The organism is Rhodococcus sp. 05-2254-2, assembly GCF_002259095.1.
In the GTDB taxonomy this organism is placed as follows: Bacteria; Actinomycetota; Actinomycetes; order Mycobacteriales; family Mycobacteriaceae; genus Rhodococcoides.
The window spans coordinates 848,756-936,581 of the sequence record NZ_NOZJ01000008.1 but is presented as its reverse complement, the minus strand read 5'-3'; the positions used below and the strand labels follow the sequence as shown (position 1 = coordinate 936,581).

Below are 87,826 nucleotides of genomic sequence, written 5' to 3'. Positions count from 1 at the left end.
CTCCGGGTCGTAGTCCTGGCCGCCGAGTGCGGCGAAGTTGCGACCTTCGTCCCACGGGACGTAGTCGTGAGGGTGCCACTCCCGCGCCATCGAGATGTGGCGGTTCACATTGTCCTCGGCAGTGGGCACCAGCTCTTGCAGAAGCTCGAGTTGTGTCAGATCCCTGGCCATCGAGATGCCTCCTCGCGTTGACGTCAGCTCGCAAGCCTAGAGCGATCGATGCGCGACATGCGGAGGCTTGCCCGGATTCTGTTAGAGGTAGCAATCGATGTCTGCGCGCAATGGTGCAACGTCACAGCTCAGCGAGCAGCGAGACCGGATCCCGAGGACGCGAGCGTCGCCGGACGGAACACCCAGCCACGGAGAGCGAGGAACCGGGCGGCTCCGAAGATGCCACCCACAGCGATGACGACCAGAACTTGGACGTACGTCGGCGGTGCCGGGAACAGGATGTGCACTGCGGCCAGTGAGGCGGTACTCAGGCCGAGCCCGATCAGGGCCAGTCCCCCGGCTTCCCACTGCGTCTGGAACCAGCCGACACGACCGGCCGCATGAAAGGTGTGACGGCGGTGCAGCTCGTTGGCGAGCACGGTACTCGCGGCCACACCTGCGAGGTTGGCAGTGAACGATCCGAGAGAAGCGAGGGCGACGAACAACAGGGCGTACACACCGTTGCTCGATACCCCGACGATCACGAAGCGCGTGAACTGAGCGAGCACCGACTCGCCGAGCATCCGCGACCTGATGCGGGGCGCACAGCCCGACGATCCGGACGCGGCCGGAGCTTTCAGGGAAGTGCTCACGAGGACTCCAGTTGTAGAACCGGAAGCGTCGGTCGGCGCTTCGACTCGATACAACTCCGCCCGAGAACGAATCGGTCTCGGGCGTGACGGAAGTCTCAGGCCTTCGTGGAACTTTCTTCCCGGGCGCGCTTCTTGCGGTCCAGGTCGATGTTGAGACTGTTGGGCTTGATCGATGCGACGAACAACACCGCAACGAGCACGACCACCACGACGATGGTGATGACGACCACCGCGATGCCGAAAATTGCCAAGATACCGTTCATGTCCTGCCTCCCGTGTCAGGCAATACGGTACTTGTCGTAGACAGGCCGGTCGACCACGACCCCTGGGTCGTTGCTGCAGGCTCCACTCCCGCCCCCTGAGACCGTTACTGCAGGCTCCACTCCCGCCCCCAGCTCAGCATCAGCTCACCGATCAGCTCACCAGGCGCGCCACGGCGCGCAGCGGCAACGACAGCCAGGTGGGCCGGTTGCGTGCCTCGTACAGAACTTCGTACACGGCCTTGTCCAGCTCGTATGCGCGCAACAGGTCGGCCTCCTCGCGGGGATCGTGCCCGGCCACCGAGGCGTAGCCGTCGAAGAATGCAGCGATGCTGCGGGCCGCCCACTTCTCGGCTCGCTCTCGCGCCGACTGGTCCTCGGGCAGATCGACCAGCAGGTGGTTGGCGGCGTAGTCGAACGAGCGCAACATTCCCGCCACGTCACGCAGAGCGCTGTCCATCTGCCGACGCTCGGCCAAGGTCTTCGCCGGCTCACCCTCGAAATCGATGAGCAGCCACCGTTCGGGGGTGCCCAACACCTGACCCAGATGCAGGTCACCGTGGATCCGCTGCACCGTGGTGCTGTTCGACGCCTCCGCCCGAGAGATCAGCGCGGTCGCCGCCGGGATGTACTGCTCGATCTCCGGCACCACCCTGGCGACTCCCGAGATGCGGGCGAGGATCTCCTCGACGGCGGTCGACTCGACCGACCGTTCGGCGGTGCCCAGCACCGATGCGAGGTCGTGGTGCACCTGCGCCACGGCTGCTCCGATTCGGTGGGCGTCCGGGGCGAAATCTGCGGGCAGGTCTTCGATGGGCGTCTCCGGTGAGTCGAACACCTCCTGCACGCTGGCCAGCGCCGCAGTCCACCCCTCGGCGGAGTTCGCGGCGAAATCCTGAGCCATGCCGAGCGTCGTGGGTTCACCACCGACTTCGGTTTCCAGCCAGCCCCGAAGCGGTGCCACGTTGACGCTCCCCGCCTGTGCCAGCGCGCGATGCAGCTCCACATCCGGACTGATTCCCGGCGGCACCTGACGAAACAGCTTGAGCAACAGCAGATCACCGAGAATCACCGAGGTGTTGGACTGCTCGGCCCCGAGAACCCGACCGCGCAGACCGCTCGGCACACTCGAACCGTCGACGACCTTGAATTCGATGCTGCCAGTGGCTTTTCCGGCAGCAAGGGCATCTCCGTACAGGCCGATGATCTCGGGGTCGCGTAGACCGTCGTAGACGGCCACCTCGCCCGCCACGGGCAGCAACCACGGTCGGAGGTCGTCGGTCGGTTCGGTTCGGAAGCCCAGGGGCACCTGGTAGGTCTGCACGACGGCCGCGCCGTCCTGCGTCAACTGCACCTCCACCAGCAGATGCTCGGCCGCGAAGTGCGGTTCGTCTCGGAGCACGTCGCGCGCGACGATCCGCACCGAACTCACCGTCGAACCCTTTGCGCCGAACCACCGTTGACCTGGCAACCACGCCGCCAAGGCGTCCTCGAGCTGGGGTTCGACCGTGCGTGCCACACTCGAGCTGGAACCGACCATGAGAATTTCTCGCCGCCTTCTTCGGAGTTTGCGAAGCATGTGAGCGTACGTAGCGAAACCTACCCACTCCCGGTGCCGCCCACACACCGACAGCAAAGACACCCGAACGTTATGCAGGTCGTACGCCCGTGCACAGACATGCTCGTAGAGTGGTCTCATGTCCGCTCCACTGACCGCCCACATCGACGTACATCGTGCCGGTGATCGATCGAAAACCCGTGTGTCCTGGCTGGACTCGAAACATTCGTTCTCCTTCGGCCAGCACTACGACCCCGACAACACCCATCACGGACTGTTGCTGGTCAACAACGACGACATCGTCACTGCCGGTCAGGGATTCGAGACGCATCCGCATCGCGACATGGAGATCGTCACGTGGGTGATGCAGGGTTCACTGGTGCATCAGGACTCCATCGGTCATTCCGGAATCATCTATCCCGGCCTCGCGCAACGGATGACCGCGGGCAAGGGCATCATGCACTCCGAAAAGAACGACTCCTGGAGCATCGACGGCAACAAGCACACCGAACCCGTTCGCTTCGTGCAGATGTGGGTACTTCCGGACAGCCCCGGTGTCACTCCCGGGTACGAACAGCTCGAAATCGGCGACGAATTACTGCGAGGCGGCTTGGTCACCGTCGCGTCGGGGATGGACAAGCACCGCGGGCAGGCGGCGATCGGCATCTCACAGAAGTCGGCTGCGCTGCACGCCGCCAGGCTGTTGCCCGGAAATTCGGCGACGGTGCCCGACGCCCCGTTCGTGCACCTGTTCGTCGCGCGCGGCACCGTCACGCTCGAGGGGGTGGGCGAGCTCTGGGAGGGCGACGCCGTCCGCATGAGTTCGACTGGTGGACAAACCATCACCGCTACCGAGCCGGCCGAGGTGCTGATCTGGGAGATGCATTCGCGACTCGGCGGTTGACAACCACGTTCGATGACAAGTTGATCACGGGAGCGCGTGGGGGCCTGTGCGCACAACAGACACCTGCATACACTCCGAGCGTTCACGATCGCCGATCTCGGAGGTACTCGACGTGTCGAATCAGAATCCGCCGCCTGGAAACTATCCCCCGCCCGGAAACTACCCTTCACCTGGTGAGTACCCCCAGCAGGGCGGGTACCCACAACAGCCGGTAGCCCCGAAGAACACGGTCGGCACCGTGGCTCTGGTCCTGGCGATTCTGGGTTTGTTGTTCTCCTGGACCATCGTCGGCGGAATTCTTCTCGGCCTGATCGCCATCGTTCTCGGTTTCATCGGACGGTCCAGGTACAAGAAGCGCACCGCCACCAACGGCACCGTGTCACTCGTCGCGATCATTCTCGGCTTCGTGGCCGCAGCTCTGTCGATCGTTCTCGTCGTCGTCGGCGTCGGCCTGTTCAACGCAGTGGGTGGCCAGGACTTCACCGACTGCCTGAGCAACGCAGGCAGCGATACTGCGGCGCAACAGCAGTGTGCCGACGAATTCCAACAGAACGTCGAGAACCAGTACGACGACTCGACTCCGAACTGAGTCGTAGCGTCGCTGCACTCACGTCTCGGTGCCTGACGGAGTCCGATCGTTTCGGGGCGTCGAGCCCGCCACGACCACCTGATTGCCGCCCTGCTGTTTGGCCTCGTACATCGCCGCATCGGCACGTCGCAGCAACAGTGTGGTGAGTTCGACGACGTCGAAACCGATGCCTTCGGCAACGGGATATGTGCAGTGCGCGACGCCGATGCTCACTGTCAGTGGTGCGGGGTCCTCCGCGAAATACGCGGCACCCCGATACTTCTCGGCCAGTGCGAGGGCCTCGTTCTCGGCCGATTTGGTCACCACCGCGAATTCTTCACCGCCCACCCGCGCGACCAGCACACCGTCCGTGGTCAACCGGCGTGCGACGAGCTGCAGGGCGGCGTCCCCCTGGTGGTGACCGAATCTGTCGTTGATCGACTTGAATCGGTCCACGTCGACGACCATCACCGAGACATCGGTCGCACCGAGGAAATACACCGGGAGCGCCTCGTCGAGCCCTCGCCGATTGCGCACCTGAGTGAGCGGGTCGAAGTTGGCCGCCTGCGCTTGGACCTGCAGTTTGAGGAGCAGGTACTGGAAGAAGGTGGGGCCCATGAACGTGATGGGCACGAGCACCACGAGTTGCGCGATGGCCAGACCGTGATCGGCCTCGGGCGAGAGCAGGATCAGCACGAAGAACAGCGTCATGGCCGCTCCGGCCCACAGCAGATGCAGCGCCATGACCCTCGGACTGTGGAAGAGCTGGACGTACACGCTGTTGGCTGCGAGCATCGCCAGAGCCAAGAAGGCGGTCTGCGGCGATCCGTAGGACAACAGAACCAGCGTTACTCCGATGTCCGAGTACGCGGCGAACATCACCGATACCCGCTTCGACGGCCACGGAGCCTTCAGCCAGGCGATACCGACCAACAGCGTCGACACGATCGCAACGACGAAGACCGACCTGGCGATCGCCGAGGTCGGCGGGGCGTCGGTGAGCCAGAGCAGCGCAGCAGCACCGAGTCCGTACGTGAACGTGCTCAGAGATGCAGCGAGGCGATACGGTGCGAGCGCACCGTGCAGGTCGAGGTAGCTGACCACCGACTCGTAGCTGTGTGGCTGGTTCCACCAGGTGCGCAGGAATGTCGATTGCACGTAGCCTCCATGCGCGTTCGGCTCAGAGATCACGGAACCGACAGGACGCCACCATGTCGGGCCGGGCCGGGCAAATCGGCCACGTCGATGCTATCGGACCCCCGTCAGCCTCGGATGTCTCTTCGTCGGAATGCTGTGAAACCTCCTATACCGACGACGATGGCCACCGCGACGAGCCAGCCGATCGGCACCGGGGTGAGCGTTGCTCCCGGCAGTCTCGGAACATGGGTGAAGGGCGACAGATCGAGCCACGGCTGCGGCAGGCCCACCACGGACCCGACCTGGCCGAGGGCGACGAAACCGGCCAGCACGGCCCACAGGACGGTCGCGAATCGAGGAAGAGCTCCGAACAGTGCCACGCCGATGGCCGTCACCACCCATACGGCCGGCAGCTGAACGAGTGCACCGACCAGAACGGACGGCAGTTCGCCTGTGACGTCGCCGGTGGCCGACCCGTACGTCAGCCCGATGGCGAGGCCGACGACCAGCAGCAGCCACGCTGCGCCGAGGACCGCGCACAGCAGGTGACCTGCCAACCACCGCGCTCGCGAAACCCCGGTGGCCAGCACGATCTCGGCCAGGCCCGCCTCTTCCTCGCTGTGCAACCGCAGCAGAGCCGAGACAGCGAACGCGGCGACTACCACGCCCACGATGCTCAGCACAGCGGCGATGAACGACTGCTCGACGGTGCTGCCACCGAACTTCTCCAGTGCCTCGCCGATGGCAGCGCTGCTGCCGAGTTGGTCACCGATCCCGCCGGTGGACGATCCGATGGCGATGCCGAACAGAGCAAGCCCGACGGTCCAGACGGCTACGGTCCCGCGCGAGAGACGCCACGCGAGAGCGATCGGCCCGGACAGCGAGGGTGCGGCCGCTGCACGGCCGCGGTGTTCGGCCCGCAAGCCGGCACCGAGATCGCGTCGATTCGCAGCGGCGAACGCGCCGACGCAGAATGCTGCGGCGGTCGTCAGTGACAGCATCATCGGCCACCACCGCTCGTCGGCGAACGGCCGTACCTGCGCCGACCAGCCGATCGGCGAGAACCACGAGAGGGTGCCCGAGCCTGCGTCGCCGATCGCACGCGCTGCGAACACCACGGCCAGCACGCCGAGGGCGTAACCGCGAGCCGCTCGCGCCCCCGACGCCACCTGTGCCGCCACGGCCGCACAACCGACGAAGACGAGTCCGACCACGGCGACCGACGCCCCGTATGCGACGCTCCCGGCTAGCGGGAGCCCGAATCCCCACAGCGAGATCGACGACAACGCGCCCGTCGCCGCCACCCCGCCGCCCGCCGCCAGCATCGCTGCCGCCAGACCCGCGTGCCGTCCCACGGCCGTCGACCCGATCAGCTCGGTCCGACCCGCATCCTCCTCACCGCGGGTGTGCCGAACCACGGTGAGGATCGCCGCCAGCGGAACCAGTGCCAACACCAGCCCCGAGCGCCACGCCACCAGGGCACCGAGATCGCTGCCGAAGATCGGGCCGACGAGTGCCGCCTGTGCCGGTGCCGACAGCGTGCCGAGATAGAAGGCCTGACGGTCCGCCGCCGTCGGATACAGACCCTCGAAGCTGACCGCGTAGAGCAAGGGCAGCGCGCCGAGCAGAACGATCCACACCGGTGCCACCACACGATCGCGGCGCAGATACAACCGCAGCAACGCCCCCGTCCCGGTCAGGGCATTCATGCGTAGTACCTCAGGAACAGTTCCTCGAGCGTCGGAGCGGAACTGGCCAAGCTCCGCACTCCCGCGTCGGCCAGCACGTGCATCGTCGCCGCGAGGGCGTCGTTCTCGACGGTGCAGGTGACGGAGGAACGGTCCACGCTCACCGCGCTCACTCCGGGCAGTGCCGCCAGACCGTCGGGCACTCGGTCGAGCACCGCGGTGATCGTGGTGCGGGTCAGGTGCCGCATCGAGGCCAGAGTCCCGGTATCGACCGTCCGCCCCTCTCTGACGATGGTCACCGAACTGCACAGCGCATCCACCTCGGACAGGATGTGCGAAGACAACAGCACCGTGACTCCGCGTCGGGCAGCATCTTTCACGCATTCGCCGAAGTGCTGTTCCATCAGCGGATCGAGTCCCGATGTGGGTTCGTCGAGGATCAGCAACTCGACGTCGGAAGCCAGGGCCGAAATCAGCGCGACCTTCTGCCGATTGCCCTTGGAGTAGGTGCGGGTGCGCTTGCCCGGGTCGAGGGAGAACCGTTCGAGCAATTCGGCGCGGCGGGCGGGGTCGAGACCGCCGCGCATTCGGCCGAGCAGATCGATCACCTCACCGCCGGTGAGCGACGGCCACAGGGTCACGTCGCCGGGAACGTAGGCCAGACGTCGATGCAGCGCCACCGTGTCGGCCCACGGATCGCCGCCGAGCAAGCGCACCTGTCCCGACGTCGGGCGGACGAGACCGAGCAGAACCCGAATGGTCGTGGATTTGCCTGCCCCGTTGGGGCCCAGGAATCCGTGCACCTCACCAGTCGGTACGTGCAGGTCCAGTCCGTCGAGCGCCCGGACCGAACCGAACGTCTTCACCAGGCCGTCCACGGAAATTGCTTCGGTCATGACGTGGCCTCCAGATAGGTGTCCAAAGCCTGGGAGTCGGTGAACAATCCGTCGGTGTAGAGCTCGAGTGCAGGAAGCATGATCTCGTCACCGAGCGCGCTCAGGGCCTCGCGGAAATCGACGTCGGGGCCGGCCATCTGCACGTACAACAGCAGTCCGCCGACGTTCTGCCGCGTCAGGAATCGGGCGCGTGCCGCAGAGTCTCGACTGGGTGTGAAACGGCCGTCGCGAACACCGTCGTCGATGTAGCGGACGGCGTCGTCGACCATGTGCTCGAACAACTCTCGCGCCAATGTGCCGCCTGCGGAGAAGCTCCGCACGATGTAGGCGACAAGCGGGGCGTACTCGTCGATTCGGGCGAGCTGTTCCATCATTCCGGCGGGGGCGGACGACGCGGCCTTCGACTCCCGGATCACCCGCAGGACGTGCTCGTCGCACGCAGTACGCAGGCCGTCCTTGGACCCGAAGTGGTGATTGAGCAGCCCCGGAGAGACACCTGCCGCGGTGGCGATGGACCGCACGCCCGCGGTGAAACCCTGCGAGCCGAAAACGCCGATCGCGGTGTCGCGGATTCGAGCCTTGGTGGTGAGATCCTCCGATGCTGTACGCATGTACAGCACACTAAACATCCGTTCAATCAGACGCAAGAGTGTAAAGATGGACGGATGACTTCAGTAGTGAACTCGGGCATCGATCTCAGCTACCAGGACGAGAACACACGCGCGCAGGACGACCTGTTCGTGCACGTCAACGGCAAATGGCTCGAGGAGTACGCCATCCCGGCCGACCGCGCCGTCGACGGCGCATTCCGCACCTTGTACGACCGTGCCGAGGTCGACGTCCAGACCATCATCGAAGAGTCCGCCGACGCGAACCCGCCAGCGGGCAGCGATGCGCAGAAGATCGGCGACCTGTTCTCGAGCTTCATGGATGCCGACCGCGCGGAGCAGCTCGGCGTGACTCCCATCGCCGACGAGCTCACCGCCATCTCCGACGCCACCGACCTCGTCACCCTCGCAGGCGTTCTCGGCTCCCTGCAGCGCACGGGCGTGGGCGGCGCCATCGGCCATTACGTCGACACCGACGCCAAGCAGTCCGATCGCTACCTCGTGCACTTCAGCCAGTCCGGAATCGGTCTGCCCGACGAGTCGTACTACCGCCAGGACGAGTACGCCGAGATCCGCTCGAGCTACATCGCGCACATCTCGAAGATGTTCGCGCTCAGCGGCATCGAGTACGACGCGCAGACGGTGTTCGACCTCGAGCAGAAGATCGCCGCCGGTCACTGGGATGTGGTCGCCAGGCGTGATGCCGAGAAGAGCTACAACCTCGTCGATTTCGACACGCTGGTCAAGAGCGGTGCCGGGTTCAATTGGGCTGCATGGATTTCCGGGCTCGGCGCAACCACCGAGCAGTTCGCCGAGATCGTGGTTCGGCAGCCTCCGTTCCTCAGCACTTTCGTCTCGCTGTGGAATTCCGAGGACATCGAAGCGTGGAAGGCGTGGCTGGCGTGGCGCGTCGTGCATTCACGGGCACCGTTTCTGACGAGCGCGATCGTCGACGAGAACTTCGCGTTCTACGGAACGACGCTGACCGGAACGGAGGAGAACCGCGAGCGCTGGAAGCGCGGCGTCTCCCTGGTGCAGGACGTGCTCGGTGAGGCCGTCGGAAAGCTGTACGTCGAACGCCACTTCCCGGCCGACTCCAAGGCTCGAATGAAGGTGCTGGTCGACAATCTCACCGAGGCGTACCGCCGCAACATCTCCGAGCTCGAATGGATGAGCCCGGAGACTCGACAGAAGGCGTTGGACAAGCTGGGCAAGTTCACCCCCAAGATCGGCTACCCCGATCGGTGGCGTGACTACTCGGGCGTCGAGATCAGCGCCGACGACCTGCTCGGTAACTACCGCCGCGGCTACACCGCGGACTACCAGCGCGACCTCGACAAGCTCGGCGGACCCGTCGACCGCGACGAGTGGTTCATGACGCCACAGACCGTCAACGCGTACTACAACCCCGGTATGAACGAGATCGTCTTTCCCGCAGCCATTCTGCAGCCACCGTTCTTCGACCCCGAGGCCGACGACGCGGCCAACTACGGCGGTATCGGAGCGGTGATCGGCCACGAGATCGGTCACGGATTCGACGATCAGGGTGCCAAGTACGACGGTGACGGCAACATGGTCGACTGGTGGACCGACAGCGACCGCACCGAATTCGGCAAGCGCACCACGGCCCTGATCGAGCAGTACAACGAGTTCGAGCCCAAGGCCCTGCCCGGCCACAAGGTGAACGGCGAGTTCACCATCGGCGAGAACATCGGCGACCTCGGTGGTCTGTCGATCGCCGTCGCCGCGTACGAGATCTCGCTCGAAGGCAAACAAGCACCGGTGCTCGACGGTTTGACCGGCCTGCAGCGAGTGTTCTTCGGCTGGTCGCAGGTGTGGCGGACCAAGGCTCGCGACGCCGAGGCGATCCGCCGACTCGCCGTCGATCCGCACTCGCCGCCGGAGTTCCGCTGCAACGGCGTCGTGCGAAATCTCGACAGTTTTCACGAAGCATTCGACGTACAGCCCGGAGATGCGCTGTACTTGGACCCGGGGAAGCGCGTCAAGATCTGGTAGTTCCAGGTAGGGCAATCGGGGAGGGAATTTCTGATGAGGGAATACGCACGCTGGCTGGCTGCTCACGGGGTGATTCGGTTTGCGGCCAAACGCGCAGCGGCCGCGGGCGATCCGCAGGCGATGCTGGTGGCCGACCCGGTGACGCGGGCAAATCCGACGCCTGTCTACGAGAAGCTGCGCGCCACCGCACCGCTGGTGAAGACTCGGATCTCCAACATCACCGTGCATCACCGGGTGGCGTTCGACCTGCTGCGCTCGGACGACTTCCGCGTCACGCAGCTGGGTGCGACCCTTCCCGGGCCGTTGCGGTGGATCGAGGAGCACACCAGATCCGGGGCACTGCACCCGATTCTGCCGCCCTCACTGCTCTCGGTTGAGCCGCCGGACCACACCAGGTACCGGAAGCTGGTGTCCTCGGTCTTCACCGTCCGCGCAGTGCAGAAGATGCGCGATCAGGTGCAGGAAACGGCCGATGCTCTCCTCGACGAGCTGTCCGACGGCTCCCCGGTGGTCGACATCGTCGATCGCTACTGCGCGCGCCTGCCGGTTGCTGTGATCGGGCGGATCCTCGGTGTACCGGTCGAGGACAATCAGCGGGTTCTCGAATTCGGTGAGATGGCTGCACCCAGTCTCGACATCGGCCTGTCGTGGGATCAGTTCAAGCAGGTCGAGCGTGGCCTGATCGGATTCGACGCCTGGCTCTCGCAACACATCGCAGAACTGCGCCGCAATCCCGGTGACGATCTGATGAGTCAGCTGATCGCCGCGAAGGACGAGGGCGTCGGCCTCAACGACGAGGAGCTCAGGGCCACGGCGGGATTGGTGTTGGCCGCAGGTTTCGAAACCACCGTCAACCTCCTCGGCAGCGGCATCCAACTGCTGCTCGACAACCCCGACCAGCTCGCCGTACTGCAGCAGGACCCGTCGCACTGGCCGACGGCCATCGACGAAATGTTGCGGATGGAATCACCGGTACAGCTGACCGCACGGATGGCCAAGCGCGACGTCGAGGTCGAGGGAGTGACGGTGCACGAGGGCAAGCTCGTCGTGCTGGTGCTCGCCGGTGCCAATCGGGATCCGCTGGTGTTCGAGGACCCGGACAGGTTCGACGTCACCCGCGCCAATGCCGGCAAACACCTGTCGTTCTCGGGTGGACGCCACTACTGCCTCGGGGCAGCGCTCGCGAAGGCAGAATCCGAAGTGGGCCTGAAGGCGTTGTTCGACAGATTCCCCCACCTGCGCTCGGCAGGCGAAGGAACCCGTCGCAACACCCGAGTCCTGCACGGATGGGCCACGCTGCCCATCGACCTCGGTGAACCGGCTACGACAACCGCAGGCCGGTAACGGAGTCGAAGAAGAACAACTCGTCGAGCTTGGGCACCAGTCGAATGGTTTCGGCCAGTGCGATCGACAACTTCCGGTCGACACGAACCGCGATGCGGCCGGAGGTTGTCGACCAACCGCCGTCGGTGCTGGGCGCGGAGGCGTAGACGAACGACTCCGCACCCAGCTCCTCGATCAGCTCGACGGTGAGCTGCAACCCACCACCGTCACCCACCAGATCCCACGACTCCGGCCGAATACCTACAACGACGCGCTCGCCCGCCGAGGACGGGACGGGTATGCGCAACTCGCCGAGTACGGCCGCGCCGTCGCGCACCGGAGCGTCGACCAGATTCATTCCGGGTGACCCGATGAATCCCGCGACGAACGTGTTGACGGGGTTGTCGTAGAGCTCCCGCGGAGCGGCGATCTGCTGCAGCTTCCCGTCGAGCAGAACCGCGACGCGATCACCCATCGTCATGGCCTCGACCTGATCGTGGGTGACGTACACCGTAGTGGTGCCCAGTCGTCTTTGCAGACCGGCGATCTGGGCTCTGGTCGACACCCGCAGCTTGGCGTCGAGGTTGGACAGCGGTTCGTCCATACAGAACACCTTGGGTTGACGCACGATCGCGCGCCCCATGGCCACTCGCTGACGCTGCCCGCCGGAGAGCTTGCCGGGCTTGCGACCCAGCAACGGCTCGAGCTCGAGCATCCTCGCCGCGTCGAGTACTCGTGCTGCGGTGTCGGACTTGCTCATTCCGGCATTGCGCAGCGCGAATCCCATGTTGTCGCCGACGGTCATGTTGGGGTACAGCGCGTAGTTCTGGAACACCATCGCGACGTCCCTGGCCCGCGGAGCCAGCGAGGTGACGTCCACTCCGCCGATGTCGATGCGACCGCTTTCGACGGACTCGAGACCGGCGAGCATCCGCAGACTCGTCGACTTCCCGCAGCCCGAAGGTCCGACGAGAACGATGAATTCACCGTCCGCGATGTCGAGTTCGAGGTTGTCGACAGCGAGCGAATCGGCACCCGGGTACCGGTGCGACACACCGGCGTAGTGAACGGCGGCCATTACTTCGGCAGCTTCGGGGTGATCTGGCGGTCGATGATCTGCTGCAGCTGATCCGAGATGGACGCGAACGTCGTTGCGACATCGGCGTTCTGCAGCGCGATCTGCTCGAGTCCGCTGCCGATGATCTTGTCACCACCGGGGACGAACACGCGGGCGTAGTCCTGCGAGCGAGTCAGCGCCAATTGGTCCACGGCAGTCTTCGCGTTGGGGTTCGCCTCGAGGAAGGCGATCTCCGACGGGTCCTGCTGCGCAGACTTGCGGACCGGCATGTAGCCGGTGTTCTGCGAGAAGTAGGCGGTGTTGGCACCGTTGGTGACGAAGTCGATGAACTTCAGCGCGTTCACCTTTCGCTCCTCCGAGATCTTCGCCGGAATGGCCAGGCCTGCTCCACCGGTGGGGCAGCCGGGAGTGCCGTCGGTGGCCGGCAGGAAGGCGGTACCGAACTCGAACGCGGCACCGGCCTTGATGGTGGAGAGGTCGCCCGTCGAGGCGATGGTGGACGCCAGGATGCCCGCGGCGAAGTCGTTGGCGATGTCGTTGGACACCGCGGCGTACTTCTTCGTGTGGATCATGTCCTGCAGGAACTTGCCTGCCGCAATGGTATTGGGGTCGTCGAACTTCAGCTCGAACTGATCGGAGTACGATCCGCCGAACGTCCAGATCGGTCCCTCGAACGTCCATCCGAGGTAGTCGACAGCGTTGCCCCAACCGTGAGCGAGCTTGCCGTCTCCGACGACGGCCTGGATCCGCGGGCCCCACTCGTCGAACTCCTGCCAGGTGGCCGGCCCGCGATCGGGCAGTCCGGCCTGCTGCCACACGGCCTTGTTGTAGTAGAACAGCGGCGTCGAGCGCGCGTACGGCAAGGCCCAGTGGTTGCCGTTCCAGTTGTAGTCGGCCAGCAGCGAATCCACGTAATCGGACTGGTCGACGCCTGCTGCGGAGAAGTGCTTGTCGAGCGGCTCGATCGCACCGGTGAGCGCGTAGTTGAACCACCAGACGTCCGAGAGCACGACCACGTCGGGCACATCGTTGCCCGAGAGCGCCGCGTTGAACTTCTGCGACACCTCCTCGTAGTTCTTGCCACCGTCGATGAGATTGACCGTCAGGCCGGGGTTCTCCGCCTGGAAGCGCGAGATCAGTTCCCTCTCGAACTCCTGGGACTTGCCCGGGTGGTTCGACCAGAAGTTGATGGTGTTCGCATCGCCTTCGACAGCCTCGCCGCCCGACCCGCCCGATCCGGGGCCGCTGCACGCCGCGAGAGCTGCGGCGGCCGCAGCTGCGCCGGTGAGCGTGAGGAAGCCACGCCGATTGATGATGTGTGCCATGGTGTTCGACTCCTGATAGTGAGGTGAATCAGCCCTTGACCGCACCGGAGGTGAGGCCCTTGATCATGTGGCGTTGCAGGACGAGAAAGACGAGAAGGATCGGCAGAATGGTCAGCACCGTCGCGGCCATCACCGCGCCCCAGTTGGTGTAGCCCTCACTGTTCTGGAGCAGCGTCAATCCCACCGGAAGCGGTGCGACCGAGGAGTCGTCGGACATCAGGAACGGCCAGAGGTATTCGTTCCATTCGGTGACGATCGTGATGATGGCGAAGGCCACCATGGTCGGGCCCGACAGCGGCAGGATCACCCGGAACATCAGCCGTACCGGCCCGGCACCGTCCATCCGCGCGGCTTCGATGATCTCGGGCGGCAACGACAGGAAGTGATTGCGCATCAGGAAGGTACCGAAGGCGACGCCGGCCAGCGGAATGATGATGCCCTGGAACGAGTTTCGCCAACCCAACTCGGAGATGAGCGAGTAGTTGGAGATGACGGTGATCTGATTGGGCACCATGAGCGCGGCGATGATGACGAGAAAGACGATGTTCTTGCCCGGGAAGCGCAGGAACACCAGACCGTACGCGCTGAGTACCCCGAGGACGAACTTGATGGACGACACGGCCGTGGTGATGATGATGGAGTTGCGCAGGTACGTGAAGAACGGCACCTCCGTCGTCGCCTCGTCGTAGTTCTGCGGATGAAAGACGCTGGGCCACCACGTGACCGGCTGCACGTAGATGTCCGGTCGATCCTTGAAGGAGGTGATCAGGATCCAGAACAGTGGCAGCCCGATCATCAGCAGAACGGCGACCATGGCCGCGTATCCGAGGATGTTCGCGTTGCGACGCGCACGCTGCGGGTCGCGCGGTCCTGGCGCTTTCTCCGGCGTCGCCGTATCGGGCTTGTCGGTCACAGTCATCGCTGATCGTCTCGATCCATGATTCGTACCTGCACGAGCGTGACGATCAACAGCACGAGGAACAGGATCGTCGCGACGGTGGCACCGTAGCCGGCTCGGAAGTTGCGGAACGTCTCCTCGTAGACCTGGTAGACCATCGTGGTGGTGCCGGTGCCCAGCGGGCCGCCGCGCGTCATGACGTTGATGATGTCGAAGACCTGCAGCGAATTGAGCAGCACCGTGATCGACAGGAAGAACGTCGTCGGACGCAGTTGCGGCAGAAGCACTTTGCGGAACGTGGTCCAGCGGCTCGCCTGATCGATCTCGGCCGCTTCCATCAATTCCTTGCGCACGCCCTGCAGGGCCGCCAGGTAGATGACGAAGGTGTAGCCCAGGTTCTTCCACAGGTACGTCACCGTGATCATGACCATCGCCCACTTCGGGTCCTGATAGAAATCCGGAACCGCGCCGAGGCCGAGGCGTCGCATCAGATCCTGGACCAGCCCGAAGTTGGGGTCGAAGACGAATTGGAACGCGATGCCGATCGCGGCACCCGAGATGACGTACGGGGCGAAGACTGCGGAGCGAACGAAGTTGCGGCCCCGGAGCTTTCGATCGAGCAGCAGCGCCAGCACCAGGCCGAGAACCAGTGAGCCCACCACCGCGGCGACCGTGAACACGACGGTGTTGCCGACGATCTGCCAGGTGTCCTCGCGGGAGGCCCACTCGCGGTAGTTGTCGAAGCCGACGAACGTGGAGGTGGGCGAGGACAGGTTCCAGTCGAAGAACGAGAACTGGAAGTTCTCGACCAGCGGCCGATACGTGAACACGCCCAACAGAACCAGGTTGGGGCCCACGAGAATCAGGAACAGTGCGTAATCGGTCCACGGCCGGGAGAAGAAACGCTTCTCGCGTGCCCTGGGCAGCACTCGTTCGGTTGTTGCACTCACTGCGAGGACTGTGCTCAGCCCCGGCCAACGAATGGTGAACTGAGCCCCAACGTCCCCTGTCGCTCAGGCCAATTGCTGCGCAGTGGTGCGGTTATGTGCCCGCTGTGGCACTCAACCGCACCACCCCCGCAGGCACTAGCGGTTCCAGTCTCCGAGACCGTCGGATCCGCTCAGGGTTCCGCCGTCGGTGTTGACGACGATGACGGGGTCGCCCTTCTGGACGTTCTCGAAGAACCACTTGCCGTCTTCGGTGCTGACGTTGAGGCAGCCGTGCGATTCGTTGGAGTAGCCCTGCTGCGATTCCGACCACGGGGCGGCGTGCACGAAGATGCCGCTGTAGGAGATGCGCGTCGCGTACTCGACGTACGTGCGGTAGCCCTCCTCGGAGTCGATCGGGACGCCGTACGTGGACGAGTCCATGTACATGTCGCGGAACCGCTCGCCGACGATGTAGGTGCCGTTGGGGGTTTCGTGTCCGACCTTGCCCATCGAGGTGGGCATGGTGCGGACGACCTCGCCGTTGCGGGTGACGGTGATCTGCTTGGTGTTGTCGTCGGCCGTGGTGATGATGGAGTCGCCGGTGGAGAATTCGGCTTTCGCTCCGCCGGCCTCGACGGTCACCTGGGTGTGCGCCGGGTAGAACTCGTTGGGCAGCCAGCGGACCTGGGTGTCGTTGATCCAGTAGAAGTGGCCGTCGACGGACGGGTTCGTCGTGACGCGAATCGCTCGCAGGGCGGCGTCACGATCACCGATTGCCTCGTCGAAGCGGATGGCGATGGGCTGCGCGACTCCGACGACCTCGCCGCCGGAGGGGCTGATGCTCGGATCGGCGAAGTTCGCGGGCGCGAGCTGCGGGACGATCTGCTGCTGGGGAGCGGGCGCAGCCGGATCCGAGGACCCCGGCACGCCGGGGATGGAAACGTCCGGGCCGCCCGGCCACAACGGCGCGGCCTGTGCCGAACCGAATGCGGCGGACGCAGCAAGGGCTGTACCTGCAACGATCGCGCCGATACGGGCGAATCTGCGTGTGCGAACCGGTGATGCCATGTAACCCGACCATCCTTCGTGCTGCGTCGCGATGCCCACCGACAGAGCTGTGCGTGAGCAAAGCCCATTAACACATACCGCCCCGACATTTGCTAATCGGATATTTCTGAAACGGGCGAAAGAAACCACGAGTACGAGTATCTTCCCGCAACCGGTCCCGAGCGCTGTCTTTGCAGGCCAGGACGCATGTGTCGGCAGCCGGGGAACGGGTATGTGCGAGGGAAGCACATCCCGTCCAGACACCGGCGGTTTCCGAAACGGACTCTTCTTCGTCCGGTGTCCGAAAAGGGTGGACCGTGGTCGTCGATGCTTTCCCCCGTACCCCAGTCAGTCACATCGTCGTCGTCGTACCCGCGCACAACGAGCAGGATCTGCTCGACGCCTGTCTGACGGCACTGTCACGGGCGGAGCGTCGCGCCGTCGAGGTGGCGGCGGTGACCGTCTCGACGGTCGTCGTACTCGATGCGTGCACCGACGACTCGGCGCACATCGCCGCACGTCACCCGTCCGTGTCGGCGATCGAGGTGGTGCATCGCAACGTCGGAGCGGCCCGGGCCGCCGGATTCGCGAGCGGCTCGCGAGACGGCAGTCGGCTCGACGCCACCTGGTTCGTCACCACCGATGCGGACACCAGGGTGGGTGAGGACTGGCTGCTCGGCCATCTTCGGCATGCCGGCGAGGGCGCCCGGGCAGTAGCCGGGACGGTGGCGGTCGATTTCGAGGGCCACGTAGAGGAGAACCTCGGGTTGCGATCGTCGTACGACGCGCACTACCGGCACGAGTTCGGCCACCCACACGTGCACGGCGCCAACCTCGGCGTCCGAGCGACGGAGTACTTCGCCGTCGGCGGGTTCGCACCACTGGTCACCGGCGAGGACCACGATCTGGTCCGACGCCTCGAGCTCGGCGGTATCGAGTGCCGTCGGGTGTGCGACATTCCGGTCACGACGTCCGGCCGACTGCGCGGCCGAGCGCCCGACGGCATGGCCGGATTCCTACGTTCCCTGGAGGCCACCGCATGAGCGAGACCGATCTCGTCGAATCCACAGACCGCGCGAATATCGACACCGGTCTGCGCAACGCGTTCTTGGCGTTCGAGGCGGACGGTCGCCTCGACCTCGCGCTGCCCGGCTCGGGATACACCGATCTGCGCTGGCAGTCGCTCGCCGCCCTGAGCCGTCACAACACGGTGCTGGGCCGGTGGTCCGAAGCGCACACCGACGCGATCGCGATCCTGCACGAACTCGACGGCCCGACGCCACAGCGCGGGCAGATCTGGGGAGTGTGGGCTGCGGAACCGCCTGCGCCGATTCTCGAAGCGGTGCTGGAGGACTCCGGCTGGGTTCTCACCGGGACGAAACCGTGGTGCTCGGGTGCGTCACTGTGCACGAACGCTCTGGTCACTGCGCGCGTCGAGGGAAGTCCTCGGCTGTTCGCCGTCGATCTGACGCATCCGGGCGCAACCCCGGTACCCGACACGTGGCATGCCGTGGGGATGAGCGAAAGCGATTCCGGCTCGGTTGCATTCGACAGCGTCCCGGCCGTTGCGGTCGGCGGACCGACCGATTACCTCACCCGTCCTGGCTTCTGGCACGGTGCCATCGGGGTGTCGGCAGCCTGGTTCGGTAGCGCGTGCGCGGTGGCGGACACGCTGCACGCCGCCGTTCGCACCAGGCCGGACCCGCACCGTGCCGCACATCTCGGTGCCATCGCAGCGGCACTCGGTGCGGCGTCGAGTGCACTGACCACCGCGGCCGCCGAAGTGGACGCCGATCCGTTCGACCGTTCCGGTCGAGCCCGAACCCGAGCCCGCATCGTGCGGGCAGTGGTCGAGGACGCGGCCACCCAGTGCATCGACCGCGTCGGCCGCGCTCTCGGTGCCGGCCCGCTGTGCAGCGATGCCGAGCACGCGCGGCGCGTCGCAGATCTCACCGTCTATCTGAGGCAGAGCCATGCCGAACGCGATCTCGAAGCCCTCGGGCAGGACATCGCCGAGGAGGACAACCCATGGTAGAGAACGCATTCGACGCCGAAGTCGATGTCGGTACCGCCGAATCGGATTGGATGTCGGCCGACTGGTCCATCCCCGGTCTGCAGTGGAAGGACGTCGTCACGATGGTCGTCGTCGCCCCGCACCCGGACGACGAGGTACTCGGCGTCGGTGGCCTGCTGTCGTTGGCGGCCGCGGCAGGGGTCGACGTGAGGGTGGTCGCGGTGACCGACGGTGACGGCTCGCACCCCGGTTCCCCGACGGTGACGGCGGAGGATCTGCGGGCACGACGCCCCGTCGAGTCCGAACGCGCGTTGGCGGAGTTGGGAATCGACCACTCTCCGACGCGGTTGCAGATCGCCGACGGTGCCGTCGAGCAGCACGAGGGTGCGGTGGCCGATGCATTGATGCCGTTGCTCGACGCCACCCCGGGCACCTGGTGCCTGACGCCATGGCGCGGAGACGGTCATCCCGACCACGAAGCGACCGCGCGGGCCTGTCTCACTGCGGCGAATGCCGTCGGGATACCGGTGGTCGAGTACCCGATCTGGATGTGGCACTGGGCAACTCCGAACCATCCTGCAGTTCCGTGGACACGATGCCGCCGTGTCGATCTCCCGGCGCATACCCTCGACGCCAAGCGCGCGTCGATCGAGCAGTTCGATTCTCAGATCCGGCCCCTGTCCGATCACCCCGCGGATCGAGCGGTGTTGCCCCCGCACATATTGGCCCGCTACCGGCGACCGTTCGAGGTGGTGTTCGCATGAGCATGGATTCTCGGACGAGCCCCGGTTCTCCGACCAGCCTGAGTGCCGACTACTTCCGCAATGTCTATGCGGCCAGGGACGATCCGTTCATGCTCGACAGCAAATGGTACGAGCGACGCAAGTACGCATTGACCATGGCCTCATTGCCGAAGCCTCACTATCGGCGAGCACTCGAACCCGGTTGCTCCATCGGCGTGCTCACCGAACAGTTGGCGACCCGGTGCGATCACGTGGTGTCGACCGATGTGGTGGACAGTGCCCTCGATTCGGCCCGCACGCGTGTAGGTGAGACTGCCGCAGTCGAATTCGCGTTGTGGTCGTTGTCCGACCATTGGTCGGCATTGCCGACACCCGAGGAGACGTTCGATCTGATCGTCGTCAGCGAGGTCGGCTACTACCTCGACGCCGCGGATCTCGCATCGGCGATGACGCGCGCCGTCGACCACCTGGAAGCAGGGGGCACTCTGGTGGCAGCGCATTGGCGTCACGACGTGGACGACTATCCGATCTCGGGTGATCGCGTGCACGAGATCATCGCCGCAACAACCGGTTTGGCGCTACTGAGTCGCTATCTGGACGAGGACGTTCGGATCGAGGTCTTCGTCGCCTCGGACGGTCCGGCGGTGTCGGTCGCGAGCACCGACGGCCTCGATGTGCGCTGACTGCGCTCGACCTCCAGGAGACGGGGCTCAGTCGGTCGATTTCGCGGCGTCGATGACCAGCTGTTCGGCGAGATCGGCGAGTTTGACGTTGGTGTCCTGAGACAGCTTGGCCAGCAAGGCGAATGCCGCCTGCGAGTTCAGGTTGTAGCGCTCCATCAACATGCCCTTGGCCTGACCGATCAGGTCTCGACTGGTCAGCGCGGCCCGAATCTGCTGCTCCTCGCGTGCGGTGGAGAACGCGATGGCCGCGTGCGCTGCGAACAGCGAACCGATCGACTCGGCCTCGGCACTGAAGGCGTCGGTACGAGTGGAATGCAGGTTCAGTGCGCCGAAGTTGACTCCCTCGACGTAGAGCTGGAAGCAGATCATGCTCTTGACCCCGAGCGCAGACGCCGCGTCGGCGAACAGCGGCCAGCGGGTGTCGCTGTCCATGTCGTCGATCCTGATGGTGGTCTGTTCGATCGCCGATTCGAGGCACGGTCCCTCGCCCAGCTGCTCCTGAATCTTGTCGCAGTGGCCGGCGGGCTCCCCACACAGCGCGGCGCTGTGTACGAACTTGCCCTGCAGCACGGTGGTGATGGACGCGAATTCTGCGGACGGCACGTTGGCCACCGCGGACTCGGTGATGACGGCCAGAACTCGATCGGGATCCGAATGCTGACGCCGCAGCTTCTCGGCCACCTCGGCCATCCGTCGACTCAGCTCGAAATCGTTGACCCGCGAGCGCGTGCCCGTCGAATCCATTGTCTGCTCGCTGATGGTCGTCACCTCGTCCTGCTGTTGCACGAGCCCTGCTACTGCGCAGGGGCGCATCCCGGCATCGGCGGTGTGCCGACAACACAGGATACGCCCCTGATGGCAAAGCTCAACGACCGTTAGCGGGGCATCAGAGTGTGCTGGGTGCGATCAGCGAGTGCACGAACCCGATTTTCTTCACGACGGTCGGCGGCAGCACGAACGGGTAGAGGTCCTGGTGTCCCATCGATCGGTTGATCTGGTTCAGCGCCCACGACAGCGGCAACCACCAGTCGACGATCTGATCGAAGCCGACGTCACCTGGCAACGGGCTCTCCAGCGTCGAACCGGCCGGGGCCATACCGAACGCTGCGGCCGTGTCCAGGGTGTCGCGGATGTGCAGGTAGTGCGCGAACGTCTCGGCCCAGTCCTCGGCAGGGTGCATGGTGGCGTAGGACGAGACGTAGTTGTCCTCCCAGCCCTCGGGCGCACCTTCGCTGTAGTGGCGGTCGAGGGCGTCCTGGTAGCTCGAATCCGGATCCCCGAACAGCTCCTCGAAGGCCGCGCGATGCTCACCGTCTCCGACCAGCACCATCTGGTAGTAGTGGCCGATCTCGTGCCGGAAGTGCCCGACGAGCGTGCGATACGGCTCGGACATCGCGACGCGCAACTGTTCGCGGTGCACGTCGTCTCCCTCGGCGAGGTCGAGGGTGATCAAGCCGTTGTCGTGGCCGGTCATGACCTGTTGTTCTGCGCTGGAGAGCAGATCGAACACCAGGCCGGTCGCGGTGTCCTCGTCCCGGCCCACGATGGGCAGCCCCAGTTCGGTCAGTTCGAGCACGACGCGACGCTTGTTGGTCTCGGCGTCGGCGTACGCGGCCATCGCGTCGACGTCGTCGTCGGCGGGGCGAGTGCGGGTGAGCCGGCAGGACACGCAGAGATCGTCGGTGTCGGCCGTGTCGACGAGCCAGTTGCAGCGCGCAGTGTTGAGGTTGGCGCACATCTTCCACGTGGCCCCGTCCACCTCTGCCTCGGCGACACCGTCGTCGGCCTTGTCCGGGAGCACCAGCAGGGCTCTGCTCGGCAGATGGAAGCCGAGTGCGCTCGAGCAGCTCAGGCACAGTGAGTTCTCGAACGACAGCTTCTGTCCGCATTTGCGGCAGATGAAATCACGCATGGATGTTCCTTCGTGGCAGGGGTGAGTCGGGCTCGTATTCCCGTTTCTGGACGGACTAATGCCGTTCATCGAATATGTTGTGCACATCTCCCTCGCCGTGCGGCGAGTTCGACAGCGCAATAACGTTACTCTGCGGGCTGTCACCTGCAAGGAAGCAAACCGTCGACCCACACGTTGGTACAGACTGCTTCACAACACTCTTCGAGAGGATGCGGGCCGCAGATGGCAGATCAGATCACGCCGACGAATCGGCCCATGGCACGTTTCGCCGAACGGATCTCGCGGGCCCGCGGCGAGAAGAACAGCGAAACCCTGGCGGCGGGCTTCTTGCTCGCAGCGACACTGATCGCGCTGATCTGGGCCAACTCACCCTTCGGCGAGACCTACCAGTCGTTCTGGCACACCGAACTCTCGGTCACCGTCGGCGAGCACGGCATCTCCCTCGACCTCGCCCACTGGGTCAACGACGGGCTCATGGCGTTGTTCTTCTTCGTCGTCGGGCTCGAGGTCAAGCGTGAGTTCGCGATGGGTGAGCTCACCGACCGATCCCGTGCCGCGATACCGATCGTCGCGGCGATTGCCGGTCTGGCCGCGCCCGCGTTGCTGTTTCTCGCCTTCAATCCGTCCGGGCCTGCCGCCCAGGCATGGGGCGTCGTGATCTCCACCGACACCGCGTTCCTCCTCGGGGCACTCGCCGTCCTGGGACCGAAGAAGGCCGCTCGGTTACGCATCTTCCTGCTCACGCTCGCTGTCGCGGACGATGTGGGTGCGCTGGCGATCATCGCCTTCTTCTACACCGACAACCTCGATGTGGTGCCGTTGGTGCTGGCGTTCGTCGGTCTGGGGCTGATCTTCCTGCTGCGTCGGCTCGAGGTGTGGCGCGGCGTCGGGTACTTCGTCGTCGCACTGTTCACCTGGGTTGCGATGTACGAGTCCGGAGTTCACCCCACCCTCGCGGGAGTGATGATCGCCTTGATTCTTCCGGTGTATCCGCCGCGCCGTACCGAGGTGGAACGCGCGGCGGATCTGACACGCGCGTTCCGACAGTCGCCCAATCCCGAATACGCCCGCGCGGCCCGTCTCGGGCTCGATCGCGCGGTGTCGGTCAACGAACGTCTCATGCGGCTCTACCAGCCGTACACGGCGTTCATCATCGTGCCGATCTTCGCGCTCGCCAACGCCGGAGTCGTCCTGAGCTCGGACACTCTGAAAGCCGCGTCGACCTCGACACTCACCTGGGGCATCATCGCCGGTCTCGTCCTCGGCAAGCTCGTCGGAATCACGGCTGCCTCCGCTGTTTTCGCGAAGTTGAGACCGTCGTCCCTGGCTCCGGGCCTGACGCTGTCACACATCGCAGGCGGTGCCGCGATGTCCGGAATCGGATTCACGATCTCGTTGTTCATCATCGATCTCGCACTCGACGACCCGTTGCTGGCCGACGAAGCACGGGTCGGCGTGTTGGTGGCCTCGGTGATCGCCGCGGTACTCGGCTGGGTTCTCTTCCGCATCGACGAGAAGATTCATCCTCCGAAAGCCGAAGCCTCTCTCCGCATTCTGCGTCCGGTCGACGCCAAGCGCGATCACATCCGCGGTCCGGTGGACGCACCACTGACGATCGTGGAGTACGCGGACTTCGAATGCCCGTTCTGCAGCAAGGCAACCGGCAGCGTCGCCGAGGTACGCAAACACTTCGGCGACAACCTGCGCTACGTCTACCGGCACCTGCCGCTCGACGACTATCACCCGCACGCCCGCTACGCCGCGTACGCCAGCGAGGCCGCCGCAGCGCAGGGGAAGTTCTGGGAGATGGCCGATATGTTGTTCCGCAACAGTGATGCTCTCGAACCCGACGACATCGACGGCTACGCACGCGAACTCGGCCTCGACATGGACAAATTCGAGGACGACATCCGCACCGGCGACCACGTCGTTCGCGTCGAGGACGACGAACTCGACGCCTCGTCCTCGGACGTGGACGGCACCCCGACCTTCTACCTGGGACGCGGCGACAAGAACCTGACCCGACACATCGGACCGTACGATGCGGCGACGTTGATCCGGGAACTCGAATCCATGTGAGCGCGGGCAAGGTTGCACAGAACACGTCCGCGTCGACCGAATCCCGTCGATACGGCGTCGTAGTGTGCAACGTTGCCCGGCTGCGTCAGCTCTCCGTGCGATTCCCCTCCGCATCCCAGTGCTCGGCGACCTTTTTCGACGGCTGCACTCGGGGCGGCTCACCAGGCATCTTGGGGTAATCCGGCGGGAAGTTCAGCTCCCCGCCCGGCAGTGTTTCCCACAGCTGCAGAAGGGGTTCGAGGGAGTAGGCCTGCTCGTCCATACCGGCCCAGGGGTCACCGTCCCGAACCAGCTCCGGCACCGTGACGAGGTTGTACTCACGTGGATCGGTGACATCTGCCAACTGCGACCACGTCATCGGAGTGCTCACCGTCGCACCCGGCCGGGCCCGCAGACTCCATGCACTGGCGATGGTTCGGTCTCGATTGTTCTGGTTGTAGTCGATGAAGATGCGTTCTCCGCGTTCCTCTTTCCACCAGTTGGTGGTCACTCCATCGTCGCGCCGTTCCAGTTCGCGGCCCAGGCCGATGGCCGCGTGGCGCACCTGCTCGAAGGTGTACCGCGGCTCGATGCGAACGTATATGTGAATGCCCCGATTACCACTCGTCTTCGGGTAGCCGCGTAAACCCAGCTCCTCCAACAGCTCTCGGGTCACATCGGCCACTCGCAGGGCGTCCGCGAACGTGGTTCCCGGCTGCGGATCGAGGTCCAGCCGGAGCTCGTCGGGATGATCCACGTCCGGTCGCCGCACCGGCCACGGATGGAAGGTCAGCGTGCCCATCTGCGCCGCCCACACCAGCGACGCGGATTCGGACGGGCACAGCTCTTCGGCGGTGCGCTTGCTGGGGAACGCGATCTTCACCGTCTCGATCCACTCGGGCGCGCCCTTGGGCAACCGCTTCTGATAGAAACCGTCGCCCTCCTTGTCCTGGGGGCCGAGTGCCAATCTCATGCCCTCGCGATAGCCGTCGGGCCAACGCTCCATCGCGGTGGGGCGGTCACCGATCGCCCGCATCAGCGGCTCCCCGACGGCCGCGAAGTACTCGCACACCTGCAGTTTGGTGATCTCCGGGGTGCGTTCGGTGGCCTGAAAGATCACGCGATCGGGGCTCGACACCCGCACTTCGCGCTCGCCGGCCTGCACGAACGCCGGTGGTGTTTTCGCGGCCATGGCTACCGTCCCCCGGCAATGACGTCGGCGACGTCGTAGCGCACCGGAACCTCGAGCTGGTCGTACGCGCACGAGCGCGGCTCACGATCGGGTCGCCACCGCAGGAACCGCGCCACGTGCCGCAGCCGAGCCCCTTCCATCTGGTCGTAGGCCACCTCGATGACCCGCTCGATACGCACCGGGATCCAGTTGCGGTCGTTGGACGAATTCCAGCGGGTCGCTTCGCCGTCGTACGTGACGTCATCGCCGAGCCGGAGCGGTTCGAGTTCTTCGAGCAGTTCCAGCCGGCGCTTGTCGGTGAAGGCCGACGCGCCGCCGATCATGCGCAGGTCGTCGCCGTCGTACAGACCGAGCAGCAGAGATCCGATACCGTTGCCGGACTTGTGGATTCGATAACCGATCAACACACAGTCGGCGGTACGCGCATGCTTGATCTTGACCATCTCGCGCTTGTTCGGCAGATAGAGACCGTCGAGCTTCTTGGCCACCACACCGTCGAGCCCGGCACCCTCGAAACGCTCGAACCAATCCTCGGCCACCGCCGCATCGTCGGTGGCGGAGGTGACGTGACAGCTCGTCCCGCCGGTACCCACCGCGTCGAGCAGTCTCGCTCGCCGCGTCGAGAACGGCTCACCCGTCAGGTCCTCGTCGCCGACGGCCAACAGGTCGAAGCCGATGAACTGCGCGGGCGTCTTCTCCGCGAGCATGGTCACCCGACTCGCTGCGGGATGAATTCGTTCGGAGAGCGACTCCCAGTCCAGACGAGTGGATCCGTCCTTCTCGCGGGGTACGACGATCTCGCCGTCGACGACGATCTTCTCGGGCAGCTCGGCCTTGATCGCCTCCACCAACTCCGGGAAATAGCGCGCCAGGTCCTTACCGCCACGAGACCCCAGCACCACCTCGTCTCCGTCGCGGAAGACGATGGCGCGAAACCCGTCCCATTTCGGCTCGTACGACCACACCGCGGGCCCGTCCGCGGGCTGTGCGGGCACCACTTTCGCGGCTTTGGCGAGCATCGGTGCGACCGGCACGGCAAGAGGAAGATCCACGCAGTTCATCCTGCCTCATGCAGCCGACGAGCGAGTCCGATATTTTCTACACGAGCACGGTCGAACCTACGAGGGCAGGACTCACCATGGCGTCATCCAGTCGTTCGGTCCGCGCTCTCGTGCTCGCGCTGTCGTCGTGCGCGGCGCTGATACTCGGCGGGTGCGCCTCGGAAGTGTCCGGTACCGCCGTCGCCATCTCCGGTGCCACCATTCCCGCCACCACGACCACCGCCCCGCCCACCACCACACCGCAAACCGACATCGACGACGGCGGCAGTGTCGACATCGACGTGGAGATCGGCGAGTGCGTGGCCCTGGGCGGAACCGTCGACGAGGCGGCCATAGACAACGCGACCTGCGGATCTCCGCAGTCCAACTACGTCGTCTTCGCCAAGACGCCCACCTCGGCCGAGTGCCCCGCGGATGCCGATCAGTACTACTACGAGACCTACTTCGACATCGAACAGGGAGCCCTGTGCCTCGACATCGACTGGCAGGTCGGTGGATGCATGGACCTCGTCGGTGAATTCGCTCAGCGGATCGACTGCGCGACCCCCGGTGCCGACACCCGCCGCGTCGTGACCATCCTGCAGGGCACCTCGTCCGTCGACGACTGCCCCGACCCCGCGCTGTACGGATTCGAGAAGGACTCACGCAACTTCGTCGTCTGCGTCGAACGGTTGTGACCGCCACCGACATCTCGGTCTCGAGCGCTCGGGGGCGCTGGATCGTCGCAGCCACGGTGCTCGGTTCGGCTCTGGCGATGCTCGACGCCACCGTGGTCAATATCGCGTTACCCGCGATCGGTCGCGATCTCGGTTCGGGCGTCACCGGTCTGCAGTGGACGCTGAGCGGTTACACCTTGACGCTGGCCTCGCTGATTCTGCTGGGCGGGTCGCTAGGCGACCGGCTGGGGCGCAGGCGGGTGTTCGTCTGGGGCACCGTCTGGTTCGCGGCCGCGTCGGTGCTCTGCGGGCTCGCTCCCAGCATCGAGGTGCTGGTCGCGGCGCGCCTACTGCAGGGCGTCGGCGCGGCCTTGTTGACGCCGGGTTCTCTCGCGCTGATCTCGGCCTCCATCAGGGCCGAGGACCGAGGAGCTGCGATCGGTCTGTGGTCGGGTCTCGGCGGCGTCGCGTCCGCGGTCGGTCCGTTGCTCGGCGGCTGGTTGGTCGACGCCGTCGGGTGGCGTTCGGTGTTCCTGATCAACATCCCGCTCGCCGTCGTGGTCGTGTGGGTGGCAGCGAAACACGTTCCCGAGAGCCGAGATCCGCACGCATCCGGCCGACTCGACGTACCGGGAGCGGTGACCGTCGCGGCAGCGCTGGGTCTGCTCACGTACGGTCTGATCGAGTCACATGCCCTGGCGCTCGCTCTGGGTGTCGTCGCGGCCGGAGTGTTCGTGGTGATCGAGCGTCGCTCGCACGATCCACTGGTTCCGCCGTCGCTGTTCGCATCCCGAGTGTTTCTGGCGGCCAACCTCGTCACCTTCGCCGTGTACGCGGCTCTGGGCGGCGTGTTCTTTCTTCTGGTGTTGCAGTTGCAGTTCGCCGTGGGCTACTCACCCATCGCGGCCGGAGTGGCCACGCTGCCGATCACCGCTCTGATGCTCGTCCTGTCCGCCCGCGCGGGCAGAATCGCCGGACGCATCGGACCTCGTGTTCCGATGACCGTCGGGCCGCTGCTCTCGGCACTGGGGCTGTTGCTGATGTTGCGCATCGGACCCGGATCCACCTACGCCACAGACGTTCTGCCTGCGGTTGTCGTCTTCGGGCTCGGATTGTCCGCTCTGGTGGCCCCGCTGACCGGAGCGGTTCTGGGCGCGGTGTCGACCGATCGTGCCGGAATCGCGTCTGGAGTCAACAATGCCGTGGCCCGCACCAGTCAACTGCTCGCCGTGGCCGCGCTCCCTGCGCTCGCCGGTATCGCGGGATCCGATTACGCTGCGCCGGAGGTGTTCTCGGACGGCTTCCACACCGCGATGCTGATGTGCACCGGATTGCTGGTGATCGGTGCGGTCATCGCGGCGGTACTGATCCGCGGCACCGGCGACGACGCGTCGAACTGTCCCCCGCACTGCGACATCGGCTCACCACCACCCGCCTCGCGTCGGAGCGCGTGACTCACCGCACTGGGTCATCGCACTGGGTCATCGCACGATCAGCACCGAGCAGTCGGCGTGGTGAACGAGATTCTGACTGACCGACCCCAGAATCGTCCCACGCAGAGCACCTCGACCGCGAGAACCCACCACGAGCATCGACGCCGACGCCGACATCGCGCGCAGGCCTCGCGTCGGGCTCGACTGCGCGCTCACAGTGCTCAGCGCAACCTCCGGATACTTCTCGTGCATCTTCTCCACATGCGTTTCGAGCCAATGCTTTTCGTGAGCGCGAATGCTCACCCAGTCGACGCCCTCGAATCCCGTTCCCAGGCCCGGCTGGGCCGCGAATCCCCAGTAGTTCGCCGCGACCACGGGTGCACCGACGGTGTGCGCGAACTCGAGCGCGGCACTCAACGCTCGATCCGACTGCTCGCTTCCGTCGACGCCCACCACGATGGGCCTGGCCGGATCGACGCTCTCCCCACCACCACGCACGAGCAGTACGGGGCAACGGGCGTGCGTGACGACCCGAAGGGTGTTGCTGCCCAGGGTCAGGTCTCGTAGTGCACTCGACTTCCTCGATCCCAGCACGATCAATTCGGCGTCGGCATTCGACAGGTACGACGCGATGGTGCCGTCGACGCTGACGATGTCGACGGATACGTCGGGTGCAACGTCGTGCATCGCTCCGGCCGCACGGGTGAGATGCTTTCGCCCGATCATGCGGAGGTCCCGCTCGAGCGCACCGCCGTCCACGAACGCTGCCGATCCGTACCAATCCCCCTCGGGGACAGCGTGAATCAACCGAACGGACGCGTGTGTCTTCGCGGCGTAGGCGGCCGCCCACAGTGCTGCGGCATCGGCCTCGGTGGAGCCGTCGATGCCCACCAGGATGGGAAGCACGCGGTCGGTGGAATTGCTCATGATGTGTTCCTGTCTCGATGGGGAAGCCGTCGGGTCGGTCAGGGATGGAACAGGGCAGATACTTCGTCGGTATCGATATCGGTGCGGCATCCGCTAGATTCGAGCTCGACGTAGAAGGTCTCGTAGCCGCGCGGGTCGGCCCCGCTGACACCGGTGCTGCGTCGCTCGAACACGCGCACCCCCGGCCACCGGCCGAGCACCGCAGTTCTCAGATCGTGTCCGTCCGGGGAGGTTCCGGCGAGCGGTCCGTATTCGGCGATCATCACCGCGTACACGGTGCCGCCGGTCGACGCGGTGGTCACCGGAAACACCGTCGACCCTGTCGATGCCGGACTGTCGACGGTGATGGAATCGGTCTCCATCCGCCGGGTACCTGCCGCTGCTGGTGCGTCGTTCGTCATCGTCGAGTCCCCGCTGTCGTCGTGTCCCTGCAGATCATCACCGGGCAGCGCGCATGCCGCGTGAGGTTGCTACTGGTCGATCCGAACAGTGCTCTCGCCACCACTCCTCGTCCGTGGCTACCGACCACCACGAGGCCGGCACGCTTGGACAAATCTATCAACAGATGCGCCGGATTACCCTGTTGCACAATATGTTCGACGGATACGTCCGGATACTTCTCACTCCATCCGGCAAGACATTCCGACAGCAGCATTCGCTGCTCGCGCTCGATCTCGGCACTGTCGGGCGATCCCGGCAAGGAGAGCGCCGCCCCCTGGGACAACGAGCTCCAGGCAAGCGCGGCGATCATCGGCACACCCAACAGAGACGCCAGATCGAAGGCCTGCTCGACGGCCACCTCACTCGTCGCACTGCCGTCGATACCGACGAGGATCGGTGCGTCGACGGTGCCGATTCCCTCCCGCCAGACGATCACCGGACACAGGGCCGCGTTCGAGGTTTCCTGCGCCGTACTCCCGAACAATGCCGACACGATCGGGCCGGAACCGGAGTTACCGACGACGAGCATGCGGGCGGTGCGGGAGTGTCCGACCATCATCGTGCATGCGGTCGCTTCCTCCACCGAGGTGGTCACGGCCAGGTTCGGATGACGGGACAGCACCGCGGTGGCAACGTCGGTGACGACGCGTTCGGCCGCGCGCCGCTGCTCGTCCCACACCTCCGTCGGCACCACCGTTGCGGGCTCGCCCATGTAGAACACGGGCTGCTGTACTGCCCCGGCGATCAGCAGCGGAGAATCCAACTTCTCGGCCAGGGTGGCCGCCCAGCGGGCAGCGTCGATGCTGGCTGGCGAGCCGTCCACGCCGACAACGATTTTCTGGTGTCCTGCGAGAATCACGATCGTCTCCTGTTCGTTGCGCGGGCGGGTGCCGAGAGCACCGACGCGACCGCGTGTCGTGGGGTTCGGGGTGGCGGTGAGCCGATCATCGGTTTACCGACTCGAATCAGCACCTGCGCCACCCCTGTGCGTGCAGCGAGAGATTCGACCAAGCGCCTGCTACCCGACTGTTCCGTCATGTGCGTCAACGGGCACGTCGCCAGTCCGTCCGCTGTCGCTGCCAGGAGGAAGGCAGACATGGCTCGACCGCTCTGCAGCCAATCCAGGCGTTCGTCCGATGACGTCTCGAGCAGCACCACGGTGGATTCGTCCTCGACCGGCTCCTGTGTCACGGTCGCGGCGACCCGGTGCGGTTCGGGGAACACTCGTCCGACCTGCACCCTCGATGCATCCGCGCGGTTCGTCAGAGCCTCGGGCGGAATTCCTCCCGATCGGAACGCGTGCCCGGCCCACCATCTGATCTCCGCCTGATACGTCGCGTCGTACTTACGTACGCTCGCGCTCAGAGTCGATGCCTTCGCCAACGTCTCTTTGGACTCGGCCGACAGGACGGTCATCTCGGTGCCGTAGTGCTCCTGACCCAGGTATCGCGTCAGATCGCGATTGCTCGGCACCGGCCCGAACGCTCGCCGATCCGAGTACCGCCGATTGATCGCAGTGAGCAGGTCGAACTCGTGCGACCGGGGATGCGCGTCGTGCACGAAACGAACACGCGCGAGGTGATCCGGTGCACCCGGGGTCGGCAACAGGTCGATCTCTGCCGTCCACCTGTTGGCTGCCGCGGCCTTCTGCAGGTGGTCCAAGGCAGCCCCGCAGCTCATCACCATCTGCCGCTCGGTCGGGTCTATCGCCCCGAGCACGCGCGAGCTGTCGGTGTACAGATCGAGTACGTGCTCGGAGTAGATCCACCTCCACGGCTGACTGTTGTGCACCGACGGAGCGCGACACGCGAGCTCCACCAGCATCTCCACCACGGCCGTATCCGGCTGATCGTTCATCGTCTCTCCTCGGACTCCCACCGCGATGCGGCGACACACCCACTCTCTCCCCGAGCTGGTGGTGCTCGACAGGGCCATTCGTCACTCGATGAAGGGCACTCGAGACGTACGAGTTGGGTGCATGCCGATCGAGAGCCGCAACCACAGGTTTAGTGTTGACGGTGAATGCGACTCAGGAGCGGAACCTGAGGACGCGACCGTCCGCCGACCGCTCAGGAGAGTCATGACGACCCCGCAGAATCCCCACGAAGACATCGACGTCAAGCCGCGCAGCCGCGACGTCACCGACGGACTGGAGAAAACGGCAGCGCGCGGCATGCTCCGCGCCGTCGGGATGGGCGACGAAGACTGGGGCAAATCCCAGATCGGCGTCGCGTCGTCGTGGAACGAGATCACCCCGTGCAACCTCTCGCTCGAACGTCTGGCGAAGGCCGTCAAGAAGGGCGTCCACGCCGCCGGCGGCTACCCGCTGGAATTCGGCACCATTTCGGTGTCCGACGGTATCTCGATGGGTCACGAGGGCATGCACTTCTCGTTGGTCTCCCGTGAGGTGATCGCCGACAGCGTCGAAACCGTCATCAGCGCAGAGCGTCTCGACGGTTCCGTCCTGCTCGCCGGATGCGACAAGTCGCTGCCCGGAATGCTCATGGCCGCAGCGCGTCTGGACCTGGCGAGTGTTTTCCTCTACGCCGGCTCCACGTTGCCCGGGTTCGCAACCCTGTCCGACGGCAGCGAGCACCAGGTGACGATCATCGACGCCTTCGAGGCCGTCGGTGCCTGTTCACGAGGACTCATGTCACGCGCCGACGTCGACACCATCGAACGCGCCATCTGCCCCGGCGAAGGTGCCTGCGGCGGAATGTACACCGCCAACACGATGGCCAGCGCAGCCGAAGCGATGGGAATGTCGTTGCCCGGCAGCGCATCTCCTCCCGCTCCCGATCGCCGACGCGACGGATTCGCCCACGCCAGCGGCGAGGCCGTCGTCGATCTTCTGCGACGCGGCATCCGCACCAGCGACATCCTCACCAAGGAAGCGTTCGAGAACGCCATCGCCGTTGTCATGGCATTCGGCGGCTCGACCAACGCGGTGCTGCACCTCCTGGCCATCGCCCACGAGGCGCAGGTGGACCTGACCCTCGCCGACTTCACCCGCGTCGGCGCGAAGGTTCCCCACCTGGCGGACGTCAAGCCGTTCGGCAAGCACGTCATGACCGACGTCGACGCCATCGGCGGAGTCCCCGTCGTGATGAAGGCTCTGCTCGACGCAGGCCTGATGCACGGCGACTGCATGACGGTCACCGGTAAGACCGTGGCGCAGAACCTCGCTCACATCGCGCCCCCTGACCCCGACGGAAAGGTACTGCGCGCACTCGACAAGCCGATCCACCCGACGGGCGGCATCACCATCCTCGAAGGATCGCTCGCCCCCGGCGGAGCCGTCGTCAAGTCCGCAGGCTTCGACTCCGACGTCTTCGTCGGCACCGCACGAGTTTTCGAGCGTGAACGCGCGGCCATGGACGCCCTCGAAGACGGCACCATCGCAGCAGGCGACGTCGTGGTCATCCGCTACGAAGGACCCAAGGGCGGGCCGGGAATGCGCGAGATGCTCGCAATCACCGGAGCCATCAAGGGTGCGGGACTCGGCAAGGACGTCCTGCTGCTCACCGACGGCCGATTCTCCGGCGGCACCACCGGCCTCTGCGTCGGACACGTGGCACCCGAGGCAGTCGACGGCGGACCCATCGCCTTCGTCCGCGACGGTGACCAGATCCGACTCGACGTCGGCAAGGGCACCCTCGACCTGCTCGTCGACGCAGCCGAAATGGACTCCCGCGCACAGGGCTGGGCACCACTGCCGCCGCGCTACACCCGAGGAGTGTTGGCCAAATACTCCAAGCTGGTCGGATCGGCCTCGAACGGTGCGGTGCTGATCTAGCCGTCCCCTTTCCGCCCTCCCCCCCTGCCGCGTCAAAGGACCATTGCATACGTCTCGGCGCTGCAATGGTCCATTCACGCAAGGACACCGTGCGCGTCGATGGCACTTTGCATACGTCTCGGCGGTGCAATGGTCCATTGACGCGGACGGGGTGAGGGGGCGGCGGGAAGGCGGGCAAGAGGCGGGCGGGGTGCGACTACAGCGGCATTGCCCACATGGAGCTCGAGCGTTCCTTGAATGCCGTGCAGTTGGCGTGTTGTTTACTGGCCCGCTGGTAGAAGGTCTGCAGCGGCTCGGTGGGTTCGGGCGGCTGCGGTGTGGGCGCAACCGGCAGATCGCTGAGTTCGAGGGCTGCGTCGAGGGCTTCCTCGGCCTCGACGCGTCGGGTGCGCGCCAGGTTGGACAGGGCGAGCTGGTGGATCGTCACGCGGTCGCCGGACTTGCTGTCCACCGTGGCCTGTCGGGCGACGGAGGCGTCGAACTCGTACACCTTCGAGGCCAGCTGATAGATGCTGGGACGCTCGAGCTCGGCGTCCACCAGAGCCGGCTCGGCCACGGTGCGCGCAGGTGTCGGTGCGGTCTCCTCCGCGGTTCGCAACGCGTGCCGTGCGCCGGAATTCTGGGGCTTCGCCGACGGCCGCTCCAGTAGTTGCTCGAGCTCGGCAACCTCACGATCGGCTACCGGGTCCTTTGCCGGCGGCGCGACGAACGGCACGATCGGCTCGAACTCGATCTTCTCCGACGACGTCGCCGCAGTCGCATTCTTGGACGGAATGAGCAGCGCGACGATCACCGTGCCGACGCCGAACACGACGGCGGCAACAACACTCGTGTGCACTACTGCGTCACCGAACGCCGCGACAGCATTGGCCTCCAGATTGTCGGCGAACCCACTGAGAAATGCGTTCTGGTCACGGATGACGTCGGAGACGATCACCGCACCGGCCAACGAATCCTGCGATGCCGCAAGCCCTTCCGCAGCCTGCCCGGTGTACTGGCCGTTCGGTTGCTTGCCGGGGAAGGTCTGCAGGAATCCTTCGATGCCCTGGCGGTAGGACGCGGCGAGCACCGATCCGAGCACAGCGATACCGAGCGATCCGCCGAGTTCGAGGGCGGTGTCGTTGAGGCCGCCGCCCACTCCGAGCTTGCTGTCCGGGAACTCGCCCATGATGGAGTCGGTGCAGGGCGAGACGGACAGTCCGATTGCCAGACCGAGCAGCGTCAGCACCGGAAGGAAGTCGGAATACGTTGCGGTCGAGTCGATCCCGATGAGCGAGACAACCGACAGCGTTCCCACGATCATGCCTGCGGTGACGGTGACGCGCGGTCCCAGCTTCGGCGTGAGCCACATCGTGATTCCGGATCCGACGAAGACCGCGCCGGCCAACGGCAGGAGGTGAACGCCGGTGGACACCGGACCGTAGCCGAGAGCGAATTGGAGATACTGGGCGACGAAGTAGATGGCGCCGAAGGTGACGAGGAAGAAGATCAGCACCGCGAGGGTGGCCCCGCTGAGGATGCGGGAAGAGAACATCCGGACGTCGAGCAACGGATTGGGATGCCGCAGTTCCCATCCCACGAAGCCGAGGACCGACAGCAACCCGACGAGCGCGAAGTACAGCGGCCCGACGGTCCAGCCGAAGTGCATCCCCTCGATGATGGCGTACACGATGGTCGACACGGCCAGCACCGACAGCAGTCCACCGATCCAGTCGATCGCACCCGGGTCGACGGCCCGTGACGGCGGGACCAGCACGACGGCACCGACGATGGCGGCCAGCGCGATCGGAACATTGATCAGGAACGTCGAGTGCCAGGTGAAGCTCTCGAGAAGCCAGCCCGCCAACAGCGGCCCGGCCGCGATCGCGAGTCCCGAGGTTGCCGCCCACACGGTGACAGCGGTGGCGCGCTCCCGCTTGGGGAAGGTGGCGACCAACAGCGACAGTGTGGCGGGCATGACGATGGCTGCGGCGACACCCATGACGATGCGGGCCAGGATCACCCCGAGGGTGGCATCGGTGAGTGCCCCGGCCACAGATCCGGCGACGAAGATGATCAGGCCGAGAATCAGAGCGCCGCGGCGGCTGTAGCGATCTCCGATCACCCCGCACAGCAACATCAACGACGCGTAGGGGACGGTGTAGCCGTCGATCACCCATTGCAGGTCGCTGCTCGTCAGACTCAGATCGAGAGTCATCGACGGTGCGGCGACCAACAGGGACGTATTGGCCATGACCACGATCAGCAGGCTCAGGCACAACACCACCAGCGCCGACCAGCGTCGTGGGTACGGTTTGTGCATATCTTGGACAGGCGTCATCGCAAGCAGTGTCATCGTGTGTTCCCCCCCGTTGGCAAAGCGCGAGACACACCTTGCACAGTGCTGTGCAGCTTAGGAAGCGTCGACTAGGATCGGCAATCTTTTGTGGCGGCAACCACACTCCCCGCCCGCGATCGTGCTAGATGTTGTCCTGTGCGTAAGACGACGGAGTCGAGTTCGATTGCACGGGACGCAGCTGCGCCGCCCGTGCAACGACGTGACGCCCGATCCAATCGAGCGCGAATTCTGCACGTTGCACAGGGGGTACTGGCGAACAATCCCGATGCGACGATCAACGACGTCGCCGCCGCTGCGGGAGTGGTCCGGCGAACCGTGTACGCCCACTTCGCCTCTCGCGAAGCGTTGATCGACGGTATCGCCGTGGAAGCAGCGGAACGAATTTCGGCTGCGCTCAACCGCGTTCCTGCCGCAGACGAATCGGCGGTGACGGTGTTCGTTCGGCAGACACTGGCCCTGGCACGCGTCGGAGATCAGTACCGGCTGTTACTCGCGGTCGCACGGTCCGATCTGGGACACAACAGCATTCACGATCTACTGACTCCGATGCGCGAGTCGGCCGCCGCGGTCATCCGACGGGGACAGCGCGAGGGTGTGTTCTCCTCGTACCTCGCCGCCGAAGTGCTGATTCTCAATATCGAGGCCATTGCGCTGTCGATCCTCGACGCCACCAACGCCGGATTGATCGGCGATCCGGCCGGAGCGGCGACGACGTCGAGCCTGGTGCTGCTGGGAATCGCGCCGGACGACGCGGAACGCATAGTCGCAGATGTTCGGTCGTCCGCCCGCGCCCGCTGAGAGCAGTACCGACCCCACGCACGACGAAGGCCCCGTCGCAGTGTGTTGTGCGAACGGGGCCTTCGGCCGAAAACGGGTGGATCTAGGGAGCCGGGACGAATCCTGCGCCGAGTCCGTTGCCCTGATCGACGTTGCGGAGGATCGCGTCGAAGTTGGTGCCTACCTCGGGTCCGAAGCACGCCACGCCGAGGTAGGCATTGACCATGCCGACGAGGGTGTTGCCGACGACGACCGGGCTGCCCGAGTCACCTTCGACGACACACAGCTGCGCCCAGGTCTCCTGCGACTGCAGGACGTCGCCGTACGCGAGTCCGCAGGTGTTGCCGGTGGTACGGCCTTCCTTGCAGACGATGTTCGGGAACGCCGTCGGCGGACCGACCTGCGAGATGGTCACGTTGCCGACGCGGTTGATCGGTGCGACCTTGTCACGCTGGAATTCGATGAGGGCGTAGTCGTATTCCGGGTTGGAGAACGCGATGCGGCCGACCTCACCGAGGGAGGTGTCGTACTCGGGGACGATGGAGGCGCCCGCTTGGCCACAGTGACCGGCGGTGAAGCCGACCAGGTTTCCGTTGCGGTCGTTACCGATCGTCGTCAGCGTGCACTCGGCCGCGCCTCCGACGATGATTCCCGAGCCGCCGCCGAGAGCAGCTGGAGTGGCCGCGGATGCGGACCCCACGCCGACGCTGGCTACGATTGCAGCCGCCCCCACGACGACGAGCATGAATTTCTTGAACATGTACTCCCTCTCAGCGGTGTCGGCAGAACCCTAGCAACAACAGGTGTACGAACACGAGCGAGTCGTTCATACGTCCTGCTCGAGGGCGGCAAGCGTCGTGCGCGCCTCCTCGAGTTGACGGCTCAGTTCTGCAACGCGTCGGGCGGCTTCCTCGCGCGCGTGGGAGATGACTGCCTCGACTGCGTCGCGTGCAGTGGGGTCGCCCAACTCCCGAACAGCGCGGCTCACCGACTCGGGGCTCACCGGTTGCGATTTGGTGGGCCGCTTCGCCCCCTGGGTGACCGTGACGGACCAATCGTTGTCGGCCCCCGCATGAATGGTGACGCTGACGCCGCCCGGTGCCTTCTTGGCTCGACGGGGAGCCGGACTCGGCGGTTGCACGGCCTTTGGGCGTTCCGCCACCGTCTTGGGCTGTGCCGGCTCCGCGTCGGGCCGAACCGCTACGGGTTTGGGCTGCAACGGCTCGGCGCTCCTTGCCGGCGTCGCCTGAGGCGGTGCCACCTTCTTCGCGGGCACGCGCTTGGCCGGCGCAGGCGGAGTTGCCGCGTTGCGAGTGATGCGCAGTTCCTCTGCCTCGTAGGGCAATTCGTCGTTGACACCCTTCGGGCTGATGGTGACCGTGGTGCCGTCGATCGACACGACCTTCGCCGACGTCCCCTCGGGCAGGCCCAGACTCGGGTTGGGTTCACGAAGATAGACGGTGGCCCGACGCCCCTCGGCGAGCGCCGCGGCCAGAGCCGTCAGATTCTCGGGAGTCAACGAATCGTTCACGGCGCGCCCACGGGGTGGCATCGACTACCGGCCTTTCTCGAAAGTGTTTGCGAATACTGTCGCACACTTGCAGGTGAGATGCGGCCGGGGCAGCACAGGGCGCGTCGGATCGGCGTATCGAGAGGAGGTTATCCGTTAATCCAAGTAACTGTAACCACAAGTAACTGTAACTTGGATTAACACTTAGAATTGGTTGGCCGAGAAGGCCGATGTCTCTCACTGTATACGACAGCCGCCCGGCGCACCGCGCGCGCACTCAGAGGTGCCATCGGCCCCACCAGGGTACCGGCGAGTAGCCGCGCGACTCCCGGGCGAGATCGGTGTCCCGGAACCACCTCACCGAACCGCCCTCGCACACGGTTTCTGCCGCGTAGCCTGGCGGCGTGCCTCCTTGCGAAGGTACGGAACAGGAGTCTCGATGTACCACCTCGACGCGGACGAACAGTCGCTCAGCGACGGTCCGCACGTGTATTTGCTCGACGCCAAATCCACCCTCGAGGTTCAGGCTCTGAATCAGTGGATCGACGCCACCACGCCGGACGGCGAACCGCGACCACCCTCGGTGGTGCTCTCCGGTGAGGCGAAAACGTCACTCTCGGACAGTGTTCGCGGCTACGCCGACGATCCGCTGCTGATCCCGCTGCGGGTGACTCTGTCCGATCGCAAGAGCGGCATTCTGCACCGAATCTTCGCGCCCCGTGGTCGGTCCAAGCCAACGCAGGTGTGGCAGCGATGGGTGGCAGGCGACGACCCGGACCACTCCGCGGTGTTGGTCGGCGAGCCCGCGACTCTCAGTGATCTGCAGGATCGGTTCGAGCGCGGCGGCGGCACGTCCCTGTCATCGTTCATTCTTCGTCAGGCCAGTCTGGCGCTGGACAAGGCCGAGCGCGGCGTCATCGGCTCCGAGTACAAGATCCCGCGATTCGTCGTCGAGGACATGACGGAACAGAAGAAGTTCCGGGACGGAATCACCGAACTCGCCGAGGAGGTCGGCCAGGATCGCGACGCCGTCGACACCCGCGTCCAGGAGATCCTCGGTGAGATGGTCGCAACCGAGACCCGCCGCGCGGTCGAGATGTGGGGAACCCTCGGGGCGTACTTCTCCCGGGCGTACAAGGTCGACGTGGACCGTGATCAGTTGCAGAAGGTACGCGAACTCAACAAGAACTATCCGCTGGTGTTCCTGCCCAACCACCGTTCCTATCTCGACCCGCTCGTACTGCGTCCTGCCCTGCTGGCCGAAGGCCTGCCGCTCAACCACGTCATGGGCGGCATCAACGTCGGCTTCTGGCCGCTGGGCCCGATCGCCAAACGCAGTGGCGTCGTGCTCATCCAGCGCAAGTTCTCCGACGCGATCTACAAGTGGACGCTGCGTCAGTACATGAGCTTCCTGCTGAGCAAGCGGTTCAACCTCGAGTGGTACATCGAGGGCGGCCGTAGCCGCACCGGGAAGCTCCGCCCGCCGCGGTTCGGCCTGCTGACCTATCTGGTGGACGCACTCGAGACCAGCGATGCGGAGGACGTGTACCTGGTTCCGACGTCCATCACCTACGACCGGCTGCACGAGGTCGGTGCGATGGCCGAGGAATCGCACGGCGCGAAGAAGCAGGCCGAGGGCATTCGGATGGCCATCGGGTACATCCGCGCGCAGGGCACGTTGCGCGGCAACGTGTACCTGAACTTCGGCGAGCCGATGTCGGTGGCGTCGATCGTCGCCGAGAACTCCGACAAGCGAGTGGCGGTGCAGAAGATCGCGCTCGGTGTCTCCCATGCGATCAACGACGCGACTCCGGTGACGCCCGCGGCGCTGGTCACCATGGCCCTGCTCGGCATCGAGGATCGCGCCCTCAACGTCAACGAGATGTGGGCCATCATCGCCCCGCTCGCCCGCTACATCAAGCGCCGCAACCTGCCCACCGCGGGCGGCGTGGACATCGCCGACGTCGACGTCGTGCGCTCGGCCGTCATCGCACAGGTCAACGCCAACGTCGTCAAGCGTTTCGACGACGGTCCCGAGCCCCTGTTCTACCTGGCTCAGGACAAGCATCTGGTCGCAGCGTTCTTCCGCAACAACGCAATCCACTTCTTCGTCATGCGCGCCATCGGCGAGTTGGTCGTGCTGCCGACCAGCGGCGATTCGACGCCACTGACCCAGGAGTCGCTGTGGCAGTCGGCATTGCAGTTACGCGATCTGCTCAAGTTCGAGTTCTTCTTCGGCGACAAGAAGGACTTCGGCGAGCGGCTCGAATCCGAGGTCGATCTCATCGACCCGGACTGGCGCGCCAACATCAGCGATCCAGATTATGCTGCGCGACAACTGCAGTCGCAGGATCTGCATCTGGCGCACCGCGTGCTGCAGCCGATCTTCGAGGCGTACCAGGTGGTTGCCGATCAGCTGATGTTGCTGCCGCAGAGCGGTGAGTTCGACAAGGCGAAGTTCATCACGGAATGCCTCGGTGCAGCTCAAGCCAGACGACTTCGTCAGCAGCTCGATCACAGCGAGTCGATCTCCGGCGAATTGTTCGATACAGCATTGCAATTGGCCGAGAATCGCGATCTGGTCGATTCCACGTCCGACGGTATCGCGCGCCGCAGGCGGGACTTCGCGCTCGAGATCGACGAGTGGGCACGCAAGGTGCGTACGATCCGCGACATGGCCCACCGCATGCTGCGCGAGGTAGAACCGATCTCGGCCCCCGAGGAGAACAATTCATGACCGAGTTCGACGATCGACTGATTGCGATCGCCGCCGCTCCACCCGGCCGGGACACCGTTGCGTTCTTCGATCTGGACGGCACGCTGATCAACGGATTCTCGGCCCGTGCAGTATTTCTCGAACGACTCAAGACTCTCGACGTGACGGTCAAGGAACTGTGGGAGATATCGAGTGCCGTCGTCGAGATGCGGATGCGCAACTCCCCGGTCGACAACCTGATGGGCAAGGCCGTCCGGGGCCTGGAGGGCCGTCGGGAAGACGATCTGATGGAACAGGCAGACACGCTGTTCCGCAACGAGATCGCGCCGATGATCTACCCACAAGCCCGCATCCTTGTCGAAGCACACCGTCACGCCGGTCATCGACTGGTGATGGCCACCTCGGCCACGCCGTACCAGGCGCTGCCCGTACAGCAGGACATGATGTTCGAGACACTGCTGTGCACCACCCCGGTGGTCACCGACGGCATCCTGACCGGGGAGCTGGTCGGCGATTCGCTGTGGGGCCCACGTAAGGCCAAGGCCGCGATCGACTACGCCGAACGTGAGGGAATCGCTCTCGCCGGCTGCTTCGCCTACTCCAACGGCGGTGAGGACATTCCACTGCTCGAGGCCGTCGGCCGTCCCATCGCCCTCAACCCGGATCCCGAACTGCAGCGCTACGCCGCCAAGAAGAAGTGGCCGTCGCTCACGTTGGAGAGCCCCAAGCGCGGCACCGATCTGACCTCGGCCGTGCGCAGCACCGCAGCTCTGGGGTCGGTGCTGGCCAGCGCATCGATCGGCCTCGGCCTCGGGTTACTGACGCGCAGCAGGCGCAACGGAGCGAATATCACCAGCACCATCGCCCCGGACATCGCGTTGACCCTCGCCGGGGTCAAGCTCGACGTCACCGGAACGGAAAATGCCTGGTCGGCCCGACCGGCCGTCTTCATGTTCAACCATCAGAGCACTGCCGACTCGATCATCGTCACCTCCATTCTTCGACGCGACATCACCGCGGTCGCCAAACGAGAACTCGAACGCGACCCACGATTCGCACTGCTGGGCAGAATTTTCGACGTCGCCTACGTCGATCGTGGTGATCCCTCTCAGGCGCGCGAGGCGATGCGCCCGGCCATAGAGAAATTGCACAGTGGCATTTCCGTCGCCATCGCGCCCGAGGGCACGCGGATGCCGACGTCGCGTCTCGGCCGATTCAAGAAGGGCGGCTTCCACCTGGCGATGCAGGCCGGAGTGCCCATCGTTCCCATCGTCATCCACAACGCGGGTGACGTGATGTGGAAAAAGGATTTCACCGTCCATTCCGGTACCGTCAAGGTCACCATCGGCGAGCCCATTCCCACCACGGACTGGGAGCCCGACAAGATCGACGCGTACGTGGACGATGTCCGTTCCTATTTCGACAGAACGTTGGGATATGCCTGAGAACCAGATCAACTCGGTGGTGCAAGCGGAGATCGAACGCAATCTTCTGGGGGGCACTCCGAAGTACACCCGGTCCGACATCGTCGACAGGTCGGGGTTGCCGCTCGAACGGGTGATCGCGCTGTGGATCGGCATGGGCTTTCCCATCCACACCGATACCGAGGCCGTCGTCTACACCGATGCGGACCTCGAGGCACTGAAGTTGATCACCGGGCTCACCGAGCAGAAAGTCATCAAGCCCGAGATGGAGGTGGCGATCGCACGCACTCTCGGCCAGTCGATGTCCAGACTCGCGGAATGGCAAGTGGGCGTGGTGAACTCTCACATCCTCGAGCGCATCACCAGCAGCGACGAGGACCAGAACGACATCGACACCATCCGGCACAACGCCAGGGATATCGCTGCCGAGACGGTCCCCACCCTCGAAGCGCTCCAGGCGTACACCTGGCGACGGCACTTGGCCGCGGCGGCCGGACGGTCCATCGCCGCTCCCGACGACGCCACCGACAGCCCCGTCATGGCCGTCGGCTTCGCGGACATGGTCGGCTACACCAGCCTGACGCGTCGACTCGACATCGGCGAACTGACCACGCTCCTCGAGGAGTTCGAGTCACTCGCCACCAATATCATTGCGCGCGGGCGTGGTTCGGTGATCAAGAACGTCGGCGACGAGGTGATGTTCAGCGCGCAGACTCCCGAGGACGCCGCCCACATCGCCCTCGATCTGCAGGACGCCTTCGCCGAGCAGGAAGACATGCCGGACCTGCGGGTCGGGCTGGCCTGGGGTCCGGTTCTCGCCCGTTACGGTGATCTGTACGGGTCGGTGGTCAACATCGCTGCGCGCCTGACCAGTTCGGCCAATCCGGGAACGACTCTCGTCGACACCGTCATGACCGAGGAACTGCGTCACGACTCCGAGTTCTACCTCAAATCGATTCGCTCACTACGGGTCAAGGGTTTCCACAAGCTCAAGCCCCATCGGCTCAAGCGCAACAAGCGCAGCGGTCACCGGAGCGAGGAGTAGAACTCCAGATGTTTACGCGCAGCCTCGTCCCACGTGAGGCTGTGCGCCAGCGTCAGGCCCGGTAGCGGATCCCGCGGTTCCCGCACGGCACGTTCGAGTTCGGCTGCCATGGTCTGCGCCGAGGACGCGTAGGTGACGCTGTTGCCGAACACTTCTCGCAGTACCGGGAGATCTCGCGCGACGACGGGGGTCGACGCCGCGAGTGCTTCCATGGCGGCCAGTCCGAAGCCCTCCTTGGTCGAGAAGAACGGCAGCACAGCAGCCTGTGCCACGAGGTGCGGCAGCTCGTCGTCGACGACGGTACCGAGTATCACCGGTTCGATACCGAGTTCGGCTGCGCGGCGGTCGAATTCGGCGCGATAGTCGCGATAGTCGAACAGCGTCTCGCCGCCGGCGAAGACCAATCGCAGGTCGTGCGCCCGCAGCCGGGCGAAGGCGTCGAGTAGATCCAGGCTGCCTTTGCGCGGTTCGATACCTCCCACGGCGAGCACGTATCGGCCGAGCTTCTCGCGCCAGTGGGATCGGTCCGATTGCGCCGCTGCGGTGAATCTCTCGGCGTCGACGCCGTTGGGGATGACCGTGGGCTCGAATCCCCATCCGCGGCGAACGTCGCTCGCCACCGCCGCCGACACGCAGATGCGCGCGTACGGGGCGGTGATCGCGCGTTCGTGGCACGCGGCCAGCTCGGGCGTGGTGAACTCGTCCAGGTGATGGATGGTCCTGATGCAGCGGCCGACGGCATTGGCGGAGATGCAGTCCTGCGCATGGACGATGTCGTACTCCTCCGGTGTGAACGCCTGCCGCAGAACATCTATCGACCGCAGAATTCGATCTCCGACGTTCTCCCCTTCCCGGTGCTCGAACGGGACCATTCTGATGTCGACGGCAGGGTCCACGTCACGAAAGAACGTACTGTCGCCACCGCGGCCGAGAGACCACACCGACACGTCCTGCCCGGCGCGCGCCAGTGCCTCGGCCAGCGCCAGTGTGTGCACCACTCCGCCGCGCGGCTTGGACGAATAGGTCGACAAGCTGATCTTCACTGACCCGGTTTCTCCTGCAACAGATTCGGATACGCATCCACCCGACGCTCGGCCAGGTGATGCAGCCCCCGGCGCGCTCGGTCGACTTCGGCGTCGACATCGATCTCGTGCACCGCAAGGCCTCCTTTGGACCAGGTCCGCGCCAGCACGTCGCCACCGGGGCCGACGATCTTCGCCTGCCCGAGAAAGCGCAGCGAACCCATCACTCCGGTTTGATTGGACGAGACCAGCACCACCTGGTTCTCGGCCGCGCGGGCAGCGTCGTACAGATCGAACAGACGGGACTGCCGATCGTTCGGAAGAGAAGACGCTCGATCCGTGACGCTGGCAGGCCACGCAGACAGGGCCGCAATGATTCTCGCGCCGTCGAGCGCCAACGTCCGCGCCGACTCCGGGAACGTCTTGTCGTAGTCGATCAACATGCCCATCCGCCCCACCGGGGTGTCGAAAGCCTCGAAGTGGTCACCGGCCGCGTAGGCGAGCGACTCCCCGAGCGGCTGGTGCACCTTGCGGTGACTACCCAGGATGCCGTCTCCGGTCAGACAGGCGGCAGCGTTGTACCGCAGACCTTTCGACAGCTCGGTGTAGCCGATGCAGATCGTCATGTTCCCGGCCGCGGCGATGATCGCCGCCAGTTCCGGACCGTCGGGATCGAGGGTGGGCGGCAGTTCCGCGGGATCCGGATTGCTCAGACTGTTGATGTAGCCCCCGAGGGACGCGTCGGGCAGCACCAGGAGATCGATGCCTTCTCGGGCCGCACTGGAGATGATCGTGGTGATCTTCAGTACGGCTCGGTCGACATCTCTCCCGAAATGCGCTGCCAGCGCGCCGATCTTGATGGGGGCCACGAGAAGCTCAGACCATCTGACTCTGGGGTTGTGCGGCACTGATCTCGAGACCGATCTGGTCCGCCAGGAACGCGGCATCTCGGGCCACCGAGGCGAAGCGTCCCGAACCCCAGGTGTGCTGCCACGGCAGACCCAGGAAGTACAGGCCGGACACCGAGGTGACGCCGCGGTTGTGCGTCGGGTGGCCCTCGCCGTCGAACGCGCCGACCTTCAGCCAGCGATAGTCGGTACGGAAGCCGACGGACCAGACGACGGCCTTGATATCGGCGGCGGCGAGGTCGAGTTCGGTGGTCTCGGTCTCCGGACGCCACACCGGAACGTAACGCTCCTCGGTCGGCGCGCTGATTCCCTCGCGCTCGATGTAGGCGTCGATGTTGTCCTTGATGCTCTCGGCCACGCGGTCCGCAGCGTCGAGGGAGGCCTCGAGGGTGGGCGCGAACTGCAGAACGCCGTCCTCGACTCCCAGTAGGCGGCCGTAGAGTTTCATGCCCTCGGTGGCGAATGCGCGCAGGTCGATGTCTCGACCACCGTCACGTCCGGTGACGTAGTGGTTCGTGTTCTCGCGTTTGCCGACGCCGCCGGGTTGATCTTCGATGGAGACATCGTAAACCCCCATGTCGTGCAACCAGGCGACACAGTCGCGGCCGCGATAGAAGCGCGCGACGCGGGGAGCGGTGCCCGCCACCAGATGGACGCGGCGGCCGTCGAGGTGCAGGTCCTCGGCAATCTGGGCACCGGACTGGCCGGTGCCGACGACCAGCACGTCGCCGTCCGGGAACTGTTGTGACCCGCGGTATTCGGAGGAGTGGATCTGGACGATGTCACGGGGCAGCTTCTCGGCGAACCTCGGGATGGTGGGGATGTGGTACCCACCGACGGCGACGACGATCTGATCGGCATGCATGGGGCCGGCGGAAGTCTGGAGGTCGAAGCCACCCGCCACCGACTGGAGTGCCTGATCGACCGAAACGTGCTCTCGGACCGGTGCATCGAAGCTTTCCGCGTAGCGGCGTACGAAGGCGTACACCTCGTCACGCTGCATGAATCCGTCGGGATCGTCACCGTCGTAGGAGTACCCGGGGAGCGCGCACTGCCAGTTCGGAGTCACGAGGGTGAAGTTGTCCCAGCGGGAGTCCTTCCACTCGTGCGCGATCGTCTCGCGCTCCAACACCACATGTTCGATGCCACGCTGCGTCAGATGCCAGCTGATGGACAGGCCGGCCTGCCCGCCGCCGATGACGATCACGGGGTAGTTTTCTATTGCACTGTGATTCTCCGTCATAGCAATTCAGCTCCCGACATGCTCAGTACGCGAACGGCACCGGCCTCGTACGCGGCACTGACACCGTGAATCTCCTCCATCTGCTGCGCGGCCGAGGTGCACCGCATTCCGAACTTGGCGAGCACTCGATCGCTGGCGATCGTCAACGCCTCCGACGTCCGTTTCACGAACTCTGCCACCGGGTAGTCCTCGCCGGGCGTCAGGTAGTCGTGCATCACCAGAGACGGCGAATAGCAGGACTGTTCGCGTCCGTCGGGCCATCGAACGAGGAACGACATCTCAGGCATGGATCGGCTCCTTCGTGATGGTCCGGTACACGGACGGTCGGCGATCACGAAGGTTGTACATGCCGCCGCCACGTGCTGCGCCGATGAGGGCAGCGACGTCGACGGTGGCCGTGGCCAAGCCCGGTTCGACGCCCGTACCGGCGAGAATCTCTCCGCCGGGTCCGACAATCTTTGCGCTGCAGACGAATCGGAGAGATCCGAAGGTACCTGCCTGATTGGCCGCGACCCAGATGATCTGATTCTCGAGTGCACGAGCGCGGTCGTAGATGTCGAATCGCTGCTTCCAGCGGTCCTCTTCCATGTTCTCGACAGTGGCGGTGCGGGCCGTCGGCCAGGCCGAGATGGAGGCGACGATCTCGGCACCGTCGAGCGCCAGTTCCCGTGCTGCCTCTGGGAATCCCTTGTCATAGCAGATCTGCATCCCCATTCGGCCGATCGGAGTGTCGAAGGCGGAGTAGCTGTCTCCCGCGTCGTAGCAGAGATTTTCACCGAGCGGCTGGTGCACCTTGCGGTACGAGCCGAGGATTCCACTGCCGTCGACCGTCACTGCGGCGTTGTAGCGGGTATCGCCGTCCTTCTCGCAGAAGCCGAACGTGATGACGGTGTCACCGGCCATGTCGATGACTCGTCTGATCTCGGGGCCGTCGAGTTCGAGGGCCGGCGGCAGGGCTTTGAGTCGACGCTGCCGCGATTCCTCGGTCTCGTCACCCCCGCCGAGACTCGGCAGGTAGCCGCCGAGGCAGGCCTCGGGCAGGACGAGCAGTTGGCTACCGCGATTGCGCGATTCCTCGAGCAACGCGGCGATGGTGGCGTAACCCTGTTCCATGTCGCGTCCGAATTCGGCTGCGGCGACGGAAATAGTGATGGGCTTCGGGTGGGTGGTCATGCTTCTCCCAATCCGGTCACGGTGGACGTGACCGCGCGAGTGGTGATTCCGTCGGGCCATCGCAGTGCGACGCCCGGAATGTCGGTGAGCTCTCCGCAGACTGCGGACAGCGCAGGTCCGGACGGTGCAGTGGGTGCACCGGGACGGTCCGCGGTGATCATCGCGAACCCTGGAAAACACGTGATCCATTCGCCCATCGACGCTGTGTCGGGCTTCGGTATCGAGGCGACGTCGAGTACTGCACCCGTCCCGCTTGCCTCGGCCAACATTCCGGTGGTGCCGGCCAGGCCTGCCATCGAGACGTCCTTGGCGGCCTTGGGTGCGGTTCGGGAAACGAAAGTCGCCATGGCCGTCAGTTCGTCGGAGTTCCGACGAGACGACGAATCCCATTGCTGGCCATGGTATCCGCGTCGCCACTCGCCTTCGATGTCTGCGGTGAGCGTCAACCGATCGCCGACGCTTCCGCCCCCCGCCCGTACCGGTCGCGAGGTCCGGCCGAGTGCGGTGACCGACAGCGACGACGGCACCCCGGCCTGGGTGTGGCCTCCGAGCACCGGAACCTGCCACGCTGCAGAGGCGTTGGCGAGACCCCGGATGATGCGGGTCAGCCGACTCTGGGTAGGTGCTCCGACCGAATCGAGCATGCCGACGGCTCCTGCTCCCATCGCCGAGAGGTCGTTCAGATTGACCAGCGCGGCACACCAGCCGGCCCACTCGGGGTCACGATCGACCATGGACGGGATGATGGCATCGCACGCTGCGATCATGTCGCTGCCCGGTACCGGCACGCCGTCGTCGCCGCGAAAGCCTTTGGCACCGAGCCCGAGTGGCTGCGCACGAAGGGGAGCGAGTACCCCGGCGAGCATCGCCTTGGTCGAGGAGACGAGCCGTTCGATCCGGTCGATCGGCCAGTACATCGCCACGTGCGGCGTGTCGGCAACCTCGACGTCGCCGCGGCGAATCCACCCGAGGCGATTGAACAGTTGCTCGTTGCTCTTCTGTACGGTCGCGTCGAAGCGAAGAACACCTCTGCTCTCGGCGTGAGCGCAGGCAGCCCGAACGAGGGCAGGCCCGACGCCGGAGGTGCGCGCCGAAGCAGCGACCACGAGCCGGCTTCCTGCCCACCACCCCAGATCCGTTGCGGTGCAGGGTGCCAGCCGTACTCCGCCGAGAACAGTGCCGTCCCGGTCGGTGGCGACCAGAACGACTGCTCGCGGATCGTCGTCCACGTCGTCGTGATCGGTGCCGGCGAACAAGCCCTGTTCGGCAACGAATGTCGCTCTCCGGAGTGCACGATAGGCGTCGAGCTCCGCTGTACTTCCGCACGGCTGGACTATGAACCCGGGCTCGACGACAGTGGTTGCAGTACCTGACAATCCGGCGAGGTCGCCCAGTTCCACGACACCGAACATGTCAGCCTCCCGCGTTCTGCAGAACGCTGCACGCACCGCATGCCGCGCAGCCTGCCTTCTGTTCGGTTCCGAGCATCGCCGCGGCCTGAAGCTCCTTGGCGACGCGTCGGGTGACGTTCTCGAGAACGTCTCGGCTCGGTGCCGTCGCTCGGTCGATGTCCACTGCCAACGTTCCGGCCAGCGGCCGGAACGGAACCACGAAGGGGTAGACCCCCATCTCGATCAGTTCTGCTGCCCCGGCGACCAATTCGTCGGGATCCTCACCGAGTCCCACCAGGATGTACGTCGAGACCTGGTTTCGTCCGAAAACCCGAACCGCTTCTTTCCACGCCGCGCGGTACTCGTCCGTCGAGACCGAGGCCTTGCCCGGCATCCACCGGCGTCGAACGTCGTCGTCGAGAGATTCGATATGGATGCCGATGGATTCGGCTCCGGCGTCGTACAGATCTTGGATCGTCTGAAGATCGCCGGGAGGTTCGCACTGCACCTGGATCGGCAGCTGCGGAACCACTGCCTTGATGGCGCGCACGCATCGGGCCAGATGACGGGCACCGCGGTCCTTCGCGGCCGAAGTGCCTGTCGTCATGACCATCTGTGTGACGCCGTCGAGTCGCACCGCCGCCTCGGCTACCTCGGCCAACTGCGCCGGGGTCTTGACCGCGATGGTGTCGCCGGCCTCGAGCGAGGCCTCGATGGAGCAGAAGCGGCAGCGTTGATCGGCGTCGTAGCGGATGCACGTCTGCACCACTGTCGTAGCGAGGACGCTCGAGCCGTGGAGCTTGGCGATCTTCTCGTAGGAAATACCGTCGGCGGTGGCGAGGTCGTAGAACTTCGGACGGTCGACGGCCTGCACATCGAGACCGATGTCGTTGCCGTCGAACAACACTCGACCCTCTTCGAGGACATACGGGCTGAGCGGATTTCGCGGGATGGCTGCGCCCAGACCATCGATGCGGACATGTCCATCGTCACTCGGGCCTGCACCGGCAGTTCTGGACACCGGCGTCGCTCCTCGAATACCGAGCAACGCCAGATCCACGCGTGTAGAGATGGACATAGCCGTCTCCTAGACCATGTAGGTCGAATTGATGATGGCACCCTTGCGCGCGTAATGAATCAACGCGTCCTGCACATCGAGGGGATGGGCCGGGATGACACCCTCGATGAGGTCCTCTTCGCGGCCACCGTGCAGTGCGAGCCCGAAGCGGCAGCAGAACACGGTGCCGCCCTCGGCGATGAATGTCGCGAGCGAATCGTTGATGTTCTGCTCGCCCGGGAAGCCGGAGTCACCGGTCGTCGGAAAGCCCCGAGTGGCAAGGCAATTGATAGCGCCGGGGCCGTAGAAGTACATGGCCGACTCGAAGCCCTTGCGCAGAGCGCGCGTCGCCTGGAGCACAGCGACGAAGGAGACCGACGACTCGTGCGCGATGCCGTGGACCAGCGTGAAGTAGCTCTCACCGTTCTCGGCCTTGTAGTCGGGGAAGATCTTGGTGGAGCCGTAGATGTTGCTGCCCTTGGGGAGTGAAGGGTGCGGGATCTCTTCGAGCGACTTCTTGATGTTCTCGGCGATGGCCTGGTCGATGTCTGACACGGGTGTCTCCTGAAGTTCGCAGAGCTGGCTGGATGAGGTGGACGCCTGTGGCCACCGTGGGAAGAAAGGTCATGTCCGGCGAGAGAGCAGATCCTCTGCGGCCATGGAACAAGTACAAGCCCCATCCATTTCCGATTGGTCACACCCGGAACAACGCCGTGTTTCGAGGGCCTCACAGTGTTGACGTGGCGTTACGCGGATAGTGTGGAGGTCGAACCACCCATCCACTCCGAACTTGACGAGGAACTCGATGATCGGCGCCGTCACCGGCTTGTTGTACGCGTTGTCCCTGGTCGTAGGCATCTGGGTGCTCGTGAAGCTCGCCATGAACCGACCGGTCCTGCTGAAGAACAAGTCCGATCGAGCCCTGTTCTGGACCATCGCTGCCACCGAGGCCGTCGTCGCGCTGCAGGCCGTCATCGGATTCGTCATGATGTTCACCTCGGATCGAGACATACACCGACTGACGTTCGGGTCCTACCTCGTCGGACTGCTGTTTCTACTTCCGCTCGGGACGTGGTGGTCCCTGGGCGATCGCTCCCGCGGCGGCACCGCGGTACTGCTCGTTGCCGTCCTCACCCTCGCGGCCATGGTGCTGCGCCTGAGCCAGATCTGGGCCGGATATGCCTGACAACCTCCAGCAAGCAACGCGCACCGGATTCGGGCGCTTCCTGATCGCCGTCTACGCCGTGTTCGCCGTCGCGGCGACAGCACGCTCGATCGTGCAGCTCACCACACGATTCGACGACGCCCCGATCGCGTATCTGCTGTCGGCTTTCGCGGCGGTCGTCTACATCGTGGCCACGGTAGGACTGGCCCGAGCAACCGAGGCATCCCGACGCGTGGTGACGGTGTCCTGCATCATCGAACTCGTCGGAGTCATCGGCATCGGCACCCTGAGCTACATCCAGCCCCAGGACTTCCCGGAGCCGACGGTGTGGTCGCACTTCGGATCGGGCTACGTCTTCATCCCGGTAGTGCTCCCCATCGCGGGACTGTGGTGGTTGCGAAAGACTCGGCAGCGGTAGGGGTCTTCCGCAATTTTTGCTCCACTCGGACGGGTCGCACGCGGGGAATCTCTCGATCGAGGCCTTGAGTGGAGCATCCCATGCAGTCTCCAGCCCCGCACCGAGAACACGGTGCGGGGCTGGAAGAGGTTGTCGTGCAGCTACTTCAGCGGAGACGTGTCAGCTCAACGCCGCCAGGTTCGCAACGGATTTCTTGACATCGGTGTCCAGTGCCCGCGCCACCACCGATCCCACCGGACCGAACAGCACACCCCCGCCGAACTTCGCATCGAGTGTCAGCTCCGAACCGCCCTCGGCCTCACGCACATGGACGGTCAGCGAGATCCGCACCCCGCCCTTGCCGCGGCCGGACATCTCGATCAGCTTCGGCTCGTCATACTCCGTGAAGGTCCAGTTGATCGTGTTCTTGAAGCCCTTCACCTTCACCAACGACTCCACCTCGGTGCCCTTGCCGACCTTCTTCGGCGGCGGGCTGCACCACCCACCGTGAATGGTCATCCACTCGTCGAACCGATCGAGCGCGGAAGCTTTGTCCCACGCGCCCTGCGGATTTTCGGGCATCTGTACCGAGACACTGATCGTCGCCATGTATTCGAGCCTGTCACAACTCCCCCGCATCTTCAGACGGCGGCCGTTAACCTATGACGATGGCCACGCTCGAGATCGAGGGTCGGAAGGTCTCCGTCACCAACCTCGACAAAGTGCTGTTCCCCGAAACCGGCACCACCAAGGGCAACATCATCGAGTACTACGTTGCCATCGCACCCGCCATGCTCCCGCACCTCGTTGGCCGCGCCGTGACCCGTAAGCGCTGGCCCAACGGCGTCGACCAGTCGTCGTTCTTCGAGAAGAACCTCGCTGCGTCTGCCCCCGATTGGCTCGATCGGCGTTCGATGCAGCATTCCGACCGCGTCGTCACCTACCCACTGTTCTCCACCGCAGCCGATCTGGCGTGGCTCGGCCAACAGGCGGCCATCGAAGCGCATGTGCCACAGTGGCGGTTCGAAGGCACCGAACCCGGACCGGCCACCCGCATGGTCTTCGACCTCGACCCCGGCGACGACGTGGATCTGGCCCGATGCGCCGAAGTGGCCTGCGAGATAAGGGATCTGATAGGCGATATCGGCATGACCGCGTATCCGGTCACCAGCGGCAGCAAGGGAATCCACCTGTACGTCCCGCTGGAGAAGCCTTTGTCGACCTCCGGCGCGTCCACGGTCGCCAAACGTGTTGCAACCCTGCTGGAAGAGCGCTCACCGGACCGGGTCACGGCCACGATGGCGAAAGCGAAACGAACCGGGCGCGTGTTCGTCGACTGGAGCCAGAACAACGGCAAGAAGACGACGGTCGCCCCGTACTCGCTCCGTGGGCGAACACTCCCCACTGTCGCGGCACCACGCACCTGGGACGAGCTGGAATCGTCGGGGCTGCAACAGCTTCGGTTCGAGGAGGTCCTGGAGCGATTCCAGGACCTCGGCGATCCACTGGCACAACTGGACCCCACCATGGACTCGGCACCCGAAAGAAGCGCTGCCACAGACAAACTCGACAAGTACCGCAGCATGCGCAGCGCCGACAAGACCCCCGAACCGATACCGACCACCACCGAACCGCAGGGCAACAACGACACGTTCGTGATCCAGGAACACCATGCCCGACGGCTGCACTACGACTTCCGACTCGAACACGACGGCGTCCTCGTCTCGTGGGCCGTCCCCAAGAACATCCCGGTGGATCCGAAGCAGAACCGGCTGGCGGTACACACCGAGGACCACCCACTCGAATACGCGACGTTCTCCGGTCGGATACCCAAGGGCGAGTACGGCGGCGGCGACGTCTCGATCTGGGACAGCGGAACCTACGAACTCGAGAAGTGGCGCGACGACGAGGTCATCGTCGTCCTGCACGGAAAGAAGGCGACCGGGCGTTTCGCCCTGATCCGCACCAAGGGCAATCAGTGGCTCATGCATCTGATGAAGGACGCACCCGACAAGCCCGAGCCCAAGAACATCTCACCGATGCTCGCCACCGCAGGAGAGATCCTCGATCTCCCGGTAGACGAGTGGTCGTTCGAGGGCAAGTGGGACGGATTCCGCATCGTCGCCGAACTGACGCACGGTTCGATGACGCTGCGCACGCGGAGCGGCAACGACTACACCGAGAAGTTCGGCGCACTCCAATCTTTCGCGGACGACCTGGCCGAGCACGACGCCATCGTCGACGGGGAAGTCGTGGTATTCGACGACGACGGGGTCAGCAGTTTCGAGAAGCTGCAGAACGCCACCCGTGAGCAAATCCGATTCATCGCCTTCGATCTGCTCCACCTCGACGGCACGTCACTGCTGCGCAAGAAGTACTCGGATCGACGACGACTGCTGGAACTGCTCACCACCGGACTCGACTCGGTACTGGTGCCGCCGCGGCTGACGGGGACCGCTGCGGACGCCATCGCCGAAAGCAGAGAACGGGGCTGGGAAGGCGTGGTCGCCAAACGAACCGACTCCATCTATCAACCCGGCAAGCGCGCCCACACCTGGATCAAGCACAAGAACTGGCGGACCCAGGAGATCGTCATCGGCGGGTGGCGTCGGGGGCAGGGTCGTCGTTCCGGCGGGTTCGGCTCACTACTGATGGGCATTCCCGACGGGGACCGACTGCGCTATGTGGGACGCGTCGGAACCGGGTTCGACGACCGTGCGCTCGATACGCTCGCTGCCCTCCTCGACCCACTCGAGGCGTCGGACAGTCCCTTCTCCTCGGTGCTGCCCGCGGCCGATCGGAACGGAGCGGTGTGGGTCGAGCCTGTACTCGTCGGCGAGGTCCGGTTCTACGAGGCCACCGAATCCGGCCATCTGCGGCATCCGAGCTGGCGCGGTCTGCGCCCGGACAAGGAACCGAAGGCAGTGCGTCAGGAATGACGAGAATGCCCCCGGTCGAATACTTGATTTCTACCGAAGAAACGAGCATAGGTAACGTTCGGTTGCCATAAAATGAGCGGATGCGTACCGTGGCGCACATCGTTTCCGGGGGAGCGTAACAAGTCACGAGTCGTCAGCTATAACGGTTTGCGGGCCGGCTCTATGGGGGCTTGCCAGATCACTGCAGCGCTCGTCGCTTCGGTTCAGGCACGGAGGGGTTTACCACATGCGGGTTCTCAAGTTGGCAGGCGCTGTCAGCATGACGGCAGTTGCAGTCCTGTGTTCGTCACTCGTCGGCGCAGGTCAGGCAGTTGCAGCGCCGTTGTATCCGACGCCTATCGCCGATGGCTTCTACTCTCCGCCTGTGGATCTCGATGCGCTCGCACCGGGCGACGTGATCTCGAGCCGCCCGATGCCCCCGCCCCCAGGATTCTTCGGCGTCGACGTGTGGCAGCTGAATTTCCGCTCCACAAATTCGGCCGGCGATCCCATCGCCGCAATAAATACCGTGTTGGTTCCGCAAAACAAAGCACCCAACGGGCCGGTGCTTTCCTACCAACACATCATCAATGCTCTCGGTCTCGAATGTGCACCTTCACAAGCGCTGTGGACGAACGACCCCAATCTCCAGATTCGTGAAGCACCCGCACTGAATGCAGTACTGCAGCGCGGCTGGACCGTCGTCATCGCCGATCACCTCGGACCCAACAGCGCCTACGGCGCCGCCAGGCTCGGCGGACAAATCGTGCTGGACAGCATTCGCGCCACTCAGCGCTTCGATCCCATCCAGGTTCAGCAGAGCCCGGTCGCGTTGGCCGGCTACTCCGGTGGTGGAATGGCCACCGCATGGGCAGCTGCGCTTCAGAACGACTACGCACCCGAGCTGAACATCGTCGGCAGCGCGAACGGTGGTGCTCCGATGAACCTCGAGCGCATGGCCCGCGATCTCGGTTTCGCCCCGCACCCCATGTTCGGTCTGGCGTTCGCTGCCGCGCTCGGAATCGAGCGCGAGTACCCCACCCGCATCCCGATCAGCTCTCAACTCAACCCGCTCGGCAAGCAGATCGAGAGCCAGATCCAGAACGGGTGCACCAACGACATCATCGCGGCAGGCGCAGGCAAGAGCGCCATGGAGGTCGCTGGCACGCTGGATCTGATCAGCAGCCCGGAAGCGATCGCCGCCGTCAACGACAACAGCGTCGAGCTGTACCCCGGCGTACCGAAGGCACCGTATTTCGAGTGGCACAGCCCCTCCGATGCGTTGATCCCGGTCAGCGCCATCGACAACACGATTGCCCGGTACTGCCGCGCCGGAGTACTGGTGACCGAGGTGAAGGTGCCCAGCAACGATCACCTGACTGCTGCAGTGCTCGGTCTTCCGCAGGCACTCGAATGGATCGACCAGCGATTCGCAGGTGTACCGGCGACGTCCACCTGCTGATCGGGACGTCCGACCCCGGCACGTGATCGACGCTTCGATGAGTCGGTTAGGCTAACCTCGCTAAGTTCCGTTGCGAGGAGACCCCATGAAGAAGTCTGTCCAGCTCGTCGTCGCCGGTGCCTCGGTTCTGGCGCTGGCCGTCGGCTGCTCGTCCACCGACGAGCCCGAACCCACCGGTAACTCCGGGAGCGCCGACGGATTCCCGGTCACCGTCGATCACCGGTTCGGTGAGACGGTCATCGACACCGAGCCCACCCGCGTCGTGACGATCGGGTTCAACGAGCAGGACTTCGCCCTCGCGCTGGGCGTCAAGCCCGTCGCGACCCGCGGCAACCTCAGCTACGACTACCGGCAGCGCCCATGGGCCCAGGAAGCGTTGGGCGGTACCGAGATTCCCGAGGTCGGCAGCACCGATCTCAACCTCGAGCAGATCGCCGCGCAGGCACCCGACCTGATCCTCGGCCCGTACTCCTTCATCGACCAGGGCCAGTACGACCAGCTCTCCGGGATGGCCCCGACGATCGCCGACATCGGCGGCTACGAGAACGTGCCCGCCGCGACGTGGCAGCAGGAGTTCGCCGTCGTCGGCGAAGCACTCGGCAAGCAGCAGGAAGCACAGGACCAGACGGCTACGCTCGAGCAGAAGTTCGCCGACACCGAGGCCGAGAATCCTCAGTTCACCGGCAAGTCACTGTCTCTCGCGTTCGTCATGGACGACGGCAGCTACCTGCTGCTCGGCAGGGACGACATCCGCGCCCTGTTCTTCACCGACCTCGGCTTCGAGATTCCCGACGCCTCCGAGACCATCAGTCCCGAAAATCTCGACCGACTCGACACCGACGTCCTCGTCATCGCCGGCCAGAGCCGCGAGCAACTGCAGGCCAACCCGATCATCGCCGCACTCGACGTCGTCGAGCAGGATCGAACTGTCTACATCGGCTCGTTCAGCACCGATCTGCCCTCGGCCCTGGGATATTCGAGTCCGCTCTCCCTGGACTACGCCATCGACGGATTCACCCCGATGCTCGCAGCGGCGACCGACGACGACCCGTCCACGGTGGTCCCGGACGCTTAGCCGGTTTGTGCGAACTGCGTCCGATGCAGCTCCTCGTAACGGCCTCCCGCTGCGAGGAGCTCGTCGTGCGTGCCCCGCTCGGCGACTCGCCCGTCCTCGATCACCAGGATCACATCGGCTGCCCTGATGGTCGAGAGCCGGTGCGCGATGACCACCGACGTCTTTCCTTCCAAGGCCTCGGCCAACGCAGCCTGCACGGCGGCCTCGGACGTCGAATCCAGTGAAGCCGTTGCCTCGTCGAGAATGACGACTCGTGGCTGCGCGATCAGCAACCGGGCGATCGTCAGGCGCTGACGCTCACCACCGGAGAGTCGGTACCCTCGCTCGCCGACAACGGTGTCCAGGCCGTCGGGCAGCGATCGCACGAGGTCGGCCAGCCGCGCCCTCGACAGCGCATCCCACAGTTCGACGTCGGTTGCCTCGGGCCGAGGCAACAACAGATTCGACCGGATGCTCTCGTGGAACAGGTGACCGTCCTGGGTCACCATTCCCACTGTGCCGCGGACGGATTCGGCCGTCAGGTCTCGCACGTCGACTCCTCCGAGTCGAACCGCACCGCCGTCGACGTCGTACAGCCGTGCGATCAACTGTGCGATCGTGGACTTGCCCGCACCGGACGTACCGACCAGCGCGACCATCTGGCCGGGTTCGGCTCGGAACGAGACGCCGTGCAGCACTTCCTCTCCCCCTCGTGAATCCAGGGTCGCGACCTCCTCGAGGGAGGCGAGCGAAACCTTGTCCGCAGACGGGTACGCGAACCGAACGTCGTCGAGCTCGACGGCCACCGGCCCCTGCGGCAGAGTCCGTGCGTCCGGCTTGTCTGCGATGAGTGGAACCAGATCGAGCACCTCGAAGACCCGCTCGAAGCTGACCAGTGCGCTCATGATCTCCACCCGAGCACTTGCCAGCGCAGTGAGCGGGGAATACAGGCGAGCCAGCAGAAGAGACAGCGCCACAACCGAACCCGGGTCGAGCGTCCCCCGCAGGGCGTAGAAGCCGCCCAGTCCGTACACCACAGCCAGGGCCAGTGCCGAGACGAGAGTCAGCGCCGTCACGAACACCGTCTGCACCATGGCGCTGCGTACACCGATGTCTCGGACGCGCTTGGCGCGCACCGCGAACTCGACCGATTCCTGTTCGGGATGACCGAACAGTTTCACCAGCGTTGCTCCCGGTGCCGAGAATCGTTCGGTCATCTGCGTACTCATCGCCGAATTGTGCGCTGCCGCTTCACGTTGCAACCGCGCGAGGCGTCGACCCATCCGGCGAGCGGGAAGCACGAACACCGGAAGCAGAATCAGGGCCAGAAGCGTGATCTGCCAGGAGATCCCGATCATCACCACCAGGGTCAGCGCCAGCGTCACCAGGTTGCTGACGACCCCGGACAGCGTGGTGCTGAATGCGCGTTGCGCTCCGATGACGTCGTTGTTGAGTCGACTCACCAGCGCACCGGTGCGGGTTCGGGTGAAGAACGCGATCGGCATGCGCTGCACGTGATCGAACACCGCGGTCCGCAGATCCAGGATCAAGCTCTCACCGATGTTCGACGAGAGCCATCGATTGATCAGACCGACCACGGCGTCCACCAGAGCGATGGCCGCGATCGCCACGGCGAGCCACACCACCACGCGCAGCTCGCGCCCGTCGACGATGGCGTTGACCACCCGGCCGGCCAACACCGGCGTGGCCACGGCGAGAACGGCCAGGGCCACGCTGAGCACCAGGAACCCACCGAGGGCACGGCGATGCGGTGCAGCGAACGTCAGGATCCTGCGGGCCGTCACCTTCGAGAACGACGACTGAGTGTCCGGCCTGTTCATCGTGCGATACATCTGGTTCCAGGCGGTCATCTCCATGCTCATGTCATCAACCTCATGTCACCAACGTAGAACCTCGACATAGGTCGAGGTCAAGTGCGGATCCCCTTACCGACCTCGACTGCACCGAACTCACGCCGCCACGGTTGCGGCCGTCGGCTCGAGGGCGAGCGCGATGATGTCGGCGACGTCGGTCATCGGGCGAACATCCAACGCCTCCAACACCTCTGCGGGCACATCGTCCAGATCCGGTTCGTTGCGCGCCGGTATGAACACCGTCGTCAGGCCCGCCCGCTGCGCAGCCAGCAACTTCTGCTTCACCCCGCCGATCGGCAGCACCCGACCGTTCAGCGTGACCTCACCGGTCATGCCGACATCCGAGCGCACCGGCCGTCCGGTGGCCATCGACACCAGGGCCGTCACCATCGTCACACCCGCCGACGGACCGTCCTTCGGCACCGCGCCCGCCGGAACGTGCACGTGGATGCTGCGGTCGAGAGATTCCTGCGTTACACCGAATCGTGCTGCGTGCGAGCGCACGTAGGACAGTGCGATCTGCGCGGACTCCTTCATCACGTCGCCGAGTTGACCGGTGAGCTTGAGACCCGGATCGCCTTCGGTCGACGCAGCCTCGATGAACAGTACGTCGCCGCCGAGTCCGGTGACCGCCAGACCCGTTGCCACACCCGGCACTTCGGTGCGCTCGTGCGCCTCGGGGGTGAAGCGCGGACGACCGAGGTAGGTCACCAGGTCCGGCTCGTCGATGGACAGAACCTCGGTGGTGCCCACCAACTTCGTCGCGACCTTGCGCAGCGCCTTGGCCAGCAGGCGTTCGAGCTGGCGCACTCCCGGCTCGCGGGTGTACTCGGCCGCGATCGTGCGCAGCGCGGCGTCGGTGACCGTCACCTCCTCGGATGTGATTGCCGCCCTGTCCATCTGACGAGGGAGCAGGTAGTTGCGGGCGATGACGACCTTGTCGTCCTCGGTGTAGCCGTCGATGGTCACCAGTTCCATCCGGTCGAGCAACGGGCCGGGAATCTGGTCGATCACGTTGGCGGTGGCGAGGAACACCACGTCGGACAGGTCGAGATCCAGATCGAGGTAGTGATCACGGAACGTGTGATTCTGCGCCGGGTCCAGCACCTCGAGCAGAGCGGCGCTGGGGTCGCCGCGATAGTCCGAGCCGACCTTGTCGATCTCGTCTAGCAGGACAACGGGATTCATCGATCCCGCCTCACCGATGGCCCGCACGATCCGGCCCGGCAACGCACCGACGTACGTACGACGGTGCCCGCGGATCTCGGCCTCGTCGCGGACGCCACCGAGGGCGACGCGCACGAACTTCCGACCGAGCGCACGGGCCACCGACTCACCGAGCGAGGTCTTGCCGACTCCGGGCGGGCCCGCGAGCACCATGACGGCACCGGACCCACGCCCACCGACCGACTGCAGACCACGTTCGGAGCGACGCGCCCGAACGGCCAGGTACTCGACGATCCGATCCTTCACGTCGTCGAGTCCGTGGTGGTCGGCGTCGAGAACCGCACGTGCAGAATCGATGTCGTTGTTGTCGGTGGTGGTGTTGTTCCACGGCAGATCGAGCACGGTGTCGAGCCACGTGCGGATCCAGCCCGACTCGGGGCTCTGATCGCTGGCCCGCTCGAGTTTGCCGACCTCACGCAGCGCCTGTTCGCGCACCTTCTCGGGTAGATCCGCGGCCTCGACGCGGCCACGGTAGTCGTCGGCACCGTCGGGCTCGTCCTCGCCGAGTTCCTTGCGGATGGCCGCCAACTGCTGACGGAGCAGGAACTCCTTCTGAGTCTTCTCCATGCCCTCGCGGACGTCACCGGAGATCTTGTCGTTGACCTCGACTTCGGCGAGATGAGCCTTGGTCCACTCGATGAGTGAGGTCAGTCGCGTTGCCACGTCCGGGGTTTCGAGAAGGTCCCGTTTCTGCACGTCGGTGAGATACGACGCGTAGCCGGCCGTGTCGGCGATCGCGCCTGGGTCGGTGAGTTTGTTGACCGAGTCGATCACCTGCCAAGCATCTCGGCGCTGCAGCATCGCAACGACGAGTTGCTTGTACTCGGCCGCCAGGGCTTTGAGGTCGTCACTCGGGGGCACATCTGCAACGGTCTCGGCCTCGACCCACAGGGCGGCACCGGGTCCGCTGACTCCGTGGCCGATGTGCGCGCGGCGCGTGGCCTTGATGACAGCGGCCGGGCGGCCGTCTGCGAGGCGTCCCATCTGCACGATCGTGGCCAGGACCCCGTATGCGGCGTAGCGGTCCTCGAGACGCGGCGCGACGAGCAGCGTGCCGTCGTTGCTCGCCTTTGCGGCGTCGACGGCGGCACGCGCTGCCTCGTCGAGTTCTACGGGCACCACCATGCCGGGCAGGACGATCGGATCGGTCAAGAACAGTACGGGGACACGAACGGTTTCGGTCACTTCTCCTCCAAAGGATTGAGCTATAGGGGCTCAACTTCGAAAGCAGTAGTGATGTTCCCGTCGAAGTCCGTTGTTCTCCGTGGGCGGAACTCCGACCGTCCTCTCCGGCTACTTCAGCGCGCTGACCAGCTTCTCCGCGAGGGGACGCGTCGATGCCGGGTTCTGACCGGTGTACAGGTTCCGGTCGACGACGACCTTCGGTGCCCACGCGTCGGTGGAGTCGAACTTCGCGCCGTTCTCGCGCAACCGGGACTCGAGCAACCACGGGGCCTTGTCGGCGAGACCGGCCTGGGTCTCCTCTTCGTCGGTGAATCCGGTGAGCTCGTACCCGTCGAACGCCCAGGTACCGTCGCTGCGGACGGCGGGGAGCAGGGCGGCAGGCGCGTGGCACACCGCGGAGACCACCTTGTTGGAGTCGAGGAAGTCGATCACCAGTGCCCCGAAGCTCTCGGAGACGGCGAGGTCCTCCATCGGCCCGTGACCACCGGGCACGAAGACGACGTCGAAGTCGGACGCCTTCTGATCCTCCAGCTTTGCGGGCGAGGACAGGATCGACTCGATGGAGGCGAGGTAGCTCTTCTGATCCGCCACCTTCTCCTCGTCGCCGCCGTTGGCATCGACGGCCAAGCTGCCTTCGTCGACGACCGGAGCCTTACCGCCCGGCGTCGCAACCGTGATGTCCCAGCCTGCGTCGACGAACGTGCGATGGGACTCGACCAGCTCTTCGGCCCAGTACCCGGTGGGGTGCTTCGTGCCGTCGTTCAGGGTCCAGTGGTCGGCAGCGGTGACTGCGAACAGCAATGTCGTCATGGTCGAACAACCTCTCTTCGTCGGTATCCGATCCTGCATGCCACGCGGGAGCCCGATCGAAACCCTCACCGACTCGGTGTCGAACCGATCACCACGACAGCATCGAATGACTCGGATTCGTCGACGCGACCGGTGAATCCGGCGTCGACCACGGCTTGCAGCGTCGAATGTGCCAGTGCTGCACTGGTTTCGATGAGCAAGTGGCCACCGGGAGCCAACCAGTGCGGTGCACCGACGGCGACACGACGATGAATCCCGGCACCGTCCGTACCGCCGTCGAGCGCGATGCGCGGCTCGTGAAGGCGCGCCTCTCGTGGCATCAGCCCGATGTCGGCCGTCGGCACATAGGGCGCGTTGACGACGATCGCATCGAATCTGCCGCGCATGTCCGGCGGCACGGCGTCGTACAGGTCGCCGCGATGTACGTGACCGACCGGTGCCGTACCCCCGACACCGGCGAGATTGCGAGAAGCACACTCCACCGCCACCGCGTCGACGTCGGCAGCATGCAACTCGGTGACGCCGGCGACCGACAGGCCGACTGCCCCGGAACCACAGCACAGGTCCAGCAACACCGAAGGATGCAGCGCTGCAGCACATTCGACGAGAAACTCGGTTCGCCGGCGAGGCACGAACACCCCCGGTTCGACGGCGATACGTCGACCACAGAACGCGACCCAGCCGACGACATGCTCGAGCGGTTCGCCGTCGACGCGTCGTGCGAGCGTCGCGGTCAGCTCCGCCCGGGTCGACGCGGACTCGACGAGAATGTCGGCTTCCTCTTCGGCGAACACGCATCCGGCTCCGCGCAGTGCGGACACCACCTCGCCGTATTCGAGTTCCGACATCGACCGTGCCTTCCGGAGTGCTTTTCGCCCGCCTGCCCGCCCGCTGAAATACTGTAGCCCGGTATGTCGCACGAGACGACGAACTGGGAAGCCGCTGTCCGACGGTTGTGCCTGGCCCTGCCCGAGACCTACGAGGAGCAGGCATGGGTCGGGACGCGCTGGCGGGTTCGCGGGCGCACCTTCGCCCACGTTCTCGAGATCGTCGACGCCGCCCCGCCTGCATTCGCCGCAGCCGCCGGCACCGACGGCCCGGCACACGTGCTGATCTTCCGTTCCAGCGGCATCGAACTCGACGCACTCTCCGCCCGCGCCGGGTTCTTCGCGCCCGGTTGGGGTCCGCAGATCATCGGCATGCTGCTCGACGAGTCCGTGGACCGGACCGAACTCGGCGAACTGATCACCGAGAGCTACTGCGACCGCGCCCCGAAGAAGCTCATCGCACTCCTGAATCGACCACAGTGACCGCCGCGAACAAACTCGTTTGACGCTGCCTTGCGCCCCGGGACAGAGTGGACGCATGCGCGCGCCCGAGAACCTGCTGGCCGATTGCGGCAGTTGTTTCGGACTCTGTTGCGTCGCTCTGCCCTTCGCGAAGTCCTCGGACTTCGCCGTCGACAAGGCCGCCGGTGAGCCGTGCCGCAATCTTCGGCAGGACTCGCGGTGCGGCATTCATTCGACGCTGCGGGAGAAGGGCTTTCCCGGGTGCACGGTGTACGACTGCTTCGGTGCGGGCCAGAAGGTCTCGCAGTCCACGTTCGCGGGACGCGACTGGCGGCAGCAGCCGTCGAACTCGTCGGAGATGTTCGCGGTGTTCCCGATCATGCGTGATCTGCACGAATTGCTCTGGTACCTGGCGGATGTGCGCGACCGGACTTCGACCGCGCCGCTGCACGATCGACTGTCCGGCGAGTACGCAGAACTGGACGCACTGACCGAGTCGGCGCCCGAGGTTCTACTGTCGGTCGACGTCTCCGGGCTGCGTTCGCGGCTCAACGAGTTGCTGCTCGAGGCAAGCGATCTGGTTCGCGCCGAAGTGAAGGGCAAGAAGAACTATCGCGGCCGCGACATGATCGGCGCGCGACTGACCGGCGCGGACCTGCGCGGCGCGAGCCTGCGCGGCACATACCTCATCGGAGCCACCCTGCGTGGTGCCGACCTGCGCCTGGCGGACCTGATCGGCGCAGACCTACGCGGCGCCGACCTACGGGGTGCGGATCTACGCGGCAGCATCTTCGCGACTCAGTTCCAGATCGATGCGGCGAACGGTGACGGGTCGACACGACTCCCGCAATCGGTGACGCGTCCGAATCACTGGGTCCGAGACTCGACCGAGAATATCAACCGAGCGAGCGACCCGTCTGCTCCAACGCTGTCTGGATGACTGTCAATGCCTTGGGACCGACACCGTGCAGTTTCTTCAGCTCGGCCGCGGGCACTCCCGCAAGATCGTCCAGGCACATGTACCCCGCCGCGCGGAATGCCCCGGACGCGGGATTTCCGGTGCCCTTCGGAAAGTCCGTATGTTCGTCGGCTTCTGCTCTGCTCACGGGCAAAGTCTAAAACAGACCGGTAGCCTGGCGGCGTGCCCGAAAACAAGCAGAGACGCGTTGTCATCACCGGTGCGAACACCGGTATCGGCTACTACACCGCCTTGGAGTTGGTGAAGCGAGGCGACCACGTGACGCTCGCATGCCGTAACAAGGACAAGGCCGATGCCGCCGCGGCCAAAATTTCGGCGGAGGCACCCCGCGGAACCGTCGACACCGCCACCCTGAATCTCGCCGACCTGGCCTCGGTGCGTGAGTACGCTGCGTCGGCACCGGAGTCGATCGACGTGCTGATCAACAACGCGGGCGTCATGATGCCCGCAATGCGGACCGAGACGGCGGACGGGTTCGAGCTCCAGCTCGGCACCAATCACCTCGGCCACTTCGCCCTGACCGGCCTGCTGTTCCCCAAGCTCGCCGCGGACGCCAAGATCACCACCATCGCTTCCGTCGCGCACCGGCAGGGCCCCAAGCTCGATTTCGACAATCTTCAGCTCGAACGCGGGTACAACCCCCAGCGTGGGTACGCGAACTCCAAGCTTGCGAACATTCTGTTCGCGCTCGAACTCCAGCGCCGGATCGACAAGGCCGGGCTGAAGATCACCAGCAATGCCGCGCACCCAGGAATCTCGGCCACCGAGCTGTACTCGAGCCCAGACGGTTTGGGCAGCAACAAGATTCTGTCCACTCTGGCTCCGATCGGACTGAAGTTCTTTTCGCAATCTGCCAGTGCCGGAGCACGTCCCACGCTCTACGCGATCGATGTTGCGGGTGGCGGCACGTACAGCGGCCCCAAGTCCTTGTTCGAGACGCGCGGTAAGCCGGGCCCGGCGAGCATGACCAAGACCGCACAGGACCCCGCTCTTGCTGCGAAGCTGTGGGACGCCAGCGAGAAGTTGACCGGAGTCGGCTACCCGTTCTGACGGGGAATCGTCACAGGGCGGGCGCGGGCAATGCCAGTCCGCGTTCGCTCATGACGGTGCGCAATCGGTCGGGGTAATCGGTGATCAGTCCGTCGACGCCCATATCAATCAGCGCGCGCATGGTGTCGGGATCGTCGACGGTCCACGGGATCACTCGTATTCCGCGCTCGTGCGCGGAGTCCACCATGTCCTGGGTGACGTAGAGCTCGAAGTCGGGGTCGCCGACCTTCCCGCTCTGCGGGGTCCCCTGCACGGGCGAGTACGCCGACGCTCCGAACGAATCGATCGCGGCAATCGCATCTCCACCGAAATCGTCGACGTCGATTCCGCCCAGCCAGGGAGACGCACCATCCTGGCCCACCTGCAGGAAGTCACCGTTGGTCAGCGCCACCACCGGCACCTCGGGTTCGGAGTCGCGGACCAGTTTCAGTGCGCCCCAATCGAAACTCTGCACGGTGACCCGGTCCAGCATGTCTGCGTCGCGGATGGTCGCCAGAACCGTGTCGACGAACTGCTCGCGCGGAGCGGTTTCGGTGGGGCTGCCCGCCTCGACCTTGGTTTCGACGTTCAGCTTCACATCCGGCGCGTCGGCCGACTTCACCAGATCCAACACCTCGGTGAGGGTCGGCATTCGAGCGCCGGGCACGCGTCGTTGCTCCGGGTAGTCCGCGAGCGGCAGCGCACCGCAGTCGAGAGTGCGAATCTGCGCGAGTGTCAGTGTGTTCACGTACTTCCCGACGTACGGAAACTCGGGGTCCCCCGGTGTGAGCGCACGGGTGTCGACGCACTTGCTGTCCGAGACCTTGCGGTCGTGGGTGACGATCGCTATGCCGTCCTCGGTGATCTGAGTATCCAATTCTAGGGTGCTCACCCCGAGTTGCAGTGCGTTGGTGAACGATTCGATGGTGCTCTCGGTGACCAAGCCGAGTCCGCCGCGGTGCGCTTGCAGATCGAACGAGCCGAGCGGGGTCGGGTCCGCTGCCGTGTCCGTTCCGCACCCCGTCAACACCGCGAGAGGAACGCACACCAGTGGCAAGAACCGACCGAATCGCATGCTGGCCGAGGCTACGGAGGGTCGGTGTCCACCCGGGTTCCTCGCAGTGAACTCCCGGCACCATGCAGGTAGACGGAGATCGGTATTCGCAGCGTTGCAACATCTTTCGATGTTCTGTCGAGCGAGAAGGACGATCCAGTAAGCACATCCCGAACAATCTGGGCAACAGCAGGATCCAGTAAACCTCGTGGACGTCGCCTACGACCGTGATGTGCGGGTCGACTTCCACGCCCTCGTCCCGCTGGATGAATTCGCCGTCGGATGTTCGGGTCTTGACACCGATCGATTGGTCAGCAGGCTCAGTGAGTTGGGCCCTACATCGTCTCGAGCACCGTTCGATTTCCGCCGTCCGCCTTCGCCCGGTACATGAGAGAGTCCGCCGCGCGCGTGACGTCGTTGACCACGTCGACCCCTGATGTCCACGCGTCGGAATCAGGAGCGATCACGACTGCGCCTGCGCTCACTGTCACCGGTATCGGATCCGAGCAATCCGTCAGAGTGCCACTCACCTCGAGTACCAGTTCACACAGTTGTTCTGCCTCGCCGACGAGGACGGCCACGAACTCCTCGCCCCCGGTTCTCGCCACCACGCCCGACTTCCCGAGGTGACCGTGGAGACGGTCGGCAACGAGCACGATGACGGCATCACCCTGATCGTGACCGTAGCGATCGTTGACGCTCTTGAACCGATCGATGTCGACCAGAACGAGAACGAATGCCAACCGCTCACCGCGAGCGACCGACCACAGATCCTCGACGGCGTTCTGCAGTCCGCGCCTGTTCTTCATCCGTGTCAGCGGATCGATCTCGGACTGCCGTGCATCCTCGCACACCAACGACCAGGCGATCTGGGCGAAGATCGGGACACCCGACGTCGCACCTCCGGCGACGAGGACTGCGGCGATCGCATCCCACGGACCCCACAAACCCTGTACGTACGCGGCCGCCCCGATGTAGCCGATCACCAGATTGGCGAACACCAGGTGTGCGACGAGCAGCCTCGGTCCGAGAAAGAAGGTGCACATCGACCCTGTCAGCGCGAAGAGGAACGTGCCGATCAGCGCCGACGTGGGTACATCGAGAAGAATCACCGACGTGAGCCCGACGTCACCGAACACCAGGAACGCGACCACCTGCCACTTACGATCCGGCAGCGGCCCGACCAGCAACCACACGATCACAGCGAATTGCAGAACCAGGATGAAGAGTACGTAGGCAACAGGCCCCGATCCCGTCGGCCCGTTCGGCGACGCCAACATCAGGATCGACACGGCCGCGTACAAAGCCACGCAGCTCGCGAACACGACTCGGATCAATCTGTGCAGCGGACGAGTCGACTTGTGCACGAAAATCCAGTCGAAATCGTGTGGAGCAGCGAACCAATGGCGGATGACCTGAGCCGCACTGGGTTGCGGACCGAGCGGTGGAACGGTGACGCTCGAGTTCGACCTCGGTGACGAGATGGTGGTCGACCGTTTGCGGTGGCGACTCCTGGTCGCGCTGTGCACCTGCCTCGAACGTGGTCGTAGGGACGCATTCGATCGCTCGCCGTGCCGCGATACGGGCGATCGAGAGTCTTCTTGCATGGGACTCCCTTGTGAAACGAACTGCCCAGGCCCGAAAGCGTACCGATCATAGTTTCGGCTCGCCCGAAATTTCCTGATCCGGTCTCGCCCAGCCTGCGCAGCGCTCCACGGTCACTTGCCCAACCGATGTGGACACCTGCGCTCCACAAAAAAAGGGAGACACCCACTACTGACGGCGGTCGGGGGCGACAGCAGTAGCGGGTGTCTCATTGGGCATTCGCAGCACCTCGCAAGGTGGATGGGTTCCGGATGAGAAATTCTTTCGAAGTTTTTCGTCGACCCGAGGAATAGCCTGTGACCATGCCTTTCACAGCAGCGAAGCACTACGATTTCAACGGCGACGACATCACCGGGACCCTCGATGCCCATCGATCCGACCTGGGTTCCGAGGTTCGCACCGTCGTCGAAAATCGCGTGTAGCGACGGATCGAGCATGTCCGGAACAGCCCGTGTCCACATCCGGTTGTACGAGTGAACGCGTGAAGCAGCGAGCTCCGAGAACACAGGCAGGCATCGAATGACCATCGAGATTCTCACCCCACGCGAGGTTCCCCTCGGCGGTCCTCGCGCACTGAAGGTCCGGCGCACGCTCCCCCAGCGACAGCGTTCACTGATCGGCGCGTGGTGCTTCGCCGACCACTACGGCCCCGACACGTCGTCGATGGACGTACCGCCGCATCCGCACACCGGACTCCAGACCGTCAGCTGGCTGTTCTCCGGGGAGATCGAGCATCGCGACAGCGTCGGATCGCATGCCATGGTGCGTCCCGGAGAGCTCAATCTGATGACGGCCGGCTACGGCATCAGTCACTCCGAGACATCCACCCCGGAGACCGAAATTCTGCACGGCATGCAACTGTGGGTGGCACTTCCGGCTCGCTCCCGCTTCACCGCACCGACTTTCGAGCACTACGTGCCGCGGACTCACACGAGCCAGGGGCTGACCGCGCGAGTATTTCTCGGCTCACTGCTCGGAGAGACCTCGCCGGTGGCCACGTTCACGCCACTCCTCGGAGTCGAGATCGTGCTCGACGCCGGGGCCCGCGTCACCCTCGACGTCGACCCGACGTTCGAGCACGGCGTCATCGTCGATCAGGGCACCGTGACGATGGACGAGACCGTCCTCGCCGCAGCCGAACTCGGCTATCGCGAACCGGGCGATTCGACGCTCGATCTGCACAATCCGAACCGAGAGCCGGTGCGGATGCTGCTGCTCGGTGGACCGCCGTTCGGGGAGCAGATCGTCATGTGGTGGAACTTCGTCGGTCGCAGCCACGAGGACGTCGTCGAGTATCGAGCCGCCTACGAGCGGGGCAGCGAGCAGTTCGGCACCGTCGAGGGGTATCCGGGATCTCGACTGCACGCACCTGCGCTACCCAACAGTCGGATGCAACCGCGCGGCTGAATTGTCCTGCTGTGCAGCACGAGCCGTGGGCAGTACCCGTTTGATGACGTCGGTGAGCGTGACGATACCGAGGAACTGTCCCTCGGTCTCGACAACCGCGAGCTGAACGCTGCGGTTGCGCATCTGCCGTAACAACTCGTACACCGGTGTCGCTCCGTCGACCGAGTAGGCCTCCCGTGCGTAGTCGGCGGCGGGTTCTTCGGCGGCTGCCAGCAGCGTGTCACGCACGTGCACGACACCGGGCGTCGCGCCTGCGCTGTCGGTGAGCAGTACCCGCAGGTGACCGGACCGCAGCGCCGCGGCCTGCACGTCGGACACCGTGGCACCGTGCGGAACCGACGTCGCCTTGGAGTCGGGCACCGTGATCTTCTCGACGGTCAGCGTCTCGAGTTCGATCACCCGGGTGATCTGGGTTTGCAGTTCCGGTTCCAATACGCCGACCTGCGACGAGTACTCGACGAGGTTGCGGATGGTCTCGGCGTCGCGGCCGCCGACCGCAGCATTCTCGACCGGCTCCACTCCCGACCGTTGGACGAGCGTGTTGGCGATCTTGTTGACCCACACCAGGAACAGCCGAAAGGGTCGGATGAACGCCCGAGACGGCAACCCGATGATGGTGGCAGCGAGTTCGGGGTGCGCGATGGCCCAGGATTTCGGGGCCATCTCGCCGATCACCAGATGCAGGAACGTCACGAGCAACAGCGACAGTGCGAACGCGGCGGTTCCGGCCAACCATCCCGGAACCCCCCACGAGGTGAACACCGGGCCCAGCCAGGAATCGACGGCAGGCTTGGTGACGGCACCGAGGGCGAAGGTGCAGGCAGTGATGCCGAGCTGCGCGCCTGCCAGCATGATCGTCAACTCGTTCATTCCGCGCAGCGCGGCCCGCACCGATCGGCTCGTGCCTGCCTTCTCCTCCAGTCGATGCCTACGGGCACCGAGCAGCGCGAACTCGATGACGACGAAGAACGCACTCAGCGCGATGAGCACTACCGTGACCGCGACGACGACCCATGCGTTCATCGGTCCGTCTCCTCGTCCGACTCCGACGACGGCTCGCTGCCGTCCGGCGAGTTCTCGTGCAGTCTGATTCTCAGCTCACTCGGCACGTGCCGGTCCACCTCGAGCACCTCGACTTCCAGGGACGGACGCGGCGGTTCGTCTTCCATCAGATCGGCTCCGAACACCGCGAGATCGATACGAACGGTGTCTCCGACCTCGGGCAGATTCCCGCCCTCCGCGATGAGCAGGCCTGCGAGCGTCTCGTAGTCCCCTCGCGGCAACAGCATGTCGCGACCGATGGTGCGTTCGACCTCGTCGACGTGGACGTCGCCGTCCATGAGCCAGACTCCGTCTTCCTGATCCTCCACGCCTGCGATGTCCTCGTCGTGCTCGTCGGTGATCTCGCCGACCAGTTCCTCGGCGAGATCCTCGATGGTCAGCACACCGGCGAATCCGCCGTATTCATCGATCACGCATGCCAATTCGTTCTTGGTGCTCGACAACAACTCCAGGGCATCCTCGAGCGGCATCAGCTCCGGCACGATCAGCGGCTCTCGCATGATCTCGGTGACCGAACGGCTGTCGTCGGGGGCAGCGGCCAGCACCTCGGCCAGCTGCACCACACCGATCGGCTCCTCACGGTCGCCGATCACCGGGTAGCGAGTGTGCGCACGCACCATCCGCGCCCGCATCTCGCCGATGGCAGTGGCGGGGGTGACCGCGTCCACCCGACTGCGCGGGATCATGGCGTGCTCGACGTCGCGTTCCGGAAAGTCCAGGATGCGGTCGAGCAGCAACGACAGATCCTCGGTGAGATCCCCGCTGGCCCGGGAATCGTCGATGATGCTCTCGAGATCCTTGGCGGTGGCACTGCTGTCCACGTCGTGCACCGGTTCGACGCGCAGCAGACGCAGCATCGCGTTGGAGGACTTGTCGAAGAAGGTGATCAGCCAACCGAACGCGGCCAGGTAGATCAGCGTCGACCGGGCAAGGCGTCGGGACAGCGGATCGGGGTTCGCAATCGCGAGATTCTTCGGATAGAGCTCGCCGAAGATCATCTGCACGACGGTCGCGAGCACGAGAGCGCCCACCGTGCCGATCGAAATACCCACCGCGATGGGAACTCCGGCACTGCTCAGCAGCTCACCCAGCGATTCACCGATGAACGGCTCGGCCACGTAGCCGACCATCAGACCGGTGACCGTGATGCCCAGCTGCGCGCCCGACAGCATGAACGAGGTGCGCTTGGTGACCTTCAGTGCCCGCTCGGCCGACGCATCGCCCTTCTCGGCCCCGGTGCGGAGCGTCGCCCGGTCGACGGACATGTAGGCGAACTCCTGGGCCACGAAGTATCCGTTGGCCGCGATGATCGCGGCGGTGAGTACGAAGCCGAGGAGCAAGGACAGCAGCGCGGTGATCACCATGCGATCACTCGAAAACGGACGCCCTCGAATGAAGCAGTGCCTACGGATGAAGCAGCGGCCATGGGCGGCCGAGGGGGATCTATGGAGTGCACAGTGCGCTCGACGCCTCCGGTATCAAAGAATCCGAATTGAGTGGAATGTCGTGATTCTATCGACTGCCGGTGCGCGATTCTGACGTCGAGGCGGGATGAGCGATCAGAACAGCGTCGGAACCGCGTCGTCGGACGTCGACGCCTCGCGCGCAGCCGGGGCCGGAGACGAAGGAACTGCATCCGCCTCGGCCGGTGTCGACCTCTCGGGTGCGGTCTTGGCCGGAGCTGTCGGACCGCCTGCGGCCACGGCGCGTGCCGCCTCCCCTGCCAAGGCGTCGGCCGCTTCGTTGAAGTGATTGCCGACGTGTCCGCGGACCCACCGGAACCGGACCGGACCCTCACGTTCGGTGATGGCTCGCTCGATGCTCTGCACGAGCTCGAGGTTGCGTACCGGGGAACCGCCCGCAGTTTTCCAGCCCTTGCGCTTCCAGCCCGCGAGCCATTCCGACGCGCACTTGATGGCGTACTGCGAATCGGATTCGATCAACAGCGGCTCGGGGCCCGGGTGCGCCAGAACCGCCTCCAGCAGGGCCCTGAGCTCGGCGACCTGGTTGGTGCCCGAGGGCTCACCGCCGGAGTTGCTCGGCCCCGTGTGGTTGACCCACGCCCACCCGATTGCTCCGCCGGGGTTACGCAGACACGAGCCGTCCGTACTCACGATGATCACGGTCTCAGACCCTACTTCGGGGCACCGACAAACTCCGGGTGACTCGCGCACGAACACCGAGGTACTTGGCACTCGACTGCGCGGCAGTGCGAATTCGATTCCGGCGCACTGCCAACCGGGTCAGGCGTAGTGGGACTCCCTGGCCTTCCTGCCGTCGAGGGTGAGCAGCACGAACGCCACCGCCGCGAGCGCTGCGACGAGCGCGGAGAACACCAGTCCCGCAGTCACCAATCCCCATTCGTTCGCCGCAGCCCCGGCCCCGATGACCGGCAACGAGATGGCGACGTACAGCACCACGAAGAACGTCGAGGTCACTTCTGCTCGACGTTCCGGCGGAAGCCCAGCGGCGATGGCCGCCATACCGTTGCTGAACGTCACACCCTGCCCGACGCCGCACAGCAGCGCCGCGATCACCAGGACCGGCAGCGACGTCAGGAGCAGCGACAGCGCCAGGACCACCAGCCCGACCGTCAGAACGAAGCAACCCCAGCGCTGCGCCGACGTCGGATCGGCCCGGCCCAGCAGGATCTGCGCGGAAGCGGATGCCGCGAAGACCGCGAACACCACGACCCCGGTGACGGCATGGTTGTCGATCTGCAGCACCCCCGCGATGAATCCCGGTGATACCGCGGTGAACAGGCCGAGCACCGCGAAGCCGGCGAAACCACCGATCGACGCGCGCAGAAAAGTGCCACGAACGTCCGCCGGAACCGACAGTCGTTGCATCTGCGGGCGCGCACCCGCTGCGACCCGAACGGTTTCGGGAGCGAGAAACACCGCCAGAGCGGCCACCGCGAGCAGGCCGATGTCGACGAAGAAGGTCAGGCGTAGCGGTTGCGGAAGGTATTCGGCCAGCAACCCGGCCACCAGCGGGCCCAGGCCGAGGCCGCCGATATTGGCCGCCGTGGCGATGGCCGGGGCACGATCCCGCCACTTGTCCGGCACCAGTTCCATCAGGATCACCGTCGCTGTTCCGACGAAGATTCCCGCCGACAGTCCGGACAGCACCCGCCCGATCACCAGCGCCGTGAGCGAACCCGCAGTCACGAACACCACGGCACTGATCAGGCCGAAACCGATGGCCGCCAACAGCATCGGACGACGACCGAGCGAATCCGACCACCGCCCGAAGGCCAGCAGGGCGGCGAGTACACCGACCGCGTACGCCGCGAACACCAGCGTGACGACGAATACGGAGAACCCGAACTCGACCTCGTACAACGCGTAGAGCGGCGTCGGCATGGTCGTACCCATCATCGCCACGACGAACGCGTAGGCGACTCCGACGAACGATGCGGCACTCGATCGAGCCACGAGAATCCTCCTGACGCTGTAGACCTGGCCAGAGGCGGCGAGAGAGTCCGTGCGGTACTCCTGCGCTCCGAGAGGCACTATGTATCTTGCCGTCGGTGTTGCAACAGTGCCGACCGACGCCCTGAAGGGGACCTTCTCGGTCCGCATGGCCACGACCGTTCGGAGGTGACGAACCGATGCCCGACGACGCCGGTACCGACGGGCTGGCCCGCGTGGTCGCGTCCGAGCAACGCATCGACGTCCGGATGTCGGTGTCGCCGCTGCGCCGTGGCCGCGGCGACCCCACCTACGAGTCGACGCCGGACGGCGGCATCTGGCGCACGTCGCGAATGAGCTCGGGCCCGGTGACCTACCGCCTGACGCAGGTGTCGCCGACGAGCGCGCAGGTTCGAGCCTGGGGCCCCGGCGCACCCGAGCTGTTGGACGCGGCGCCCGCTCTGCTGGGGTTGGACGACGACACCGGCACTTTCGCACCGGAGCACCCGATTCTCCGGGAAGCCCATCGGCAGCTACCGCACCTGCGTCTGGGCCGTACCGGACTGGTACTCGAGGCCCTGATTCCGGCGATCATCGAACAACGCGTACACGGAATTTCGGCATTCGGATCGTGGCGGTACCTGGTGAGCAAATTCGGCGAGAAAGCACCGGGTCCGACGCCGAAGCCGATGTTCGTCTTCCCGACACCCGACGTGTGGCGCCGCATTCCGTCGTGGGACTACCACCGAGCCAACGTCGATCCGGCCCGGTCCAAGACCATCGTCCGCGCTGCCTGCGCGGCCGGACGCCTGGAGGAGGCGTCGGGAATGACGCCCGAGGACGCTGCGCGCAGGCTGCGGGCAATCCCGGGCGTCGGTGTCTGGACGGCGGCCGAGACCGCGCAACGCGCCCTCGGGGATCCCGACGCATTGTCGGTGGGCGATTACCACCTGGCGTCGGTGGTGGGCTGGTCTCTGCTGGGTAGATCGATCGACGACGCGGAGATGGTCGAGTATCTGCAGCCTCTGGCCCCGCATCGGCATCGCGCGATTCGGCTGCTGTACTTGAGCGGCAAGGCCACCAAGCCCAAGTTCGGTCCGCGAACCGCTCTGGTGGACCACACCTGGCATTGAGCCCCGGACTGCTCGTACAGTCGAGTTGTACGCCAACGTAAGGGGTTTTCGTGGTTGCCATCGGCCGTTCCGATCTCGACATCTTTCCGCTCGCCCTCGGCGGGAACACCTTCGGCTGGACCAGCGACGAGGCTGCGTCCTTCGAGATTCTCGATACGTTCACCGCGGGCGGAGGCAACTTCGTCGACACCGCAGACTCGTACTCGGCATTCGCCGACGGCAACTCCGGCGGCGAATCCGAAACCATCATCGGCAACTGGACCAGAGCCCGCGGAAACCGGGACGACGTCGTCATCGCCACCAAGGTCAGCCAGCATCCCGAGTTCCGCGGACTGGCCCCGGACAACATCCGGGCCGCCGCCGACGCGTCGCTGAGCCGGCTGCAGACCGACCACATCGACGTCTACTACGCGCACTACGACGACGAGAAGACCCCGCTCGTGGAGTCCCTCGCCGCGTTCGACGGGTTGGTCGAAGCGGGCAAGGTCCGGCACGTCGCCATCTCGAACTACTCGCCTGCACGCGTTCGCGAGTGGCTGGAACTGACGAACGAGAACGGTTTCGCGCCACCGATCGCACTGCAGCCGCACTACAACCTGGTGGCCCGCCGCGATTACGAGGGTGAACTGCAGCATCTGGCCGTCGAGAACGACCTCGGTGTGTTCCCGTACTTCTCCCTCGCCGCCGGGTTCCTGACGGGCAAGTACCGCACCCGCGAGGACCTGGCCGGGAAGCAGCGCGAACGTCTGACCAGGGGGTACTTCTCCGATGCCGGTCTGGATGTGGTGCAGGGCCTGCGCGAGATCGCCGAATCCCGTTCGGCAGAGATCTCGAGCGTCGCGCTGGCCTGGCTGCTGGCCCGGCCGGGAGTCACCGCGCCGATCGCGAGTGCAAGCAAGGTATCTCAGCTACCGGCCCTGCTCGACGCGCCGGCGTTGGCTCTGACCAGCCAGGAAGTCGAGAAGCTGACCGTACTGTCCGAGGCCGTGGCCTAGAACACGAAAGCTGTAGTCAGCAACGGGAACAGAACGAGTACCCCGGTTGCTGAACCTCGGGTGGCCCAAGCACCGAACACGTCAGCAACCGAGACAGCCGTAGCCGAAGCATCGGCAACGAAGACGTCCCCCGAGCCGACCTCCAAGGAACGCCTGCGGGTGATCCTGGTGCTCGGCGCGCTCATCGCGCTCGGCCCCTTGACCATCGACATGTATCTGCCGGCTCTTCCGGCGATCGCCGACGACCTGAACACGTCCTCGTCCGCCGTGCAGCTCACCCTCGCAGGCACCCTGGTCGGTCTTGCCCTCGGTCAGCTGATCATCGGCCCGCTGTCGGATATCGTCGGTCGACGGCTGCCCCTCATCGTCGGCACCGGAGTGCACATCCTGGCCTCCGTGGCGTGCATCGTGGCTCCCAACATCGCTGTTCTCGGCGGCCTTCGCGTCGTACAGGGTCTGGGTGCTGCGGCCGCAGCCGTGGTCGCGATGGCCATCGTGCGCGACCTGTTCAGTGGCCGTGCCGCCGCGACCGTCCTGTCCCGCCTGATGCTGGTCATGGGCGTCGCTCCCGTGCTGGCTCCGTCGCTGGGCGGTGCCGTGCTGCTGGTCGGATCATGGCGTCTCGTGTTCGCGGCGCTGGCGATCATGGGTGTTGCTCTGATGACTCTTGCCATCGTCTCGCTCCACGAGACGCTGCCACCCGAGCGTCGCCGCGCCAGCGGCGTCATGCCGGTACTGCGCACCTACCGTTCACTGCTGCGGGACGCCCAGTTCGTCGTTCTCGTCCTCGTCGCCGCACTGGCGATGGCCTCGCTGTTCGCCTACATCGCCGGGTCGTCGTTCGTCCTGCAGGAGGAGTTCGGCCTCGACGAGCAGCAGTTCGCCATCGTCTTCGCCGCCGGTGCCATCTCCCTCATCGGCGCTTCCCAGCTCAACGTCCTTCTGCTCGGACGCTTCGCACCGGTGCAGATCGTGCTGACAGCGCTGTCCTTCGCCGTGTTCGCGGGTGCCGTCATGACGGTCCTCGCGATCACCGGGGTCGGCGGCATGGCCGGCTTCGTCGTCCCACTGTGGTTCGTGCTCGGGGCCGTCGGATTCGTGATGCCCAACGCGCCCGCGCTCGCTCTGTCCAGGCACGGTGAGGCCGCAGGCGGTGCCGCTGCCCTCCTCGGAGCAGCTCAGTTCGGACTCGGTGCCATCGTCGCGCCGATCGTCGGCGTGCTCGGAAACGACGCGATCGCCGTGGCCACCACGATGGTCGTGACCTCTGCTGCAGCGCTGATCGCGCTGGGCGTCATCACCGCGCGCTCGTCTTCCCACCGATGAGCACGGTGGTGCGGGCCGCCACACACTAGGGTTTCCGCCATGGCCGAACGCGAACGTGATGCGCACGGTAAACCCCTCAATGCCAGGCCTCGTGACGGTCTTGGGCGTCCCATGGCCCGCGGTGGAAACGGAACCCCACGGGTGCCGGACGACCTTCGGCTTCCGCCCACCGCCGCTCTCGTCGAAGCGCAGAAATTCCTGGACGCGAACATGCCGTTCCATGCGCACGAGGTACTGGAAGGCACCTGGAAGAGCTGCCCGTCCGACGAGCGTCCGCTGTGGCAGGGCCTCGCCCAACTCGCCGTCGGGTTGACCCATCTGATGCGCGGGAACCGCGTCGGTGCCGCCTCGCTGCTTCGGCAGGGACACGACCGGCTCGTCGGCTTCGAGTCCAACCCACCGCATCACCTCGACGTCACCGGGCTGCTGACCTGGTCGGAGGGTCTGCTCAGCGAGCTCGAGACCGGAAGATTGCCGGTCGTTCCCGGCATTCCAGCGCTGCGCGCCACCGACTGAACCGATCCCGACAGGGGGCGTCCTGGACGTCCGATCACGGCTCGAGCTAGCCTGGCGAGGGTTAGGTAAGGCTAGGACAATCTGCACCGAAAGTGGGGTTCGTCGCCGTGACCGTGTTCGCACCGCTCAGACTCGTGCACCGCGAGACGATCAGTCCGGCTCAGCTCGGACGCACTCTCTGCACCGAGGTGGCCGAACAGGTTCCGTACTGGGTGGCCGTCCTGACTCCGGCGGAGCGTCCGTTGCTCACCGAACACACCGCAGTCCTCGAGCAGACGTCGATGACGTTCACTCTGCCCGACGGCCGACACCGCCGCAGCATTCTGCTGCTCGCCGCTCTGGGCTCGGCCGTGTCCACGTGGCAGAGAAACAACCGTCGCGGCTCCTCGGCCGGCGTGCTGGTGGACCTCGACCTCGAGAGCACCGGCGCAGTTCACCCGGTCCGGCTGCCCACGCTTCCCGTCGACGCTCTCGTCGTCCCTTCGCACCGCGAGCACCTCGTCGAGGAGGTCTCGAGGCGACTGGGCTCGGTGCCGAACGGCGGCTGCGACTACGCGCTGGCTCGCAACTATCCCGCGCTGGCCTCACGCGCGGGAGCACAGATCATCGTGCACGAGGATGCACTGGCAGAGCCCAGCCGAGAGCACGCCATCGACATCGGGATCACCGTGACGAGTGCGGGTACCGCACTCGTGCGCATCACCTGGGCTGCGAATCTGCCGGGCATCGACGAACTGATCCGGCTGTGGGCGTCGGCCGTGAACGACCTCGCCCTCGGCACTACAGGCTCTTCAGCAGCCTGACGTCGTCTTCGATACCTTCGGGCGGGGTCTCCAGGATCACCGGCGCGTCGGCCGCCAGGGCGACGGCGGTCAGGATCTCCGCGTCGATCGTTCCGGTGCCGAGGTTCGCGTGCCGGTCCCTGGCCGAGTCGAACTCGTCGCGTGAGTTGTTCAGGTGCACCAGATCGATGCGTCCGGTGATGGCCTTGATTCGGTCGACGACGTCGACGAGATCCTCTCCGCCGGCCCAGGCATGGCAGGTGTCCAGGCAGAAGCCGGCACCGAACTCGCCGATGGCATCCCACAGGCGGGCGATGTCGTCGAAGTGGCGTGCCATCGCGGAGTCTCCGCCCGCGGTGTTCTCGACGAAGATCGGTACCCCGAAGCCGCCCTGCTCCGCTTGGCGCTCGAACAGCTTGCGCCAGTTGTCGATTCCCTTGGCGGTGTCCTCACCCTCACGGACGTGGCCGCCGTGGACGACCAGCCCGATGGCCCCGATCTCGGCCGCAGCAGCAGCCTGCTCGACGACGGCCTTGCGCGACGGAATGCGGATCCGATTGTTCAAGCTCGCCACATTGAGGACGTAGGACGAGTGCACCACCACGTCGACCGAGCCGTTCAGCAACGCCTCGCCCTGCGGGTGTGGTTCGAGCTTGTTCCACTTCTGCGGATCGGTGAGGAACATCTGGACGAGGTCGACGCCGAGAGCCTCGGCCGTTCCGAGAGGGTCGCTGCTGTCGCGGACGTGGGCTCCGATGCGCATGACGCCCATCATAGAGGTGGTGTTCAGGGTCTCCCCTGATAGCGACGGGCGCAGAACGCTGGAACACTGGCACCCATGAGCGACATTGCCGCACGTGCGGTCGACGTATCGAAGGTCTACGGATCAGGGGACACCCAGGTCCACGCACTGTCCGGGGTGAGCGTCGAATTCGCTCGCGGAGAATTCACCGCCATCATGGGCCCCTCGGGTTCGGGCAAGTCCACGCTCATGCACTGCCTGGCCGGCTTGGACAACGCATCCTCGGGAACGGTGACCATCGGCGACACCGAGCTGACGGCACTCTCCGACAAGGAGATGACCGGATTGCGAAGGGACCGAATCGGATTCGTGTTCCAGGCCTTCAATCTGGTGCCGACGCTCACCGCACTGGAGAACATCACCCTGCCCCTCGACATCGCCGGTCGCACGCCGGACAAAGAATGGCTCGACACCGTGGTCGACCGACTCGGCCTGCGCGACCGCCTCGATCACCGCCCCAGCGAACTCTCGGGCGGACAGCAGCAGCGAGTGGCGTGCGCCCGCGCTCTGGCAGGCCGACCCGACATCGTGTTCGGCGACGAGCCCACCGGTAACCTGGACTCCCGCTCGTCCGGCGAGGTGCTGTCGATTCTGCGCACTGCCGCAGACGAATTCGATCAGACCGTCGTCATCGTCACGCACGATCCACGCGCGGCCAGTTACGCCGACCGCGTCGTGTTCCTCGCCGACGGCGCAGTCATCGATCAGCTGAACTCGCCCACCGCCGACGCCGTACTCGAGCGGATGAAGAAGCTCGAGACGGTCCGATAATGGCGCACTCCATCTCCAAGAAATCCGTCTCCGACAAACCTCCTCGACAAAAGCCGTCGGGCAATCCCATGCGCAAGGTGTCACTGAGAAACCTTGCCGCACACAAAGTCCGACTGGCCCTGACGGTACTGTCGGTCGTGCTCGGCACGGCGTTCGTCGCGGGTTCGTTCGTCTTCACCGACACCCTCCAGCGCACCTTCTCCTCGCTGTTCGCCGACACCGCACAGGGCGCGGACGTTCGAGTGAGCCCCGAGGACGCGCGCTCTTCCGGCGTGCCGAACGAGGACATCGCGGCGATCTCGGCGTTGCCGAACGTGCGCGCCGTGTCCCCGTACGTCGGCGGACAGTTGGTACTGCTGGGCTCGGACGGTGCCGCCGTACAGTCCGGTGGCGCACCGACCATCGGCGAGTCGTATCTCCCCGACGACCAACGACTCGGTGATCCGACCACCTTCGTCGACGGTTCGGCTCCCACCGCCCCCGGCCAGGTCGCGATCAACGCCGGTGGTGCCGAGCGCGCCGGACTCGAGGTGGGCGACGCCACCCGGGTACTCGTGCCGTCCAAGGGCATCACCGACATCACGATCACCGGAATCTATTCGACAGCAACAGAATCCGGTGGCTACATCGGAATCCAGTTCGTGCAGAGCCAGGCGAACGAGCTGTTCACCGACGGTGCCCACGTGCAGTACATCGACGTCGCAGGCACCGATCTCGCCGCGCAAGGGCTGACTCAGAGCGATCTCCGCGACGAGATCGCCGCGGCGTTCCCCGACCTGAAGGTCCAGACCGCCGCGGACGTACAGGCCGAGACTCAGGCCGAGGTCGAGTCGGCACTGTCGTTCATCAACTACTTCCTGCTGGCCTTCGGTGGGATCGCCCTGCTGGTCGGCACCTTCATCATCTACAACACGTTCTCGATGATCGTCGCTCAGCGCGTCCGCGAATTGGCACTGCTGCGCGCCGTCGGAGCCAGCCGCGGGCAGGTCAGCCGCTCGGTCGTTCTCGAAGCTCTCGTTGTCGGCATCATCGGCAGCATCCTCGGCTTCGTCGGCGGGGTAGGGCTGGCCTACGGGCTACGGGCACTGCTCAACGCCTTCGATCTGGGTCTGCCGTCGGGACCGTTGGCACTCGAGCCGCGCACCGTTGTCGTCGCGTTCGCCGTCGGCATCGTCGTCACCGTGCTGAGCGCGTACGCGCCGGCCCGGCGGGCAGCCAAGATTCCACCGGTCGCCGCGATGCGCGAGGAATTCGCCTCTGCGGGTGACACCCTGCGTACCCGAACGTTCGTGGGCGTCGGCCTCGGAATCGCGGGCGCGGCCGCGTTGATCATCGGCGCGCAGTCGACCGGCGGGGCGGCCGCTGCCACGGTCGGCGCGGGAGCCGTCGCGCTGATCGTCGCCACCGCACTGGCCGCGCCGTCGCTGTCACGGCCGGTCGTCGGCGCACTCGGGGCCGTCATCACCCGTCCGTTCGGAGCGATCGGACGCCTGGCCAGGACCAATTCGGTTCGCAACCCCAGACGCACCGCGGCCACCGCCTTCGCCCTCATGCTCGGACTCATGCTCGTCACCGTCATCGGCGTGCTCGGATCCACCGCCAAGGCCAGCGTCGACTCACTCGTCGACACCGGGGTCGAGGCGGACTACATCCTCTCCGGCCCGCAGTCGATCGGCGTTCCGACCGGTGCCACCACGGCCGCACAGCAGGTGACCGGCGTGGACCGTACTGCGGTGCTGCACCCGGTGTTCGTGACGATCGCAGGCCAGGAGGAGTTCGGCGCCGCGATCGACGGCTCCCCCGAGGGACTGCTCGAGCTGTCGATGGTCCAGGGCACGGCAGATCTGAACAGCAACGGGTTCTCGGTGTCGGAAACCGAAGCGGCGAGCCGCGGCTGGACCGTCGGAACCGAGGTCACCTTCGACACCGTCGACGGTGCGTCCGTCCCGGTGACGGTCACCGGGGTCTTCACCGACAATCCTCTGATCGGGAACTGGATCGTCTCGGGCGACATCTACCAGGAGGTGACGCCGTCGATCACCCGCTCGGACCTTCTGGTTCTCGTCAAGGCCGCACCCGGCACCGACCTCGACACACTGCGCACCGACCTCGAAGCCGCGATCAAACCGTTCGTCGTCGTCCAGGTTCAAGACGTGGAGGAGTTCAAGGGCAGCCAGGGACAGCAGATCGACACGCTGCTCGCGGTGTTGTACGGCTTGCTGGCATTGGCCGTCGTCATCGCTGTGCTCGGCATCGTCAACACGCTGGCCTTGTCGGTGGTGGAGCGGCGTCGGGAGATCGGCATGCTGCGCGCGATAGGCATGCAGCGGCCGCAGGTCCGTCGCATCATCTATCTCGAGTCGCTGCTCATCGCGCTGTTCGGCGCGATCGTGGGCGTGGTCCTCGGAATCGCGTTCGGGTGGGGATTCGTGCAGACCCTGCGCGACGAGGGCCTGGGCACCATGACCGTGCCGTGGGGCCAGGTGGTGGCCATGCTGCTCGGATCGGCCGTTGTCGGTGTGTTGGCGGCACTGTGGCCTGCTGTGCGAGCCGCGCGTACGAAGCCGTTGGAGGCCATCGCGGACCTGTAGGGCCGAGCCCGAAACAGACCGGGCATTCCGCAACGTCACCCGATTGTTGTGGAATGTCCGGTTTTCCGCTTGCGCGAAAAGGTTCTGCACGTCTACCTTTGAGTCGGTAAAAAAGTCTTCGAGCCGGTTTGTAGGTTTCAAACCGACTCCGACATCACGGGTCGGGCTCGTGCAAGGAGAATCATGTCGATTCAGGACATCGATGCGCCGACCCGTCTTTCACTGGCCCCACTGTGCCGGCCGGAACGCCGCGACACCCTGATGGCCCGCTACCGCGAGGTGGCTCACGCGCTGCCCGACGCCGTCGCACTCGACGTCGACGGCTCGTCCCTGACCTTCGACGAGCTCCTCCATCGCGCCTACTCTCTGGCTCGTAAGATCGCCACGCTCTTTCCTGCCGATTCTCGGCCGCTCGCCGTGGACACCGACGCGACGACGGACTCGATCGTGCTGATGCTGGCCGTCGTCGCTGCAGGCCATCCCCTGGTGCCGCTCGACCCCATGCTTCCCGCCGAGCGCCGCGCCACGATCATCGACCAAGCAGGTGCGACGGCGATCGACTCCACCACCGTCGCCGCCGCCATGGACTCGTGTGTGCCGCTGCCGACGCTGTCGGGCGACCACACCGCGGTGATCAACTACACCTCGGGATCCACCGGCACCGCCAAGGGCGTGATCCTCAGCCACCGCATGTGTCTGACCAAGGCATACGAAGTCGCCAACGCGTTGGCGCTGGGCCCACACGACCGCGTCGGAAACTCGCTTCCGGTCAGCTTCGGGGCCGGCTTGAACACGTTGTTCGCGGGGTTGCTCAGCGGTGCCGCCGTGCACTGCCGCGACCCGAGGGCAGGTGTCCCCAGCAGCACCGTCGAGTGGACAGCCGCGCATTCCCTGACCACGCTGCACTGCTCGTCGTCGCTGCTGCGCGCAGTCTCCGCCGCCGATCACGGACCCACCGGTCGGGCCGTACCCACGCTGCGGGTGGTCATCACATACGGGGAATCCCTGCACGCCGACGATGCCGACGGTTTTCGGCGGCGATTCGACAGCCGCGCCACGGTGGTCAACTGGTACGCGACCACCGAGGCCGGGGCCGTCGCCTACAGCGAATACCCGCTCGAACGTGCGCTGCCGTCGGGCTTTCTCCCTGCGGGCAGACCCATCGCAGGCAAGCTGGTCGAAGTCGTCACCTCCGACGGTTCGTCGTGTGCACCGGACGTGATCGGCGAGATACGGGTGACGTCGAACTGTTTGGCCGACGGCTACCTCGGCGGTGCCGGTCAGGATTCCCAGCGATTCGCCGCGCTCGGCGACGGTCTGTTCCGGTACCGCACCGGCGATCTGGGACGACTCGACGAACACGGGACGCTGCACCTGGCCGGCCGCATCGACGACGCCGTCAAGGTGCGCGGATACCTGGTGGAGCCGGCCGAGGTCGAGGCAGCACTGCGCGCCATGCCGGAGATCGGCGACGCAGCGGTGATCGGCAGGACTTCCGGCACCGATACCGACCTGGTCGCCTACGTGTGCTCGGCGCGTTCCGGTCGTCGACCCTCCGTGGGCGAGATCAGAGCGTCGCTGCGCCGGACGCTGCCGGAGTGGATGGTGCCCACCCACATCGTCGCGCTCGACGCGATGCCGCGCAACGAACGCGGCAAGCTCGACCGCGGCGCACTGCCCGAGCCGGCCGATCGACGCGTCGAGCGCACCGCGGTCGGCCCGACCGAGTACATCGTGGCCGAGGCTGCGCGCACCGCGATCGGGCTGGACACCATCGGACGGGACGAGGATTTCCTGGCTCTGGGCGGAAACTCGCTGACCACCACGGCCATGCTGGCCCAACTCCGCGAGAACCTGAAGATCGATCTGACACCGGAGGACGTGTTCGCGGCGACCACTGTTCGAGAGTTGGCCGTGACAGTCGACGCCCGCCTCGAAGACGCGGCAACTGCGCGTCGACGCACGGCAGGCGAACACGACGTGCTCGTGCCGCTGCGCACAGAGGGAAGCAAGGCACCGATCTTCCTGATCGGCGGTGCAGGCGTCGGCGCGATGGCATTTCTGAATCTCGTCAAGCACATCGACGCCGACCGGCCGGTGTATGCCCTGCAGGCGCACGGCCGCGGCAAGCGAGGACGGCCGGACCGGACGATTCGGCGAACCGCGAAACGCTACGTCGACGCTGTTCGCACAGTCCAGCCCGAGGGCCCGTTCCATCTGGTCGGCCACTCGCTCGGCGGCTGGATTGCCATCGCGATGGCAGAGGAGATCCGAGACTCCGGCCTCGGGTCTCCCCACCTGTTGCTCCTCGACACACGGCTGTTTCGGCATCTGCTGGACAGGTTGCCCGGCGGTACCGAGGTTCCGGCTGCGCCGCCGGCGCAGACGCGTGAAGAGGCGGGCTTCCACCTAGGCCGCGTCGGCACCGCTGCCCTCTGGTTACGGATGCAATTCGCCGGGCTGCTGCGGTACCCGACGACGATGGAATGGTTGGTTTTCGCAAGCATCGGGTACGTGGCGTTGAACAAGCACGTGCCGACACCGTGGTCGGGTTCGATGACCGTGGTTCGCACAGCGGAGAACGTGAAAGATCTCAGGTCGTGGCAGACGGTCGGCCGTGGTGAGCTGACCTTCGTCGACATCTCCGGAGATCACGTCGACATGCTGCGTGAACCGATGGCCGAGCACTTGGCCGAGACGATCGCGAACACCTTCGACGATGCGGGCCTCGCACACTGATCGACGGTCTGTCGTTGGGTGGGCTCAGCTTGTACGTTTGTGCCAACGGCTCACCGAGCCACGCGCCGATCCGGGCATCACACGACGAGGAGGTCGACCATGAGTTCATCGTACGAATTGCAGTCGGTGGAACTACACAAGGACGTCCTGCGATACGTGGACATGGGCGAGGGCCCACCCGTGATTCTGGTGCACGGACTCCTCGGATCGCATCAGTCCTGGGGCCCGCAACTCGAGCGTCTGTCGCAGAAGTATCGCGTCATCGCTCCTGACCTGTTCGGGCACGGAGACTCCGACAAGCCGTCCGGCGACTACTCGCTCAGTTCGCACTCGGCCACCATTCGCGATCTCATGGATCACCTGAACATCGACTCCGCCCCGATGGTCGGTCACTCGCTCGGCGGGGGCATCGTCATGCAGCTGACGTACCTCTTTCCCGAACGCGTCGATCGCCTGGCGTTGGTCAGCAGCGGCGGACTCGGTCCCGAGGTGAGCCTGCTCCTCAAGGCTGCGACGCTGCCCGGCAGTGAGCTGGTTCTGCCGCTGCTCGCATCGGACTGGTTCCGCAAGAACGCAGAGGGCGCGCTGGCGCAGTTGGGCAAATGGGGTCTGCCGGTCAAGCCAGGTCCCAGCATGGCCGAGACCTGGCGGTCGTTCCGGTCGGTTGCCGACCGCTCCACCCGCGGGGCCTTTCTGGCGTCGACGCGAGCCGTGGTGGGCCCGCGTGGGCAGACCGTGAGCGCGAAGCAACATTTCGAGAAGTTCGAGTCCATTCCGTCGCTGCTCGTCTGGGGCGGCAAGGACCGGATGATTCCCGCCAAGCACGCCGACAACATTCGACGTGAGGTTCCCAACAGTCGCGTCGAGATCTTTCCCAACGCCGGCCATTTCCCCCAGCTCGACGAGCCGGACTTCTTCTTCCGCTTGCTCGACGAGTTCCTCGACGCAAACGAGTCCGACAAGAGCGCGCCCGCGGCCATCACCCCGGCGGCTGTTCCGTTGCAGCACCCGTGAGCGTGACCCCGATGTTCCCGCTCGGCAGCGTGCTGCTCCCCGGTGAACGCCTACCACTGCACATCTTCGAGCCGCGCTACCGAGCTCTGGTCCACGACTGCCTGAAGCAGGACGATCCGAGCTTCGGCGTGGTCCTCATCGCACGTGGGCACGAGGCCGGTGGCGGCGACGTCCGGCACGATGTGGCCACGACCGCACACATCATCGGTCACGAGTCCATCGGCGACGGCAGATATCTGCTCGACTGCGTCGGCGGCGAACGGATCAGGATCGACGCCTGGCTGCCGGACGATCCGTACCCACAGGCCGACGTTCGAGCGTGGCCGGACGAAGAGACCGGTGCGGTGATCGCCGACACCGAGTTCGACGCCACTTGGGCGCGGATCGAGGATCTCTACGAGCTGATCGGTCGACTCGAATCGACGGAAGTCGTTTCCACACCCGGTGTTCCGGACTTCCTGGGCCTGCCGATTTCGGCCGCCGAGAAGATCTGGTCGCTGACAGCTCTGATTCCGATGGGTCAGTCCGATCGACTCGACATCCTGTCTGCACCCAACGCCAGAGCGCGCAAGACCGCACTCGACGACGCCATCGAGAATGTCACGGCGGTGGTGCAGTTCAGACTGCAACCCTGATACCTACGAAACACGTCAGGCCCGCCATCATCGA

At 65.3% G+C, this 87,826-nt stretch carries 80 protein-coding genes; 35 read left to right on the top strand and 45 right to left on the bottom strand.

Annotation, left to right across the window (positions count from 1 at the left end; genetic code table 11):
• The 4 genes from CH283_RS14635 to CH283_RS14625 all read right to left on the bottom strand — a co-directional run.
• The coding region (locus CH283_RS14635; RefSeq protein ID WP_176460331.1) for an acyl-ACP desaturase at positions 1–171 on the bottom strand (171 nt) is incomplete at its 3' end.
• Positions 172–299: 128 nt separating this feature from the next.
• Positions 300–734, bottom strand: a complete 435-nt coding sequence (locus tag CH283_RS14630) for a GtrA family protein (protein ID WP_141215283.1) — start codon at positions 732–734, stop codon at positions 300–302.
• 164 nt (positions 735–898) lie between these two features.
• A complete protein-coding gene (locus tag CH283_RS28310; protein ID WP_156516139.1) occupies positions 899–1,066 on the bottom strand; it encodes a hypothetical protein in 168 nt (55 codons plus the stop codon).
• Between the two features lie 151 nt (positions 1,067–1,217).
• Positions 1,218–2,603 carry a maltokinase N-terminal cap-like domain-containing protein gene (locus CH283_RS14625; RefSeq protein WP_094640584.1) on the bottom strand — a complete coding sequence of 462 codons (1,386 nt, stop codon included), beginning with the start codon at positions 2,601–2,603 and terminating at the stop codon, positions 1,218–1,220.
• Between the two features lie 157 nt (positions 2,604–2,760).
• Between CH283_RS14625 and CH283_RS14620 the strand changes: the two genes are divergently transcribed.
• Together CH283_RS14620 and CH283_RS14615 are read left to right on the top strand one after the other, a co-directional pair.
• On the top strand, positions 2,761–3,525 hold the full coding sequence (locus CH283_RS14620; RefSeq protein WP_068048829.1) for a pirin family protein: 765 nt from the start codon (positions 2,761–2,763) through the stop codon (positions 3,523–3,525).
• A gap of 112 nt (positions 3,526–3,637) precedes the next feature.
• Positions 3,638–4,114 (top strand): DUF4190 domain-containing protein, encoded by a 477-nt coding sequence (locus CH283_RS14615; protein WP_231893762.1) that lies wholly within the window; start codon positions 3,638–3,640, stop codon positions 4,112–4,114.
• 18 nt (positions 4,115–4,132) lie between these two features.
• Here CH283_RS14615 and CH283_RS14610 read toward each other — a convergent pair whose 3' ends face one another.
• The 4 genes from CH283_RS14610 to CH283_RS14595 all read right to left on the bottom strand — a co-directional run bounded on the left by CH283_RS14610 (position 4,133) and on the right by CH283_RS14595 (position 8,425).
• Positions 4,133–5,251: a GGDEF domain-containing protein gene (locus tag CH283_RS14610; protein WP_068048826.1), complete on the bottom strand. Its 1,119-nt coding sequence runs from the start codon at positions 5,249–5,251 to the stop codon at positions 4,133–4,135.
• A 104-nt stretch (positions 5,252–5,355) separates the two neighbouring features.
• A complete protein-coding gene (locus CH283_RS14605) occupies positions 5,356–6,939 on the bottom strand; it encodes an ABC transporter permease (protein WP_255183215.1) in 1,584 nt (527 codons plus the stop codon).
• A complete protein-coding gene (locus tag CH283_RS14600; RefSeq protein ID WP_094640583.1) occupies positions 6,936–7,814 on the bottom strand; it encodes an ABC transporter ATP-binding protein in 879 nt (292 codons plus the stop codon). The genes CH283_RS14605 and CH283_RS14600 overlap by 4 nt, the downstream gene beginning before the upstream one ends.
• Positions 7,811–8,425, bottom strand: coding sequence for a TetR/AcrR family transcriptional regulator (locus tag CH283_RS14595; protein WP_255183214.1), 615 nt, complete (start codon positions 8,423–8,425; stop codon positions 7,811–7,813). Before CH283_RS14595 ends, CH283_RS14600 begins: the two co-directional genes overlap by 4 nt.
• A gap of 54 nt (positions 8,426–8,479) precedes the next feature.
• Here CH283_RS14595 and CH283_RS14590 point away from each other — a divergent pair, with 54 nt between their 5' ends.
• Together CH283_RS14590 and CH283_RS14585 are read left to right on the top strand one after the other, a co-directional pair.
• Positions 8,480–10,438, top strand: coding sequence for a M13 family metallopeptidase (locus tag CH283_RS14590; RefSeq protein WP_094640581.1), 1,959 nt, complete (start codon positions 8,480–8,482; stop codon positions 10,436–10,438).
• Positions 10,439–10,471: 33 nt separating this feature from the next.
• On the top strand, positions 10,472–11,782 hold the full coding sequence (locus CH283_RS14585; RefSeq protein ID WP_094640580.1) for a cytochrome P450: 1,311 nt from the start codon (positions 10,472–10,474) through the stop codon (positions 11,780–11,782).
• On the opposite strand, the gene CH283_RS14580 is transcribed toward CH283_RS14585, so the two are convergent.
• From CH283_RS14580 to CH283_RS14560, 5 genes are all read right to left on the bottom strand, one after another.
• Positions 11,760–12,839, bottom strand: a complete 1,080-nt coding sequence (locus CH283_RS14580; RefSeq protein WP_068048807.1) for an ABC transporter ATP-binding protein — start codon at positions 12,837–12,839, stop codon at positions 11,760–11,762. The genes CH283_RS14585 and CH283_RS14580 overlap by 23 nt on opposite strands.
• Complete coding sequence (locus CH283_RS14575) at positions 12,839–14,164, bottom strand: ABC transporter substrate-binding protein (RefSeq protein ID WP_068048804.1); 1,326 nt, start codon at positions 14,162–14,164, stop codon at positions 12,839–12,841. The genes CH283_RS14580 and CH283_RS14575 overlap by 1 nt, the downstream gene beginning before the upstream one ends.
• Before the next feature lie 28 nt (positions 14,165–14,192).
• Positions 14,193–15,083: a carbohydrate ABC transporter permease gene (locus tag CH283_RS14570; protein WP_094640579.1), complete on the bottom strand. Its 891-nt coding sequence runs from the start codon at positions 15,081–15,083 to the stop codon at positions 14,193–14,195.
• Positions 15,080–16,012, bottom strand: coding sequence for a carbohydrate ABC transporter permease (locus tag CH283_RS14565; protein ID WP_176460333.1), 933 nt, complete (start codon positions 16,010–16,012; stop codon positions 15,080–15,082). The genes CH283_RS14570 and CH283_RS14565 overlap by 4 nt, the downstream gene beginning before the upstream one ends.
• Before the next feature lie 135 nt (positions 16,013–16,147).
• Positions 16,148–17,059, bottom strand: a complete 912-nt coding sequence (locus CH283_RS14560) for a L,D-transpeptidase (RefSeq protein ID WP_094640578.1) — start codon at positions 17,057–17,059, stop codon at positions 16,148–16,150.
• Positions 17,060–17,355: 296 nt separating this feature from the next.
• Here CH283_RS14560 and CH283_RS14555 point away from each other — a divergent pair, with 296 nt between their 5' ends.
• The 4 genes from CH283_RS14555 to CH283_RS14540 are packed head-to-tail and all read left to right on the top strand — an operon-like array spanning position 17,356 to position 20,478.
• Complete coding sequence (locus CH283_RS14555) at positions 17,356–18,081, top strand: glycosyltransferase (RefSeq protein WP_094640577.1); 726 nt, start codon at positions 17,356–17,358, stop codon at positions 18,079–18,081.
• Complete coding sequence (locus CH283_RS14550) at positions 18,078–19,073, top strand: acyl-CoA dehydrogenase family protein (protein ID WP_094640576.1); 996 nt, start codon at positions 18,078–18,080, stop codon at positions 19,071–19,073. The genes CH283_RS14555 and CH283_RS14550 overlap by 4 nt, the downstream gene beginning before the upstream one ends.
• A complete protein-coding gene (locus tag CH283_RS14545) occupies positions 19,067–19,816 on the top strand; it encodes a PIG-L deacetylase family protein (protein WP_094640575.1) in 750 nt (249 codons plus the stop codon). Before CH283_RS14550 ends, CH283_RS14545 begins: the two co-directional genes overlap by 7 nt.
• Complete coding sequence (locus tag CH283_RS14540; RefSeq protein ID WP_255183213.1) at positions 19,813–20,478, top strand: class I SAM-dependent DNA methyltransferase; 666 nt, start codon at positions 19,813–19,815, stop codon at positions 20,476–20,478. Before CH283_RS14545 ends, CH283_RS14540 begins: the two co-directional genes overlap by 4 nt.
• Before the next feature lie 27 nt (positions 20,479–20,505).
• Here CH283_RS14540 and CH283_RS14535 read toward each other — a convergent pair whose 3' ends face one another.
• Positions 20,506–21,246: a GAF and ANTAR domain-containing protein gene (locus tag CH283_RS14535; RefSeq protein WP_176460351.1), complete on the bottom strand. Its 741-nt coding sequence runs from the start codon at positions 21,244–21,246 to the stop codon at positions 20,506–20,508.
• 118 nt (positions 21,247–21,364) lie between these two features.
• Positions 21,365–22,390: a zinc-binding metallopeptidase family protein gene (locus CH283_RS14530; protein WP_068048762.1), complete on the bottom strand. Its 1,026-nt coding sequence runs from the start codon at positions 22,388–22,390 to the stop codon at positions 21,365–21,367.
• Between the two features lie 222 nt (positions 22,391–22,612).
• Between CH283_RS14530 and nhaA the strand changes: the two genes are divergently transcribed.
• The gene (gene nhaA / locus CH283_RS14525) at positions 22,613–24,469 is read left to right on the top strand and encodes a Na+/H+ antiporter NhaA (protein WP_094640573.1); all 1,857 of its coding nucleotides are present in this window, start codon (positions 22,613–22,615) and stop codon (positions 24,467–24,469) included.
• An 85-nt stretch (positions 24,470–24,554) separates the two neighbouring features.
• On the opposite strand, the gene CH283_RS14520 is transcribed toward nhaA, so the two are convergent.
• Both CH283_RS14520 and CH283_RS14515 read right to left on the bottom strand, forming a co-directional pair.
• The gene (locus tag CH283_RS14520; RefSeq protein ID WP_094640572.1) at positions 24,555–25,640 is read right to left on the bottom strand and encodes a DNA polymerase domain-containing protein; all 1,086 of its coding nucleotides are present in this window, start codon (positions 25,638–25,640) and stop codon (positions 24,555–24,557) included.
• A 2-nt stretch (positions 25,641–25,642) separates the two neighbouring features.
• Positions 25,643–26,692 (bottom strand): ATP-dependent DNA ligase, encoded by a 1,050-nt coding sequence (locus tag CH283_RS14515; RefSeq protein ID WP_068048755.1) that lies wholly within the window; start codon positions 26,690–26,692, stop codon positions 25,643–25,645.
• Between the two features lie 86 nt (positions 26,693–26,778).
• On the opposite strand from CH283_RS14515, the gene lppU reads away from it, so the two are divergent.
• Together lppU and CH283_RS14505 are read left to right on the top strand one after the other, a co-directional pair.
• Positions 26,779–27,378 carry an LppU family putative lipoprotein gene (gene lppU, locus CH283_RS14510; protein WP_068048740.1) on the top strand — a complete coding sequence of 200 codons (600 nt, stop codon included), beginning with the start codon at positions 26,779–26,781 and terminating at the stop codon, positions 27,376–27,378.
• On the top strand, positions 27,375–28,811 hold the full coding sequence (locus CH283_RS14505; RefSeq protein ID WP_094640571.1) for an MFS transporter: 1,437 nt from the start codon (positions 27,375–27,377) through the stop codon (positions 28,809–28,811). The genes lppU and CH283_RS14505 overlap by 4 nt, the downstream gene beginning before the upstream one ends.
• A gap of 27 nt (positions 28,812–28,838) precedes the next feature.
• Here the strand turns inward: CH283_RS14505 and CH283_RS14500 are convergent, their stop codons facing one another.
• Genes CH283_RS14500 through CH283_RS14485 form a run of 4 tightly spaced genes read right to left on the bottom strand, consistent with a single transcriptional unit; the run spans position 28,839 to position 32,015 of the window.
• Positions 28,839–29,717, bottom strand: a complete 879-nt coding sequence (locus tag CH283_RS14500) for a universal stress protein (RefSeq protein ID WP_176460334.1) — start codon at positions 29,715–29,717, stop codon at positions 28,839–28,841.
• 38 nt (positions 29,718–29,755) lie between these two features.
• On the bottom strand, positions 29,756–30,118 hold the full coding sequence (locus tag CH283_RS14495; RefSeq protein WP_094640569.1) for a hypothetical protein: 363 nt from the start codon (positions 30,116–30,118) through the stop codon (positions 29,756–29,758).
• On the bottom strand, positions 30,115–31,017 hold the full coding sequence (locus tag CH283_RS14490; RefSeq protein WP_094640568.1) for a universal stress protein: 903 nt from the start codon (positions 31,015–31,017) through the stop codon (positions 30,115–30,117). The genes CH283_RS14495 and CH283_RS14490 overlap by 4 nt, the downstream gene beginning before the upstream one ends.
• Positions 31,014–32,015: an Acg family FMN-binding oxidoreductase gene (locus tag CH283_RS14485; protein WP_094640598.1), complete on the bottom strand. Its 1,002-nt coding sequence runs from the start codon at positions 32,013–32,015 to the stop codon at positions 31,014–31,016. The genes CH283_RS14490 and CH283_RS14485 overlap by 4 nt, the downstream gene beginning before the upstream one ends.
• 223 nt (positions 32,016–32,238) lie before the next feature.
• On the opposite strand from CH283_RS14485, the gene ilvD reads away from it, so the two are divergent.
• On the top strand, positions 32,239–33,954 hold the full coding sequence (ilvD, locus tag CH283_RS14480) for a dihydroxy-acid dehydratase (protein ID WP_094640567.1): 1,716 nt from the start codon (positions 32,239–32,241) through the stop codon (positions 33,952–33,954).
• Positions 33,955–34,150: 196 nt separating this feature from the next.
• Here ilvD and CH283_RS14475 read toward each other — a convergent pair whose 3' ends face one another.
• The gene (locus tag CH283_RS14475; RefSeq protein WP_094640566.1) at positions 34,151–36,289 is read right to left on the bottom strand and encodes an MFS transporter; all 2,139 of its coding nucleotides are present in this window, start codon (positions 36,287–36,289) and stop codon (positions 34,151–34,153) included.
• Between the two features lie 138 nt (positions 36,290–36,427).
• Here CH283_RS14475 and CH283_RS14470 point away from each other — a divergent pair, with 138 nt between their 5' ends.
• Positions 36,428–37,090 carry a TetR/AcrR family transcriptional regulator gene (locus CH283_RS14470; protein ID WP_176460335.1) on the top strand — a complete coding sequence of 221 codons (663 nt, stop codon included), beginning with the start codon at positions 36,428–36,430 and terminating at the stop codon, positions 37,088–37,090.
• A gap of 82 nt (positions 37,091–37,172) precedes the next feature.
• Here CH283_RS14470 and CH283_RS14465 read toward each other — a convergent pair whose 3' ends face one another.
• A complete protein-coding gene (locus CH283_RS14465; RefSeq protein ID WP_037194795.1) occupies positions 37,173–37,829 on the bottom strand; it encodes a hypothetical protein in 657 nt (218 codons plus the stop codon).
• Positions 37,830–37,895: 66 nt separating this feature from the next.
• Complete coding sequence (locus CH283_RS14460; protein ID WP_068048706.1) at positions 37,896–38,621, bottom strand: DUF6319 family protein; 726 nt, start codon at positions 38,619–38,621, stop codon at positions 37,896–37,898.
• Positions 38,622–39,018: 397 nt separating this feature from the next.
• On the opposite strand from CH283_RS14460, the gene CH283_RS14455 reads away from it, so the two are divergent.
• Genes CH283_RS14455 through CH283_RS14445 form a run of 3 tightly spaced genes read left to right on the top strand, consistent with a single transcriptional unit; the run spans position 39,019 to position 43,764 of the window.
• Positions 39,019–41,316, top strand: a complete 2,298-nt coding sequence (locus CH283_RS14455) for a glycerol-3-phosphate 1-O-acyltransferase (RefSeq protein WP_094640564.1) — start codon at positions 39,019–39,021, stop codon at positions 41,314–41,316.
• On the top strand, positions 41,313–42,740 hold the full coding sequence (locus CH283_RS14450; protein ID WP_094640563.1) for an HAD-IB family hydrolase: 1,428 nt from the start codon (positions 41,313–41,315) through the stop codon (positions 42,738–42,740). The genes CH283_RS14455 and CH283_RS14450 overlap by 4 nt, the downstream gene beginning before the upstream one ends.
• Positions 42,733–43,764 carry an adenylate/guanylate cyclase domain-containing protein gene (locus CH283_RS14445; protein ID WP_068048696.1) on the top strand — a complete coding sequence of 344 codons (1,032 nt, stop codon included), beginning with the start codon at positions 42,733–42,735 and terminating at the stop codon, positions 43,762–43,764. Before CH283_RS14450 ends, CH283_RS14445 begins: the two co-directional genes overlap by 8 nt.
• On the opposite strand, the gene CH283_RS14440 is transcribed toward CH283_RS14445, so the two are convergent.
• The 8 genes from CH283_RS14440 to CH283_RS14405 are packed head-to-tail and all read right to left on the bottom strand — an operon-like array spanning position 43,746 to position 51,113.
• The gene (locus CH283_RS14440) at positions 43,746–44,807 is read right to left on the bottom strand and encodes an MSMEG_0565 family glycosyltransferase (protein WP_094640562.1); all 1,062 of its coding nucleotides are present in this window, start codon (positions 44,805–44,807) and stop codon (positions 43,746–43,748) included. The two genes, CH283_RS14445 and CH283_RS14440, sit on opposite strands and share 19 nt — an antisense overlap.
• The gene (locus CH283_RS14435; protein ID WP_037194809.1) at positions 44,804–45,655 is read right to left on the bottom strand and encodes a carbon-nitrogen hydrolase family protein; all 852 of its coding nucleotides are present in this window, start codon (positions 45,653–45,655) and stop codon (positions 44,804–44,806) included. The genes CH283_RS14440 and CH283_RS14435 overlap by 4 nt, the downstream gene beginning before the upstream one ends.
• 7 nt (positions 45,656–45,662) lie before the next feature.
• Positions 45,663–46,937 carry an MSMEG_0569 family flavin-dependent oxidoreductase gene (locus CH283_RS14430; protein WP_068048691.1) on the bottom strand — a complete coding sequence of 425 codons (1,275 nt, stop codon included), beginning with the start codon at positions 46,935–46,937 and terminating at the stop codon, positions 45,663–45,665.
• On the bottom strand, positions 46,934–47,224 hold the full coding sequence (locus CH283_RS14425) for an MSMEG_0570 family nitrogen starvation response protein (protein ID WP_068048690.1): 291 nt from the start codon (positions 47,222–47,224) through the stop codon (positions 46,934–46,936). The genes CH283_RS14430 and CH283_RS14425 overlap by 4 nt, the downstream gene beginning before the upstream one ends.
• Positions 47,217–48,110 carry a carbon-nitrogen hydrolase family protein gene (locus tag CH283_RS14420; RefSeq protein ID WP_094640561.1) on the bottom strand — a complete coding sequence of 298 codons (894 nt, stop codon included), beginning with the start codon at positions 48,108–48,110 and terminating at the stop codon, positions 47,217–47,219. Before CH283_RS14420 ends, CH283_RS14425 begins: the two co-directional genes overlap by 8 nt.
• The gene (locus CH283_RS14415; RefSeq protein ID WP_094640597.1) at positions 48,107–49,522 is read right to left on the bottom strand and encodes an MSMEG_0567/sll0787 family protein; all 1,416 of its coding nucleotides are present in this window, start codon (positions 49,520–49,522) and stop codon (positions 48,107–48,109) included. Before CH283_RS14415 ends, CH283_RS14420 begins: the two co-directional genes overlap by 4 nt.
• 1 nt (position 49,523) lies before the next feature.
• On the bottom strand, positions 49,524–50,579 hold the full coding sequence (locus CH283_RS14410) for an MSMEG_0568 family radical SAM protein (protein ID WP_068048686.1): 1,056 nt from the start codon (positions 50,577–50,579) through the stop codon (positions 49,524–49,526).
• Positions 50,580–50,588: 9 nt separating this feature from the next.
• Positions 50,589–51,113 (bottom strand): MSMEG_0572/Sll0783 family nitrogen starvation response protein, encoded by a 525-nt coding sequence (locus CH283_RS14405; protein ID WP_068048684.1) that lies wholly within the window; start codon positions 51,111–51,113, stop codon positions 50,589–50,591.
• A 250-nt stretch (positions 51,114–51,363) separates the two neighbouring features.
• On the opposite strand from CH283_RS14405, the gene CH283_RS14400 reads away from it, so the two are divergent.
• Entirely contained in the window at positions 51,364–51,744 is a 381-nt protein-coding gene (locus CH283_RS14400; protein ID WP_068048682.1) for a hypothetical protein, read from the top strand.
• Entirely contained in the window at positions 51,737–52,141 is a 405-nt protein-coding gene (locus CH283_RS14395) for a hypothetical protein (protein WP_094640560.1), read from the top strand. Before CH283_RS14400 ends, CH283_RS14395 begins: the two co-directional genes overlap by 8 nt.
• A 159-nt stretch (positions 52,142–52,300) precedes the next feature.
• Here the strand turns inward: CH283_RS14395 and CH283_RS14390 are convergent, their stop codons facing one another.
• Positions 52,301–52,729, bottom strand: a complete 429-nt coding sequence (locus CH283_RS14390) for a type II toxin-antitoxin system Rv0910 family toxin (protein WP_032396781.1) — start codon at positions 52,727–52,729, stop codon at positions 52,301–52,303.
• 59 nt (positions 52,730–52,788) lie between these two features.
• On the opposite strand from CH283_RS14390, the gene CH283_RS14385 reads away from it, so the two are divergent.
• From CH283_RS14385 to CH283_RS14375, 3 genes are all read left to right on the top strand, one after another.
• Entirely contained in the window at positions 52,789–55,059 is a 2,271-nt protein-coding gene (locus tag CH283_RS14385; protein ID WP_094640596.1) for an ATP-dependent DNA ligase, read from the top strand.
• A 226-nt stretch (positions 55,060–55,285) separates the two neighbouring features.
• Positions 55,286–56,500, top strand: a complete 1,215-nt coding sequence (locus CH283_RS14380; protein ID WP_068048673.1) for a lipase family protein — start codon at positions 55,286–55,288, stop codon at positions 56,498–56,500.
• A gap of 85 nt (positions 56,501–56,585) precedes the next feature.
• Positions 56,586–57,575, top strand: coding sequence for an iron-siderophore ABC transporter substrate-binding protein (locus CH283_RS14375; protein ID WP_094640559.1), 990 nt, complete (start codon positions 56,586–56,588; stop codon positions 57,573–57,575).
• On the opposite strand, the gene CH283_RS14370 is transcribed toward CH283_RS14375, so the two are convergent.
• The 4 genes from CH283_RS14370 to CH283_RS14355 form a co-directional block, all read right to left on the bottom strand.
• Positions 57,572–59,437, bottom strand: coding sequence for an ABC transporter ATP-binding protein (locus CH283_RS14370; RefSeq protein ID WP_068048670.1), 1,866 nt, complete (start codon positions 59,435–59,437; stop codon positions 57,572–57,574). The genes CH283_RS14375 and CH283_RS14370 overlap by 4 nt on opposite strands.
• An 87-nt stretch (positions 59,438–59,524) precedes the next feature.
• A complete protein-coding gene (lon, locus tag CH283_RS14365; RefSeq protein WP_094640558.1) occupies positions 59,525–61,840 on the bottom strand; it encodes an endopeptidase La in 2,316 nt (771 codons plus the stop codon).
• Between the two features lie 108 nt (positions 61,841–61,948).
• Positions 61,949–62,650: a type 1 glutamine amidotransferase domain-containing protein gene (locus CH283_RS14360; protein WP_094640595.1), complete on the bottom strand. Its 702-nt coding sequence runs from the start codon at positions 62,648–62,650 to the stop codon at positions 61,949–61,951.
• A 65-nt stretch (positions 62,651–62,715) separates the two neighbouring features.
• Positions 62,716–63,498 carry a putative protein N(5)-glutamine methyltransferase gene (locus CH283_RS14355; protein WP_094640557.1) on the bottom strand — a complete coding sequence of 261 codons (783 nt, stop codon included), beginning with the start codon at positions 63,496–63,498 and terminating at the stop codon, positions 62,716–62,718.
• A 63-nt stretch (positions 63,499–63,561) separates the two neighbouring features.
• Here CH283_RS14355 and CH283_RS14350 point away from each other — a divergent pair, with 63 nt between their 5' ends.
• Both CH283_RS14350 and CH283_RS14345 read left to right on the top strand, forming a co-directional pair.
• Complete coding sequence (locus tag CH283_RS14350) at positions 63,562–63,960, top strand: MmcQ/YjbR family DNA-binding protein (protein WP_094611595.1); 399 nt, start codon at positions 63,562–63,564, stop codon at positions 63,958–63,960.
• 55 nt (positions 63,961–64,015) lie between these two features.
• Positions 64,016–64,879: a pentapeptide repeat-containing protein gene (locus CH283_RS14345; protein WP_094640556.1), complete on the top strand. Its 864-nt coding sequence runs from the start codon at positions 64,016–64,018 to the stop codon at positions 64,877–64,879.
• Here the strand turns inward: CH283_RS14345 and CH283_RS14340 are convergent.
• Positions 64,836–65,045 (bottom strand): DNA-binding protein, encoded by a 210-nt coding sequence (locus CH283_RS14340; RefSeq protein WP_094640555.1) that lies wholly within the window; start codon positions 65,043–65,045, stop codon positions 64,836–64,838. The genes CH283_RS14345 and CH283_RS14340 overlap by 44 nt on opposite strands.
• A 35-nt stretch (positions 65,046–65,080) precedes the next feature.
• On the opposite strand from CH283_RS14340, the gene CH283_RS14335 reads away from it, so the two are divergent.
• Positions 65,081–65,968: an oxidoreductase gene (locus CH283_RS14335; RefSeq protein ID WP_094640554.1), complete on the top strand. Its 888-nt coding sequence runs from the start codon at positions 65,081–65,083 to the stop codon at positions 65,966–65,968.
• 10 nt (positions 65,969–65,978) lie between these two features.
• On the opposite strand, the gene CH283_RS14330 is transcribed toward CH283_RS14335, so the two are convergent.
• Together CH283_RS14330 and CH283_RS14320 are read right to left on the bottom strand one after the other, a co-directional pair.
• Positions 65,979–67,022 (bottom strand): glycerophosphodiester phosphodiesterase family protein, encoded by a 1,044-nt coding sequence (locus CH283_RS14330; protein ID WP_082898685.1) that lies wholly within the window; start codon positions 67,020–67,022, stop codon positions 65,979–65,981.
• Positions 67,023–67,336: 314 nt separating this feature from the next.
• Positions 67,337–68,311 (bottom strand): GGDEF domain-containing protein, encoded by a 975-nt coding sequence (locus CH283_RS14320; protein WP_176460336.1) that lies wholly within the window; start codon positions 68,309–68,311, stop codon positions 67,337–67,339.
• Positions 68,312–69,125: 814 nt separating this feature from the next.
• On the opposite strand from CH283_RS14320, the gene CH283_RS14315 reads away from it, so the two are divergent.
• Positions 69,126–70,013, top strand: a complete 888-nt coding sequence (locus tag CH283_RS14315; protein WP_068048654.1) for a pirin family protein — start codon at positions 69,126–69,128, stop codon at positions 70,011–70,013.
• Here the strand turns inward: CH283_RS14315 and CH283_RS14310 are convergent.
• The 4 genes from CH283_RS14310 to CH283_RS14295 form a co-directional block, all read right to left on the bottom strand.
• Complete coding sequence (locus CH283_RS14310; RefSeq protein WP_094640552.1) at positions 69,981–71,036, bottom strand: CNNM domain-containing protein; 1,056 nt, start codon at positions 71,034–71,036, stop codon at positions 69,981–69,983. The genes CH283_RS14315 and CH283_RS14310 overlap by 33 nt on opposite strands.
• Positions 71,033–72,436, bottom strand: a complete 1,404-nt coding sequence (locus CH283_RS14305) for a hemolysin family protein (protein ID WP_176460352.1) — start codon at positions 72,434–72,436, stop codon at positions 71,033–71,035. The genes CH283_RS14310 and CH283_RS14305 overlap by 4 nt, the downstream gene beginning before the upstream one ends.
• 198 nt (positions 72,437–72,634) lie before the next feature.
• On the bottom strand, positions 72,635–73,198 hold the full coding sequence (locus CH283_RS14300) for a ribonuclease H family protein (RefSeq protein ID WP_094640550.1): 564 nt from the start codon (positions 73,196–73,198) through the stop codon (positions 72,635–72,637).
• Between the two features lie 120 nt (positions 73,199–73,318).
• The gene (locus CH283_RS14295) at positions 73,319–74,512 is read right to left on the bottom strand and encodes an MFS transporter (protein WP_255183211.1); all 1,194 of its coding nucleotides are present in this window, start codon (positions 74,510–74,512) and stop codon (positions 73,319–73,321) included.
• A 176-nt stretch (positions 74,513–74,688) separates the two neighbouring features.
• Between CH283_RS14295 and CH283_RS14290 the strand changes: the two genes are divergently transcribed.
• From CH283_RS14290 to CH283_RS14270, 5 genes are all read left to right on the top strand, one after another.
• Complete coding sequence (locus CH283_RS14290; RefSeq protein ID WP_094640548.1) at positions 74,689–75,621, top strand: DNA-3-methyladenine glycosylase family protein; 933 nt, start codon at positions 74,689–74,691, stop codon at positions 75,619–75,621.
• A gap of 50 nt (positions 75,622–75,671) precedes the next feature.
• The gene (locus CH283_RS14285) at positions 75,672–76,616 is read left to right on the top strand and encodes an aldo/keto reductase (protein ID WP_094640547.1); all 945 of its coding nucleotides are present in this window, start codon (positions 75,672–75,674) and stop codon (positions 76,614–76,616) included.
• A 60-nt stretch (positions 76,617–76,676) separates the two neighbouring features.
• On the top strand, positions 76,677–77,942 hold the full coding sequence (locus CH283_RS14280) for a multidrug effflux MFS transporter (RefSeq protein WP_373557650.1): 1,266 nt from the start codon (positions 76,677–76,679) through the stop codon (positions 77,940–77,942).
• Positions 77,943–77,981: 39 nt separating this feature from the next.
• The gene (locus tag CH283_RS14275; RefSeq protein ID WP_094640546.1) at positions 77,982–78,458 is read left to right on the top strand and encodes a DUF309 domain-containing protein; all 477 of its coding nucleotides are present in this window, start codon (positions 77,982–77,984) and stop codon (positions 78,456–78,458) included.
• A 107-nt stretch (positions 78,459–78,565) separates the two neighbouring features.
• Positions 78,566–79,261, top strand: coding sequence for a hypothetical protein (locus CH283_RS14270; RefSeq protein ID WP_141215274.1), 696 nt, complete (start codon positions 78,566–78,568; stop codon positions 79,259–79,261).
• Here the strand turns inward: CH283_RS14270 and CH283_RS14265 are convergent.
• On the bottom strand, positions 79,239–80,003 hold the full coding sequence (locus tag CH283_RS14265) for a deoxyribonuclease IV (protein WP_068048648.1): 765 nt from the start codon (positions 80,001–80,003) through the stop codon (positions 79,239–79,241). The two genes, CH283_RS14270 and CH283_RS14265, sit on opposite strands and share 23 nt — an antisense overlap.
• 75 nt (positions 80,004–80,078) lie before the next feature.
• On the opposite strand from CH283_RS14265, the gene CH283_RS14260 reads away from it, so the two are divergent.
• From CH283_RS14260 to CH283_RS14240, 5 genes are all read left to right on the top strand, one after another.
• Positions 80,079–80,813: an ABC transporter ATP-binding protein gene (locus CH283_RS14260; RefSeq protein WP_068048639.1), complete on the top strand. Its 735-nt coding sequence runs from the start codon at positions 80,079–80,081 to the stop codon at positions 80,811–80,813.
• 68 nt (positions 80,814–80,881) lie between these two features.
• Positions 80,882–83,404, top strand: a complete 2,523-nt coding sequence (locus CH283_RS14255) for an ABC transporter permease (protein ID WP_094640593.1) — start codon at positions 80,882–80,884, stop codon at positions 83,402–83,404.
• Positions 83,405–83,587: 183 nt separating this feature from the next.
• Positions 83,588–86,143 carry an alpha/beta fold hydrolase gene (locus CH283_RS14250; protein ID WP_094640544.1) on the top strand — a complete coding sequence of 852 codons (2,556 nt, stop codon included), beginning with the start codon at positions 83,588–83,590 and terminating at the stop codon, positions 86,141–86,143.
• A gap of 99 nt (positions 86,144–86,242) precedes the next feature.
• Entirely contained in the window at positions 86,243–87,157 is a 915-nt protein-coding gene (locus CH283_RS14245) for an alpha/beta fold hydrolase (RefSeq protein ID WP_094640543.1), read from the top strand.
• Entirely contained in the window at positions 87,154–87,792 is a 639-nt protein-coding gene (locus CH283_RS14240) for an LON peptidase substrate-binding domain-containing protein (RefSeq protein WP_094640542.1), read from the top strand. The genes CH283_RS14245 and CH283_RS14240 overlap by 4 nt, the downstream gene beginning before the upstream one ends.
• Positions 87,793–87,826: the final 34 nt, after the last annotated feature.

Bases quoted from the DNA above. Each gene is read 5' to 3' on its own strand.
- CH283_RS14630 (WP_141215283.1), bottom strand. From the start codon at position 734: ATGCTCGGCGAGTCGGTGCTCGCTCAGTTCACGCGCTTCGTGATCGTC.
- CH283_RS28310 (WP_156516139.1), bottom strand. From the start codon at position 1,066: ATGAACGGTATCTTGGCAATTTTCGGCATCGCGGTGGTCGTCATCACC.
- CH283_RS14625 (WP_094640584.1), bottom strand. From the start codon at position 2,603: ATGGTCGGTTCCAGCTCGAGTGTGGCACGCACGGTCGAACCCCAGCTC.
- CH283_RS14620 (WP_068048829.1), top strand. From the start codon at position 2,761: ATGTCCGCTCCACTGACCGCCCACATCGACGTACATCGTGCCGGTGAT.
- CH283_RS14605 (WP_255183215.1), bottom strand. From the start codon at position 6,939: ATGAATGCCCTGACCGGGACGGGGGCGTTGCTGCGGTTGTATCTGCGC.
- CH283_RS14600 (WP_094640583.1), bottom strand. From the start codon at position 7,814: ATGACCGAAGCAATTTCCGTGGACGGCCTGGTGAAGACGTTCGGTTCG.
- CH283_RS14595 (WP_255183214.1), bottom strand. From the start codon at position 8,425: ATGCGTACAGCATCGGAGGATCTCACCACCAAGGCTCGAATCCGCGAC.
- CH283_RS14590 (WP_094640581.1), top strand. From the start codon at position 8,480: ATGACTTCAGTAGTGAACTCGGGCATCGATCTCAGCTACCAGGACGAG.
- CH283_RS14585 (WP_094640580.1), top strand. From the start codon at position 10,472: ATGAGGGAATACGCACGCTGGCTGGCTGCTCACGGGGTGATTCGGTTT.
- CH283_RS14580 (WP_068048807.1), bottom strand. From the start codon at position 12,839: ATGGCCGCCGTTCACTACGCCGGTGTGTCGCACCGGTACCCGGGTGCC.
- CH283_RS14575 (WP_068048804.1), bottom strand. From the start codon at position 14,164: ATGGCACACATCATCAATCGGCGTGGCTTCCTCACGCTCACCGGCGCA.
- CH283_RS14570 (WP_094640579.1), bottom strand. From the start codon at position 15,083: ATGACTGTGACCGACAAGCCCGATACGGCGACGCCGGAGAAAGCGCCA.
- CH283_RS14560 (WP_094640578.1), bottom strand. From the start codon at position 17,059: ATGGCATCACCGGTTCGCACACGCAGATTCGCCCGTATCGGCGCGATC.
- CH283_RS14550 (WP_094640576.1), top strand. From the start codon at position 18,078: ATGAGCGAGACCGATCTCGTCGAATCCACAGACCGCGCGAATATCGAC.
- CH283_RS14545 (WP_094640575.1), top strand. From the start codon at position 19,067: ATGGTAGAGAACGCATTCGACGCCGAAGTCGATGTCGGTACCGCCGAA.
- CH283_RS14540 (WP_255183213.1), top strand. From the start codon at position 19,813: ATGAGCATGGATTCTCGGACGAGCCCCGGTTCTCCGACCAGCCTGAGT.
- CH283_RS14530 (WP_068048762.1), bottom strand. From the start codon at position 22,390: ATGCGTGATTTCATCTGCCGCAAATGCGGACAGAAGCTGTCGTTCGAG.
- nhaA (WP_094640573.1), top strand. From the start codon at position 22,613: ATGGCAGATCAGATCACGCCGACGAATCGGCCCATGGCACGTTTCGCC.
- CH283_RS14520 (WP_094640572.1), bottom strand. From the start codon at position 25,640: ATGGCCGCGAAAACACCACCGGCGTTCGTGCAGGCCGGCGAGCGCGAA.
- lppU (WP_068048740.1), top strand. From the start codon at position 26,779: ATGGCGTCATCCAGTCGTTCGGTCCGCGCTCTCGTGCTCGCGCTGTCG.
- CH283_RS14500 (WP_176460334.1), bottom strand. From the start codon at position 29,717: ATGAGCAATTCCACCGACCGCGTGCTTCCCATCCTGGTGGGCATCGAC.
- CH283_RS14495 (WP_094640569.1), bottom strand. From the start codon at position 30,118: ATGACGAACGACGCACCAGCAGCGGCAGGTACCCGGCGGATGGAGACC.
- CH283_RS14485 (WP_094640598.1), bottom strand. From the start codon at position 32,015: ATGAACGATCAGCCGGATACGGCCGTGGTGGAGATGCTGGTGGAGCTC.
- ilvD (WP_094640567.1), top strand. From the start codon at position 32,239: ATGACGACCCCGCAGAATCCCCACGAAGACATCGACGTCAAGCCGCGC.
- CH283_RS14475 (WP_094640566.1), bottom strand. From the start codon at position 36,289: ATGACACTGCTTGCGATGACGCCTGTCCAAGATATGCACAAACCGTAC.
- CH283_RS14465 (WP_037194795.1), bottom strand. From the start codon at position 37,829: ATGTTCAAGAAATTCATGCTCGTCGTCGTGGGGGCGGCTGCAATCGTA.
- CH283_RS14460 (WP_068048706.1), bottom strand. From the start codon at position 38,621: ATGCCACCCCGTGGGCGCGCCGTGAACGATTCGTTGACTCCCGAGAAT.
- CH283_RS14455 (WP_094640564.1), top strand. From the start codon at position 39,019: ATGTACCACCTCGACGCGGACGAACAGTCGCTCAGCGACGGTCCGCAC.
- CH283_RS14450 (WP_094640563.1), top strand. From the start codon at position 41,313: ATGACCGAGTTCGACGATCGACTGATTGCGATCGCCGCCGCTCCACCC.
- CH283_RS14445 (WP_068048696.1), top strand. From the start codon at position 42,733: ATGCCTGAGAACCAGATCAACTCGGTGGTGCAAGCGGAGATCGAACGC.
- CH283_RS14430 (WP_068048691.1), bottom strand. From the start codon at position 46,937: ATGACGGAGAATCACAGTGCAATAGAAAACTACCCCGTGATCGTCATC.
- CH283_RS14425 (WP_068048690.1), bottom strand. From the start codon at position 47,224: ATGCCTGAGATGTCGTTCCTCGTTCGATGGCCCGACGGACGCGAACAG.
- CH283_RS14420 (WP_094640561.1), bottom strand. From the start codon at position 48,110: ATGACCACCCACCCGAAGCCCATCACTATTTCCGTCGCCGCAGCCGAA.
- CH283_RS14415 (WP_094640597.1), bottom strand. From the start codon at position 49,522: ATGTTCGGTGTCGTGGAACTGGGCGACCTCGCCGGATTGTCAGGTACT.
- CH283_RS14410 (WP_068048686.1), bottom strand. From the start codon at position 50,579: ATGTCCATCTCTACACGCGTGGATCTGGCGTTGCTCGGTATTCGAGGA.
- CH283_RS14400 (WP_068048682.1), top strand. From the start codon at position 51,364: ATGATCGGCGCCGTCACCGGCTTGTTGTACGCGTTGTCCCTGGTCGTA.
- CH283_RS14395 (WP_094640560.1), top strand. From the start codon at position 51,737: ATGCCTGACAACCTCCAGCAAGCAACGCGCACCGGATTCGGGCGCTTC.
- CH283_RS14390 (WP_032396781.1), bottom strand. From the start codon at position 52,729: ATGGCGACGATCAGTGTCTCGGTACAGATGCCCGAAAATCCGCAGGGC.
- CH283_RS14385 (WP_094640596.1), top strand. From the start codon at position 52,789: ATGGCCACGCTCGAGATCGAGGGTCGGAAGGTCTCCGTCACCAACCTC.
- CH283_RS14380 (WP_068048673.1), top strand. From the start codon at position 55,286: ATGCGGGTTCTCAAGTTGGCAGGCGCTGTCAGCATGACGGCAGTTGCA.
- CH283_RS14375 (WP_094640559.1), top strand. From the start codon at position 56,586: ATGAAGAAGTCTGTCCAGCTCGTCGTCGCCGGTGCCTCGGTTCTGGCG.
- CH283_RS14370 (WP_068048670.1), bottom strand. From the start codon at position 59,437: ATGAGCATGGAGATGACCGCCTGGAACCAGATGTATCGCACGATGAAC.
- CH283_RS14360 (WP_094640595.1), bottom strand. From the start codon at position 62,650: ATGACGACATTGCTGTTCGCAGTCACCGCTGCCGACCACTGGACCCTG.
- CH283_RS14355 (WP_094640557.1), bottom strand. From the start codon at position 63,498: ATGTCGGAACTCGAATACGGCGAGGTGGTGTCCGCACTGCGCGGAGCC.
- CH283_RS14350 (WP_094611595.1), top strand. From the start codon at position 63,562: ATGTCGCACGAGACGACGAACTGGGAAGCCGCTGTCCGACGGTTGTGC.
- CH283_RS14345 (WP_094640556.1), top strand. From the start codon at position 64,016: ATGCGCGCGCCCGAGAACCTGCTGGCCGATTGCGGCAGTTGTTTCGGA.
- CH283_RS14330 (WP_082898685.1), bottom strand. From the start codon at position 67,022: ATGCGATTCGGTCGGTTCTTGCCACTGGTGTGCGTTCCTCTCGCGGTG.
- CH283_RS14315 (WP_068048654.1), top strand. From the start codon at position 69,126: ATGACCATCGAGATTCTCACCCCACGCGAGGTTCCCCTCGGCGGTCCT.
- CH283_RS14310 (WP_094640552.1), bottom strand. From the start codon at position 71,036: ATGAACGCATGGGTCGTCGTCGCGGTCACGGTAGTGCTCATCGCGCTG.
- CH283_RS14290 (WP_094640548.1), top strand. From the start codon at position 74,689: ATGCCCGACGACGCCGGTACCGACGGGCTGGCCCGCGTGGTCGCGTCC.
- CH283_RS14275 (WP_094640546.1), top strand. From the start codon at position 77,982: ATGGCCGAACGCGAACGTGATGCGCACGGTAAACCCCTCAATGCCAGG.
- CH283_RS14265 (WP_068048648.1), bottom strand. From the start codon at position 80,003: ATGCGCATCGGAGCCCACGTCCGCGACAGCAGCGACCCTCTCGGAACG.
- CH283_RS14260 (WP_068048639.1), top strand. From the start codon at position 80,079: ATGAGCGACATTGCCGCACGTGCGGTCGACGTATCGAAGGTCTACGGA.
- CH283_RS14255 (WP_094640593.1), top strand. From the start codon at position 80,882: ATGCGCAAGGTGTCACTGAGAAACCTTGCCGCACACAAAGTCCGACTG.
- CH283_RS14250 (WP_094640544.1), top strand. From the start codon at position 83,588: ATGTCGATTCAGGACATCGATGCGCCGACCCGTCTTTCACTGGCCCCA.
- CH283_RS14245 (WP_094640543.1), top strand. From the start codon at position 86,243: ATGAGTTCATCGTACGAATTGCAGTCGGTGGAACTACACAAGGACGTC.